The following is a 115343-nucleotide window of genomic DNA, read 5'->3' as shown; positions in this document are numbered from 1 at the left end:
TTAGAGGGCGTCACCGGCAGTGGCAAAACCGAGGTTTATCTACAAGCGATGGCACCCGTGCTAGAAGCGGGCAAGCAGGTGTTGATGCTGGTTCCCGAAATCGGCCTGACACCACAGACCCTCAACCGCTTTCAAAAACGTTTTAATTGCCCCATCGCCATGCTTCACTCTGGCCTCAACGACACCGAACGCCTGGATGCCTGGCTACAAGCCCGCGACAACCGGGCTGGGATCGTCATCGGTACCCGTTCAGCCATTTTCACCCCTTGCCATCAATTAGGGATGATCATCGTCGATGAAGAGCATGATATGAGCCTGAAGCAGCAGGAGGGCTATCGCTATCATGCACGGGATCTGGCGGTAGCCAGAGCGCAGAAAGAGCAACTTCCGCTGTTGCTAGGATCTGCAACACCATCACTGGAAACATTACAGAATGCACTGCATGGTCGTTACCAGCACCTGCAGTTACGCAGCCGCGCGGGCAACGCCCAAGCGGTGAAACATCAGTTACTCGACATCAAAGGCCGACCATTAGATCAAGGTTTTAGTCCAGAACTATTAGGGCTGATTAAACAACACCTGCACAACGACGGACAGGTGTTAGTGTTTCTCAACCGCCGAGGTTATGCACCGTCGCTGATATGTCACGAATGTGGTTATCTAGAAGAGTGTCGTCGTTGTGATGCTTACTACACCTTGCATCAACGTACGGGCCTGCTGCAGTGTCATCACTGTGGCAGCCAAAAGCCAGTACCCCACCAATGCCCGGAATGCGGCTCCACCCGCCTGCTTGGCCGGGGTGTCGGCACTGAGCAGTTAGAACAGGCGCTACAACGCCACTTCCCTGAGCATCCCTGTATCCGTATCGACCGCGACAGCACCCGACGGAAAGGCGCACTGGATGCGTTTCTTGGTCAGATAAAGCGCGGCGAAGCAAAACTATTACTCGGCACCCAGATGTTAGCCAAAGGGCATCACTTTCCGGAGGTGACACTGGTGGTCATTATGGATGTGGATGGGGCCTTATTTAGTGCAGATTTTCGTGCACCAGAGCGTCTGGGGCAGTTGATCACCCAGGTGGCAGGACGCGCAGGACGCGCTGGCAAGCAAGGTACTTTAGTAATGCAAACCCATCACCCCGAGCATATCCTGTTACAGGATCTGCTGCAGAATGGTTATGGTCACTTTGCTCGTACCGCACTGAGTGAACGAAAACAGGCGCAACTGCCACCATTTCGCCATTTGGCGCTGTTTCGGGCGGAAAGCCATCGCTCAGAAGATGCTGAAGCATTTTTAATGCAACTCTCAGCATTGTTGCAACAGAAGCTCATAGAATCGGCCATCGAACTCGGTGCTGTGCTCGGCCCGATGCCGGCACCGATGGAGCGAAAAGCAGGGCGGTTTCGTTGGCAACTGCTACTGGAGTCTGCCGAACGTAAGACTCTGCACCAGTGGCTGCACGGGATCCTAGTTCAGGCCGAAAAACTACCGATCAGTCGCAAGATCCGCTGGTCATTAGATATTGACCCACAAGATCTTAGCTAAGTACTACAGCACACTCTGGATAAGTAGGTGTGCCGTATCGGTGCTGGTATAATGGCGGATGGCCTGCTGATATTCAGCCGCACCCATCTCTTCCTGAGTCAATTTTGCACCGTGAGTGATGAGTGTTTTCGCAACCTCCTCTTTTACCCCAAGCTGTAGCGCCTGTGCCAACACACTGTCACCGGCTTGATTAACCAAGTTCAAGTCAGCGCCGTGGCGGATTAAGATCGCCAACGACGCGGCACTGGGATTATGTTCTAACAGATACATTACGGGAGTTGCACCATAAGCATCGCGGTGATTAATCGCACAGTGACTGGCCAATAGATTCAACAGTGGCCGAGATTGGCTACCGATAGCATGAAACAGGGCAGTTTGCCGCTGATTGTCAATCACATCAGGTGAAGCTCCGCTGCGCAGCAAAATACCAACTAAGCTAACATCGTCCGCCTCTGTGGCGTACATCAATACCGTATAGCCATAACGATCTTTACGATCTAAAGAGACGCCATGTAGGCGTAATCGCTGCAGATCCCACTCAAACAGGCGGCCCTCATGATAAGCATGAAAAATCGCATCATCACCATAATAGTGATCAACACGCTGACTGATTAGCGTCAATATACAGCTCCAGACCAGTAGCGATAACACAATGAAACTGCCGGTACGAAACGGTTGCCACCAGCGCCGTTGTATTTTCCATATGCGAGTGCCCATCGGTTGCGCAAGGTTTAGCCGCAGCGTTACCAGCGATAACATGACAGCCAAGGCCACTAGCATCAATGTCGGCCAAAACAGTGGCACAATCACCTGATAACCAGCCAAAACAGAAACAATGATTGCCAACACAGGATTTAACGCCGCATGCCACCATGCTCTGGGTTTGCTGGAGTTAACCAAAGTGCCGCCGAGGTATTGCTGCAGCAGCGCAAACAGCTGCTCGTGTTGTTCCTGGGTGAAGGTTTCCAAACGCGTTTGCTTGAGGTGATTGCGGCTGCCATGGGATATCTCGATGCCCAGATCTCCCTCGCGCTCTTTTAACTGCGCAATTTGCCGATAGCGCACCATACACGCGCTATCGCCCAACCAGCGGAAAGCATCGGAAGAGGAGTAGAGTCGGTCAGGTTTGGAGCTGTTCTCAGGTTGAGCGCCATACACCAGCTCATTGGCAAAAAACAGACAGATCAAGCGACCGCTTGATCCTGATATTTCTATTTGTTGGCACGTCATCCCTACGTTTCGCCCCTAGGGCATCCCTTTTACATCCTTCAGAGGCAGGTATATTAGCATGAAATATAGCCAGGGCGAAAAATGCCCTGGCTAGTTGGCCCTTGTCGTAGAGGGGCCTCAGAACAAACTACTGCATAAAACGTGCAAACGGGTTCAGGAGGCGACTTAAACCGGAAGTAAAATGCAATGGTGCTTCAACCACCGCAAAACAGAGACAATCTTCGCCCATAGCGGTGCGTGGCGTGTGCTTATGTTGACCATCACAACGAATAAAATCACCCGCTTGATAATGCCCCTCTTCATCGCTAAACGAACCATCCAACACCAATGTCCACTCCACACCTTTGTGGGTATGCTCAGGTATCTGACCATCGGCATCAATATGGATAAAGCTGGCACTGACATTCTCTTCCAGCGCCAATGACGAACGCGATAATTTACCCATCTGTCGCCAACGTCCGGCCTGTGCGCTAAACCGTTGTAACGCCCGTGGCAAGTAAAATTCTTTGTCACCTAACAGCAATGGTGTCGGCGCGCTTTCCCAATTGCTCTCGATAGCAGCGGGTTCAGCACGGGTTATCTGGTCAAACATGGCGGCAAATTCAGGCATGGTCGTCAAATCTTGCTCAGCGACGGTCTCGTCGCTGACCTCTTTGAATTGCCATTGCTGCGCCAGTTCAGCTTCTGCCACATCAAGGGCACGCTGACAGTGAGGGCACATATCCACATGAGCGGAGACAGCCAAGGAGAGTGCTGGCGACAGATCGCCATCAGCAAATTGCTGCAACAACTGACTTGTTGGATGGTGATTAATTGGTTTCATTTGTCATGCACTCCCGTAACTTCTGTACTGCTAACCGCAGTCTTGATTTCACTGTGCCGAGGGGTATTTCTAACTCTTCGGCCACTTGCTGCTGCGGCTTGTCTTCAAGATATACCTTGCGCACCACCTCCATTTGGGTCTCGCTAAGTACATCATAAAATTTGTCTATCTGTTTCTGCATCAGCAGGTGTTCAGGCAATAACCTATCGTCATCGGGCTCACGATCCGATAACACAGGCCAAAGATCTTCTGCACACACTTCATCGCCACGACTGCCTTTTTTACGCATCATGTCGTAACTCAAATTTCGCGCTATGGTAAATATCCAGGTGCTAGGTGCACCTTTTTCTGGATGATACAGGTGGGCTTTTTGCCATACATTGAGCAGGGTTTCCTGTACCAGCTCCATCGCTTGCGCTTCCTGGCCAAACTGCTTCATACCAAAGGCTTTCAAGCGTGGTGCGAAATAGGCGAATAAGCTGGCATAAGCACGCTTATCACGGTCGGTTGCCACACTAACTAACACCGGCCGCCAATCTGTTTTCTCTACCGCTTGTTTATTCAACGAGCCACTTCCAGCTTTAGCTACATAAGTGCTGTTAGTATAACGGCTGTTTTCACTGGGTCTAAGCGCGCTCATCTTAACTCCTATGTGTGACAGTTAAGCCAGTCATCAGAACCGGCTCAACTGCCACTGATAACGCTTTATCTATTCGGGAACAGCGATGCCATCGACATCAATCACGGTAAACCCGCTCATTCCGTCATCTATTGCTACTACCGTATATACGCCACCAAGGTCAGCTTGGATCATTATTGGGCCAATTGCTGGCGTTGATGTGTCTGCCACCGCGACAAACACATAACCACCAGTGTCCGCATTAACGCTCAGGCTGGCTGTTTCCATGTAATCAAGATCTTCCACTAACAACGCATCACCGGCATCTAACGTCGCATCCGCACTGAGATAGATATCTACCAGGGGTGCCGCGGTCGCCGCATGGGCAAAGCGGAGCATCGCTTCAGTCGCGATACTGCGTGGCATATCAACCAGCGGCCACAATGCCAACGGCTTCTCGTCAGAGCCATCACCGATTGCCAGTACCGAATAGCTATAACTGGCCATCAGGTCTACGTCAGCGGTTATCACTGGCATACTGTTGTCCGCGGCATCGCTCGCAGTCACATCGAGGGTATGCATGCCAGCAGCTAATGGTACGTAACCTGTGGTTGCCTGAAAGGCGAAATCATCCACCGCCAGCGCATCATCCACATACACATCCACCAACGGTGCTGCGGCAACGGTATGGATCACATTGACATCCGCACCTGTGTCTTTGTCATACACAATCGCCGCATCATTGCCCTCTTCATCTACGGAGCCATCCAACACTTCCAGTGCAACCAGTTTATCGCCAGCATCGGTGTTCTGAATTGCCGTGATAAACAGATCACTACCACCGGCCAAAGCCAAGGTTCCCGAGTCGTAGACCACCGTCAGATCATCTGCTGGGGTAATACGAATTTGGTAATCACCGGTTGGCACTGTCACTGGCGACATGGTGTACTCAGCAAAAGCCAAGGTAGTCAGTACCGTGTCAGCCGATAACGTGGCGTCAGGGGCGGTGACATGGATATCGACTTGCGGTGCATTGGGCGCGCCGTGCAGGATCTGCACCCGCACCTTATCGGCCGCTAACGCACGGGTAGGTGAAGCAACAATACTTGGCGCAAACGCCGTCGCTGTTTCCATACCCAGCTCAGCGGCATAACCGATAGCAGACACGTTGTAGGTGTAACCAGCCATCAGATCCAGCGAGGTTTCAGGCAATACCGTGGCGAGGAAATCACCATCGGCATCTAGCGCGTCAATTTGCACGGTATGGGCACCGGCAGGCAGTTCAATCAAACCAGAAGCGACTTTGTAATCAACCCCTTCCAGCGCGACGGCACCATCCACCAATACATTGACGGCTGGCGCATCCGGTGACGCGTGGGATACGCGAACTAACGGATCGCCGGGGGCGATCATCAGGTCATCAAGACCAATCAAACCCACATCGATCCCTTCGATAGCCACACCGGTTTCGTTCATCGGATCAGTCACGGCGGCGGCGGTGTAAACCTTGCCCGCCATCAGATCCAGCGCCAAAGGTCCTAATGCAATTGTGTCCATGTCACCGGTAGGGGTCACCATCAGGTAATACATGCCCGGTACCACTGAGATATTCCCAGAATCCCCCAAGTAAGGGATGTCTGCCAGTACCGTGTCATCAGCATCAATCATATCGTCGGCACTGAGATAGATATCGACATTACCGGCTTCTGGGCTGATATGCAGGACACGCAGTTTCGACTCAGTCGCTACGGCTCGATCATCAATCACGATGGGCCAAAGCGCCGGATTCACATCTCCAGGGCCTTGCGGTATAGCAAAGACGTTATAACGGGAGCCGCCTGCCAGCATCACATCTTCGGCAGAGATCGCCACATCCATGGTGCCGGTTAATGCAACATCAAAATCATAACTGGCGGCAGGCAGTTCAAGATAGCCTTCCATCGGTGTGGTGCTAGGGAACATCAGGTTATAAAGCGGGCTACCCATCTCAGGTGCGGTACCGTTAACCCAAACATCAACCCCACCGACATTATTGATCGCATGGGTAATCCGGACTTCTGCCGCCAAATTGGCATCGGCAACCACGCCAGCATCATTGCCGTTTTCATCCGCAGTGCCATCCATCACCAGTAAATTGACGGGAGCAGCACCGGCACCGGTGTTCGAAGTGGCAGTGATAAACAGGTCACCTCCAGCAGACAGATCTAACGGGCCGGAGTCGTAAGCGACGACACTGGCGTCATCAGGGTCGGTAAGACGCACGCGATAAACTGCAGGCGCCACCATCACCGGATCCATAGTGAAGTCACCGTAATCGAGCTCAGTCAGTTCGGTCGCATCGGACAATTCATCATCAGGTCCAGTCACATGCACACCAACCAAGCCAACATCCGGCGCACCATGCAGCACTTGCAAACGCAGCATGGTTTCATCGTAGATGCCGTCTCTGGGCACAATCACTGGTTGGAAGGTGGTGCTATCAAGCGCTGTCGGCTCTAGCAGACCCGCCGCGTAACCCACTGCGACTATGTTGTATTGCAGCAACGCGTCAACGCTGACATCACCTTGAAATACATCGACATTGCCGCCAGGGACAATTGCTTCAACACGAATATCGTAAGTGCCTTCTGGTAAAGCTAAGAATGCGGAAGCCTGCTGGTAGCTGACATCTGCCAACACCTGAGCATCATCCACATATACGTTTACGTTAGGGGCGTCTGGAGAGGCATGTACGACTCGAACAAATGCTTCTCCATCTGGAACAATTATTTCTTCGTCATCATCGTCATCACTACAGCCGGAAATCAATGCTGACGAAATAAGTAGGGCTAATACAGATTTAGTAAGTTTCATTATATTTTTCTCCATCCTCACGCCGAGGTGAGAATGGTTACGGCGGCAAATTAAAATAAGATCAAAAAATATGCAGTTTACGAAGCGTTTTAACTCGTTGATGTGAAGGGTGTAATAGCACCAAGCCAGACAGAATAAAGGGTTAAGCAGTTTTTAGTTGCACCGTATCGGTGAGAAACTTTAACGCTGACTGACAGTCACTCTGTTCCACCAATAACAATTTATCTTCTGCGGATAACGGCAATAGTTCCAGCCAGCGCTGGCAGATCCAACTGGCATCATTAGCCATTGGTTGAGGATAGAGTTCCGCCAAATGATCATAGCGTCGATAAAGCTCACATAGGCCATCAAAGAGATGTTGGGAGGCGTTCGGCAGTTCGCAAGGACGCCAATTAGGCAAGCAGGTGACTTCACCACGTTTTAAACCATCATCTTCCATAAACACCCGCTCCAAGCGAAAGCGTTCAACCCCCTCCACTGTGATCCCCAGCAGCCCATCAGCAGTTTGTTCAAAATCAACCACCTGCACCCGAGTACCGATCGGCAACATATTCACTAGGCTATTTGCGCTGCGTTTCTTCAACATGCAGACACCAAAACCAACATCACTCTGGCATGCCTCTTTTACCAGCCGAATGTAACGGGACTCAAATATCCGCAACTGCATCTTTCCGCCAGGCAACACATGCGCACTAAGGGGAAAGAGCGGGAGAGTGTCTTTAACGACAGTCATAACGCCTCATCTGGATGCCGTTGATTAGGCATCATCTACTACTATTACTTGTTGCTTATACGGTAGGAAACAGCGATCTGATCGGCATACGCAAAGAATGTTTTAATCTAACGAGTCTCGGTAAGCAGTCCTATCCGTCACGGGAGCGGACAAATTCATCTAGCGGTTGCACGGTAAGCCGCTTACCGCCGCCCAACAGATAACTGCTAAGTAACTTATATCGGTCCAGTTCAAATTCAGTACTGCCAGCATCCAAGCACGCCTGCAGATCAGTGGGTTGCAACGCTTCTGCCGAATCACAGCTTTGCAGTAACACCCAATGATCAATCAGATGAAAGCTACGCAGATCACTGAAGCTGTCTTCCTCAATCAGCACCATCGGCTGCTGCCACGGCCATTGAGTCAGTTTCATGCTGTTTAATGCCAAGCCCAGGCGCAGGTTCCACAACTCGGCGGACTCTTGGCCGCAACAGGGGCCTTGGCACTCGCCCAGTTGATAGCCAAAACAGGCACCGTCTCCAGCTTCTAGCTGCAGAAGCCGCAAACAGAGACGATGGGATGTGGCAAGTCCGGTCAGCGCTTTATTCGCCTGATTTTTACTGCGAAAAGTACCGAAGTAGTCAGCTAAGCAGAGTGGGTCTATCTGCTCGGTGAAGACGATCCTGTGGTAACCACGTTCATCACTCTGTAATTGCAGACTGACCACTTTTTTAACCGGCTTTAGCTGTCCATTAAAAAAGGGGCGATGTTGTTTTATTTCGTGCAGCTCCTGCAGTAGCGCCGTTAACTCGCCCGCCGTTTGTGTCCATTCGATATGCCGCACCCGATCTGTCATCTGGTGTCCTTTACTGGTGCTATGATGGCCGCTGAAATGGCTACTCACCCGCTGGTAGAGATTAACGCTCTTACCAACGTAGATAAGTGCCCCGTCATCATCAAAAAAGCGATAGACACCCGGGGCGGCAGGCAGTTGGTCAAACAGATCCGGCGCTAACCCCGGCGGTAAACTTGGTCTTTGGGTAAGAATAGCCACCTGCTGCGCCACTTTGTCGCAGCCAAGTTCGCTCTGCGCATGACGATAAAAAGCCAACATGGCATCAACATCGCCCATCGCCCGATGGCGAGTCACCTGCGGCAACTGATGGCGCTGGATAATAATATCCAGATTGTGCTTGTTGTGTTGTGGATAGAGGGCTCGGGACAATTTAACCGTACACAGTGCAGTAGCTTGCCAAGGCCGCTTTAAGCGGCGAAATTCATTTTTCAGAAAGCCATAATCAAATCTGGAATTGTGGGCAACAAACAGCGCGTCATCAGTCAGCTCCGCGACTTTATCTGCTACGGTGGCAAACAGCGGTGCATCCCGCAGCATTTGGTCACTAATGCCGGTATAGCGAACGATAAACGGGGACAATGGCTGCTCAGGATCGACCAGGCTAGACCAGCGCTCAACCTCCTGACCATCTTCCGTCACCACAATGGCCACTTCGATAATCCGATCACGGGTGGCAACACCGCCAGTAGTTTCCAAATCAACAAACGCCATGCGCATTGAATTTATTTCCCCGTAGTGCCGCAATATCATGGTTTTTTGCAAAGATAATCGACATTATACGTCGAGAAGATCAGATGCGGTTTGTCTGTCACCCATACAAACCATTACAATGCCCTCTTTGCTCGCTACCAGTCTCAGTCAACAGGTCCAGAATGAAAGCCCATATCGAACAGTTGCTATCGCAAACCGTTGAAATCCTTAAGTCTGAACAGGTCATCCCTGCAGAGGTCACTCCCAGGATCCAGGTTGACCGTGCCCGCGATAAAAGCCACGGCGATCTGGCAACCAACTTAGCAATGATGCTGGCAAAGCCTGCCAAGATGAATCCTCGGCAATTAGCAGAACAAATAATTGCCAAGCTGCCCGCCTCTGAGCGGGTTGCCAAAGTGGAGATCGCCGGCCCGGGCTTTATCAATTTCTTCCTCGATAGTGGTTTCCTTGGCAAGCAGATCACTGAAATTGTTGCTGACCCGCGGGCGAACGTCGCCACAGTCGACTCACCACAGACAATTGTGGTGGATTACTCTGCCCCCAATGTCGCGAAAGAGATGCATGTCGGCCATATCCGCTCGACCATTATTGGTGACGCGTTGGTGCGGACATTGGAGTTTCTCGGACACAAAGTGATCCGCGCCAACCATATTGGCGACTGGGGCACCCAGTTCGGCATGTTAATCACCCACCTGGAATCATTGCAGAGCGAGCAGCCCGACGCCGTCAACTCGGAACTCAGTGATCTGGAGAAGTTCTACCGTGAGTCCAAGCAGCGTTATGACGCTGATGAAGTGTTTGCCGAGAAAGCCCGTAATTACGTGGTAAAACTGCAAAGCGGTGACGCTTGGTGCCGTGAGATGTGGCAGAAACTGGTGGACATCACCCTCGAGCAAAACCAAAAAAATTACGACCGTTTGAATGTCTCACTCAACAGCAGCCACACCATGGGCGAAAGCCTGTACAACCCGATGCTGAAAGAGATCGTTGATGATCTAAAAGCCAAAGGGCTGGCGGTTGAGGATGACGGTGCCGTCGTGGTGTTCCTCGACGAGTATAAGAACAAAGATGGTGACCCGATGGGGGTGATCATTCAAAAGCGCGATGGCGGCTACCTTTATACCACCACAGATATCGCTTGCGCCAAGTATCGTCATGAACAGTTACATGCTGATCGCGTGCTCTACTTCATCGATTCGCGACAAGCAATGCATCTGCAGCAAGCTTGGACTATCGTCCGCAAAGCCGGCTATATCCCCGCCGAGATGAGCCTAGAGCACCACGCTTTCGGCATGATGCTGGGCAAAGATGGTAAGCCATTTAAAACCCGCTCAGGTGGCACGGTTAAGCTTTCTGATCTACTGGACGAAGCACAGCAACGCGCTATCGATCTGGTACGCAGTAAAAACCCGGACTTGGCCGCAGATGAACTGGCAAGTATTGCCGACGCAGTGGGTATTGGCGCGGTGAAATATGCTGATCTGTCAAAGAATCGTACCACTGATTACATCTTTGATTGGGACAACATGCTGGCGTTTGAAGGCAATACTGCGCCTTATCTGCAGTACGCATATACGCGTATTCAGTCAATTTTCCGGAAAGCTGGAGTCGACCCGACACAGCTCAGCGGTGAAGTCTCTCTAGTGCAAGCTGCGGAAGAGAACCTGGCGCAAAAGCTGGTGCAGTTTAATGACATCATTCAAAGCGTCGCGACAAAAGGCACACCACATCTGTTATGCGGCTACCTGTTCGAACTGGCAGGCAACTTCATGACGTTCTACGAAGCTTGTCCGGTAAACAAAGATGATGTCGCTGCCGACGTGAAACAAAGTCGCTTACAATTGTGCGCTGCCACAGCCAAAACACTTAAGTTAGGCTTAGACACGCTGGGAATTAAGACACTGGAGAAGATGTAAACCGTGCCAAGGGATTACGCCCACCGCAGTAAGCCAAAGCCCCGTCGCGCTGCAACCAAATCAACGGGGCGCAGCGCTAAAAAGGCTCCGGCGCCGGTAAAGAAACCACCCTATTTCGCCATGGTGATCGCCGTGGCGCTGGTAGGTGCGTTTGGCTACCTGCTGATGCAGCTCAATGGGACAGCGGAAACGCAACCCGCACCAGTGGCAGAAACCACCAAACCCAAGGTCACCACACGTCCGCAAAGCCAGCCGAAGGAAACGCCACTGCCACCGCCGCCAGCGGAGGATTGGCAGTACATCGAAGAGCTGGAAAACAAAGAAGTGGTGGTTGATGTACCACCGCCAGAGCCCAGCCAAGGGCCCTATCAGATGCAGTGCGCTTCGTTCCGCAGTTCAGCACAAGCGGAATCGATGAAGGCAAAAATTGCCTTTCAGGGCAAAGAAGCAATGGTACGACGGGCGGAAGGCAAAAGTGGCACCTGGTATAAGGTGGTACTCGGCCCCTACGAGCAGAAACGTAGCGCCGAAAAAGATCGCCATATCCTCGCCCGTAGCGGTATCAAGACCTGCAAGATCTGGAAATGGCAGGGTTGAGTTCCTGAGCTTGCGTCCCCACATCCTTTTCTATGTGTGAAAGGTGGCTGCTTCCAGCCACCTAAACCAAAGGAAAGATTTGTGACCACTATTGTTTCAGTTCGCCGTAATGGCAAAGTCGTCATCGCCGGTGACGGTCAGGTTTCCCTCGGTAATACCGTGATGAAAGGTAACGCCCGTAAAGTGCGTCGCCTGTATAACAATCGTGTGATCGGTGGCTTCGCTGGCGGTACCGCCGACGCATTTACTCTGTTCGAACGCTTTGAAGCCAAGCTAGAGATGCATCAAGGCCACCTGCAAAAAGCCGCCGTAGAGCTCGCCAAAGACTGGCGCTCCGATCGAGCGCTACGCCGCTTAGAAGCGCTGTTAGCCGTTGCGGATCATGAGAGCTCACTGATCATTACCGGTAATGGTGATGTCGTGCAGCCAGAACATGATCTGATCGCCATCGGCTCTGGTGGGCCATTCGCCCAAGCCGCCGCATTAGCTCTGTTGGAAAATACCGAGCTGGAAGCAAAAGAGATCGCAGAAAAAGCCCTGACGATTGCAGGCGACATCTGCGTCTTTACCAACAGCTTCCATACCATCGAAGAAATTGACAGTAACAACGCATAAGCAAGTACCCGCGTTGCAGACAGGATCAGAACATGTCCCAAATGACCCCGAGAGAAATTGTCCACGAATTAGACCGGCATATTATCGGTCAGGACGACGCTAAACGCGCCGTTGCCATTGCCCTGCGTAATCGCTGGCGCCGGATGCAGTTGGAGCCAGAGTTACGTCAGGAAGTCACGCCAAAAAATATCCTGATGATCGGCCCGACCGGTGTCGGCAAAACCGAGATCGCCCGTCGTTTAGCTAAATTGGCTAATGCCCCATTTATTAAGATCGAAGCTACCAAATTCACCGAGGTGGGTTATGTAGGTAAAGAGGTTGATAGCATTATCCGTGACCTCACCGACATGGCAATGAAGATGGTGCGCGAGCAGGAGACGGAACGCTTCAAGTACCGGGCAGAAGAGTTGGCCGAAGAGCGCATTTTGGATGCCTTGCTGCCACCACCACGCAACCAGTTTGGTGAGCCAGAAGCAACCTCAGATAGCAATACCCGTCAGGTGTTTCGGAAAAAGTTACGGGAAGGTCAACTCAACGATAAAGAGATCGAGATTGAGATCGCACAGCCACAAGTCGGCGTAGAGATCATGGCACCACCCGGCATGGAAGAGATGACCAACCAGCTACAAGGGATGTTTCAAAATATCGCTGGACGCGGCACCGAAGGTAAATCTCGTAAACTAAAAGTATCAGAAGCACTAAAATTGGCGACCGAAGAGGAAGCAGCCAAGCTGATTAACCCTGAAGAGCTTAAAGAAAAAGCGCTGGAATCAGTAGAACAGCATGGCATCGTGTTCATTGATGAGATCGACAAGGTCTGCAAACGTGCCGACACATCAGGCCCCGATGTCAGCCGAGAGGGCGTACAGCGTGATCTCCTGCCATTGGTGGAAGGCTGCACGGTCAATACCAAGCATGGCATGGTGAAGACTGACCATATCCTGTTTGTCGCCTCCGGCGCATTCCAGATGGCTAAGCCATCAGATCTGATCCCAGAACTGCAGGGGCGCCTACCGATCCGTGTTGAGTTAGGCGCACTTAGTAGCGACGACTTTGTACGCATCTTGACGGAGCCCAAAGCATCACTGACAGAGCAATATCGAGCACTGATGGCTACCGAAGGTGTATCAGTTGAGTTCACTGACGATGGCATCAAAAAGATCGCCGACGCCGCCTGGCAGGTCAACGAAACAACAGAAAACATCGGTGCCCGACGTCTGCATACCGTGATGGAACGCTTAATGGAGGAGGTCTCTTTTGACGCCTCCGATAAACAAGGCGAGTCACTACTGATCGATGGCCAATATGTCACCGACCATCTGGATGCACTGGTCGAAGATGAAGATTTAAGTCGCTTCATCCTCTAATGGCCGGACCGCAACTCACAGGCATTACGCTAAATCGCGCTGAACGGCTCCTGACAGTGCGTTTTGATGACGGGGAAGCCTATGCCATTCCCTGTGAGTTGCTGCGCGTCTCCAGCCCCTCTGCTGAAGTTCACGGTCATGGTAAACCGGTGTTAGTCAGCCATAAGCGCGAGGTCAATATCAAGGCAATTGAAAGGGTAGGCAACTACGCCGTCAAACTGATATTTGACGATGGCCATGATACCGGCATCTACCCCTGGCAACTGCTGTATATTCTCGGGCGGGATCAAAGCAAGATCTGGCAAGATTATCTGCAACGCTTAGCTGCTCAGAAAGGCAGTAGAGAGCCGCTAATACCGGTGCAGGTGAAGTTTTCAGACTAAATAACACCCATCAACCAGCCGGAACTCAGGCATTAAAAAAGGCAGCGAACGCTGCCTTTTTTATTTCCCGCAAGGGGAATTAGCCGTTTACGCTGTCTTTCAGTGCTTTACCAGCAGTGAATGCAGGAACGTTAGCCGCAGCGATCTGGATCTCTGCACCCGTCTGAGGGTTACGACCAGTGCGCGCAGCACGGTGAGAGATCTTAAATGTGCCGAAGCCTACCAGCTGTACTGGATCGCCTTCTTTCAGGCTTTGCGTCACTGATGCCAGCAGCACATCCAGTGCATCTTTTGCTTTAGCTTTGCTCAGATCTGCGCCTTCGGCAATCTTGTCGATCAGCTCGGTTTTGTTCATTGGAAAGTATCCTCGTTGTTATTAGTAATCTGACGTTTTCGCCAACTCTCTGGGAATTAATGAAGCAAAAGCGGCTTGGAAGCAAGCCGCATTGTATTTATTTACCTGATATTGGAAAAAAGATCACGAAAATTCCCCGCATCACGGGGCTTTCAGCGCATTTTTTAGACTTTGAACTCAGAAATAGCCGAGCTTAAATGAGCAGCCTGCTCTGCCACCTGTCCGGTTGCTTTTGCGTTGTGTTCACTGGCTTCCGCTGATTGAGCAGCAATATCACGAATGTTGGTCACATTGCGGTTCACTTCCGCCGCCACATGGCTCTGCTCTTCAATTGCTGTCGCAATCTGCGTACTCATATCCATAATATGAGTCACATCAGAAGTGATCTGACTCAACAGATCACCAGCGGCTGCCGCCTGCTCTGCACTGCCCATCCCCTCTTCTCGACACGTCGTCATCAATTGCACGATATCAACGGTACGAGCCTGAAGGTTATCAATGATATTTGCGATCTCTTGGGTCGACTCCTGGGTACGCATGGCCAAATTACGCACTTCATCTGCAACAACCGCAAAACCACGCCCCTGTTCACCGGCACGGGCGGCTTCAATCGCGGCATTCAACGCCAATAAATTGGTTTGTTCTGCGATACCACGGATCACATCAAGCACTGAACCGATAGTCACGCTGTCATTCTCTAACTGTGAAACCACTTCGGAGCTTTGCACCAAACGCTCTGACAAACTACGGATGCGATCCACAGTCATGTCCACTTCCGACTTACCAGCTTCAGCATTACGGTTAGTCTCTTCGGCATTATTGGCGGCCATTTCAGTGTTCTTGGCAATCTCCTCAATGGTGGCTCCCATCTCGGTCGCTGCGGTAGCCACCATGTCAGTTTCAGACAGCTGGCTTTGCATACCATCAAGCGTATGTTCTGAGTTGGACGACAGTTCTTCAGTGGCACTATTAAGCGAATTAACCGCATCCGTGACCTCGACGATCAAAGCGCGGAAGTTATCCATCATGTGATTAAAATTCTCGCTAACCTGCCCCAGTTCATTGTCTTCATTCACTTCCACTCGCAACGTTAAGTCGTTTGTTTCAGCGACCCGTCGCGTCATTACGCGTAACGCCTGAACGGGACGATTAATGGCACGAGAGATCTGAATGTTCAGTACCAACAGTAAGATGATCACCACCACCGCGAAAATAGTTAATATGGTATTGATACTGGCTTCTTTGGTGGTAATTTCTTCGTCAATATGCAGTTCGACTGCGGCAAGCAGCTCTTCACTTTGATGGATCACTGCACGCAACTCACCTCTTATGCCACTATTTTGATCCAGCCCTATTTTTTGCGCACCGGCAGCAAACAACTCAAATTGACTTTGATAATTACCTAACAGCGCCGTTAATTGGGATTTCGTGCCAGAGGCCAATTTACTGCCTTTGACATCGTTCAACAGTGACTGCATATTTTTACTAAATTTATCCAGATATTTAGCATCACTGCGCAACATAAAATCTTTTTCATTGCGGCGTAGCTGCAACATACCAGCCGCCAACTGATAATTCTTTTGAGCGTACAACAGCTCCTCAACATCATGCACCGCGCTTCGCAGAGCACCATTTAGCCCAGACTTATGATCCAAACCAATAACCCGCTGTTCGGCGATCAGCTGCTTGAATAGTTGATGATATTGGTCGATCACCGCTTTCAAGCGGTTTTCCTCTTCGACTATGGTTTCATTGTCCAAACGGGTCTGCAACAAAGCCAACGTCTGCTGAAAAGTAGCGACCTCTTCAGTAAATTTGCCTTCATATTTGTCCAGCTTACGTGCCAGAAAGTCTTTTTCATGGCGCCGTAACATCAACATAGAGCTGTTAAGCTTTTCCGTTTCCAGTGATGCCCGATGTAAGTCTCCAACACTGCTCATCCCCAACGCGCTAGCGACAGCCAACACAACAAGTGCGACAAGGCTTATCACCGTATTCAATTTTAGCTTTTGGCTTATCAACATCGCTCAACAAACTCCATCTATATCAGGGGCTGATCAATTCTATCGGCACCATTGGTTAATGGTTTAGCCGACAAAGAAAGATAAGCCAAAGTCTAGGCAGAAAATCTTGGTCATGCCTCATCTCTCTTTAAAGATCAGCAGCTTTAGTCACAGGATCGATGAGTTATGTCTATAAATAAGAGATAGCTCTCGTTACAAGGCTCTCACTATGGCTGCACCTTCATTGGCAGAAAATTTTGATCGTTACTTTGGCATCCGTTATGCGAAGAACCCGGCGCTGAAAAATTTTGCCTATCGCATCCGCCATCAGGTCTATGCGCAGGAACTGGGCTGGGAAGCCCCCAATCAAGATGAAATAGAGACAGATAGCTGTGATCCCTATGCTCACGTTTGCCTACTGGAGCATAAAACCAGCGGCCAGTATGCAGGAACTATCCGCCTAGTTATTCCCCCGGCCCATGCTGCCAATCAACCGCTACCCTTTGAGCAGCATTGCCTGCAAAGTTGTTGGCGCAGTGTGATCGATCCGGAAAGTCTGGAACGGGGCACATTCGGCGAAATATCCCGACTGGCAGTGCCTGACACCTTCCGCCGTAGGCAAGATGAAAAGGGTAAGCCGTTTGTCCTCGGTGAGAGCTCCACGGCACGGGCATTTACCGAAGAGGAGCGGCGAAATTTCCCCAACATCGCCATCGGCCTCTACTTGGCCGCCATCGCCATGGTGGATATCTGCCATCATCAGCATGTATTTGTGATGATGGAGCCACGTCTGCAGAGGCACCTAATGCGCTTTGGCCTGCCTTTCGAACAATCTGGTGAGGCGATGGAATACCACGGTACCCGGGCGCTATACATGCTGCCGAAAGCCAAACTCACCCGCTATCTATCAGACGATATCCAAGAGCTCTACGATCTGATCAAAGCGCAATTAGACCAGCAGCTCACGCTGATCCCATTTTGTCCGACAATGCAATGAGCGAATTTAACTACGCTGAAGCGTTTTCCCGCAATATTGGCTGGCTAACGGAAGATGAACAACAACAGCTTAGACGCAGTCGCATCGCCATTGCCGGAATGGGCGGTGTCGGCGGGGCACATCTACTTACCTTGGTGCGTCTGGGCTGTCAGCATTTTCATATCGCCGACCTCGACCAGTTTGAACAAGCCAATTTCAATCGTCAGGCAGGAGCCAGGTTAGATACCTTGCAGCAACAGAAAGCGGCAACCCTCGCCGACATGGCGAGGCAGATAAACCCTGAGGTGGAGATCCGTCTGTTCGAACAGGGGGTGAACAAAGATAACCTGGAGCCCTTTCTTGCCGACATCGATCTCTATATGGATGGCCTGGACTTCTTCGTGTTACCCGTGCGCCGACTGGTTTTTGCCAGATGCCGAGAGCTGGGCATTCCGGCTGTCACGGCCGCGCCACTAGGCATGGGCGCGGCATTATTAAGCTTTCTGCCAGACAGTATGCCTTTTGATGATTACTTCGGCCTTAATGATCAATCGATGCTCGAGCAATATCTGCGCTTCTATGTTGGTTTAGCACCAAAAGCTGCGCATCGGAATTACTTGGTGCTACCAGAGAAGATTGATTTAGCGAATAAAAAGGGGCCGTCGACCATCATGGGCTGCGAAATGTGTGCAGGCGTAGCTGCGACTCAAGCGCTGAAATTGCTACTGAAACGCGGCGCAGTCAAGCCTGCGCCTTGGAGCTTTCAGTACGATGCCTACTGCAACCGTCTGGCTAGCAGCTGGCGGCCGGGTGGCTATAAGCACCCTTTACAACGGCTATTGCTATGGCTGGCACGCCGCCATTTAAGAAAACAGGGTGCCGATATTTAACTCATAGTTCGCATTGATACAGCTGCAAAACGCCTTCAAGGCGCTCATTTTCAACCACCAACAACACGGTAATATTTAACTCATGCATAGTATCGGCGGCCTCCTGCAGCCTAGCCGATGGCGATATTACCCTTGGCCCCACGGTCATCACATCGGCTGCTGTTTGACGCAAAAAACTGTCTTCATATTTTTCTATCGCCCGACGAATATCACCATCAGTGATGATCCCTCGTAACTCGTCGCCATCCATCACGATCGCGACACCCAAACGCCCCTCTGTCGCCACCTGGATAACCTCTTTGGTGGAGGCAGTAGGCGCCAATATTGGCAGTTGCTCGCCACGCATCACATCCCGCACTCGAGTCAATAAGCGACGCCCCAAACTGCCCCCGGGATGAAAACGCGCGAAGTCAGATGGTTGAAAATCTCTGGCGACCATTAAGGCCATGGCTACCGCATCTCCCATAGCCGCCGTTGCTGTCGTTGAAGAGGTTGGCGCCAAACGCAGCGGACACGCTTCCTCTGCTACTGCAATCGACAGATGAAAATCCGCGTTGCGCGCCAAGGTGGAATCAAGGTTACCCGTCATCGCAATCAGGGTGTTCTTATTCGCTTGCATAAAGGGGATCAAGCCGATCAGCTCTTCACTCTCTCCAGAGTTGGAGATCGCCAATAAAATATCGTCTTTACCGACCATCCCTAGGTCGCCATGCCAAGCCTCCGCTGGATGCAAAAAGAAACTGGGAGTCCCTGTACTGGCCAGTGTGGCGGCGATCTTCTTCCCTATCAGGCCCGATTTTCCCATGCCGGTGACGACCAACTTGCCTTGACTGGCAAGGATAGTGTCTATCGCTAGGTCAAAACTCGCATCCAGTTGTTGCTTTAGATCGGAAATGGCATTGGCTTCCAGTTCAAATACTCGCAATGCCTGTTGGGTATGATTCATATGCTTGTCTTAAAGAGTAAAATGAATAGCTTGGCACAAGCTACGCTGATGCTCCAGCGGTGACAAGCAACCGGATCAAAGCCATTGAGTTTTTTTGTCGCCTGAAATTATATGCTCACTTTCGCCCACAACCGTTCAGCGACCTTCTCTAAGGGCTCTGAACGCTGCTGAGCCAACCAACCCGCCAACGCTGCCGCGACACAAGGGTATGACAAAGGCATCTTCGCTGGGGTAGCCAAGAATTCGTTCAACGATGACGCTGACAAGGTATCCATCACCTGAGCCAATTGCAGTTTCGCTAATGTCGCGGCGTTTGATTCCTGCTCAAACTGCCCCACTAACGGCTTTACCAGCAATTTTTTACCCAGAAAAAGCGCTTCAGATGGCAGTTCGAAACCACTGTTACATATCACCCCTTCCGCATCGGCAAGATCGTTGGCAAAGCTGTGCTTGCTCAAGGGTAACCACTGAATATGTTGCTGTAACTTCGCGCTTGAGATCGCCGGATGATAACAATAAAAATTCGTATTGGGCTGAGACAACAGCATGGTTTCAATCTTGATTAACGCTTCAAACGGCAGATAAACAACCACCTTATTTTTCAACGCCGGTAAGCTGCGATGCTCAATATCGATGATTGGGGGCAAAATGGTCTGGTCAAAATGGTGCCAGTGCAACCCTATATGCTCAGAGGCGGGGGCAAAACCGCTCATTAATATACGTGCAGCCAAGTTATAACCACGCTTAGGCACATCATAACGAAACGATGCTTGGTGACTTAAGGCAAGGCTGGGTACCCCTTGTAGTTTTGCTGCCCACGCAGTGACAGGCTCAAAATCGGTAATAACAAGGTCATAGGCACTCAAATCAAGCGAACGAATATCTCGCCATAATTGCCGCAAGCTGGCCTGTTTAAGCGTTTGCCATAGATTAATCGAGCCCGCAGAAACGGCAAAAGTCAGTCCTTGGCGCCAAAAAAAGTCACCAAACGGCTGCATATCAAATAGCTGATCTAACGGCCGGCCACTGACCAAGTAATCGGTTGCAATTCCCGCTTCAGCTAACGCCTTTGCCATAACCCGCGCACGAGTCATGTGACCATTTCCCGTGCCCTGTACCCCATACAGTATCTTCATCTACGACTTCTCAACGTCAGGCTCCCTACGGGAAATCAAAATCTCTCTATCCAACCAACGGCACCCGGCACTTACAGGCTGTGCTACACCAGTGAAATAACCGCTGTTGCGACCGTTATACCCAGCAGTGCGCCACAGACGACATCCGCCGGGAAGTGCACTCTTAGCATCACGCGGGAGTAACCCACCAAGCACGCCCAGCCATAGGCCAGCCACTGAATCTCTGCGAAAAATGTACTCAACATGGTCGCCATCACAAACGCCGCGGCCGTATGACCAGAGGGCAAACTAAACTTATCGGAAGGGGTTACCACGGCAGCGATACCGAGATTGGCTTGGGCAGGACGATTACGTTTAAAGCCATTTTTCAACAGCCAATAGATCGGTCGCTCAATAAGAAAAGCGGTCAAGGTGGCGATCAGAAAGGCGGTACCGCGCTCGGGGAATAAGCACCAAGCCATCAGCCCGACAAGCGGATACCAATAACCATCACCGGTTCTCGATAAGTAACGACAGGCAGTGACCAGACCAGGCCAACGATTAGCGCCAGAAAGGCGAAGAAATAACTGCTCATCAAGTTGCTTCAGACTCAATATGTTCATGAGGCACCTCCAACTAAGTTAGTTGCCAAGCTAAGGTGCATCAATGACAACAACATGACAGAAACAAGAAGGCTATATTTCAACCAGTTGACGAGGGCTGGCACCAATCGATGGCTCCGGCATCGAGTCGTTTTTCTGAAACTTATTTTGTGCGTTGATTCATACTCAGGCGGTAACTTCGTTGCCGCCGACAACGGTAAAGCGCATGCTCAACTTAATTCACGACAGGATCGCTGCAGCATGAAAAACATCACTTCACTCTCCTCATTTGGATGCTCAGCGCTATTGGCGCTCAGCCTAACCGCTTGCCAGCAGGCACCGGCAAATCCAGACACCCCTGGCTTAAGTGATGCCCTTGATCTGAGCCCGGTAGCCGTTGAGTTAAACGATAGCGGACTGCCTGCCGATTGGCAGAAACACGCGGTGTTTATGGAGATCTACATTCGGGGCTATCAGGACAGTGATGGTGATGGTATTGGCGACTTTAATGGCCTGACCTCACACCTCGATTACCTGCAAGATCTCGGAATAAAAGGGATCTGGTTGATGCCAATGATGCAAAGTCAGGATCGCGATCATGGCTATGCAGTAACCGACTATCGCAAAGTTGAACCCGATTACGGCAGTTTGGACGACTTCAAACACTTCCTAAACGAGGCCCACCGCCGTGGCATCGGGGTGATCATTGACTACCTAATTAATCATAGCGCTGCACAGAACCCACTGTTCCTCGATTCAGATAAACATCTAGCGGGTAAACGTGACTGGTATATTTGGCGTGACGATTTTCAACACTGGCCGAACTGGGGGGGCAACGAAACCTGGCATGCCGGAACTGACGGTTTCTATTACGGTATTTTTTGGGATCAAATGCCCGATTTTAATCTGCGTCATCCCGAGGTAGTCAGCTTCCACCAAAACAACTTACGTTACTGGCTTAATTTAGGGGTCGATGGGTTCCGCTTCGACGCCGTCGGCACACTGTTCGAAAACGGCAGCAGCGCCATGCTCAATCAGCCAGACAATCACCGCTTCCTCGCCGATAGCATCCGTCCGATCGTGATGGAATATCCCAATCGCTATATGGTCTGCGAAAATCCGGATGGCCCCATGCCCACCGCAGAATCTTGTGGTAGTGCGTTCTATTTCGGTCTACAAGGCGCCATTCTTGCCAGTGCTAAGTTTGGCAAAACCAAGCAGCGCATGAAGGATCGACTAGAGAATGCACCGATGGCGCAACTGGCCACGCTGTTAGCCAACCACGATTCATTTGCTGGCGGCCGAATCATGGAGCAACTAAAGGGCGACGAGGGTAGCTATCGCATGGCTGCGGCAACACTGCTGACCCTGCCTGGTACACCTTTTATCTACTACGGTGAAGAGATAGGGATAGGTCATAGCCTCGACATCACCGATCCGGATCCCGACCACAGATTACGAACCCCGATGAGCTGGACTGACGACGCCAACAGTGCAGGCTTCACCACCGGCACACCATTTCGAGCCGTCGCTAATAATGTCGCGACGCATAACGTTGCTGCCGCGCTTGAACAACCGAGCTCATTACTCAACCACTACCGCCACTGGATCCAGTTACGTAATCAGCAGCCAGCCTTGCAGAGCGGCAACTACCAAGCGGTTGAAGTCACCGATAAACGGATCTTTGCGTTTACCCGAACACTTGATGATGACGTACGTCTGGTACTACTGAACTACAGCTCGCAGCCCGTTGAACTGACACTGACCGATAACTGTTGGCAGATTATCGACAGCTATCCCAACAGCCCCCTTGCCGGGACTTTACCGACGACGGTGAGTTTACCGCCACAAACAGCGACATTAGCGCAGCCCTGCGAGTGAAACAGCAGCTGCGTTAAATCAAATAGTTAGCGAGCATTGCAACACGGAGATCGCTTTGCACTAGAAAGGCGCTTATACTCTTTGTCGTTAAGCGAGCCTCGAGCTAAAAAGCCGTTATCAATCAAGGAGACAGTTATGGAATACAACACCTCGGAACTGTGCGATATCTATCTCGATTCCGTCGATGTGGTAGAACCCATGTTTGCATCCTACGGAGGACGCAGCTCCTTCGGTGGTCAGGTCACCACCATTAAATGTTTTGAAGACAACGGCTTAATCCGCGACGCGGTGCAGGAAGATGGTAGCGGACGCGTGCTGTTAATCGATGGCGGCGGCTCATTACGCCGAGCGCTAGTGGATGCAGAGATTGCCGAAACGGCGACCGATAATGGCTGGGAAGGCTTGGTAGTTTATGGCTGTATTCGCGATGTCGATGCCGTCGGTGAATTTGAGCTAGGCGTACAGGCGCTGGCGTCTATTCCTGTTGGCGCAGACGGCGAGAGCATTGGTGAAGTTGACGTAGCAGTCAATTTTGGCGGTGTGACTTTTCTACCGGAAGATCACCTTTACGCCGACACCACAGGCGTGCTGTTATCTGCCGAGCCTCTCGACATAGAATAACCCTCGTTGAACAACACTCCAGAACTCCGCCCCGGACGGTATCGCCACTTTAAAGGTGGCGAGTATCAGGTAATCGATCTCGCCCGTCACAGTGAAACCGAAGAGTGGATGGTACTCTACCGACCGCTTTACGGAGAACAGCAGTTATGGGTGAGACCGCTTGCCATGTTCACAGAAAAAGTCAGCCATCAAAATAAAACAGTGGCGCGCTTCACACCCGTCGAATGAGCAACTTGGCGTTGACGCTAATTTCCTTAAAGTGGTCGGTCATCTAACACGGATGCACGTTTAAAGAATGATTTAAGGAGATGCTGTTATGGGTGCAGTATTGGAAGCAACCATCATTGGATGCCTCTATTTTATCCCTATATTTCTCACTGCAAATCTACTCCAAGCTGGCCGCCGCACGGTTTTTCCTTGTATCGTCGCCGCAGGTGTGTGTTGCAGTATGACAGAGTTAGTTAGCCTGATCGCACTGCCAGAGTGGTCCTCTGCTGGGGCGATTTTGGGGGCGTCAGCGTTGCTGTTTACCTTGGTGCTTGATGCTAAATGGTATTTGGCTGCAGGTATCGTCGCGATCAGCTATCTTGTGCAAATGGGAATGACTGAAACCGGCACCATGCTACTGAACGCTGTATAGATTTTTTTGTGAGCTAAATCAGCACACCGGTAACAAGCTGGCACTCAAACTGCAATCAATCACTATAATCATTCGATAGTTGGATAATCGCACCAATATCGAACGTGATGAATCATGAGCCGATCTCGACGCACCTTAGTGGTGCAATGTAAGGAAGATGATGCCAGCATCACCATTGTGGCCAGACACTCCTCTGACTGAGGAACGCAAACAAGCGTTGCTTGATAAGCTCACACAGCCATTTAACGAGTTGTGTGAGCAACTTCAGTTGCCTGATAGCTACAGAGAGCTACTCACGCAAATCTATCTGCCGTTAGGTGAGTGGATCTCTCGTCAACGCCTACTCCAAGGCAAGCTTTGCTATGTTTTCGGTGTCAACGGTGGTCAGGGTAGCGGTAAGTCAACCTTGTGCCATTTCCTCAAGCTGGTGATGGAGCAGGGTTTTGATCTGCGTACCGTTGGTTTCTCCGTTGATGACCTCTACCTCAGTAAACGTAGCCGTCATGTATTAGCTCGCAATCAGCACCCATTATTGGCAACCCGCGGCGTGCCTGGCACCCATGATGTGGCATCAGGTCTCGAACTGCTCAACCGTTTACGTACGTTACGGGCGAACGAAGCGACCTATCTACCCAGCTTTAACAAAGCGGTTGATGATTGCGATCCCATGGAAGCTTGGCAGACCTGTGAAGGCCCGGTGGACTTGGTTATTTTTGAAGGTTGGTGTGTCGGCACCCCCGCCCAAAGCGAAGCTTCTCTGGCGATCCCAATGAACGCCCTCGAACGTGAAGAGGATGCTGATGGCCAGTGGCGGCGCTATGTTAATCAGCAATTAGCTGGACCATACCAAACGCTATTCGCCCGTATTGACGCCCTATTAATGCTGAAAGTGCCAGACCTAAACGCTGTTAAACAATGGCGTGGTCAGCAAGAACAACAGCTTCAGGCGAAAGCCGGAAAACAGGCTGGCGTGATGGACGAAGAGAGCTTAGCTCGTTTTCTGATGCATTATCAGCGACTGACTAATCACGCACTGAAAACCTTACCCGATTTGGCTGACATCTGTTTTCACCTCAACGAAAGCCACGGTATCGATAAGGTGCAAATAAACAAAATGCTTTGCTAATGAGGAGGTGATTTATCGTTAGTCCCCAAGCCCAACTGATCGTCTATAGCGATCTAGACGGCACACTGCTAGATCATCACAATTACAGTTTTGCAGCTGCGCAACGCTCTCTGGCACTACTGGCAAGCGCTAATTTCCCCCTGCTCCTTAATACCAGTAAAACATTTTCGGAAGTGATAAGTCTGCGCCACCAGCTCGATAATCATCATCCATTTATCATCGAAAATGGCAGCGCCATCTGTATACCAGCAAATTATTTTGTCTGGCTTGACGGTATGTTGTCGACCCAGCTTTACGCTGGTGAGCAGCGCTATTTCATCCAAAATCTAGGCCCCAACTACAGCAACATCATTAAGGTGCTGCACCAACTTCGCAAGCAGCACGGCTATCAATTTACCGGCTTTGCCGATATGTCTGATGCCGACGTGGCAGATTGTACTTCACTGCCTCTGGCGGATGCCCAGATGGCGAAACGCCGACAGGCCAGTGAGCCGATGTTATGGCAAGACAGTGACGCCGCATTGACGCAGTTAAAGCTGCAACTCAAGCCCCTTGGCTTAAAAGTACTCAAAGGTGGGCGCTTCTTGCATGTGATGGGGCACGTAGACAAAAGCACTGCACTGGATTGGTTGCAACCCCATTTCGCCCGAAAATATGCACAGTTCAAACAGATCACAGTCGCCTTGGGTGACAGCCAAAATGACCTATGCATGCTTGAACGTGCTGACATTGGCGTGGTTATCCCCGATGCCAAAAATCAACGGTTAAGCCCTGTGGGCAAGCAGATAAAGTTTGCATCCCAGCAAGGCCCTGAAGGCTGGGACGCAGTAATGTATCCACTGATATTAGACATTATAAATTCATTACCTGAGAAGGAATTCATGCATGGCTGATTTTTACCAGAACGGTCTGGTGACCACACTTCATAATCTCACACAGCGGCCACTGGATGAGTTAGAACAGGAGCTGGCCAGCTTCTCTCGTCAACGCCCTATGTCACTGGTATTGCCGTCTCTTTATTCGGAGCTTCAAGCGCCGGCATTGGACAATATTGTCGAGGAGCTCAAAGGAGCCACCTACCTCAATGAAGTGGTTATTGGTCTCGACCGCGCCTCAAAAGAGGAGTTTGAACATGCCAAGGAGTACTTTTCCCGTCTACCACAACACCATAGGATCCTATGGAACGATGGACCAAGGCTGCGCGCGTTAGATCAGCTACTGGTCGACAAAGGCTTAGCCCCGGAGCAGCCAGGTAAAGGACGTAACGTCTGGTATTGCTTTGGCTATGTACTCGCTTCCGGTCGCGGTAAGGCTGTAGCACTGCACGATTGCGATATCGTCACCTATCAGCGGGAGATGCTCGCACGTTTGATCTATCCAGTGGCCAACCCGTCATTTAACTATGAATTTTGTAAGGGCTACTACTCACGTTGGTCCGATGGCAAGCTCAATGGTCGTGTCTGCCGCCTGTTGGTCACCCCACTGATCAAAGCGTTGAAAAAAATCTGTGGTTACGACGACTATCTGGAGTACCTGGATAGCTTCCGTTACGCCCTTGCTGGGGAGTTCTCAATGCAGGCGGATGTGCTACGCGAGCTCCGCATCCCAAGCGATTGGGGACTGGAAATCGGTGTACTCTCAGAAGTCTATCGTAACTACAATACGAACCGATTGTGCCAAGTCGATATCGCCGATGTGTATGATCACAAGCATCAAGATCTCTCCATCGACAACCATGATGCCGGACTGGCAAAAATGGCAACAGATATTGCAAAAGCGATGATGCGCAAGCTGGCCACGCAAGGGCATGTGTTTAATTCTGGCGCGTTTCGTAGCCTAAAGGCCACCTACTTTAGGTCGGCACTCGACTTTATCGAAAACTATTACAACGATGCCAAGATCAATGGCTTGACCTTGGATCGCCATGCAGAGGAGGAAGCGGTAGAGCTGTTTGCCAAGTGCATAACTGAAGCTGGCGAAGCATTCCTCGCCAATCCATCAGCAACACCGTTTATCCCCAGCTGGAACCGGATCACCAGTGCTGTTCCTGATTTTCTTGACCGCCTCTACGATGCCGTAGAAGCAGACAACAGCTAAGCGATAAACACTCACAAGGTGCTAAATAGAACGCCCGCATATTGCGGGCGTTTTTTTATGAAGCAATCGTAATCGTTCAGCTATTCCATACTAGGCACCAACCAAGCACATTGGTACGGTGCCAATTCGAATTCATGCAGCGCCACTGTTTTTCCAGTTAACAATTCATCACAGCCCGCGGCTGTGAATTGCTGCGGTATTTTTTCAATGCCATGCACCTCATGGGGGTAGGCTGTTAGGTTATGTATACAAAGGATCTGCTCCCCGGAGTGCGGATCACAGCGGATAATGGCAAACAAGGTGTCTGATAACACCAATGCCTCCTGAGAAGCGTCGGGGCTAAACGCATGATGACTGCGCCGGATCTTAATGATCTCAGTGAGTGCTGAAAAAATCCGCGACTGGTCACTGGCGGGATCGCACAATAGCCCGTTTAACTCATCACTTTGCCATTTATGACGGTTAATTGAACGTGTCCTTCCCGTTAGCTCGACCTGCTCCAAATCGTTAGGTGTTGCAGTCAAACTATGGATATATAGGGCAGGGATCCCTTGCAGCGATAGCATAATGGTTTGCGCACACAAGAATCGCGAGATCTGAAAAGTGTCTGGCCCATTCCGCGTTCCCTGAAGCGCTTCAAATAACGATATGTTCAGTTCATACGGACTCTTTGTACCATCACCGTTAGCTTTCATACTGACAAAGCCACCGAACTGATGCACAGATTCAATCAAATCGGTTATTTCATGCTTAGGAATGATCCCTTCGACCGCCCGGACACCAATACCATCATGGGAAGCGGTGAAATTTAGAAAGCAGCAACCGGCAGGAAAAGCAGGTAGTGATCGCGCCCAACGCGTGAGATAGCTGGCATTACCACGGTTCAAGCCGTGTAGGATCAGCGGTGGCAAAGCAAAGTTGTACACCATCTGTGCCTCATCGCCACTGCCAAAATAGCTAATATTCTCTTCGTGAGGCACGTTAGTTTCCGTGATAAGAACCAGCCCTGGATCCAACCAACGGAAGATATCCCGCATCAGCTTCACCACTTCATGGGTTTCGGGTAGGTGAACACATTTACTGCCTAGGGTTTTCCATAAAAAGGCCACGGCATCGAGGCGAATGTAACGAGACCCCTTGACGATATACTCAAGCAAGATATCGATCATCTCGATCAGTACATCTGGATTAGCAAAATTCAGATCGATCTGATCATCACTGAAAGTGGCCCAGACATGCTTCACCCCTTGACGGGTATAAACATCCACTATCAGCGGACTGGTTCTGGGCCGAACCACCGAGCTGTAATCAGCATCAGGATCCGACTCGACAAAAAATTCCTTGCCTTCCCCCTCACCATTAATGAAATCAATGAACCAAAGGCTCTGACGGGAGGTATGGTTACACACCAGATCCGCCATCAAGTCGAAAGACTGCGCAATCTGCGCAACATCGTCCCAAGTACCGAGCTTATAGTTCACAGCCCGATAGTCGATCACTGAAAAACCATCATCTGAGCTGTAGGGAAAAAACGGTAAAATATGCACGGCAGAGAAAGTGTCCGCTAAATGCTGACGCAGAAATTGATTCAATACCTGCAGCGGCCGCTTACCCTCTTGCAATAAGCTATCGCCATAGGTGATAAGAATAATATCTGACTCGTCCCATCGCCCTTTTCTCGTCCTTTGATACGCTGCCGTTCGCGCCTCAATCTTAAGCATCAGCTTTGCTAAGCAATCGTCACTGCCATAGATCCGCTGTAAACGTTGGGACAAGATCTCTGACAACGTCGCCAATGTTCGCTGATCTGCCATCGGTTCACCTCCTGAGATTGCTCTATTATGGTGCAAACTTACCCCTTTAGTATCAAATTCTGGTGCAAGTTGGCTTCTATTCTTCACCCTTTAGCGGTCAGAGGTAGATATCCTCAATCCCTGTGAAAACACCGTATAGACATAGCATTCGCTGTGCCAATCATAAAAATATTTTAACTTGGCATCCTGTTTGCTGTGTCTTTATCACAAAGTTTAGTTTCAGGAGTGTCACATATGATACGCAAATGTTTATTTCCGGTGGCGGGCTACGGCACACGCTTTTTACCGGTAACCAAATCAATGCCAAAAGAGATGCTCCCCGTCGTGAACAAGCCGTTGGTGCAATACGGTGTTGAGGAAGCCGTTGACGCTGGTCTGGATCAAATAGGCTTCGTCACCGGACGAGGTAAGCGCGCTATCGCTGATCATTTCGATATTAGTTATGAGCTCGAAAATGAGATCGCCGGTACATCGAAGGAAGCATTTCTTACTGATATACGCACGCTGATCGAAACCACCGATTTTTCCTACACCCGCCAGAACCACATGAAAGGGCTTGGCCATGCCATTCTTTCCGGAGAAACCTTGGTAGGTAATGAACCGTTTGCGGTGGTATTGGCCGATGATCTCTGTCTTGGCGAGGACGACGGCGTTTTGAGCCAGATGGTGAAACTGTATCGCCAGTTCCGTTGCTCTATTGTCGCCATCGAAGAAGTGCCGATGGATGAAACCTACAAGTACGGTGTCATCAAAGGTACCGAGATGAAAGATGGCTTGTTCCGTGTTGAAGATATGGTAGAGAAGCCAGCACCCGAAGATGCACCGTCCAACTTAGCCATTATTGGTCGCTACATACTAACACCCGATATTTTTGACCTGATTAAAGAGACCCCCCCCGGTAAAAATGGCGAGGTACAATTGACCGACGCCATTCTTAAACAGGCAAAAGATGGTTGTGTACTGGCGTACAAATTCCGCGGCACCCGATTTGACTGCGGCAGTGTAGATGGCTTTATTGAAGCCACAAATCACGTTTACCAACATGTCTACAAAGCGGAAGAGGCGGCAAAGAAAGTCACTCCTCTCACCGCCAGCAAACCAGATAAAGAGGCCGAAAGCGCCTAAAGATTTCTTCGTTAAAGAAACCAGCTCCAGGTTGCCACTTATCTCCGACAGGGCCTAACTAAAGGGGAGATAAGTGGCTTTTTTTATGGCCACAGGCTACCCCCCTCGATGAACAACAGTTTCCAACCTTCCCCCAGCCAACCATAAAGTTTGATCCCTACGTTTGTTTAGCGCAACGGAGAGGATGAAAACGAAGAAACACGCTATGGTTAAAGACCAAACGGAAAACGGAGAAACACGCCATTGAGGCGTTAGACTGCGATTTAAAGCACAGTTGCGAACCTTGTGTCGCTGAACATTGTTATTTGTGCCTAGGTTTTATCTTATGACTATTGTTAAATGGTACAAGATGTTGATACTTAACTTATCAGCGTAAAAAGATCGTCTTCTGAAGTACAAAGGGTGTCATCAGGCTATATGACCGCAGATAATCAGGAAATGGATAATGATGAGCTACTGTTCTTCGCAGATGATGAAGAGTTAGTTGGTTCAGACAGCCCTGAACTGGAAAAATGGCGTATTCTAATCGTCGATGACGATCATGAGATACATGCCGTCACTCAGCTCGCCCTCAATGGTCTCACCATTTTTGACCGAGACATTGCGTTTCTGCACGCCTATTCCGCCGATGAAGCCAAAGAACTGCTCCAGCATGAACAAGATATCGCTATCGTGCTGCTTGACGTAGTAATGGAAAATGACGATGCCGGCCTGCAGCTTGCTCGCTATATACGCGATGATTTAAAACAAGATGAGGTACGTATCATTCTGCGTACCGGACAACCGGGTTACGCACCGGAAGAGCAAGTGATCAAAGATTACGATATCAATGATTACAAGACCAAAACCGAGCTCACCCGCAATCGCTTAGTCACCTCCATTATCACTGCTGTGCGTTCCTATCATCAGATAAGAATGCTCAACCAAAGTCGTCGCGGCCTGGAGATGATTATCAAATCCAGTGCCAATTTGATGGAACACCATGCAATGAAGGGCTTCGCGGAAGGCGTACTGACCCAACTTGCCTCGGTGCTAGGTGTTGAGCCAGAAGGTGTGCTGTGCGCGCGGCGCGGTCAATTCAGCAGTGAAGAAGAGACACCAGATAATAGTATTTATGTCTTAGGCGCTGCTGGCGATTTTGCTCCCTTCGTTAATCAGCCACTACAAGATCTCCCAAGCCAGCATATCGCCAATTTGGTAGAAAGCTGTTTAAACGAAAAAGCCCATCAATACGAACAAGACGATACCGCATTATTTATCGCCAGTAGCGACTACGAAGCCGCTATTTATATCGATTCCGCACGTCCGCTGGCACAAATCGACCGCAACCTTTTAGAAGTGTTTCTCGGCAACATTGGGGTCGGATATGAAAACGTCAGCCTGTTCCAGCGCCTGCAACATGCAGCCTATACTGACGAACTGACCCAACTGCCGAATCGTGCCGGCTTTATTCAATGCTTGGACGGCTTTATAACCACCGCGGGTAAAGACCAAGTGGTTGCGCTGGTCGATCTCAACCAATTTTCCGATATTAACGACGGCTTAGGACAAGAAGCGGGCAACCAACTGCTCAAAGCTGTGGCAGAAAGACTATCGCAAACCTTGGGCGAGAGCTGCACTGTCGCCCGCGTCAGCTCAGATGTGTTTGGCATTATCGGTAGTGAACAGATAGTGACACCCGATCGCTTATTGTCAGTGTTCAATCATCCATTCCATGCTGGCGAACATATGCTGCCAATTAAAGCCGCCATGGGCTTTTGCTGCCAGCCACAAGCATCTGGCCGAGGACTTGACCTACTCAAGCAGGTCTATATTGCACTCAACTTAGCGAAGAAGAATCTGAGTGAGAAATATGCCTACTATGAGCAGTCTCTGGAAACATCGACCTCTGATCGCCTGAATATGATCCGCTCACTGCGGCATGATTTTTCTGAACGCCGATTGCAGGTCTGGTATCAGCCACAACTTTCCTTAGCTAATCTCAAAGTCTCAGGCATGGAAGCGCTGCTGCGCTGGCCTGATGGCGAAGGCGGCTATATTTCACCCGCTGTGTTTATCCCGTTAGCAGAGTATTCAGGCCTGATTGTTGATATCGGTGCTTGGGTATTGGAGGAGTCGCTGCGGCAACTAAAAGAGCTGCAGGAACAGGGATTCGAGGAACTCACGGTTGGCGTTAACGTCTCCATGCAGCAATTCCGTAGCGTTGGTTTTCTCGATTCGGTAATTAATACCTTAGCGCAACTAGAGATGGCGCCGGCATGTCTAGAATTAGAGATCACCGAAAGTGTGGTGATGGATGACCCTGCTGTGGTCATCGACACCCTTGGAAAACTCAGAGCCGCAGGCGTCAAAGTCTCTATTGACGATTTTGGTACAGGCTTTTCTTCGCTCAGTTATCTGCAACAATTGCCATTAGACCGGATTAAAATCGACCGCGCTTTCGTCACTGCTGTCGATGATGATCAAGGAGCTATCATTGCCGAAACCATCGTTGCACTAGGTAAGAAGTTGAAGCTAACGACGGTGTGTGAAGGCGTAGAAACCGAAGCACAAGCGACACATATGCGCCAGATTGGTTGCGATGAAGCACAAGGCTTCCTCTACGCCAGACCAATGCCCTTTGCGGACTTGGTCAACTTCCTTAGCAAACCTTAGCAAGTAGCCGTTAGATTACTTATGTACGCAAACGGCTGGCAATTTTGGATCGATCGCGGCGGCACATTTACGGATATTGTCGCCCTTGATCCCCATGGCAATAATCACCAACACAAATTGCTGTCAGAAAACCCCACCCAATATGAAGATGCTGCGCTGCAGGGGATCCTTGATCTACTGGATTTAACAGAGCTGCACCAACTGCAAGGTGTCGCTATTGATGCCGTCAAAATGGGCACCACCGTTGCCACCAATGCGCTGTTAGAACGTAAAGGCGAAGCGACCGCACTACTCATTACTCAAGGGTTCGCTGATGCGCTTAAGATCGGTTACCAACACCGCGCAGACCTGTTTTCATTACAAATAAAGCGTCCAGCCGCCCTCTATCAGCAGGTGGTCGAAGTTGAAGAACGTGTCGCTGCCAATGGCGAACTAATTTGTCCACTCAATACAAAAAGAGTGTTTGCGCAATTAACAGCGCTTTACCAACAAGGTATACGAGCAGTCGCCATCGCATTGATGCACGCCTATCGCTACCCAGATCACGAACAACAGATTGCCGCGATAGCTCAACAGGTAGGCTTCACGCAGATCTCGGTCTCACATCAGGTCAGTCCACTGATAAAATTGATTGGTCGTGGCGACACAACGGTTGTTGATGCATACCTCTCTCCCATTCTTCGCCGCTATGTTGATCGTATCGAAAAAGCGTTGGGTCACTGCCCATTGCAGTTCATGCAAAGTAGCGGCGGATTGACCGACGCCCACAGTTTTCAAGGTAAAGACGCGATACTTTCAGGGCCTGCAGGCGGCGTCGTAGGGATGGTAGAGACCGCAAGAAAGGCCGGTTTTAATCAGATCATCGGCTTTGACATGGGTGGCACCAGTACCGATGTCTCACTGTTTAATGGTGAGTATCAGCGTAGTTTCGAAACTGAAGTAGCCGGGGTGCGAATGCGTGCTCCTATGATGAAGATCCATACGGTGGCGGCTGGTGGCGGCTCTATACTCGCTTTCGATGGGGCACGACTCACCGTTGGTCCGGCATCTGCGGGCGCCTATCCCGGCCCAGCCTGTTATCGTAATGGTGGCCCCCTCACGGTTACAGACATCAATGTCTTGTTGGGAAAAATCCAACCCGACTTCTTTCCTGCTTTATTCGGCAAAGATGGCCAGCAAGCACTAGATATCAACCAGGTAAAAAACGATTTTCAACGCTTGGCAAATCAAGTCTCAGCAGCCAAGGGCTCAGCTTCCCGTCCAGAACAGATAGCGTCAGGCATGTTACGGCTCGCCGTAAACCACATGGCTAACGCCATTAAGAAGATATCCACGCAGCAGGGGCATGACGTAGGGCAGTTTACGCTCGCCTGCTTTGGTGGCGCCGGCGCTCAGCATGCTTGCTTGGTCGCAGATCAACTAGGTATTCGCTCCGTCTTTGTGCATCGCCTATCTGGGGTGTTGTCCGCCTACGGGATGGGTTTGGCAAGCGTCAGCCACATACAACAGCAAACTATCGAACGCCCCTTGGACGACTTCAATCAAGAAGCGCTGCAAGCGTTATTTCATCACCAAGTCGAAGAAGCTATTACCGCGCTCACGCGCCAGCACATTGCCGCTGCAGATATCTCATGTCGCAACAGCGTCAATCTACGCTACCAAGGGTCAGACACCCAGATCGAAATTGAGTTGGCGGATGCAGACAGCATGACTGCCGCCTTTCGCCACAAACACCAGCAGCAATTTGGCTTCACTCAGGACTCGCCGTTAATCATTAGCGGGGTGCAAGTGGAAGCCTCAGCCGCAAACCGGCAACACGCCTCACAGCCTAGTGCTGACGATTCCCCATGCTCATTGACCCGTACCCAGCCTTGCGCTATCACCACGCGTTCAGTGTTTATGGATGGCATATGGCAGCAAGTCCCCTTCTACGAGCGAACAGGACTCAGTTCAGGCGCCACACTTGCCGGTCCTGCGATTATTTTGGAGCCGGCCACTACAGTGGTGATTGAGCCCGGATGGCAAGCCCGCGTCAGCAATGATGACGGTCTGATCCTTGAGCGGGTAGTGCAATTGGCTAAAAATGAGGATATCGATACCAGCGCCAGCCCTGATCCCATCATGCTAGAACTGTTCAACAGCCTGTTCATGCACATCGCGGAACAGATGGGGACAACGCTACAACAAACCGCCAGCTCGGTGAACATTAAGGAACGTCTCGATTTTTCCTGTGCCGTGTTTGATAGTCATGGTGATCTGGTGGCTAATGCTCCGCACATGCCAGTACACCTAGGCTCGATGAGTGAAAGCGTTCGCAGTGTCATTGCGCAGAATCATGGGCGACTTAAGCCAGGTGATAGCATCATGCTTAACAGCCCCTACCACGGTGGCACCCATCTCCCCGATATCACAGTGGTCACGCCGCTGTTTAATCAGCGGGGCGACAAGATCCAATTCTTCGTCGCCAGTCGTGGCCACCATGCTGACATCGGCGGAACCACTCCAGGATCAATGCCAGCCGAAAGCTCTCATATTGAGCAAGAGGGGATCCTATTTGAAAACTTCAAGTTGGTCAGTCAAGGTGTGCTGGCAAGTGATGCCCTCTTAACAGCTCTATCGCAAGGAAAATACCCTGCACGAACGCCGCTGCAAAACCTCGCAGATCTCAAGGCACAACTGGCCGCAAATCAGCGCGGAATCAAGGAGCTGACCCGAACACTAAACCACTTTGGTGAACCTGCGGTGGCAGCCTATATGAGGCATGTGCAGAACTATGCCGAGCAGTGTGTAAGAAAGGCTATAGGCAAACTGCGCAATGGCGCTTACCAAGTGGAAATGGACAATGGCGCAGTTATCTCAGTGGCGATCACGGTTGATCAAAAACTGGGGCAAGCCGTTTTAGATTTCAGCGGTAGCAGCGAACAGCAGCCAGGTAATTTCAACGCACCAACCGCCATCACAAAAGCGGTGGTGCTCTACGTTTTTCGCTCATTAGTCGACGCACCTATTCCGCTCAATGTCGGCTGCCTTAAGCCGCTTAAAATTATCCTTCCTGAACGCTCAGTGTTGTCACCACGCTGGCCCGCCGCAGTAGTGGCCGGTAACGTCGAAACATCTCAATGTATCACTGATGCTATTTTGGGGGCACTCGGCGTACAGGCGGAAAGCCAGGGCACGATGAATAACCTCACCTTTGGCAATAGTGAGTTTCAATACTATGAGACTTTATGTGGTGGTTCCGGAGCCGGGCTGTCATTCTCCGGCACAGATGCCATACACAGCCATATGACAAACTCGCGATTGACGGATCCTGAAATACTCGAGTCCCGTTACCCTGTCCGTCTTGAAGCGTTTTCAATTAGACAAAACTCTGGCGGCAACGGTATCTATCGCGGCGGGAATGGTGCCACCCGTAAGCTCTGCTTTCTGCAGACAATGACTCTCTCACTGCTTGGCAACCACAGGCGAGTGGCGCCCAAAGGGCTAAATGGCGGTAAAGAGGGGGCTATTGGACGTAACGAACTCATCACTAACAGTGGCAAGCATCGCAGCCTGCCAGGATGCTGCCAGCTACAAGTGAATCAAGGGGACACTTTGATTATCCACACACCTGGTGGTGGCGGCTCCGGCAAAGCGTCCTCTGCTAGCCAGACAAAAAGCCGAAAATAACTGAGTTAATCGGTACTCACTTCAGGCATTTCACCGGCGGGTTTAAGCACTGTCACGTTTTCCTCTTCTGGTGGTGAAGAGGGTACCTCTACACTGGCATTCAGCAGCTCCAATTGCTCTCGCTTAGCAGCAATTTGCTCATCTAATTGCCGCAGCAATGCCACTTTCTCCACCAATTGCTGGTCAAGATAATGTGCCACCGTGGCAATATTCGCCACCTTATCTACATCCCGCGCCGTCACATAAGACGAAGCCGTAATTCCAGCGACCGGGTTATTAGCAGAGGAAGCGGCAGCCATAGGCTGATCGGCTACGGGTTCGCTTAACTCTTTCTTCGCGGCAGGCTCTTGATAAAGATCCTTTGCCACGGCTTGCACTGTTTCCAAATCAAAATCGGCCAGCTCTTCAAGATAGCCAAATAACAGCAGCCGGTCACAGAACAAGTTCACACGACGCGGAATGCCCGCCGTCGCCTCATGGATTGCCAACATGGCCTGTTCGGAAATTTTGGGACACCCCTGCCAACCGACTCGGCTAAGGCGATGTTCTATGTAGTCAACCAGCTCCGATTCCGATAGAGCCTCCAAGTGACAACTAGCTATCACTCGCTGCCTAAATTGTTCCATTCCCGGCGATTCTATCGTTTGCTTAAGCTCCTCTTGCCCTAACAAGAACGATTGAAATAGCGGCTTATTGTTGCGTTGGAAATTGGACAACATACGCAGCTCTTCAACCGTCTCAGCAGGCAGATTCTGAGCCTCATCCACCACCAGCAAGGCACGCTGTCCCCGCCGATATATTCCGGAAAGGAACTGCTCAATCGCTTTCAGCAATCCCGCTTTAGTCGGAAAATCTCCCTGAATACCAAAGGCATCTGCAACGAGCTGTAAGAGATCTCCCGGCGCTAGATTAGTAGAAACCAGCTGCGCTGCAACAACTCGGTTATCACTTAGCTCAGACAAAAGATTACGGACAAGCGTCGATTTCCCAGTACCGATTGGCCCAGTAACAACAATGAAACCTTCGCCCTGCGACAAGCCGTAGCGAAGATATGACATCGCACGTTGATGACTGTCACTGGCAAAGAAAAACCTTGGATCCGGGGTTAGCTGAAACGGTTTCTCGCTGAAGCCATAAAAATGTTCGTACATCTAATCACCTAAAATTGGCTTCGAATGCCCGCCAGTAAGCGAACTTCGTCATAATCAGTACCACCATTATAGCTATCGCGCGTGTTGTATTCCGCGGCGACATTAGCCGACGTACTCGGCCAAAGTTGACGAATGTAAGCGCTGCGTATAGACCATTCGGTGTCATCACCAGACTCTGTATCCCGCTCAAAGCGACGGTAAACAATTCGGTTGTCCAAGCTCGAGCGTTCATTCAGCCGGGTATCAAGGGTTAAACTTGCACCGCCAGTTTTCTCATCTGAACGCGCAGGCTCTTGACCTCCGTATTCTCGCTTAGAGTAGTAAGCATTAAACAACAGCGTATTTTTTTGCAGACGTAATGCTGTTGTCCACACCCACATTTTATTTAGATAGGGCTGATTGTTTACCGAGCTATAGGGTAAAGACTCGCTGACAACTTCCTGTCCGGGGGGGGGCGGTTGATTAGGCTGTGCAAAGGAACAATCATTTAAACTGCCTCCTCCACCAAGCGGGCACCATAAATCGGCATCGATACTGCCGTTACCAGACTGGCTGAACGTCGTTACCGACTCATTGTATTGGATAGAGTTTTGCAGCTTTCTCGTGCCATGGGATAAGCTTAATGCATAACTTTCGCCATAAAATCTACGATCATAATCGGCATAAAGTGAGGTAAGTTGCGTTGGGTTCCAGTTGACGCTGGCATTCCAATAATCCGATTCATCGCCATCAATCACACTGTTATAACCAAGGTCAACAACAAGTTTCGGACCGGTGGAAAAGCGGATCCCCCCGCCATAGCTTTTTAACGTCTGGTCATTATCGGCAACACTGGAATATTGATTGTCATCATAACTATAGCGGGCATATACGCCGAGGTGCTGCCAAACAAAATATCCCAGCTGCGCTTTTCCATACCGAGTATGCAGCGATGGTTCAGTGTCGGAAGATTCACGCATATCATCGTACTGTCCTACCCAAAAAATCCGATCCCAGCGATCGCCCTGGGTAGTACTAAATTGGATAGTGTGGCTCTCAGTATTATCAAAACTATCTGGTCCAGTATCATCGGCTTTAACCCAGCGATAGCTAACATCACTATCAACAACCATCCAGCCAGCGTGCTGATTCGAGTAACGAGTTCCTACCACCAGCTGCTGTCGATCAGAGACATTGCCCTGTCTAGAAACAATATCGTTAGACAAACCACGATCCAAGTTAGTTATCGCTTGATCATAGCTAGCCGAAGAATAGAGGGTCACTGGACGCCAAGGGGAATATGCCAAATTACCATCAGCTTTATGGTAAGAGGTTTTAGCATCACTATCGTCGGTGTAATAGATCCCCGTAAGCGCGTAATTTAACGCTGCGGTGAAATTGGCGCCCAAACCCTGCAGTGCAAACCCTGGGCTGACTTCAGTGACAAAACTCTCTGTTTCATCTGACCGTTGTCGCTCAATGTTACTGCTGTACATCTCTTCAACATAGATCTTTGGCACGGTCTGCCATTCCGCAGCATTGAGTGACAAAGAGCTGGTCGTCAACAGTAAGAATAGCGGCCACTTAACCGTTGTAATATCCATAGGCATAATACTTTTTATCCTTGGGTTTGGCTCTATTCATCAATAAGCCAACAGCACTATCTGGATTCAGCAGAGGGATACATGCCTGCACATCCTTCTTCAAAGTGCGGCCTTGTGAAATGACCAAGACTGTTTGTCCGGCTAGCTGCGCCATCGCATGAGCCTCGGTAACCCCCAGCAAAGGAGGTGAATCAAACAAGACCAAACGATCAGGATAACGAGCACCCAACTCAGATACTAAGGCTCTCATTTTGTCACTCGCGAGCAGCTCACTGGTCAGGTGGTGGCTTTGTCCTGCTTGAATAATTTTCAAGCGCGGGATATTGGTATTACAGATAACATCACCAATATCTTCCACCTTACCTAACAGATAATCGACTAATCCAGGACGAGGCTCGATACCTAACTCTTTGGTTAATGAAGGCTTAACCACATCAGCATCCACCAACAACACGGTGCGGTCTTGCTCATGGGCAATACTCATCGCCAAATTGATCGCATTAAAGCTTTTGCCTTCAGATGGATTTGCGCTGGTGACCATCACCAAATTAGCATTATCAGCCAAGGGACCTGCGACATTGAACGCCGTATTTAACAAGCGACGCTTAATAACCCGATACTCCTCTTTGATCCTGTTTCGCTCGAGATCAGGCACTAGCATGCCTTTATCACGCAAACGATCCATATCAATCTGTACAGCTTGCTGTTCAAACTCTCTGTCCGTTTCTGCAATTGGCTGCTGATCTTCTGAGGAGATAGTCGGCAACGCTTCACCTGCTGGGCTTTGCTGTTTTTGCAACAATGGATCGGTGACGATGCCTTCGTTGACAGGTTGCTCACCAGAGACAGATTTGTTCTGCTGCGCTTTCTTTTCAAGCGCTCGCTCGATGATCCCCATTACAGCACCCCCTCTGCCATCTGTTTTAATCTCGATGCCACCGGAGATTGTGAAGCTATTTGGGTAAACATAATTGCGCCATAAATAAATAACAGTATCACTGCACTCAAGCCCACACCGGCCGCTTGCAGTCGGCCAGAAAGAGACTGGGTCGAAGGATCAAGATCGGACACCTGACCTAACAAAGGGATACCGGTCAGCTCTACTATACTGCTCGCGCTGTAGACTCTTGGGTTAAGCTCACCCAACACAATAGGCACGCCAATCGCAATTAAGAAGCCGGCGGCGAGTACCATGGTATATAGCACGGGTCGCTTCGGGCCTACCGGTTTCGGTGATACTTTAGCTTGGTCGATCACCCTAAATTTAAGCGCATCCGCTTGTTCGCCGGCTCGCTGTCCCAATGCAGCGGTCTCTTTACGGCTTAATAGTTCTTCATATTTTTGGCGAGTAATCTCGTAGCCACGTCGCAACGCCAGTAAATTGGCTTCAACTTCTGGAACTTTGTAAACCAGTTGCTCTAGATCTTTCACTCGCGCGTCGTATGTACTGACCTGGATCCGCATCGATACAGCTTCAGACTCCAGAGTGGTCACCAGTAGCTGTAGCTGCTGGTAATACCCCATATCACCACTGCTTTGTGCCGACGGAACCATCGCTGAATTCTGCAACTCTTCAGTTCGCTGTCTTTCAAGTTGTTCAAGCAAGCGGGTAGTTTCAATAATATCAGGGTGTTGTTCGGTATAACGCAGTGAAAGGTCGTCTAGCCGTTGCTGTAAAGACTCAATACGTTGATCATACTTGGAGGTAAACGCTTGACCAGCGCCAGAACCCGCACGCATTTGCGTTTCGTAATCACGCAAAGTCTGTTTTGCATTGGCCAACTGACTCTCTTTCTGACGTAAAGCTAACGTCGCATCTTGCAGCTCGCGTTTTTCAGCTTCTAAACGGTTGTAGTATCCACCCGACTCACCGGGTAACAGTCCTGAATTTTGACGTTTAAAATCAGCGAGTTTTCTATCTTCCTCGACCAAGCGACGCTCATACTCTGCCAGCTGTTTATCGAGAAACTGCTGCGCCTGTTGTGACTCAATCCGAGTTTCGCCAAGAATATCTTCCATAAAAACATTAATCGTCGATTCAACCACCGCCTTGGCCATTCGCGGATCCTGATTTTGATAAATCAAGGTGTAAAGATTCTGCTTTTTATCCAACTTGATGGTTTTAATATCTCGCTGAAGCTGAGCGATTAGCGCATCGAATTGATCTTCATCGTTCGCCAATAGATCCATGTCTGACAGTCGCGCCACTTTTTCCAAATTGGAACGACTGAGAATATTCTTGAACATCAAACGTACCTGCGTATCAACGTCTGCTTCTACCGTTAACCCTTCTAATAAAGGCTTCAAAACAGTCTCCGTATCAACGTAGATACGCGCACGTGCGTCATAAACATCCGGCATGTTGCTAACATATATCCAGCCACCAATACAGATAGGCCAAACCAGCAGCAAAGCAAACAGCTTTCTTTGCCACACAGCAAACAACTTCTCTTGAATCAGTTCTAATGCATCCTGCATTACTGCATTCCTACCTAATTATGTGGACTAAAACCAAGCTTCGGGGATGATGATTACATCACCAGGCAATACATCAGCATTAGCCGAAATATCGCCATCACGCACCAAGTCATCTAAATGAACAGAGAAGGTCTGCTGAGTCCCGCCCTGCACGCGTACCAAGGTGGCACGGTTACCTGCGGCGTAAGTTGTTAGACCACCCACTTCAATCATCACATCAAGCAGAGTCATATGCTTGCGATAGTTAATTGCGCGTGGATTTGCAGCTTCGCCAATCACTCGGATCTGCTCGCTAAATGGGCCAACAAAGCCACCGACCGAAACTGTGACACGCGGTTCACGAATAAAAGTTTTCAACGACTTTTCAATTTCTCGCGCTAATGCGAAGGGGGTTTTTCCTGCAGCATCTAAATCTTCAGCCAGAGAGGTGGTGATTTTACCATCAGGACGCACGGTGACAGGCCCCGATATATCTGGGTTGCCCCAAACAAAGATCGACAGTGAATCACCTGCGCCTATCAGGTACTGATAGTCACTCGGATCTGTTGTCATCGAGGGTTGGACTGTTGCGTGAGACAGCACCTGGTTATCGCTGGAACTACTGCAGCCGAACTGAGTTAAGCCCAAAACGATCAGTAACCACAAACTTCTTTTTAGCATCTCAAAGTCTCCTTACTCTGTTTCATAGACGTCCATCAGCAAGCCCCTGTGGCAATGCTGATTTAACATCGTAAATAACGCATTGAGATTTCCCCAGTGCTTCTATCTGCTCGGCCGACATAGCGATAAACTCTCTATGCCCCACGGCTAAAATAACTGCATCGTAACAATTCGAGTCTGGTGTGGTTATCGCTGAGATACCATACTCTTTGGCGATCTCATCAGCATCTGCCCATGGATCATATACGTCAACTTCCATGTTGAAGTTAAGCAGCTTGTTAACGACATCGATTACCCGCGTGTTCCTAATGTCAGGACAATTCTCTTTAAAAGTAAAGCCCATCACTAACACCTTGGCGGACACTATTTCAATGCCTTTGCCAGCCATCAGCGACATCACTTCTTTCGCGACATAGGCACCCATACCATCATTGATACGTCGTCCCGCCAAAATAACTTCTGGGTGATAACCTAGCTCCTGAGCTTTATGCGTCAGGTAATAAGGGTCTACGCCAATACAGTGCCCGCCCACTAATCCAGGCTTAAACGGCAGAAAATTCCATTTTGTCGCGGCGGCCGCCAATACGTCCTGAGTATCGATACCAACGCGTTTAAAAATCTGAGCCAACTCATTCATCAAGGCAATATTGATATCACGTTGAGTGTTCTCAATAACTTTGGCAGCCTCCGCCACTTTGATCGAAGGCGCTAAATGTGTCCCAGCTGTAATTACTTGACTATAGACCGAGTCAATAAATTCTGCCGCTTCAGGCGTTGAACCTGAGGTAACCTTCAAAATATCAGTGACACCATGTTCTTTATCGCCAGGATTAATCCGCTCTGGCGAATATCCAACATAGAAATCAGTATTGAACGTAAGGCCTGAAGTTTGTTCAAGGATCGGCACACAGATCTCTTCCGTTGCCCCGGGGTAGACTGTTGACTCGTAGATAACCACATCATCACTAGATAAGACACCGCCCACCATATTGGACGCAGCAACCAACAGACTCATATCAGGGTGTTTATGTTGGTTAACAGGGGTTGGTACGCAGACGATATAGAAATTAGCATCCGCTAGTGCAGTGGGATCCGCACTAAAGTTGAGATTAACGCTATCAAGCAATTCTGACGACTCAACTTCTTGAGTGACATCAACGCCGCTCTTAAGCTGCTCAATCCGGGTCGCACTGACATCAAATCCCAAGGTAGGAAAGTAACGACTAAAAGCGACTGCCAAGGGTAAACCAACATAGCCAAGACCGACGATAGCTATTTTGACATCCTGTTTTACTGCCCCCATACCTTTAACATCCTTATAACAATTTGATTTGCATACCAATACTATGATCAGGCACCACACCAGTGCAGACGATTACAAGCATCTTAACTTGTTATACAACATTTTGACACATTGCAGCTATCATTATAGAACGCTAAAATAAAACATCATAAGAACTTTTCCCCATGTTTATCAAACTGATAACTACTTATATAGCTGCGCGCTATGACAATATACTGACGCGGGTTGGAGTATGACCATCAAACGCTATAGAATTGCATTTCGCGTGGAGAAAATTATCTACATTGGATGTAATAAATGACACCCGACTTAAAGAGTGGTGGCCATGGCGTTTTCGTTCTGGTCGTAGTAGAGAGCTTCCTGTTATTGGTCGCTTTGCACCTGTGTGTGCTTTCAGAGCCTTGGCTGGCGACACTTCAATCTGAAAACAGTGTCAATTTAGGTGCAGCCTCGTCTGCAGAGTTCATAACATTTGCAGCCATTGGTATGTTATCGACCTTTGCAATGGGTTTATACAACCCACGTCTTCGCGAACATACCCGTGGCGTATTGAGAAGAATTGGCTTGGCGATGATATTGGCTTTTGCCCTGCTCGCCGCCATTAATGCTGTGTTACCAGAACTGGTACCTAGTCCTTCGAGAATACTGCTAGCGTCATTGCTTTCTATCGGCTTAATCGGTTTATTTCGCTTACTCGTACCAAAAATTCCAGGACTCGGTGTGTTCCGTCGTCGCATTCTTGTACTAGGTGCTGGCGAACGAGCTTCCATTATCGAAAAGCGGATGCGGCGCAAAGTCGATCGCAGAAACTTCTTCGTTTGTGGCTACATGCCAATGCCAGGAGACAAAGCGGAGCAGATATCCAGTACATTGTACATTGATGCCAATACCCCGTTGGTTGACTATATCCGTGAACAATCTGTCGACGAGATCATTGTTGCTTGTGATGAAAGGCGACAACAGCTACCAGTCAGAGAGCTGTTTGAGTGTAAGCTTCGAGGCGTAGAGATCACCGACATACTCTCCTTCATCGAACGAGAAACCGGGCAGATTGCTGTCAATCTTATCTATCCATCCTGGATGATATATTCCAACGGTTTTAAGCCCGCAGATAATCTGCGTTCGCAATTAGACTGGATACTTAATACCGGCTTAGCCATCATCTTAATGTTCTTTTGCTGGCCTCTGATGTTAGGCACCGCATTGGCGATTTGGTTAGAGGATGGACGCCGTGGTGGCAGCATACTTTACCGCCAAGAGCGGATCGGCTTAGGGGGCAATCCGTTTAATATTATTAAGTTCCGCAGTATGCGTTCTGACGCCGAATCAAACGGTGCACAGTGGGCGAAGAAAAACGATGATCGCGTGACGCGTGTTGGTGAAGTGATCCGTAAATATCGACTGGATGAGTTACCCCAGCTTTTCAATGTATTAAAAGGTGAAATGGGGTTTGTAGGCCCGCGACCTGAACGCCCAGAGTTTGTCGATCAGCTGGCTGAAAAACTTCCATACTACTCTGAACGTCATACGGTCAAACCTGGACTCACTGGATGGGCGCAACTCTGCTATCCATATGGAGCCAGCGAAGAAGATGCGTTAGAGAAGCTGAAATACGATCTTTACTACGTCAAGCACCGAAGCTTCCTGTTGGATATCTTTATCCAAACAGTGGAAGTCGTTCTATTTAAGAAGGGTGCCCGCTAACCACGCCACAGTCGCCCATCAAGCGACCGCATCAAATAAAAAAGCCCATTATCTATCAACAAGATAATGGGCTTTTTGTTGCAACAGCCAGCGTTAGTCAGCCGACAATTTGTGCAGATTAAGAAATTTTCGCCAAACGTTGGGGTTTTTACTATCTATACCAAACTTGGATCCACTATGCATGTCCCGTGCTTTTGAGGTATCGATACCCTTTTGGTCAGGGTAGATAGGATTGGCCAGATACCCTTCAGCCATTGATGGGGACGGCTCCTGTCCGAGAAACTCAGCAACCCGATCCATCTGTTTTCCAGGCGAAAACAATAATTCGTTATAATCGATGATCAAATTATGTTCAGCTTTATCGTTGAGAGCAGACATGATCTCAATCGCCCTGCTCCAACGGTGACGGGCCTTCTCTTCCGTAATACCACCGCGCTTTAACATCGACGACATCACATCATCAGCGTGACGAATAATTCCCACTACATGTAAGTTTGGCAAGGTCAGATACTTTTCCAGCGAATAAGCTGAACCTGCAAAAAAATCCTCCGGAGGGATGTCACTGAAGGTTACGGTTTGCCAAATGCTCCGCAATGTTCGCCGCCAGCGGTAGCGCCGGTTAAAACCAAGTTGTTCAGCGAAGTCTAGTTGGTTTGGTATACACAGCTTATTGCCAACAACCGCTTTACCCACAATGCGACTAAACGCCATATCACTAGTTTCAATGGCAACTGCAATATTAGGGTGAGCACCGATCATCGATGCCAACATGGTCGTCCCTGAGCGAGGCGCCCCAACAATCAAGAGGTGCTTCTTTTCCATCAAATAACTCCTGAGCCCAATACGAGGACATGTGAATAGGATAAATAGAGATAATTTAGACTGGAACGAGAGTGGCGAAAGATGCTGCAGAATACAAGCAAAGAAGCCACTAACAATGACTTCTTTGCTTGGTCAAAGCTACTCTACAATATAGATCTTTAATTCTGATGGTTCACTAGGCACATCATCGGTATCAAAGACAATAATTGACACATAATAGGTCGCGGCCTGAAGATCGGAGATCGTGTAACTAACAGCATATTTATCTTCAACCTTCACCGTGGAAACCAACTCTGTGGGTGAAACACCGTAGCTAATAATGAAATAGCTAATTTCATCTGGGCTTAAAGGAGAACCATCTGAACGAGTATCCGGAGGAATCCAAGTTACAACCATTTCGCTATTGCCACCTTCAGCTGGTGGATCTGTTGGATCTGTTGGGTCTGTTGGATCTGTTGGATCTGTTGGGTCTGGCGGATCTGTTGGTTCTGGCGACTGCTCCCACCCACCTTCTAACGGATCAGTGCCATCTGCGACATGCTGACCATCAGATTTACCATCGCCATTACTATCGGCATTAAGAGGGCTTGTTCCGTATATATACTCCTCATAGCCTGACAAGCCATCACCATCATCATCGTAACCCATGTCAAAATAATCGTTCGGGTCATAACCGAACATTAATTCCCACTTATCAGGTACGCCATCAAAATCAGAATCGGCTGGCGGATAACTGTCGTCATAATCTAAGCCTGTCTTCGAATCACCAAACCCCTCACCATAGCCGGCACGAAAACCTAACATAAACTCATCAGAAGGCCCGCTATCAAGTTCTGGGATAAAAGGAGATATAAGCTTGATGGCTGTCCACGTTCCCGGTTCACTGGGTAGCTGCCAGCGAGCATTAATATTATCGGAGTCACTATTGCCTTTATTCAGCATTTCAACGTAATAGCGCTTGCCTTCTTCTAAATAGACAGTGCGTTTGGCTTCGACGTTGTTCCCTGAAACATTCGGGTCGGGCACCTGCACAAGCTTATGTTTACCTGTACTACTTTCATCTGTAGACAACCAGAACTCACCCGCATCAGGGGCATTAATCTTGAAAAGATATTCTCCTGTCTCTGGAGGGTAAAGATAAGCTCTGACTCGTACACCATAATTGATGTAACCATTTTTTACTTTTAATTCAGGAATATTTATCACTCTGGTTGGAGAATCAGGGAAATTAGGTGAACTATATAAGTCCCCTAGCGAACTACCCTCTAGATTTTCCCACACTTCCGCTTCTGCACTACCGGTCGGGCCGTCACCGCTTGCTGTCGGTTCCAGTGTCTCTGTCGTTGCGCAACCAGCCATCAACAGAACCGCTAACAAAGCTCCCACTTGCTGAAACAATTTCATGTGCCCTCCCATCAAATTTTGGGCATTCATCTATTCTGTAACATTTGAAGTTTAGACAGGGAATCGCTTTATTTCCTCTAACGTCAAAAGACTTTACAGTTACATTAGGCTTTTGCTAATGGCAGCTCTGTTCAAACAACTTTTTGCTGCAGTCTTATGCGTACAGAAGGGGCTTCAATTAACCGAAAAGAGAGCATCGAGATCGCGACAGTTAATGCCAATACATCGCTTTACTAATACTCTGGAAATCCAGCCGACTAGCTAATCGCCAGCATTACTGGTGTGACTGAATATGATGAGCAGCACTGCGATGCCACGCAGTCCGTCAAGGGCATCGACTTGAAAAGGTTGACCCGATATCTCTCTACCTTTCATCCACCCCTTCTGATGCTACTCTTTTAGCAAGGGAGCGCGGTAACCGAACTGCGCCACGTCTCTTGAATACAGCTGGCCAATCTTGTCAATTACCTCCTGGCTCACCAAGTAAGCGGATTTATCTTTACGCGCCGAACGATTGACCTGCGGTAGACTAACGCCTAGTTTGAGCTGTTGACTGACCTTAGAAAAATCATCAGCAATAGATTCAAAGCGGCCAACATAATCGACCATTAACTGATCCTTATGATCAACCACAAACAAAAATTGTGGGCGCAACAGGATATGTTGATGAATACGGTCTTTATCGAGATAGCTCAGCACAAATTCAGCAAATGTCGGGTAGCGATCTGCGATTAGCTGCTGAAAATAGCGGTCTGAGCCACCATTGCCCCCACCTTTGAGGTAGGTATAAACCGAGACCAATCGATCCCAGGGGTCCCTGACAAAAGTGAACTTGAAATAGCGGTCAAACTTACCAGGATTCGCTTCAAGATAGGTTTTATAGCCCGTATGATCCCTATCAGGGTTTTCGTTGCCACCCATCATTGCAGATAACACACTGGTTCCCGCAGCCTTGGGGATATGAATAAAAATACACTGGTGCTGATCCATATAGCTGCGATAAGGATAGGGGTTGCGGGCAATTTGCACCGCACGTAACCAAGTCGCTGGCAGAGTGCGTTTAATCAGAGCTTTAATGTTCGACATCGTGTTCAAAATCCATCTATTTACTGCGCTTCAACCATTGCCGCCACTTACTTGGCAACTTTTCAATTAAAGGATACAAACGCCACGCTTTAGAAGCACGGATAATCTGCAAGGTAACGAACGGCGTACGCGCTTTGCCTAAATGCTGTTTATAAAAAGAGTGTTTACCACCACCAGCAAGCAAGTCATAACCCTGACAGTCCGGTGTTTGCCATGCCTGCTCAAGGCCGTAGCCTAAATGCAACGTCCCTAAAGAGACTTTCGGGTGATGATCCTGTAAGTAGCCCGCCTGTAAATTGTACCTGACCCCACCGAGTTCCAAATCATACAAAGCCGAGATGACCTCACCTCGCTGTCTTAACAACAAACAATGAGCAGATTCAGAAGGTAGGTAGGAAAGCATCTGCAAATGAAAGCGCTCACTGGCCCCCACGTAACAGCCCTTACCCCATCGGGTGGCGTGCAACTGATTAAGCTGCTGAAAGAAAGTCGCATACTTATCTTTACTGACCCGTTCATGTTCAATTGGCCCCAACTCTGCCAATCGGCTCCGCCTGTTGACCAACTTTAAACGGGTATTACGCCCTAACGACTTCAAGTAGCTTGAAAAATCACCAGACACTGGCACTCGGATGCCGAAGTCGATTGAAGCGGGATGCAGGTGACAGCTGTGCATACGTGCCAAGGCGCTCATAATACGAAAGCTGCGGCTACTTTTGTCCATGTCACAGAGTATCAGTTCATCCCAGTCTTGTTGGGATTGCAAAAACTGCCAAATCGCCTGGTATACCACTAATTCATGCTCGCACTCAGCAATAAAACCGATGTACTCACTGCGCACCGTCGGCGCCAGCTTCCAAGCATTACCGATACACTGCAAACGCGTGACAATGGTCAAGCCGGCATAGTTAACCTGATGTCGATACAAGGGCGCCAAGCCTAACAACTTTCCTTGTTGATCCCTCACGCAGACCAAATATAGCTCCAGATTAAGCAGCTTTGACCAAGTACTCCACCAGCTCCATACCCACGCCCAACTGAGAAACAAAGCATTGCCGTGGCTGTTTGCCAGCAACTCACTCCATTCAGCCTGCAAGCTTTGAAATTGAGACGGCGTCAGTTTTTCCACGACCAGCGGCTCCGCAGACAAAGCCTCTGGCGTCACGATCGCATTACCCACTTTAAAACAACACGCCAGGTTCCACGGTGATACCATTGGCAGCCCAATGCACGCTGGAGCATTTTAGCTGCACCCTGGTAATTACCTTTAGCCATTCTCAGGCGTGCCCAACGGCTGTAAAAATGAGCAAAACAAGCTCTCTCTTCTGTGGCTGAAAGCAAATTAGGGTTACAGCTAAAAAACTTCTGCAAAGCTAATTCATTGGAACCAAAACGGCGCTCTTTATCTGACGAAATCTGATCCGCCATTACGCGGTATTGAGCAAAGAAAGTAGGAATATAAGCAAACTGATAGTGAGCCGAGAGTCTTAACCATAGCTCATAGTCATCTGCGACTTTAAAGCTCGGATCGAAGAATCCCTGCTTCTCAAAACAGGTAGCTCGCGCCATCACCGTATTCATTGATACGCAGTTATCACGCAGCATCTGTGGATAGATACGCCCACTATATCGGCGCATATTATGCTCACTAGTGATATCGCCAGCTTCGTTAATGATCTGATTATCACCATAGACAATATCGACCGCCGGATGCTGCAATAGATACTCAACCTGCGCTTTTAATTTGCCAGGCAACCAACGATTATCCGAGTCTAAAAAACACCAAAACTTTCCCGTTGCCAATGACATCGCATGATTACGTGCAACACACTGGCGCTGGTTCTCCTGGTAACGGTAAATGATCTGCTGATTATCGATATAAGGCTGCAGCAATGCCGCGGATTCATCTGTTGAACCATCATCAACAACAATGATCTCAATTGGCGAATAGTCTTGCGCCAACACGCTATCAACCGCCTGCAGAATAAACTCAGCACGGTTGTAGGTCGGAATAATCACCGACACGAGTGGATACTGCTCTGTCACGATCTATGCGCTCCCCTTGCTGCCTGCAATAACTCACCATCGGAATCACCGGCCATTAAAAACCACCCTTCAGATTCACCATCGGTTTCACTATATACATAAAAACGCTGCCGCCCTTGCGGTAAATAACCTGCCCGCCAAAGCGCCTTTAGCCAGTTTTTATCACTGGTTGTACAGGTGAATAGACGGGATCCCTGATATCTTTTCAAGATAGCTTGCAACAGTATCTCATGGACGCCAGCCGCCGGACCGAGATAGTCGACGATACGCAGATGTCCCAGCGACTCTCTTACCACCACCAGGGCCTGTAAGCCATTCTCACTCTGTAATGATAAATATTGGTATCGTGCTAACGGGTGCCCTTCGTAGCGCCAACTTAAATAAGCGTAATCCCTCACCACGGTTCGAGAATACTCGGGGGTCACACGAACAGATAGATCATCAACATCCGCCTGCATTGGTAGCTGCTGAGACCATACTAAGGCATCTCCATCACCGACTTGCCGTGAGCAGCCAAATAACCGCGTCAATATCGCCTGAGCTAACAACAACGGGGCATCACGCCAACGACGTTGACTTCCCAATCGGCGCATAGTGATCACACGAGCCCCAGGCTTCCAGCCCATACGAGAAAGCACACGTACCGCCGAGTCGCTTATCCCTAGTGACATCAAGCGTGGAAAATCTGCCTGCAGTGCTAGTTTGACCTGCTTGCCAACCCCTTGGCCTCGGCAGTCCCCAGCAACCACAAAGTCACAACTCCACACCGCGGGAAAGTGTTGACCATCAATACTAACGGTCACCGGCATCACCCCATTAAATCCTTTCACCTGCCGATCTTTATCCAGCAGCACAACCGGTTGCACGGTTTCAATGTGTTGAAACTGCCATGGCCACAGCACACGCTTAAAGTCATGATCTCCCAGTAGTGAAATCACACGCTGTTCATAACCAGGAGAGTAATCCCCCTGTCTAACCTCAGGCGGCGGGTACAGCAAACTCTCCCCCACAGGCAACTTTTTGGTACCAGTCCCGGAACATCAATATGGTCCACAGTGAACGACTACGATCCTGACCAGACTGATGTGAGCGCCATAACTGCTCGACCATTGCCTGCTTGAGGTATGGATCTGGGGTATTAATCAAGGTTTGTGCCCACGGTAATAAAGGCCCGCGAAGCCACTGCGCAATAGGCACGGCAAACCCTCGCTTAGGTCTATCCACCATCTCTTGCGGCACATATCGATATAATAGCTGCCGCAAAACCTGCTTGCCGACACCACCTTCAACGTTGAATTGATTCGGTATCGATAACGCGTATTCAGCCAAACGATGGTCAAGCAGTGGAATACGCGTCTCCAGGCTATGCGCCATAGAAGCGCGATCAACTTTGACCAAGATATCGTCAACCATGTAGCTAGTAATGTCGTATAACTGCATAGCGGTCATATCATCAGCAAGATCTATTAACGGTGCTTGCGATGTCTCAGGGTGTTGCAACAAATCCAGCATCTGCCGCGGGTAAATACTGTCTTCGTAGAGAGAAAGCAGCGAGGGCGAATTCAACCAAGCTTGGCGTACCCGAAATCTGCCAGAGCCAGTGACTTTGGCGGCTCCACCCATTAAGCCAGCGGTGATTTTTCTCACAGCAGCAGGCATACGTTGAATAGCCTGCCACCGTTGGCCTATCCCTTGATAGCGAGAATATCCAGCAAACAACTCATCTCCGCCATCGCCCGACAACGCCACGGTAACGTGTTGCCTCGCCATCTGGCAGACAAGATAAGTAGGCAGTTGCGATGAATCTGCGAACGGCTCGTCATAAACCGAAGCCATCTCAGGCACCAAGGCTAAAGCGTCGTTGGCGTCGACATATAACTCTGTATGCTCACAGCCTAAATGTTCGGCAACACGGGCTGCATGTTCCGCTTCATTAAATTCAGGCTCACTGAAACCAATAGAAAACGTCTTTACCGGCTTAGAGGCTTGGTACTGCATAGCAGCCACCACCAAAGAGGAATCGATACCGCCGGAAAGGAACGCGCCAAGAGGCACATCAGCAATCATCTGCTGACGTACCGCTTGCTGCAGCAAATGATCTACACCTGCGATAGCTTCCTGGCGTGACGCAACAGGTTGCCGCTGCGCTTGCTGATATGCCTGTGCCACAGACCAATAACTGCGTTGCTCAGGCAATGCCGCGGGGGCTCGCGTATTGACGACGATAAAATGCCCAGGACAGAGCTTAAAAATATTCTGGTAGATAGAGCGGGGCGCATTGACTCGGTTATACACCAGATAATCAGCGATAGCTTGGCGGCACAGGTCACCGCTAAAGAAGGGCGTGACGCGCAGCGCTGACAACTCCGATGCGAATAGGAACGCGCCTTGCTGGACACCATAATAGAGTGGCTTTTCACCAAATCTATCCCGGGCCAGGGAAAGCTCACCACTCTGCTGATCATAGAATGCCAAGGCAAACATACCAACGGCTTTCTCTAAGGTGGCAGCAAATCCCCAGCGCATAAAACCATGCAGCAAAACCTCAGTATCACTGTGCCCGAGAAAACTGACTCCCATCAGTTCCAGCTCTGCACGCAGCTCCTTGAAATTGTATATCTCACCATTAAAAACAAGAGAAAACCGGCCACACGGCGAAAGCATAGGCTGCGCGCCCAATGGCGACAATTCAACAATAGCTAAACGGCGGTGCCCCAGCACCAGGCCCGTCTCTGCGCATATCCAATGGCCACCACTGTCTGGTCCACGATGGTGTAAACGGCCATTCATTGCGCCAATAATTTCAGCCGATTTATCCTGACTAATGGCTTTTGATGGAATAAACCCTGCGATACCACACATTAGCGTCCCTCCTGGTCTAGTCCCTGCAGCTTACGGCGTCTAAGCATCTGTCTGTCGGTTGCCGGAATGCAACAAAACAACACCAGCAGGTAAACTACGCTGCTGACGCCACCTACCAACAGAATAACTAGATAGCTGTCGAAAACCCATAGTAATTGGGCCGTATACAATGCAGCGATTGTCGCCACCACCGGCAACACGTTTGGCCCAACTACTTTTGCTAGATAGTCCATACGACTCATAGCCAGTTGCTCACAGGTCTTGCCCAGCACACGCCACTGAATAAACACCGTAGGTACCACACTCGCTAGTGCGATCCCTTCTAAGCCAAACCAATGCACTAAACTCAGGCTCAAGCCCAAACTCACCAATGCAGACCACACTGCCAGACGAGCAAGAATGCCATGCTCTCCCAACGCCGTCAGGTACCGACTCGACAGAGGGTTAAACAAAGGCACCATGACAGTGACCAAAAGGAGGTAGAGTACGAACCGCGCAGGCTCTCGATAACTGACATCGATCCAAACAGCAATAAAATCAGGCCCTAAAGCTGCTGTACAAAGCGTCAACATGAGTGCGATTGCAACCACGTAACGCGAAGCTGTCACGTAATAGCGCTGACTAGACGCGCTATCTTCACGCGCTTGCAGATCACTAAAAAATGGCAAAAACGCATGAGTAATACTCATGATTAACATGCGAATGTGGCGAATGAGATTGGCAGGTAAAGCATAGAAAATAATCGTCGCAGGACCGAGGAAAAAAGCGATGACAAAGTTATCTGCGTTATTACTGATCCTAGTCGCGGCCCCTTGCACAAATGACTTGAGCCCAAAGCTCATTAGCTCTGTCAGCGTCTGCCAGTGGCAATTAGCGCGAGAGAAACGCATCTGTCCATAATTTGGCCGAGACAACAGCCAGAAGTAGAGCAAAAATTTAGTTACCGTGCCAATGGCGTTAATCAATGCCAGCACAATGATGCCGTTTTCGGGCGTAATCAACCAATAAATGCAGGCGGCACCGATCAGCGAATTGATGAGAAGAATGTTGTTCTTAACCTGATAATGCTGCAGCCCTTCCAAAAAACTCACCGCGACATAGCCAGGGAAGATCACCATTAGCTGGGCCCCAAGAATCATCAACAATAAGGCGTAGCGGCTGATATCACTTTCTGGCGCAGCAATTGACTCAGGGAAGAACAATGCCCAGATCAAGAAAACTAGAGACAGGAATAGGCCAATCGACAACATAAACACCAAAGAGGTGGAGTAAACACGCCCCATTCCATCACGATCAGCCTGTGCATTATAACGGGCAGCAAAACGACTAATTGTCGGTTTTAAACCAAGATCCAGCATCCCCATATAGCCCAACACTGAACCAATAATTTCCCAGATACCATAATCATAATTACCCAAGTTATAGACAATCACAGGTGTCATTACGAAGGTAATGGCCAACTTAATGAATAATACGCCTACATTGGAAAAAGTATTTTGTAGTAAGCGTTTCACGAACGCCCACCTTCAAGTTGGCGATACGTATCCGCCAACGCTTTAGCAGCATGACGAACATCATACCGATCGCATGCGGTGTCGGCATAGTCAGTAAATGTCTGACGTAATTCTGGCTGCAACATCAATTCTTTGAGCGCACCAGCAATAGCGTTAGCATCCCGCGGTGCTACCTGCCAAGCAGGTGTGTCTTTAAGCACTTCTCTTAGGCCAATGCAGTTGGTCGCCACCAACGGTACCCCTGCACACAAGGCTTCCATGGCTAACAACCCACAAGCTTCCCAAAGCGAGGGCATAGCCATTACATCCAACCCTTTCATCGAACCGCCAACATTATCGGTGTAAGGGTGGAAGAAGAAGTAATCCTGTAAATCTTTGGATTCGATAAATGCACGATCTTCTCTTACAAAGCCGCCCACACCACCGAACGCAACGACCAAGGGTTTAACTGGCAGTGATTCATCTTCTGCCAATATTGCGATGGCTTCAATTAGATAGCGAAATCCTTTCTGGGACATAAAACGCCCCATAAAACCAATCAAGAAACGATCCTGACAGTTTGGGAATTCAGCTGCCAAATCAACCTCTTCCGCCTGCTGAAAATGCGTAGAGTTAACACCATTTAAAATAGCGCGAACATTAGCCCCTCGCATACCAGGCAGGAATTCGTATAGATTTTGTTCGCAATCATCACTAACGGTGAGCAATTTGTCTGTTTGTCGAAATAGCCGTGTCAAAGCCCACTTTTTCAACGGCGCGTACCAATGACAAAACTGTCCCGGCTGGAATACATCATGCACTGTTAGTAGGTGCTTTTTACCTGCCAGCTTTGCTGGTAACACAGCAGCAACTACCGATGTAAAACCATGTGAATGCACGAGGTCAAAATCGGATTCGGCTAGCGCCGAGCGGGTCTCCTTCAGCAAGCCAAATGTACTATTTTCGGCAACTCTGAAGGTGAATTGATGCTGTGGAAGGTAGTCACCAAAATAGCGAGAAAAATCAAGATCGGGGGCAACGATGGTAAAGTGGTAGTCGGCAAAATCATCGGTTTGATAGACATATCTCAGGTAATTTCGAATACCGCTGATAGGCCAACGAACAATAAGCAATACTGATTTTTTCATGAAAGTCCCTTCATTGGCACATCGTCTTTCGCCTGTTGTTCGATGCGCATCACTTTGCGTTCAGTCAACATCACTACTGCCGCGCACAACCCACCGAATAAGTACCAGTAATAAACGGACAGCCCCCAGTAATTGATACTATAAACTACGTACATCCAAAAACAGGCGCGCATCGCCAGTGCTAGATCTTGTTCGAAGCTCAGCTCTTTAGCCAACGCTTCATCCTTCTCGATCTTCTGGGTTTGCGCTTGTAGTACCTTAAAATTCTTATAAATAGCCCGCAAAAAGCCCATAAATAGTACAAAGCCAAATATACCAATTTCAATAACCAATTCCGCGTAAAGACTGTGAGAAGCCTGAGCCCGACCAAATTTATTGAATTTTGCTTCCCCCGTGGTACCTAAGCCGTGTCCAAATAGCGGGTAGTCCATAGCCAACCCTAATTCATGACCAATGCCAGACAGCCGCCCCGACGCGGAGCCAGAGCCCTGGACGTCAGCACCCGTCAGAGATAGATAACGATCTCTCTGAACATCACTCATTTGACTCCATCCGACAACTGCAACCACAAAAGCGATCGCTAGCAATAATGGTTTTCGCTCTGATTGCTTAAAAATGAACCACAACACCACCAGCAGTGCGATTAATGCGCCACGGCTCATGGTTAACACCAAAGCCCACAACAACACACCTAATAATGCGAAGTAGACCAGTTTGAGCAGCCAACCTTTCTTGATCAATAAGTAGTGAAGGAAAGGGACGAGTGTAGCGATGACAAATCCCAACTCATTCCCATTAATGACATCATGAGGTGCGCCTGCCAATCGATTTTGGATCGCACCGCCCATGTAGGTACCACTTCCCCAATATCCCTCTGTAACATTCAAATACAGCGGCTCAATCACCCTAAAAAGCTGACTGCCGAGGAAGATGAAAAGAAACCACTTCAAGCGCTTATCAGTGTCGATGATTAGCAAAGTAAAATAGAAAAATACGAATGCTTTAATAAATTCCTGAGTATTGTCTCTTAGAGCACTTCCTGGCCACTTCACTAAAGGCATAGTCACCAAGATATACAACAGTAAGATGCCTAACGCCTTCGCAGTGGGGCTTTGCAATTTTTCTTTCAATCTACCGGCATTAAATAGCAAAAACAGGGCTAACAAACCAACCAATATAAGAGTTGGCCGGAACTGGTTAACACCGGGGATTCGCGATGAGATATGAACAAAAAAATCTAGAGTGAAAAGCAAATAGATTAAAAAACAAATACGAGGAACCGGTTCGCTATATGACTGCTGCCCTAAGCGCACACCAAATTTCAGCGGGCGAGAACTAGTCAACGACCCATCTCCCTTTCAATGCGCTTTAACTGGCGAGACTGAGTCAATCGTTTAGATAACCACTGCACACCATAGATGATTTTTTTAAACTGAAATGGATTCGGAGTTACGGCAAAACGTGGCAAAGAAAATCTATCATGCAATGTCACATAATAGCAGTGAGCGGCCACAGCACAATCAAACCCTGCATCAGCCACAGCTCTCGCTAAGGCTGGAGAAAAATCTTCCGGCTGACCATTCGGGTAACAAAAGTTTTTCACTTTTATTCCTAGCTGAGTCTCCAGACGTGTTCGGCTCTCTGTTACCTCAGAGATAGCCTCAGCCATGGGAAGGCCACTGAGTGTTGGATGCATCACGGTATGAGCACCAATATCAACAATGCCAGACGCTGCCATCTCCTTTAGTTGTTCCCAGGTAACGGGTTTATAAGCTGAAGGAGCATGGCGAGTGATCTTATACTGATTCAATTCTGCAGCTTGCTGCAGCCAAACAAACTTGTCTTGTAACGCCATCGGCATCAAGAATCTATTCAGAGGGTGCCAAACCGCCCGCTTATCGTTACAGTGCTTTAGTCCAGCAACTAACTCTGAAGGTGTATTTTTTGGCCACACTGCGTGAATAGGGTCAATATTGTCAATTAGAGCAGTAAGCATGTCAGGCCAAAGCCAAGTTTTACCATCAACAAAGCCGCTGGTCACAAAAAAGCTAACAGGCACTCCAGCAGCTCTAAATTCGGGAAATGCATACTGATAAAAGTCAGCGTAGCCATCATCTACCGTCAATACAATGGTATTTTTTGGCAAAGGGAGCTGATGCTCCAAAGCGTCTGCAACCTCTGACAAGCTAAGTACAGTGAACTCAGTTTTTAACAGCTGTAACTGTTGACGCAATTGCAGTACATCCATATAACCACGCTTCTTCTCAGCACTGAACCTGTGATACATCAAAATCCTAGGCTGGTGACGAGTTAACCACTTCGCTATACGATAGCCGCCTAGATCAGCCGAAACTCTCACTAGGCGCGATTTCATCTGCTTCAAACTTGCTAACATCAACGAGCCTCCTTCAGCAATTGATGATAAAGGCGCTCGTGACACTCAAACATATGCTCCATTGAAAAGCGGGTAGCAACGCTGTGACAAGCTTGATGTCCCATCGACGCTAATATTTCTCGCTCCGACAATAGCTCATCAATATGCCCAGCCAGCACGGCCACATCACCCACCGGATATAGAAAACCATTCTCACCATGAGTAACGATCTCAGGGTTCCCCCCGGTTCTGGTGCAGACAACTGGCTTGCCCCATTGCAGGTATTCAATAATGGCATTTGAGAAGCCTTCAGACTCACTGCATAACAAGGCAATATCAAATCGCTGAATATAGTTCTGCGGCGCTTTTTGCCCCCCGACACAGTGCAACCGCTCGGCGACACCCAGTTGTTCGGCCTGCTGTATGAGAGGTTTTGGGTCCCCTCCACCGACAATCACCAATTGCAAATCTGGATGCTTATCACTGAGCATTCCAAGCGCGGCAACTGCATCCTGCATCCGCTTAATAGGACGAATATTTGCCACTAATCCAATCACTGGGCCGGCAGGTATTGACACCTTAGCTTCTACTTCATTAGGTGGTAAGTAACCGTTGTAAATCACATGCACACGACTGTTCGGTATCCATTCACATTCCGTAGTTTTCTCACCCACCGCGTTACTATTAACAATGGCGCCGTCCACCCAGCGTCGATTAAAGCGTAACAACCTTATAAGACCAGAGGTATACCAGAACCCCATATCTCGGCGAGATATAACAGCAACACATTTCGCAAACTTGATGAACATAGGCGCAATAACGGAAGCGTCATTAAAAAAGGTTTGCACTAAAGCGACACCTTCTCGACGCAGTTGCAATGCCCATAAAAATAGACGCCAGAAGGTGAGGGGGGATGCCATTCGGTGAATATTGAGCACTTCCACGTCAACGCCTAGGACATTGCTTGCAAGATACGGGCTGCCACGTAATGCATAGATTTTTACACTGTGACCACGAGCGACCATGCCTTGTACAAGCTTAATGAACTGCCCTTCCGTGCCTGCATTCGGATTAACCAAAGTATCAATCAGATAGGCGATATTGCACTTTTCCATAAGTAACAGCTTCCAGCCTGTTAGTGAACGGCTTCCAAGCCTCTCAAAATTCGAGAGGCACGTGCGGGATTCAACAGGCCAGCCATCAACAGGTGGCTGAGGGCGGATATCCACTGATGATTCTGCTTGCGGCATTGGTAAAGGCGAAAATGAAGTACAGCTTTCCGCTGACGTATAACGGCATTAGAGTATCCATAACGCTTAACGGCTTTGTCGAGTATATAGAAGCCATTTTGCCAACGAATATGCTTACGCTGGCTACTTATAGAATCAGGGTGGCGGCGGTAAAAGAATAGGGGAAGATCCAAGTAAGCCATCTTAGTCACTTCAGCGACTCGTATAGCCATATCATGATCTTGTGCTGCTCGCAGGGACTCATCAAATTCACCCACTTTTGTCATGATTTCACGACGTAATACAGCATTGTTAGGTAATAAAAAATAACAGTCGATCACAACGCGAGATGGATCGTTTTGTTCTTCATGACCATCACTATAAATCGGGTAAAGCGGCTTACCATCAGGATCTACTGCAAAACCATTGCTGTACACCAATCCATACTCAGGATTATCCTGCAAATAGGTAACCAATGTCTCCAGTTTTTCCGGTGCCCAATAGTCGTCACTATCTAGAATTGCTAAGTACTCGCCCGACGCTTGTTTTAGGCCGACATTGATAGCTGCCGCCTGCCCTTTGTTGATACCGCCGGGGTGCTCTAGGATGGTTAACCGACTATCCGTGTAAGAATCCAAAACCTCGCGAGTACGATCAGTGCTGCCATCATCAACAACGATCAGCTCAAGGTCGGTAAGGCTTTGGTTCAAAACAGATTCAACCGTATGCGCGATATAGGCATCACGATTGTAAGCGGGAATAATTACTGATACTAAAACTGACACACACAACTCCTTTTAATGCCGCTCCAGTATGCATCAGGGACGATATAAATTGGCCTGATCATTTGTTAGCGCAATGATAACAGCTAAAATGGGCTAATAGAACTTCCCCAACACACCGAGCAAATCGTCTTATAGGCCCTTACACATACTTATTGTTCATGTTTAATCTATCTAGAGTAGCAATCACGACAACTAACTACTCTTTTTCGGCAAAAAATCTCTTTAGATTTCGTTTGAACATTTCGTAATTGGTCTGGTGCCATCGTTGGCCCTTCATTGCCATGACGCGCTGCTCATCGAAGCTCATTTCTATCGTCTCTTGAATTACCGACTCAAGAGACGCTTTATCTATTTCGAACAGCGCTGACAACCCCTTGCATCCTTTGGCTTGAGCGTTGACAAGAAATGAAAACTCTCTATCAGCAAGTTCATTCATTGGTGGTGCATTGGTAACGATAGGAATACATCCCATCGCAATGCCTTCGGACATAGTTAAACCATAACCTTCGGTCATTGTGGGATGGATATGGAATGGATTTTCACGCATGACTCTTTCGAACTCTTCGTCCGATAAAAAATCAGTGATGACCTGCACGTTAGTCGGAATGACCGTATCCGGAAGCCGATGTTTTCCTATCAAGATTGTCAAGGTTGGCCACTCAGGGTGCTTCGACCACAAATTAATGAGTGTTTTTGTTCCTCTATGCGCACTGTTCCCTGCGCGGTGTAAATAACTCTTCTTGAGATGTGCTTCTGAAGGCGGGTAATCTAATTTAGTATCACTTGAGGTAAAGCCAAGAAAGCGTGTGTCAGAATTAATTTTTTTAAAAATAGTTTCAGCATAAAATGTCTTAACCAGTACGGTGTCGACCAAATTAACTAGAGGAATTGCGCTTTCAAGAAACCATTCCTGGTTAGGGATAAGAATGTTCTTTCTAGACCGGGCCGAAAGCCCTGGATCGATACGCTGAATGTGAACCATGACATCGTATTTTTTGAAGAAAAAGACCGTACTCAATTTGAAGAATATATAAACTAAGAAGAAGTAGGCTTTCCGTAGACGCCACGGCAACTTATTCTGAAAATTAGAAACTTTCGTATATATAATTTCAGAAGCTATGCCAACCTCTCTTAGCGTGCTCATTATAATAGTCGCGTCCTTCTGAATCCCATGACCACTGTTTCCTACACATATTCTAATTTTTTCTTGCTTAGACATTCCATGTTCCTACTACAAATCTTCGTCTTTAACATAAAAAATTTAATTTATAAAAACAAATCCTTTATTCAATTTTAGACTTATAAAAATCTACAAAATTAAAAACTAAGGCCCGTATAACGGGCCCTTATTCTCCGATTAAAAATGCCGTGAAACTGCTACTGTGCAGGGCTTGGTGGTGCTTTACAATCTACACATAATCTCTTACCAATCGCATTGTTGACATTGTTGTCATCAAAAACATATAGATACAATCCACCGGTAATCTGTTCGAAGCTCCCCAAGTCAAGGTCAAATTGAACAGAATTTTGAGACCAAGCAAGCGGAAATTGAATTTCTGCATGGGTTACATCTTCCCAAAGAGGAGCATTGCCAAGCATAATTCTCTGTGGTGAGTAATCAAAATACAACTCACTAACTTCTGTTTCCTGGTATGTTTGAACTTTTCCATCAAGCCCTACCAGTCCAATATTCGCACTATATTCAGGATCGTTTTTCATCTCAACCATTGGAACTTCATGATTAAGCTGTTGATCAACCCAAGCTAACGTAACATATTTGGTAAGGTCGCCGTATACTTCCATGTGAACCCATTTCCGAGCCTGACCAATCCAGTCTGTGGCCGACTCTCCAGACATTCCTTTCATGCCATCATTCGTCCAGGAATAACGTAACGCGTCGCCTTTTGGATTGTCCCATATCCGGGTGAACTTATTACTACCAGGATCCTTATAACGGTCAAACAAGATCGCTTTAGCACCGCTTTTAATTCCGGTAATAGTAGCTCCTTCATCACTTCTCTTCGCGCCATCGATGTCAATATGAATTATTTCACTACCATCATCTAGCACATCAATCTCTAATATCCTACCCGTTTTCCCATTAGATAAAATGACCTCTTCGCCAAGCTTCAAGCTCTTATCGATGATGAATTCACCCTGTCTTTCTGAAAGATAATATTGATAATAATTATGCGGGTGGGCTTTAACCTTGGTCCACCAAGAAAAGTAAAACTTTTCCTGTTTAAAGACACTGTTATCTTCACTAATCACACTTGGCCACCCTAAATAGCCTTTAGGGCCGTCCATGTAGTAGTGGGAGTCGAGGTAAGCGGTTCGATGTGGTCGACTGCGAGTTAAGATAGGTGGCTTGCCATAAGTATAGTTGCTCGACTTGGTCCAAATTGTTTCGGGGTCTTCATCTGGTCTCAAGATCTCCGCACCATCAGCGAACTCCTTTTGATGAAAATTTGGAACGCCATTCTCATAAGCAACATCACCCCGATCATACAGTTTCGGCGCAGCTTGTTCCTTTACACCAAAACCGCTGCCACTCAGGGTCAGCCTCGTGCCTTGCTTCAACTCTTCACCACCTGTAGACAAGCCATCAACCTGTGGTATAGCAGCCACCGCGCCACAAAAAACACATCCAAGAGCAACCACACTCAGGCTCAGCATAGTGCTGAGACGCCCTTGATTCTTCCTCAGCCACGCTTTATTTTTCATCATCTTATGTTCCACCTATACGCACTATATTACTGAGTTTAGCAAATCTACATCTACCCGCCACACCACACCGAACAATAGCGCGCTTCACATGGCAAGTCCGCATCAAAAGCTCTAGAGAAAAAATAATCCTCACTTCCATTTTTCGCTATATTCTGTGCAATTACGTTCATTATGCCAATATATCAGTAACTTAACACTGGAATATACGGATACGGGACAAATTACAATTTTTAATTTTTCTATTAAACTTTTAAAATCAGCCTTGTTCTTTTAACAAAAAAATCTGTTGATTTTGAAACTGTTGGAGCAACAATACAGCTTGCCAAAATGACCATCAATATTTTTATAACAATCTCTATTAATTTAGGCCATGAATCATCAATTAAAATATATTTCTCGAATAGAAATATGAATAGTGAATGTGATATAAATATGCTGTAGGCATGCTTACTAAAAAAGAGAACGAAACGGTCTATAAAATTCACCCTATCAAAAACTTTAGTAATAACCCCTTTCATTGCCAATACGATAAAAACAGCAAAGAAGGAAAAAGAAACATAGTATCCGTCGGGAAAATAAACATGTTTTGTCATTTTAAATTCTAAATCTAATGACCAGAAAGAAAACAAAGCCAAACAAAGAAACAGGATAGAAATCAGACCACTATAATTAAATATTTTTGCCTTCGGATTCAAAACCCAGAAGGCACCAAAAAAGAAAAAAGAAGAATGTACTATTGGCTTGTATATATTGTGCCCATAAATACTAAATAAATCACCCAGAGGATAAAAAAGCTGCACATAAGAAAATATAAAGGTAATCACCACCGTTAATGGTAGTATTTTCACATAACATTTTGATATGTAAAATATAACTGTTGAAAATAGACTTATTAATATTAACGTATGGATGAACCAAACTTGCCCTAACGGGAACGGCATGTCACTACTTTTAGGTATGAGCTGTAACCAACGAGCGATAGATCCAATATCGAATGAGAGTCCACCTGATAGTATATAAATAAAAAGAAAGCTCAATAATACGATTATATATACCGGGAGCAGTTGTGATGTAAGGCGATGAAAAAAATATACGTATGTATTTCTTGAGCGAGAGTATATATAAATAGAGATTGCGCCACTAACAAAAAACAATATCGGGAGGAATACAGAAATAACTTGAGAATAAGGAGTATATAACCACGACAACCCAAGGTGAGAAAGCACAACCCTTAGAATAGACATGCCTCTCAAACGATTGAGAAACACCTGATTGTCCTTGTTAATTTTAATACTTTCCCAGGTTTCCAAACTAAGCTCCGTGTTCGTTATTTTCATTGCAAATAAAATCCATTTTAGATTTTTAAACTCCCATAGCCATCATGATAAAAATTCCGATTTACCTATAGAAATGAACATCTAAAAATCAAACCCTAATTAACTAATTCTTATCCCGCGCTACACTAATATGACACGAATGCAAAATCCTGCAGGTCATCTCCGACTGACGTAAAGCATCGGCAATCAACTGGTTTGCAGCCGCTTGATAATGTACTCGATCAGCCTGAAACAACGCTCGTTGGTGCAATCCACTGTCACGAAATAGTTGCCGGACATCAATGACTGAAAATTTGGCGTTCAGGCGTTCGACCCGTTCAGCATAACCGTCATGTAGACGCTGTTTCCAGCCACCTTTATATTGAGAAGCATCTGGCATCGCTAAAAATACCACTCGCGTCCCCTTTGAAGAAGCTTCCTTGACTAACATCTCCATAAGTTGCTCCAACAGTCGCTCCTCTTTGCTATCGTTCTCCTGCCACAACTTGGCAAGTCGAGCATACTGACGCTGTAGATAATCAACAGAACGTGATAGTGGTGTGAAATGATGACGTTGGAAACGCTGAAAGCCGCCGTAATAGTCATCATGCTGGTGCAACAAGGCTAACAACTGGTCATTAGGTAGAGGCGATAGCCACTGCGGATCAACCGATAATAGCTGCGGGCCATTAACCTTTGCTTTAAAGCGTGGCTTTAAATAAGGCATATAGATTTCTTTTGGTCGTCGCAGAGGAATATAGAGATTTTTCAATCCTGAAATCGGGTCTGGATTGATGCCTACGACGAGCAGATCTGGTTGGAATTGTTGCAGCTGGTCACGGTAGTACAAAAGTACCTGATCCATTTCATAAAGCATGGTGCCAAAGTTAAACACTTCTAATTGAGGCGTTGTCAAAAAACCGGAAATGGTCTCCTCATTGGTGGCTAAGTGCCCACCATTGACCATAGAACTACCTGCAAATAACACCCTTGGTAGCCCATTTCGATCAACTTCATAAGCTGCGGTGGTGCGGGCGCCAAACTGGTCGGTACGCCAGTTATTTTCCGAAAGCTGTTGCTGGTTAATCCAGCCAACAACAGCATCAGGCTTCAGGAAGCCTTCACCCTGGAGAAATTTTTCGGTATTGACCACGGCTTCGTCGCTCAAATAGAGCTCAAAATACCAGCGGCTAGGTAAGAGCATGGGCAAAATGAAAGCCACGCAAAACTCAACAACTAACCAAACCAGTAATACCCGACTAAGCAACGGCGCATCCAGTTTCATTTTGGTTATCAAATTCACCATGCCGTCACCCTAAAACTGAAAATAGATAAATGGCGTTTGCCCACTGGGCATGCCATGGGTGAGGGCGATCATCATCGCCACATAGACACTGGCTCTCAGCCAACTAACAGCGCGCACCTGTAATGCTCCAGTTTGCCCCGGGTGCTCCTTCTGCCAGCCCATGCCATGCTCAATGACAAACGCAGCAAAAGCGAGCCAGACAATCATCGGAAGAACAAGTGTGGTCCCCGCTTGCACACTGAACAAGCCAAGATAGAAGTCCCCAGCAGAGGTCAGCGAATCACTACGGAAAACCACCCAGAGTAGCATCACAGCTAACTGTGTCAGCGCCCAGCGCAACCACCAAGCCCGCTGTAATAGTTGCGCCAGCAACCCCTGCCCAAGTAAGTGTTGGCCAAGGTGAGTGAGAGACACCAACAATCCATGCAGTCCTCCCCAAATAACGAAGGTCCAGTTTGCCCCATGCCATAAGCCACTGATCAATGTGGTAACAGTGACATTAAAGAAATTTCGCCAAGGTCCACACTGGTTGCCACCTAGCGATATATAGACATAGTCACGGAAAAAGCGTGACATGGTGAGGTGCCAACGCCGCCAAAAATCGACAATGCTGGTCGCCAAATAGGGGAAGTTAAAGTTCTCCGGCAGAGAGAAACCAAGCATTTTGGCACTACCAATCGCCATATTGGAATAACCGGAAAAATCGGCGTAGATCTGTACGCCGTAACCCAGCATCGCCAGCCATAACATGCCTGAAGAATACCCTGCCGTATCAGCAAAAACAGGATCAACCAGGTAGACACCTAAATTATCGGCGATAAACACCTTACAAAATAAACCTTTGAGGAAACGTAATGCTCCATCCTCAAAGATATGCCACTGAAAACGGCGTGGCGCATCCAATTGGTAGAGAAACTCTTTTGCGCGCACAATCGGCCCAGCCACTAACTGAGGAAAAAATGCTACAAAAGTCGCAAAGGTGAGTAGCGATTGATGTGGCTTCAGTTTGCCGCGATAAATATCCAGCGAGTAGCTCAAGCTCTGAAAAGTATAAAAAGAGATACCCACAGGCAAAATGATATTCAGCGTCTGCAGGCCCGTCTCTATCCCCATACTGGTCAGCGTTGCCTGCAGACTGTCGATAAAGAAATTGCAGTACTTGAAATAAAACAGAATGGAGAGATTAATCACTAGACTGGTGGTTAACCAAAGCTTACGTGCCTTGCTCTTCTTGGCATCACAAATTCGGTGCCCAACATAATGATCAACTAAGGTGCTGATAATAATAAGGCTAAGAAAACGCCAATCCCACGCCGCATAAAAGCCATAACTGGCCACTAAAAGCAGGTGGTTCTGATGTCGCCGAGACAATAGCCAATAGGCAGCAAATACCGCTAAGAAAAAGAACAGATACTCTTTTGACGCAAAGGTCATCTGTCGGCTCCTAACATCGACTTCTGCGAGCGGAACCAACGTCGCCGGTAATTCTCAATCAGTCCGAGCATACGACCGACAAAATAGAACTGATAGATGGCATATAACTGCGCCAGCTTCAGTAGTTCAAATTGATTACCTTCGTATTTTATAAGTCTATGTACGGCTGCCAAACCGGGGATCCCTAACAAGGCCAGCACAGATGTCAGTGCAGCTGACAGCATCAACAGCCAAGCCTGTGGTAGCAGCGTCATTGCCAGAAGCGAGATCGGCAACAACAACGCCGCTAGCGTGTATAGGTGAGTTAACCACAACAATTTATCACTCAGCGAGCGGGCTGATTCAATCTGATAGCTGCCATGCCAGCGCTGCCTGCGCATTGTACCGATCAAAGTCTTCGGGTAGCCCAAATGCACCACAGCGCAATCTCTCAGCTGAATCACTTTGTAACCTGCCAACTGCACCCGGTGGGACAGGTTATCGTCTTCACCGGCCGATAAGCTGACGTCAAAGCCACCCAGTGCGTGAAATAGCTGTTTTGTCATGATAAAACTGCCACCCGCAAGTGAATCGGTTTCGCGGCGCACGGAAGTTTGTTCGGTGATCCAGGCTTGCTCCACCCAGCAAGCCGCTTTTTCCACCAGATAAACACCACCGACAGCACCGGTCGTCTTATTACTTAACTCTTCTACGGCTGCACTTAACCAGCGCGGAGCAACTTCGCAGTCGCTGTCGACAAAGGCCACAATATCGCCTTTTGCCAACGCCACACCATGATTACGAACGGCGCCCACTTTGCAGTTACTTAACACCTCAACCTGGACATTAAAACTGCGCGCTATCGCTACAGTATTGTCTGTAGAGCCATTGTCGATAATAGTGATGTCAAAACGATCCGTTGGATAGTCCAACTTCTTTAGTGACTGCAGACAACGAGCGATATAACGCTCCTCGTTAAATGCGGGAATAACGATGGAAACAAAAGGTAACACGGATCAAATACTCCCTGACGTGGTCAACTGACTCGGTAACATGGCAGTGTAATGTTGTACGTAAGCGCTTGCGGTATCTTCAATACTATAGCCTTGGGCAAATCGCTTAGCCTGCTCGGCCAATTGCCAGCGACGCTCGTTGTTATCCACAAGCTCTGCGACCCCAGCAGCAAGCCCATCCACAGTCAAAGACTCTAGGCAAACCGCCACAGTATGATTCAGCTTTAGTGGCGACACAGCGCCTGGCGCCGCGACCACAGGTAAGCCAAGGGTCATCGCCTCCAACGTCGCCAAACCAAACCCTTCATAGCGACTTGCAGCTAGGTAAATATCACTCTGCGCCAACAACGCGTATGGATTGCACTGATGTCCCAACAACTTGACCTTATCACTCAACCCAAGCTCGCTGATCTGTGCTGCCAGTGCCGCCCGCTGCTCGCCCTCGCCAATAATCCACAACACGAGTTGCGGAAAGCGCTTGGACAGCCCGGCCATCGCTGACACCGCAATATCAAAGCCCTTTTGCGAATGCAAACGACCACAGGAAACCGCCACTACTTGCCCTGCAGTCTTCTCAATAACCAAAGCCTCACCAGCATTATCGCCTGTCGCGGCCAACTTGATAGCCTCGCCATCAACACCATTGACCAGCGTAGTCACGGGCAAACCGTAGACCTCAGCAAACCAGGCGCTAGCCTCTGCTGACACTGCCACAGTGCGTGTATTGCTTCTCGCTAAGGCCCAGCGCTCTAACGCGCGCTTGATCCGGCTACCAATGCTCTGCTGTTTAAAATAGGGGTAACAGTTATGGATGGTTCGCAAATGAGGCAGATGCTGTTGCCTTAGCAGTGCCGTCCAAAATGAGGGCTGAAAGGAGTGGCTATGAACTAAATCTGGCTGCCACCGACGCAGATATGTCGGCAGCTGCCTGGCAATCGTCAAACCGTTACCAGTAGCAGAGAGGATCGCCCCTTCGGCAATTAAACCGTCGAATACTTTTAGGTGCTCGGCGTCCCCTTCGCACAACAGCAAGTAGTGGCGGTAGCGACGCATATCTGAGTTAGCCAACAGCGCACGTAGCAACGCAATAATGCCGCTCACTGGCCAGTGCACAAAATGCAGGATCACGGGCGCTTTGCTCATTGCTTCACCGCCTCCTCAGTGGGGATATCAGACACCACCGACTTAAACTTACCATTGGCATTCTTTGGGATCGCTTCAAGATAACTAAATACGATCTGCATCTGCTCACCAGTGCGTTTAAGGATCTCGTACCTGAGGGCATCTTCCGCCGCTTGGTCATACTGACTATCCGTCACCAGATTAAACTGCAGGCGGTCTTTCGCGGTTTGTATGATCTGGGTTTCATAGATCCCAGCTAAGCCTTTAAATATCGGATCCATCCGCCCTAAAGGGCGCCCATCGGGAGTGACTAATATATCATCCACCCGGCCCGCTAACTGGGCTAGTTCAGGAAATGCACGGCCACATCCGCAGGACGCTGAACTCGGAGTCAAACAATCACCCAAGCGGTATCGAATCAGTGGCATCGCCTGGTTCACTAAGCCTGTGCATACCGCTTCACCGGTTTCACCTGCCGCCACCGGCTGGTCATCAGCATCCACGACCTCAAGAATGCCGTGTTCAGGATGCAGGTGCATGCTGCCATGTTCGCATTGGGAAACAAATAGCGCCATCTCGGTGCAGCCATACTGATCGATCACCGGCGCGTCAAAACTCGCCTCAATCAAGCTGCGCTGATGGCTTAATAAAGTTTCAGCCGTCGTAAATACCACTTTCGCCTTTATCCGCGGTAACTGATGCTGAGCAATATACTTGGCAATGGGATAGATGCTGGATGGGTAGCCGACTATCTCTTCTGGCTGATAACGCTGGAGCTGCGCATAGTAAGCAGGAAGATTCGCTTCAGCCAAATGGTAAGAAGACATCAACAGGTTGCGTTGGAAACGGTCATAACGCCAGAACGGTGGTGAGCTAGCCTCCGGCGACATAATGATCCGACCAAACAGGGTCGCCCGACGTCCCAACGGTGCAACACCAAACCAATGGCGTAGGCGGCTCCAAAATGCATAATGGGCTGTACGGCTGGCAACATCAGCATAAATAGTGATTGGCGACCCGCTGCTACCACTGGTGTTAAGGGTGAAATAGTTGCCACTGGCGAGGATCCGCTCATCAACTAAAGATTGTGGGTCTTCCCGCAATACCGATTTCTCTAAGATCGGAAACCAGCTTAACGCGTTCAAATCTTTGATATCTTCGACATTTAAATCGACACCTTGCGCCCACTGCCGATAATGGGGAACATGCAAAATCGCCGTACGCGCTAAATCGACAAAACGCGCCGATTGCAGCTCGGACATAGCAACCGCATCCAAGCGCTCGCTATGTAACAGATCCGCTAAGTGACTGTCTGCTGCAGGGCTAAAACGCTCTTTGCGGAGCTTAAGTCCATAAGCGGTTACCAACAAATTCTGGCACCAGACCGGCGCCTGGTAGTAAAGCTTTTCCATCCACGGAGACATTTAACTCAGTCCTCCCGCTTCAACATGTTTTGATAGAGCGTTAGATAGGAATCGGCCATCGCGACAACACTAAACAGGCTTAGCTGGCGCTGTTTCGCCCGCGCCGTTAACTCATTACAGCGTGCAGGGTCACCCATCAGCTTTTCCATCCTAGCCTGCAGTGCACAAACATCTGTCGCAGGGACAAGCTCACCACACTCACCATCATTAAGCACCTGCGGAATACCACCCACCGCGGAGGCGATGACAGGGATCTCTGCGGCCATTGCCTCGAGCAACGCCATTGGTAGCCCCTCGGTCAATGAGGGCATCACGAACAGCTGCGCTTGCGTTAAGATGCTAGCCACCTGCTCACTGAATCCCGGCATTAGCACCGCGTCAGCAAGTTGCAGCGCTGCCACTTGCGACTCTAGCACCGCCCGTTGGCCACCATCACCAACAATAAGCAGCCTCGCATGGGGATGATTGCTATGCAGCTGGGCGAAGGCGGCTAACAAGGTATCAAATCCTTTTTCCCGCGACAGCCGTCCCACCGCCAAGATCAGGAACTCACTATCAGCGACAAACTTTGCAATTTCGGGATTTGCCAGTGGTGTCATGTCTGCGGGCCTTTGCGTCGGCTGCGCCAGGCCATTGGCAATAACATTGGCATTCGCCAACTTAAGACCACGCACTCTTGGATGTTGTAGCGTTTGTTCACTCACAAACACCACCTGCTCCAAACGTGGCAACATTTTCCTGTCGAGCCATTCATAACACCACATGCGGCTACCTAGCGGCGAATGTACATAGCCATGAACCGTCGTCAGACAGGGTAGACGCCAGCGACGCGGTAACAATCCCAGCAAAATATTAAATTTATAGCCATGGCTATGTAGTAAATCTGCACCGTGTGACTTGGCCAACTGAACAATTTTCTTGGCGCCGGAAAAATTTAGTCCATTCTTCATTCGTAAACATATCAGCGGTAAGCCAGCAGCTTTTGCGGCCGTTTCCAACGGTTTCTCGGCCACGCCAACATCACCGACACTGACAATGGTCGCTTTGATGCCTAGCTGGTTACAACGCCGAACTAAACCGAGCAACATCTGCTCAGCCCCATAAAGTCCGCCGCTATCGATCAAGTGCATAATGTGCATTGACTTAGCCTACCCGAGGTTTCCACAGCACGACTTTTTCACCTTTCGCAAAGCGCAGAAAAGCATGGGCGGATGCCAGATTAATCAGGGTAAAATAGTAAGGGATACTGATCAGCGCGCTACTTCCCGGGCGGTAGTGCCCAACCATCGCCAAGCCATAAAAAGCCAACTGCAGCAACAGAACAAGCGTGAAGAAGCTACTCTGCAATGCCAACGGAAAGTTCACCAACAGAAGTAGCAACTGCGGAATAAATGCCAAATAGCGCAATAGCTTATGACTGAACAGCTGCCAACTAAACAGGGCATCGCGACGCGTATCAAATAGCTGACGCATATCCCATAAGCCCCACAAGGCACGTAAACCAACACGCACCCGCATCCGATATTCTCGGCCACTGTCATCAAGCGCATCTTCACCAAGCAGAGCGGCCGCCTCGTAGACGACGCGATAGCCTTGCTCCACCACCTTAAGCGGCTGCACAAAGTCAGGCAGCTGGTCGGCGTTCATCGGCTGGTATAACGCTCGACGCATGCAATCGATACCACCATCCACTCCCACCACTGAACCTATCTCGGTTTCCCACTGGCGCAGTGCGTTTTCATACTTCATGTAGGCACTGCAACCTTCGCCGGTCATACTGCTTTCTGGATTACCGTAGATCATTTGACCGGTAACGTAACCGACTTCCGGATCAGCAAAGTTTTTCACTAATTGGGCAATGGCATCGCTCTTATAAACCGAGTTCGCATCAGAAAACAGCAGTAGCTCGCCTTCAGCCTCAGGCACAGCCATATTCAACGCCGATGTTTTACCCGCCCGCGGCATCTGAACCAATAACCGTACTCGGGGATCCTCCTCAGCGATTTCCATTACCAGCTCATCAGTACCGTCATCAGAGCCATCCGAAATCACGATAACCTGTAATTTATCGTGGGGATAATCCTGAGCTAACTTGTTGCGAACCGTTGTTTCGATATGCTCGACCTCATTGAATGCTGCGATCAGCACTGTCACATGGGGTTGCACACTCTCTTTTGTCACTGGCCGAGGCTTTAACTGTGCCAACCAAGCCGCGAGGGTTGGATAGCCGAAATAGATATAAAGCAACAGCGCAAACAGTAACCAAAATATCAGAGTCATGGTTTATTCAATCTCTTCTCGGTTAATAGTCATCTGCTGGGATCCAGCGCTCACTATTTTGCTGCTGTAGCTTGACGCCATCGGAATCCAATAGCCGATCCAGCGCAGCAACCGCCTCGGCACAATCGATCTCACAGGGCAGTTGAATGGCTACCAAAGCCGCATCGTGACGGCCGCTGAATAACGCCGGTAGCTCAGCAAGCTTGGCCAGATAAGCGTTGGTCAATGTCCGCTCTCCGACACTCATCCAGTAGGCTGACAGCCAAAGTTTACGTACGCCAATACGCGGCTCCATCTCCCGGATCAACACACCCGTACCATCGCTGAGCGTACGATGATGTTGCGACAACGTCAGCCAATGCTGGCGCGCAAAAAGCCAGCGATAGGGCATAAAATCTTGCTTTGCCTGCTGCTGCCGATAGAAAAAGCGCTCAATCAACACCGGTTGCTCACCGATAGCAAACCACTGCAGCTCATGCTGCGCCCGCTCAATCGGTCGAAAATAGGCTGGCGTCATCGCTGGCATAGTATCAGCAGACAAAGTGGGGTAACTGCTAATGGCTGGTGGTGCGACAAATTGTGCTTTAGCTGGCGCTTTCAGCAGCAAGGAAATTGATAGTGGAGCCGCAATCAAAATCACGCTAGCAACGAAGATACCTGGCCAGGAAAAACCTGCCGCAGAAGGCAAACCATCGACCGCGGTTGGGGCGCTGTTATCACCTTTCCAACGGACAAGGAAAAACATCAGGCTAAAAATCACGCCAAATAGAACGAAACCGTACAGTTCATGATCAGCTAACAAACTGCTTTGCATTTCGGTGGCATAACCGATCAACACCAGCGAATATACACGGAGCCAGTTGGTCACCAGTCCCAACAACAGACCTAACGCCAGCAGACCTATCCGCCATCGCCAATCACGGAAGAACAACTGACCGCTAAGCAATGAAAATGCGATACCAATAATGAGGTAACGTAAGCCTGAACAACCATCAGCAACGGTAATAATCCCGCTGGGGATATGGATCTCATTAGATTGAATAAGGATAGGCATGGCGAGCATTGACAGCAGATTTGTCGTCACCACCACGGTCAAATCGATCAAGTAATCGTTCAGATGATCCCAGATAGGTACAGCAAAACAGAACAGCAACGCGGCAAAAAAACTATGCTTTGCTAATGCCTTCCCCCCTAGCAGGGCTAAAGCAAGCCACCATATCCACGGCAGCAACACTTGCTGTACCACCAAGATATCGGTGGCAGCAGCCACCCACCAGACAGCGACGACCAAAAGCAAAGGCAACCAAGCAGGAAGCCAAGGCCCTACGGGCAGCGAGCGAAATACAACACGTTGATCATGAAACCACCAGAGGATAACAGCCATCAATAGCAATCCGTGGCCGTAACTCTCATCAAACCGCAACCAGCGATGCAGTAGCGTCCCAAATGTCGACCAATACAGGGCGGCTACCAACAATGCTAAGGCGCCCGGTACGAGCAAACCTAAAGGTAATTTTTTTGCCGTCTCCATGACCGCACAACTCCATTTGTCACTTTAATTAAGGCCAATGCCACGCATTGACCTACGAAGCCTGTTTGACGCTGCGCCAATCTACCACCGGATAGGTTTTATCTGGCGTTAGATATAAGTCAGCCATGCTCTGCCACTGCAAACTATTGAGCAGTTTGGATAAGCGGGGCTCCATCCGGTCTAGGTTTAGGTAGTGCCTGAATTTAGATTTTCTAGAGGCGTCAACCATGCGAGGCTGTTCTGTATCCAGCTCCCACGGATGAAAATAAAACACCACTTGCCCATGGCGCTTAGCATGTTGCTTCAGTGCCCATTGCGAAATCATTAACGGCAATAAGCGAAAATAACCGCCACCTGAAATGGGCAGGTTTTTTCCGCCCAAGGGCAAGGTGCTCGCAGGTATCTCAAGCAGCCCATTAGGCAACCGAAATGGTTCAGTCGGCGCGTTTGGCACACCATAGAGATCATGCTTAATCGGGTAGATGCTTGAACTGTATTGATGACCCGTCTCCATGATGATCTCATGGGCCCAATGATTGTCCTGGTCAATAGAGAAGCAGGGCGCGCGGTAGCCTTGTACCGCGCAGCCGCCAATATCCTCTAGGATCCCCTTGGCGCGAACAATATCTTCACGAAATTGCTCGGGCGTTAACCCGCAAACATGTTGATGGGCATAGCCGTGACTAGCCACTTCATGTCCCGCAGCAAGGATCTCTCTTACCAGCTCAGGTTCACGTTCAGCCACCCATCCTAAAATGAAGAATGTTGCTTTCGCATCATGCTGCTGAAATAGGCTGAGCGCCTTGCGCGTGCTACCCGCCACCCTGCGCTCATAGCTATCCCACTTGTTACGATCAACGAGCTTAGCAAAGGCTTCAACCTGAAAGTAGTCCTCGACATCGATGGTCATCGCACCCTGTAACTTAGACATCAAGCTATCCTTTGCCACGCACTTTTTCGAGCAGAGCCAACGCATCTTCTCGCTGGGCAAATTGGGCTGCCGCAGGCTTAGCAAGCAGATTATCCAACACTTTTTCCGCATCCGGATTTTGCTTATTCGCTGCTAACGCTTTCGCATAATTAAACTGTATGCCTAAATCGTTCGACGCCGTTGTCGCAGCCTTCGCTAACAACTCGACCGCTTCAGCATTTTTGCCTTGCGCCAATAAAACAGATCCCAAGGTATCCTGTACCATAGGGTTATTCTCGGCCTGGGCTAACGCTTGACGGGCAAACGATTCTGCCTCTTCTAATTGCCCTTGTTCAGAAAGCAGCCAAGCCAAGTTATTCAATGCGATCACATTTGCCGGGTTCTGTTCAACCAAAATTCGATACTGCGCAATCGCTTTGTTTTGATCTTTTGCCAGGTAAATTTGCGCCAACAAACTACGAGGCCCCTGATCTTTTTCGTGCTCTTTCAACCAGGCTTCCAGGTGACTCTGACCCTGCTCACTGTTGCCAGAGCGAACATAAGCGTGACCAAGATAAAGTGCTCTCTGCGTTGACGGGTGCTCCCTTTGCACATTACCTAATAATCTAATGGCAGTGACCCACTGCCCCTGATGCATCGCCAGCCGTCCTTCCAGCTCAGTTAGATAGGGTGTATCAAGACCATCCGCTTTTAATGACGCAATCTCCTGCTCAGCAACCGCGATCTTGCCTGCTTTCAACTGCAAGTTCGCCATCATCATGCCGAGTAACGGTTCATTAGGTGCCTTAGTCATGGCACCACGAGTGACGTTAATCGCTTTATCAAACTGCTGCTGATACTCATAAGTTTCAGCCACAAACAGTGCGGCACGGAAGTCGTCTGGTTTCTCTTCCAGCCACTGCTGATAGAGTGCAAGCGTCTCATCAAGCTTACTGGCTCTGGTTAGCATGCGCCCTTTGGTCATGACCGCATCAGCGTAGTAGGGGCTGTCTGGAGCGTAACCATCAAGTAAAGCTAATGCTTGATCAGTTTTACCTTGTGACAACAAGAACTGTGCTTTAACCAAAGGACCTTGAGTAAGTTCAGGATTAGCGGCGATAGACTCGTCTAGATATTTACCAACCAAAGTTGGGTCGCCACCTTCCCGCTCCACAAGAAACCACTCACGTAATAAGCGCAAGTTCAGTGGCGCATCAACCAACAGCCGCTGATACATATCGCGCGCCTTCAACACATCCTTTTGTTCCGCAGCAATCAACGCCGCTTGGTAATAAGTATTGCGTTTATCCCCTTCCAGCAACAACGCACGATCTAATTCAGCAGTGGCCTTATCAAACTCTGACATACTGCGATACACCGTAGCCAACAGGTTGGCGGCGTCTATCGATTCAGGCTCTTCTTGCACCCACTTTTGGGCGACTTCTAACGCTTCTGCCTTGCGCTCGCGTTTGATCAGATTTAATGCCAGCAGCAGCTTGGCGCTCTTCATATCTGGATTCTCATTGAGCACGGCTTCAAGGTCAGCCAAGCCCCCGGTATCATCCATTGAGAGTTTTGCCATGCCTAACCGCAACATATTGGCCGGATCGCTGCTGTTTCCTAATGCCCGCTCAAACAACTCCTTTGCCTGCGCGTGCTCACCACTTTTCATAAACTCGTCTCCGAGTTGGGAAAGCAAAGCAGCGCCTTTCTCATCGTCAATTTCTAGACCACGCAGGGTGTCAGCGGCTTGCTCGTGGTAACCCAGGCGGAACTGAGTGATAGCCAAAGTTTTGCGCGCTAAATGATTCGCTGGTGTTAACGGCGCGATAGCGCTTAACAGTTGATAAGCTTGCTCATTGTTGCCATCGAGGAAATGACAATAGCCTGCAATCATTCGACTATTAAAATGTTCAGGAAGCGCTTGTAACACCTCGGATGTGCGTTCCAGCGCTGTTTTGCAATCTTTGCCCTCAAACGCGATCACGGCCTGGTAATAGACAGGTACCGGATGATTTGGCAAAACTTTGCGTATCTTAGTCAGTACCTCTGTCGCCTGATCGAACTGCTTAGCCGCAATCAAAGCTTCGCTTTGCAGCAAGCGATAGCCCATAATATTGGGCTCAACCTGCACTAACTGGGTAAAGATATCTGCCGCCGCTTGTGACTGACCATCGGCCAACAACAGGCGGCCTTTTAGCAGCAACGCCTCAACAAAGTCAGGTTGCTCCTTTAGCAGAGCATCCAGGCTGCCAAGCGCCGCAGACATCTGATTGTCCAGGGTCTTCAGGTAGGCATCACCCAGCTGCCCAAACGGGGCACGCGGATCCATCTCATTCGCCAACTCGAACTCAAGACGAGCATCTTCCGGCTTATTTTGATTAATCAGCGCCTGGCCGCGAAATATATGCAGGAAGAGACGTTTATCTGCGGGAACCTCCGACAGATCTCGGGTTAACTCCAGTAGCTCATCAATTTTTGCGGTTTGGTTAAGCACCTTGGCCAGCGGAATTAACACATCATTGCGATCCGCACCCAACTCCAACGCACGCTTTAGCTCTTTCTCTGCACCTTGAGCGTTTCCTTCAGACAGATAAGCGAGTCCTAACGCTAAACGAATATTGGCATTTTTAGGGTTCAGCTTCAGCGCGTTTTTATACTCAATAATGGCCGCTGCAGCTTGGCCTTCATTTAAGTACGTCTCCGCCGATGTCAGATACTCAGCCTCTGTTCTGTTGTCACCACAACCGGCCAACAGCACCGCTGTGGTCAACACACCCACGCGCCATAAATTACTCTTACCCATACCTAACCAAGCCGCCATTATCTTCCCTCGTTATTATTCGTTATCTGCTCTGCCTACTGAGCTCTTTTATTCCGTTCATCAGTGATGTTGTATTTGTCCATCAAGGAGTAAAGCGTTGGACGGGTGACTCCCAGCAATTCAGCCGATCGTGAAATGTTGTAATCGGTGTAACTAAACGCTTTAAAGATAAGTTTCTTTTCTGCCTCTTCACGAACCGCTCGCAGATTAAATGCCATATCTTTCTCAGCTAACAGATCCAAGCCAAGATCTTCGGCGCTAATCAGCTTGCTATCAGCCATAATGGCCGCAGACTTCACCTTATTCTGTAATTCACGGATATTACCCGGCCAGCTGTAACTACAAATCGCTTTAAGCGCAGTTTCATTGAACCCCAGCAAATTGCGTCCCAGCTCGCTGTTGTAATTGTGGAGGAATGAACGGGCAAGGAGGACAACATCGCCTTCACGCTCACGTAGGGCTGGCAATTGGAAAGTTATTTCAGAAATCCGATAGAACAGGTCTTCTCTAAACTCGCCGCTCTCGACCATCTCTTTTAGATCACGGTTGGTGGCACAAACGACCCGAACATCGACGGGGAGTTCTGTTCTGCCGCCGACAGGCTCAATCACCCGCTCCTGCAAGAATCGCAGTAGCTTGGCCTGCAAGGCTCCAGGCATATCACCTATTTCGTCGAGAAACAGTGTACCACCCTGAGCACACTCAATTTTTCCCTGCGTCTTCTTGTGAGCGCCAGTGAACGCGCCTTTTTCAAAGCCAAAAAGCTCACTTTCTAATAGGTTTTCAGGGATGGATGCACAGTTAATTGCGATAAAAGGCGCATTACGACGAGGGCTCAGCTGATGGATCGCTCGGGCAAAAACTTCTTTGCCGGTACCGCTTTCACCAAGCAGCAATGCCGTCGCTTCGGTCGGAGCGACACGCTCGATGAGGCGCAACACCCGCGTCATTTCAGGACTATTACCAATAATCCCTGCTGTTGCAGGAGATTTCGACTCAACCAAACGACGGTTTTCATCTTCCAGACGATGAAGTTGGAATGCACGATCGATGATGATCTGCAAAACATCCGGGTCAATTGGTTTGTGATAGTAATCGTAAGCGCCATCAGCCACGGCTCTAAGCGCATTGTCTTTATCATCATTACCGGTAACGACAATCACCTTAGTCGACGGTGACAACGCTAGAATCTCTGACAAGGCCATGAGGCCTTCAGAGGCGTTTGCGGGATCAGGCGGTAAGCCCAAATCCAAGGTCACAACCGCAGGTTCAAAGCGGCGTAACTGCTTAATAGCAGACGCTCTGTCTTCCGCAAAGACTAAGTTATATTTATCCAGACTCCATTTAAGCTGCTTCTGGATGCCGGGATCGTCGTCAACGATCAACAGATATTCTTTTTTAACCACCAAAGCCTGTACTCTCCATGTCTACTGGGCAAAGTTAGTATGACAGATCCACACTAGCTGTGAAGGGGCAAGCGCAGGGTAAAACAGCTACCTTCCCCAAGCTCACTTTGCACCGTTAAATTACCACCACAGTTCTGCACAAACTGGCGAGCATCGTATACCCCGATACCCATACCAGCGTTACCCTTAGTCGTGTCAAAGGGTTTAAACAATCGTTCGTTTATAAATTGAGCAGACATGCCGGAGCCAGTATCACTGACGCAGATATCCACCCAATCGTTATTAGTTGTAAGGCTCACCGTCACGCTACCGCTTTTGTCGGTAGCGTCTTGCGCATTTTGGATCAAATTACCAATAATGGCGGATAAACGCTCGCTATCTACTCGAATTGTGGCATCGGTTACACATGATAATTCAGGTTGCGGTTGTTGTGACTGATGCCGTGCGACTTGTTCTTCTAACAAAGCGCACAAAGCGACCTGCCGCCGAGACTCAGGAGAGGGCGTACTCTGCTTCAACTGGTTCATAATGCGCTGCATCTTTGACACCGCATTGGTCAATGTATCCAGGCTATCATCGATAAACTCGGGGTTATGTTTATGCCTCACAGCGTTAACCACAATGAGATTTAGCTGCGCCACAATGTTTTTCAAATCATGCACTAAAAAAGCAGACATGCGGTTAAACGCATCAAACTGTTTGGATTCTGCTAAGGCTTCCGACGCTTCATGCAGACTAAGAAAAGTCGCAAGCTGATGGGTCACCGTGTTGAAGAGATCCCTGTCTTCCCAATTGATTTCAGGTTCCCCCTCTAACCGACCTAAGGCAAAAAATCCGGTCAGCTCTTCCCCCTCGATCATCGGCACTAAAGTTTTGATTCCGTACTTGTGCAGCAACGGTACATCGAGCGTCAGTTCTGGGTAACGTTCAGGGTGCTCGGAAAATTCATGCAGGTCGATAATCCAGCGACTTTGCAAACAAAACGCTTCCGCACGGATCACCTCGCTAGCAATAAGTTGCGCTTGTTCCGCAGTAATTGTTCCCAAATGGGCCTGAATAGACAGCATACGGTCTGAACGACGTAAAAGGATGCCGGCAGGTGCCTTGGCAACCGTGGCCATTGCATCAAGGGCAGTCTGGTAAATACAAGCGTCATCCGCTCGCTCTGCCAATTTCTGGTTGGTTTTCAACCATTCAATTCGATAATCATAACGGTTGGCATAAAAATGTTTGGTTATAAACACTTGCACTTGGCGGCGCAGTGATTCTGACAAGAACAGAGAAGCCAGCAGAAGCAACGCTAAAGCAAAAAACAGCACTTGCCCGAGTGTTCCCCACTCACCACCAAAAAAGCGAATGTAATAGCCAACAGCAGCCATCAACAGCAGATACAAGCCAGCGCCAAACAGCAAGGTGCTGTGATAAACCACCTGACGAGATACGAAGATCCGCAACGATAGCTGCTTGATGCGTCGAGCTGAGATAAGTAGAAACGGCACGGTAAGAGCAAAAACGACACCTCGCCCGACCCACATCATGAGATCGAGATGATTAAACAGCGTCGCTTCCGCAAACATGGCAAAATCAAACGCGAACTGCGCCCCATAGGCCAAACACAGTGGCTTTAATGCCCACTTCTGCTGCCGATCACCAAAGCGAAAGACTTGCTCAACAATCATTAGACCAACCACCGCAAGTGACAGATGTGCACTAAACAGCACGGTCACTGGCGGAAAACCTAGCTCAGGCATAAAGAGATCCATCACCACCAGCAACAAAGCTAATGGCACAAATATCCGCAATAGCCGACTTTGGGCAATCAGTTGATTCAAATTATCAGACGTTTGTAACAGGCTGCCCAAAAACAAAATGCAGGCAATATAGCGAACGGCGTCCAGCGCTAACATCAAGTGATAGGGAGGGCTTGCAGTCAAACTGGCCACCGCCAGCACTAACGACCAGATCCCACTAACCAGCGTTGCAACCACCAACAATCGTGCTGGCAACCCCTCTCTACGCGCGGTCAGCTGAAGCCCAAAAAAGAGCAGAAATGCCAAGGCGGCAAAGAGATAGCTGGCTAAATTAAGATGAGCCATATCCATGCTGTCATCAACCTCCGATGTATCACAGCAAAACAGCAACGTTAAACGACGTCGATACTAACAGTAATTACTTACCAGCAATATCAGAGCATCTTAGAAACGAGAAGCAATCGTAAATAAACCACAAAAAACGTGATTCGAGCGCCGAACCAAGAGGTTAGCGAATATCCCATAGCGCCGAAGTCTGCACTACACTGGATATATCGACAAAAAACTGCAGGCATTCTGTGTCGCTCCCACTGTCAAATATCGCAAAAATTGCCATTTTTCTATGCGGTTTACTGTTAATCGCATCTTTGCGTTCAGATGACTTCCTACAAATTTTTTCACCTGCACTGTTTACCAAAGTCAGTGAAGATTATGGTGACGAAGCCGCAGCACGGGTGCGAAAGTTAAAGCGTTTGTTAGAAAGAGGGCAAAATTTATCTGAAAGGGATAAATTGAAGCTGATTAACAAGCATTTTAACAAAATTGAATTTCGCAGCGATCAAAGCCATTGGGGGAAAGTCGACTACTGGGCCACCCCTATTGAGCTGATTGCGACGGGGGCAGGGGATTGTGAAGACTATTCCATCGCCAAATATTTTTCTCTCCGTGCACTTGGTGTCGCCCCGGAAAAACTGCGGCTAATGTATGTGAAAGCCGTGCGTATTAATCAAGCACATATGGTGCTCACCTATTATCCTGAACCCGACTCAATGCCACTGGTTCTGGACAATTTGACCGATAGTATTTTACCCGCCTCAAAGCGTAAAGATCTTATCCCTGTGTACAGCTTTAATGCGGAAGGGTTATGGCAAAGTAAAGCTTTAAACCAAGGTAAACGTGTTATTGAGAACAGCCAGGCTCCCTGGCACGAATTATTAAACCGAATAGAATCAGGTTATTAAGAGGAATACGCCATGTCAGCCACTCCATTAATCAAACGGTTGTTCCTCGGCCCGACTTTTCGCGGTCAGGTGATACGCCTGCTTATCGCCACCAGCTTGCTTGGTTCCGTTGCTTACTTTGCTGTACAACTAAACCAAACCCAACAGTACCTAAAAGCACAGCTCAGCACCCATGCTCAGGACACCGCATACTACTTCGGTATGTGGTGCCGGGACTATGTGGCTGCGGGGGATCTGGCGATGGTAGAAACGCAAGTCAGTAGCTTGGTTGATTCGAACTATATCGTTGAGTTCACCCTAACCGACAAAGCAGGCAAAGAGGTATTAAAAAGGGTCGGAAGTAATCAAATAGAGGGCGTCCCCAGTTGGTTTGTGAATTGGTATGTACTTGAACCCGGCGTAGGTACGTCAGAGCTTTACGCCTGGGAAAAGCTGGGAGCGATTGAAATAAAAAGTAATACTGGTTTGGCTTACGAATACCTATGGGAATCAGCAAAAAAGAGTTTGTTAGTCGCCCTACTTATCGCCGCTGTTGCATCGCTGATTGGCTACGCTTTGTTGTTTTTCATTGTTCGTCCACTGCGTGCAATCGAAGCTCAAGCCAATGCCATTGCGGCACGCGATTTTTCGAAAATTAGTCAGCTCCCTGGCACAGAAGAGCTTAGAAGTGTGGTCTTAGCGATGAACCGTATGGCGAAAGCGATAGAGAAGAACTTCAAAGCAGTCAGCGAACGTGCCGATAAGCTGCAAGCCGAAGCCTATATTGATGGCTTAACCCAATTAGGTAATCGTCGCGCCTTTCTCGCTCACCTCAAACAACTACTGAATGATCCAGAGCAACCCAGTGGCGCTTTATGGTTCGTTCACTTAACTGGACTTGAAAGCTTGCAGCAAAGAGCTGGCGCCCCAATTGCCAAAGATCAGGTAAAACGAGTCTGCGAACTATGTCGCGAGCTCGCTGAGCATTTCGAAGGCATGGCATTTCGCACATCAGAAAGCGAGATAGCAATGGTTGTACCCAGACTCCATCAGCTAGACCAAGACGCCAATAGCCTGAGCACTTCATTGGATGCGCTAGCCCACCCAGAACAGACACAGGGCGTCGCCATCCTTGGTATCTGTGAATATCGTCCCGGTATGGAGTTGAAACAACTACTTGCCAACGCCGACCACGCATTAACACTGGCGGGACAACCAGGTGAACAGCGATTCCATATATTGGCGCCGGAAGAGAATTTGGCGACTGACCAACTGGATATTAGTCAACGGCGAGCCAAAATGAGCAGGCTCATCACACCGCCGCAGCTCAAGCTAAGCTGTCAGCCAATTCTTGCTAAAGATGGTCAGCAAGTGCAGATGTTCGAATTGCTATCACGATTCTTTGACGACCAAGGGGCGGCGATGAACACGCCAGATCTATTCGCCGAGCTGAGTCGATTGGGGTTGATTGAACAACTTGATCGCGCAGTGATCAAGGAAGCACTGGAAGTGGCGCGTGTGCATCAAGGCGCTCGGCTAGCCATTAACCTGTCAATGCAAACGATGCTCAGTACAGAATTTCTAGCTTGGTTGGCCAACCAGCTTCCCAAAGCCAGAGGTCTTCGTAAACGCATCACCTTTGAACTCAGTGAACATAGTATTCAATTACATATGAAAGCTGCACAGAGCTTTATACAAACCGTCAGAGCACTTGGTCTCAAAGTCACCATAGAGAAATTTGGTGTCAGCACCTTACCCTTTTCCTACCTAAAACAGATCCGCCCCGACCATATTAAAGTGGCAGGTAACTACGTCCATGACATCAACAAAGATATTGAAAACAAAGATTTTATAACAACCCTAATACAGCTGGGACACGGTCTTGATATTGCGGTATTTGCCGAGCAAGTTGAGGATGAGGAAGCGGCGAACACCCTCAAAGAGTTAGGTATCGATGGTCTGCAAGGCTACCTGTTTGGGCAACCTTACTCGGTCGATGATATCGGCAAATAGCCTTATCATCAGCCTCAAGTGGATGCTCACGAAGCCTCCGCTAGTTTATTGCTGATGTCCCAGCACCGTTGCCCGAAGGCAACAAATCATCAGGAACCCGTTTAAAAACAACCTTAGATCGGTCGCTGGCTAAGCTATCACTATCAACGACGGTGACCGCAAAAAAATAGTAACCATCGTCCAACATATCAACCACTAGCTCTGGTCTTTCATCGCCGCCAGGCACTTCATCGAGTAGCTCAAGTTGAAGGCGATCTTGACCATACCAAACTTGATACTTGTCGATTTCCCAGCTTTGTAACGGAGTATGATCTGTACGTGTAGTAGGCGCATTCCAACTTAGCACAGGCAGATCACTGGGTTGAGGGTTTTCTGGCGGCGCAGGGTCAACAGGAATCACCACGCCGGGTGAGGTCTCTTCCGGAGAATCAGATCCCCCACCACCACAGCCAGCTAAATTCAGACACGAAAAAATTAGTACCGCGGGTAACAGCGGTTTCATTACATTCACAACCGACTTTCCCTGTTAAAAGCCAACAATGGCTAATCTAAGAAATAATAACTATTGCGGTTGTCGACAGCAGGACAAAACACGCTCTACTTCATACAACAGCGCGACCTACCTTCACATGATGCGGCGTTAAATGCAACGCGCCTGAAGATCCGTATCACTCAAATTGCCACGCATACTCTGGCAAACTTGGAACCACTGTTGATGATCTAGACCCCAATACTGCAGCACCGCTCGGCTCATATCATCACTGCTATGTTGCACCAACATGTAACCCCTTTCTCCATCGTCGCCGTCAAGCAACTGTTTTTGATAAGGGGTTGGTGAAATAGAGCAGCTTATTGACGTCAACTCACAGTCTTCACAGCGGGTGACCTCAGCAATAAAATCTTTCAGCGTATTACGGCACCCATCGAGAGGGTTAAGCTGGAACAGCAACAGACCTTCCCCTTCAATCCCCTTCACTGAGTAGCGAACCCTGGCTTGTGCATAAAATGGCGTTTGATTTGCCCAAGCAAGCACCCGATCCATAATCAATGCTTCCCCTTCGCTGGAATGCTGCAACGCAAACAACGCGGCTACACCTAGCACACCGTAGACTAACTTCTTGATTTTCATGCTGACATCCTTGCCTAGCCTGTTTTATGAAAGAGATTAAATTGGCAGACGCTTAATTATTCGCCAATTCTATGACCATTGTCCAGCGTTATCACTTATAGGACGGGAAACAGTTGATACAGTCAACATAGGCTTCAAGTTGAAAATATCTTTCCCGCTGCGCCACAAGCTCCAACTCCGGTAACTGCACCTGACAAGCAGCGCTGCCGTTACAGCTATTTTGCCACTGCGTGGCGACCAACTTTCGATACGCCAAAAAGTTCGTCTGTGCTTGCTTGATCAGTTTTGCTTCCTGAAAACGCTTCTGTGCAACCTTACGCTCCAATACGAAATCGTAAACTCGCTCGACCTCATCACGCCACTCATCGACAACATCAATATAACATTCTGCTAATTGAACTGGCTGCGGGTTATTCAAAGGGCACGCAGCTTGATATGCATCTAAAGGGTGTGATGGCGGTTGTTCACTATGAAGTAACCCTGAATAAAACAGCATATAGATGCCAAATAACCGAATTAGAAAGTTCATTGCTTATTCCGTAAACAAAACTAGCCACATATTAGCAAGTTGCGAACACGTGTCACTGATCGCAAATCACGAATTCATATAAAATGTCTGGCACACAAAATGCTTTACTTACCTGACCAGAGGCGGCGATTGACGGTTTTCCGACACCAGTCAATCACCGAAAAAGATGTTAATTTTAGGCCTAAAGTTTGTTTTTTTGCGATGAACTTCAAAATTAACGCGGTTCGATCCTCTGTTAGGCGATAGAAAATGTCGGGTTATTGTACAGTTTACGGTAATATTCGTAACAACCTGGCAACACGCGTAATAACTAGAACCATATTCGAGGAGTCTTCCCGTGGTTAAACCGATCTATTTGCTGACATTGCTCTCATGTCTGTTCAGTTTTGCTGCACAGTCGGCGTCGGTATACCGCACCGTAAGTGGCAAAAACGTTCTTTCTATCGAACTACTCGAAGATGATTTGATTCATCTAGAGTGGGCGATGAACGGAAATGCATCTTCCGGTCGTATCTATACGTCACCCATGGTGCTGCGCAACGACCATAAAGCTAAACCGATCCCTGCTGGTGGTAACACCTTAAAAACAAAAACACTCTCTATTCGTGTTGATACCTCTTCACTGTGCGTAAAAGTGACGGACATTCGTAAACAGCCAGAATATGAGCTGAGTAATTTTTGTCCGACATCAACCAAGCCTGACAAACTGAGTCTGCAGTTCAGTCGTGAAAATTTCTATCATATCTATGGCCTTGGTGAGCAACATAAGAAACTTGGTGAGATCAACGGTGATCTCAGTGGTCAACGCCGCACACCAGGCAGTGAGTTTGGTAACAAGATGGTCAATCAAGGTGGTGGGGCTGTTGGCAACATGCAAGTTCCCGTCGCCTATTTCCTTGGCCAGGGTATGCAGAACTACGCCCTGTTTCTGGATAACACCTACGCCCAAACTTGGGATTTTTCTGCCGACCCATACAAAGTAGAAACCGGTGGCGATGCGATCCGTGCTTACGTTATCGGTGGCCGTAACTTACAAGACCTGCGTTCTGGTTACCTTGACCTGACAGGGCGCCCACCGGTGCCACCACGGAAGATGTTTGGTTTGTGGATGTCAGAATACGGTTTCGACAACTGGAAAGAGATTGACGTCGCAATGCGCGACCTGCGTGCAGCCAAATTCCCAGTTGATGGTGCATTCCTCGACCTACAATGGTTTGGTGGTATTCGCGAAGGCTCTGAAAACACGAAAATGGGCTCCATGCGTTGGGACAAAACTAACTTCCCTAGCCCCAAACTGCGGATCAAAGAGTACAAAGAGAAATATGGTCTGGGTGTCGTCACCATTGAAGAGCCCTACGTTGGCAAACGTCTACCTGAATACCTGACTATGGCCACCAAAGGTTATTTGGTTCGCCAATGCCCATACCCTTGTGATCCCGTCTATCTGAATTCACAGCCATGGTGGGGTAAAGGCGGCATGCTTGATTACACTCATCTGGAAGGTGCTAACTTCTTCCATGATTGGCGCCGTGAACAGCTAATCAAAGATGGTGTCATGGGCCACTGGACAGATTTGGGTGAACCAGAGCAATTTGACGTCAACGCTTGGTATGCTGGTGTTGGTATCGGTACTGAAACTCAACACGGTCATCGAGATGTTCATAACCTGTACAACTTGTTCTGGAGCCAGAGCATCGCTGAAGGTTACGCCCGCAATAAGCACACTCAACGCCCATTCATTTTGAGTCGTTCAGGTACTGCTGGTAGCCAACGTTTTGGCACAGCTATCTGGTCCGGTGATATTGGCTCCAACCTGAAAAATCTGGCCGCACACATCAATACCCAGATGCATATGTCGATGTCTGGTTTCGACTATTATGGTTCCGATATTGGCGGCTTCCATCGCAAAGCGCTTGCTGGCGCCAACGCCGATGAGATGTACACCCAGTGGTTAGCGGTCAGTGCTGCAATTGATATCCCAATGCGCCCACATACCGAAAACCTTTGTAACTGCAAAGAGACCAGTCCGGCGAAAATTGGCGATGTAAATAGTAACCGCGAGATCATTCGTCAACGTTACGCACTGTCTCCTTATTACTACTCGCTAGCACACGAAGCCTATCAACGTGGTGCGGCGATCTTCCCTCCGATGGTTTATCACTATCAGGATGATCCCGGCGTTCGCACACTGGCTAACCAGAAGATGATCGGTGATCGGATGATCGTTGCGACCGTTGCTGAAGCCGGTGCAACAGAAGCCTTGGTGTATCTGCCTAAAGGTGAATGGATTGACTTCCACGATCACGAACGCTATCAAAGTGCTGGCGAATGGTTTGGTCCATTCCCACTCTATCGTGAAGGCATCTATCGCCTACCGACCTTCGTTAAAACCGGCACCGTTATTCCACAGATCGTGGTTGATGACACTCTGCTGAATATCGATGGTCTGCGTGGCACTGGCCAGAAGCAAAATACTTTGCTGGTAGTCGCTTATTTAGGTGATGGCAAGCTGAAGAGTAAATTCACACTTTACGAAGACGATGGCGAGTCCGTTAGCTATAAGAATACAGGCAAAGGAACCGTTAACACTGACCTTATCCTCAAGCAACGGAATAACTCGGCAGAGCTAACCATTGCTGAAGGTCGTGGTCGTTACGATGGTATGAAGCCGGGACGCGAAGTAAACGCTATGTTTATTACGCACGGTCAGGAGATCGCCTCCGTTGCCTATCGTAAAGAGCGTTTAAAGCGCTTTGACAGCATGCAAGAGTATAAGCGTGCGGCTCGCGGCTGGTTCCAAGACGGCAACCGTGTCTACGCCAAAGTCGGTGTAATGAAGCTCGCGTTTGTTAATCACATTGAAGTTCGTTGGAAGTAATCCTTTTTTAGGAGCTTAAAATGGCCTTTAAACTAACTCCGCCGGCGCAAGCCGGCGAGTTTGAAGAAGCGAAACGTTACTTCTCCGAGCTCGGAATATGGCATGAAGTAAAGCAACAAAGCGTGGACGGCATTGTCTATTGCTATCGTTGGCGTACTAAACCGGTCTCTTTGTCCGAGTCATTGGCTGACGTAACCCATGATCCTGGTGATCTGTATCCCCCTATCGCCCAAGGCGAAATGGAGGAGGCTAAGCACTATTTTCAGGAACTAGGCTTATGGGAAGAGGTCAAACATCAAGATAACAGTAGCTTGGTCTACTGCTATCGGTGGCGAAACGCCCAAAACAAATAGCAATTTTAATAAGGGTGCCATCGGCACCCTTATTTCTAGAGCATAGGGAGAGCAAGATGAGCGAAGGGGTGTGGGGTAATTTCAATATTATGTTGGTGGATGATGAGCCGATCACTCGCCACCTATTGAATAGCCTGCTACAGCAATTGGGCTTTCGCTCTATTACTGTCGCCAGCGATGGCGATGAGGCTATTATCTGCCTAAAAGAGAGCGAATATGACCTCATTCTCACCGATATAGAGATGCCAGGTGTAAACGGTCTAACGCTACTACAAAAGATCCGCTGCGGCGCAACGGAACAACCCAGAAACACCCGTGTCATGGTCATCACCAGCCATGATGAGATGGCAGTGCTTGGCACAGCCATCGCATTGGATGCCGATGCGATCATCAATAAAAGCATTGGTGCTGACCAGTTAAAAACCCGCATCGATCATCTACTACTCGGCCCACAGCCTGAGCTGCGTCCAGCGATCGCTTATGAGATATTAGATACAGAGAAGCCATTACAAATTGATGCCAGCGTAGACGGTATCAACGATGTAGACGGACCAGGCAAGAAAGTTGGATTCGACGCATTAGTGGAAGGGATGCTATTGGCGCAACCGATCCTAAGCGATTCAGGCTATGTTCTCGTGCCCTCCGGCGAGCCGCTCACTTTAGGAAAAATCGGCTTACTGCAGGATCTTCGAGACTACCTGCCAGCATCACACGCTTACATTGTCGATTAACACGCACGCCAGCCAATCATCTAATCGTCCCAGCCTAATCCTTTGGGAATAGGCTGGTGCTTCTTACCTTGAATCGGTTTGAAAAAAGCCTCAATCGCAGCCGCATCGGTGCTGCGATCCCCCGTAAGGTACATAGGCTCAGACAAGCATAAGCGTCGATTACCAAAGTCTAACCCCAATAGAACTAAAGGTACTTTTGCGCCGAGCGCTATGTGATAAAAGCCAGATCGCCAATGGCCAACATGCTTTCTAGTACCCTCTGGTGCCAAACCCAAGACAAATTTCTCATGACGGTCGAAAAGGTCAACCGCGTCCTGCACCACATTACCCCGCTGATGGCGAACCACAGGATAGCCACCCAGCGCACGAAATATCCATCCGAATGGTGGTTTAAACAGCTGATGTTTACCCAGGAATTTAATCTCTAAGCCCAAAGCAAAACGCGCAATGATACAAACAACAAAGTCCCAATTGCTGGTGTGAGGGGCACCTATTAGTAAAAACTTAGGGATGTTTGGCAGATCACCATCAATTCGCCAACCAGCCCGTTTCAATAACCAGCCGCAAAAATTTTGCCACATCAAACCACCCTCACTTCAAAGTCAGCAACAAAATGCTGCTACAACAATAACTTTAGACTTTCTCCAGCCATGTGCGCTGCTTTAACATACACGGTACTTACAGTATGGAGCCGGAAAAATGCGTGACACCCTAACCCATTGGCTAATAAACGCCAACTTCCCAGTGAATCCGTTACTCATTGATGCTCTGCTGATCACTCTGTTATTACTGATAGCAGTCGTGGCGGATCTTATGACCCGCCGCATACTCCTCAAAGCTGTCAGGCAAGTGATCAAACGTAGCCCGATGAAATGGGACGACTTACTGGTCGACTTCAAAGTAATGGAGCATCTGGCGCACCTCGCACCCGCCGTGCTAATGATCTCACTGATACCCAATGCCTTTGCGGATCGGCCCAATAGTGAGCGAATACTCACACTCGTCGTGTCGCTCTATCTATTGTTTGTCATCTGCCGTGGCCTCATGGCTCTACTCAGTGCGCTAGAAGCATTGGCCAGCCGTCATAGCAATAGCAACAAATTGCCATTACGCAGTATTGCTCAGTTAGCGAAGCTGTTCGTATTGCTACTATCACTCATCCTGGGCGCGTCAATGCTAATCGATCGCTCCCCCATGGTACTGCTTAGCGGTTTGGGCGCATTTACTGCGGTGCTGCTGTTGGTATTCAAAGATACTATCCTGGGTTTTGTTGCCGGTTTGCAACTAGCCGCTAATGATATGGTGCGCTGTGGTGACTGGATCGAGGTGAAGAAATTTGGCGCTGACGGCGCAGTACAAGATGTCGGCCTAACCACAGTGAAGGTACAAAACTGGGATAAAACCATCACCACAGTCCCCACTTATGCGCTTTTCTCAGATGCGTTTAAAAACTGGCGCGGCATGGAAGAGTCAAGTGGCCGTAGGATCAAACGCTCACTGCACCTTGATGTACAAAGCATCAAGTTTCTTGATGAAGAGACATTCAATGCCCTCAGTGAGATCTCGGTGCTCAGCCCCTACTTGGAGCAGAAGCGGACAGAGATAGGCCAATGGCACGACAAACATCCGTGTAACCATCGGCAATTGACCAATATCGGCACCTTCCGCGCCTACCTTGAACAATACTTAAAGCAACACCCCTTGGTAAACGGTGAACTCACCCTACTTGTCCGACAACTGGCTCCTACCAGTGAAGGCTTACCGATAGAGCTCTACCTGTTCAGCAACGATAAGCGCTGGGCACACTATGAAGCGCTACAGGCTGATCTTTTCGACCATATCTTTGCCATCTTACCAGTGTTCGGACTGAGAGCGTTTCAAGCACCCAGCGGACAAGATTTTCAACGGCTCACTAACTAGGCTTAGCCAGAGCATGGCTCAGTGCTTATGGTCACCATTATGATGGTGGTGGCCATGGTTGGCATCATGATGGTGATGATGTTGATGAAGTAACTCACTCGGCAACAGCTCAGCAATAAATGCCCGTGGGCCGTTCCGCAGCAATGAGATCGCATATAGCGCCACCAAAACGCCGAGTGCCAGCCATTGCCACACCGTGGTTTCAGTGTCAGGCAGCCATGGGGGAAGTACTAACCATGGTTGTGCAAACCAACTAATCATTGCCGACAAGCACACCATGGCGACGACCATCGCAAGCGCAATACCCCGACCATGGCTGTGAATAAGAAAGCGCACCAGCGTTAGATTTACCATGGGCCCCAATAGCAAGAACAATAGACCCGCAGCAGGAGAAAGGCCTACAGCCAAGAGCACGGTTACCACAGGCGTTAGTCCGGTAGCACAAAGATGTAACGGTAATGCAAGCAACATCACTAACAGAAACTGTGCCCACAACTGCTCAGCCAGTAGATCCCATCCAGGCGTTGGCGCTAACGTGGCAGCAACCACCAAACCAACAATCACCCAAGGCGCCGTATGATCAATCAGGTGGGCATAGCCATCAGTAAATGCCTGAAATAGCCGTTTGGCACTATGCTGACGCGGCTCTTCGACCGAAAGCTCCGCTTCAGGCATAGCAACGTTGCGAACAAAACGCCCAACGATCGTCCCTACGAGCAGTGTCAGCGCCAACGCGGCCAATAAACGTATGCCGGTGAACTCCAACCCAAGCAGTGGCAACGACACCAGTAAAGCATCAAAGCCAAATACAGGTGATGCGACCAAGAAAGCCAGCGCAAAGCTCGGTGTCGCCCCCTGCTTCAATAACATCGGATAGATACGTGTGGCATCGGGAATACAAACCGGCAACGGCAAGCCCAACAAGGCACCACGCAGCGCCTCAGGCAAACGTCCCGGCCGCGGTGAAAGCCAAAATGCACGCGGAAACAGGTAGTTAATCATCGCCGCAATGGCATAAGCGAGCAATAGCCAAGGCGCGACACTCAAAGCAAGGTAGAGAAAGCGCCATTGTGCTTCCGGCGCCGCGTCCTGTAACAGATGATGTATCTCTTCATGATGCTCATGCAGATGGTATCCCAGCCAGCCTGGAAGCAGGATCAATAGTAGGGCAACCACCCCCAGTAGACCACCTACACCTGTCATGGTTGGCGTCGGCTCGGCACTTTCAACGTGGTAGGGTCGATGAAATACCACATGCAAAATAGCGCCAACCACAAATGCCTGGAACCAAGCAAATTGATGACTATCAAGTGCGGTAACCAACTGCTCACCAGCAGCAAACCCAGTGTAAGTGGTCACTGACATAAGGATAATCACCAACCATGCCAGCACTCTCCCGTACTGTGGCCGTAACAGCCACCACACGGTCAAACCCACGGGGATACGATGCAAAACGACACTCAGCGCTAATAACCCATGGGTTTCCGCTTCACCATGATCCACCAGTGCAGCCCCATCACCGAGTGCATGCAACGCTAGGCCAAGCACCCCGACCAACAGGGTGGCATTATGCATCTGCAGTGCCGCGCGGCGAAATAAGTTCTCAAATAGAGTAGGACCGAACAGCCCAAGAGCAACCAACAGCAGTACTTGCCAGCCGCCAGCATGGATAACCTCTGGCAGTATATGGAACAACACCAGACCGCCGACGACAACAAACACGAAGCTGTCCGTCAATGCCAGCCAACCGGGATGACGTCGTACCCACGCATACAAAGGTGGGCCGGCCAATAGCGCCAATATACTGATAACCAACATCATGATTCGTCTTTGAGACCTTGAGCGCTTGCGCTATGAGATGTTTACAGGGGCTTGGAAAGGCAGTTCCAGGGTGAATGATGAACCGAAGCCCTGACGCGTTTCCAAACTTAACTTACCACCCAACGGACCGGCTGCCAGATTATAGCTGATACTGAGGCCGAGCCCCGTACCACCAGCAGCGCGGGCAGTGGTAAAGAAAGGATCAAAGACTTGGGCCGCCACCTCGGCTGACATACCGCAGCCATCATCCTGCACTTTGAGGCGCGCGCGCTGGCTGTGGTCATCAAAACTCAGCACCAAACGGATAGTGCCTTGTTGGCCAGCTTCATAGCCATGCTTCTGGGCATTCAATACCAGATTAATAACCGCTTGAGCTACCGCGCTGGGATAACTATCAATCTCCACATCGCGGTCATAATGAAACTGCAGTTCAACCTGCGAATCGCGGAAACGGGGCTGAATGCTATCGAGAACTTTCTGAATATACTCCGCAAGCAGAAAGCGTCGACGCTCCCCTTGTGTCTGATCGGCAGCAACCTGACGGAAGCTCTGCAGCAGGTGCACAGCGCGGTCGGTATTAAATTGGATCAGATCCAGCCCTTTCAGGCCGTCTTCTAATGCTTGCTCCAGCTGCCCGGGAGACAAGCGTTGCTCCTTAAACTGATATTGCATTCGCGTCATCTGCTCCCGCAAATGGGACACAGCCGTCACCACCACGCCCATCGGCGTGTTCACCTCATGGGACACACCAGCCACCATACTGCCAAGGGCCGACATTTTCTCCGACTGCACCAGCTCACTTTTTGCCAGTTCAAGATCATCTAATGCTCGGGATAACTCGTCGCGCTGCACGACCAGATCCATCTCTACCTGTTCCATAGGACGGGTAAATCGTGCGCGAATAAATCGATCAGTTACGGCACCAATAATGGCGACTAACAGCACCACACTGATGTTAACAACCAATTGCCAACGCAATTCATCCAGCATCGCTAGCGGACTGGAGCTATAAACAAAATACCAAGGCGCATGTTCAAACTGACGCAGCATCACCAAATCACCGTCCATCCGCTCTAACTTGCGGGTACGGCTGGCGGCCATCTCATGTAACTGCAGTAACTGACCATCATCAAATAGCGGCGCATCAGGATCATCGTCCAGTTGGCGTCCACTGGCCAGCAGTTGCACGGGCGGCTGCAGGTTAATCACGCTCAAAGTGGATGCTGGCCCTTCCAATGGCGAAACAAAGCGCTCCAAGAAGTCCAACGTTACATCAGCTCCCACCAAAGCAGGATAGCGGCCACCAGAATTCACTGGCTGCAAATAACTAACCCTCAGATCCTGCGCACGAGAATCAAGATAGGGACGTGTCCAATACGCTTCAGCACCTTGTTGTAACCAGACTTGGGGGGGGCGGAGCACACTGTTGATCAAACGATAACGAACCTCACCATCACGGGGGCCCGGTTGAAAATCATGCCAGTCCAATGGCGGATAGATAAATGAAAATCCGGCATCAGGGTTATGGTAGAAGGCTTGCACAGCTGCCGGCTCTACTAGAGGGGCAGACACCAAAAGATCGGCCATCTTTAATGCCGCATTGGCTTCTTGTAGGTATTCCGCGTTATCCGCTTCAAACTCGCCCGCACCAAAAAAGCTCCAAGGACGGTTGTAATACTCTTTGTTGCTAAGCTGAAAATGCGTAGAAGATTGAACCAGATGAGACTCAAGCTGATGCAAAGGTAAGCCTACCGGGGTTTCTTTCCCTAACAGGTATTGCTGACCTAACGCACGCACGTAGTACGTGGTGTTTTCCAATCGATTATTGAGAGATAAAAAACGTTCTTGAAAGGATGATTCGACCGAGTGGCGCAGGTCCTTAATATCATTGCGAAAATCAAACCAAGAGATAGCCACAGTAATCAATACCAGCACGGTATAAGCCATGCGGTACATTCTTAACTGTCGACGACAAAGGCGCGCTAACGGCGCCGGATCCTTGATCATAATTAGAGCCACATCACATTCTGGTCAAGGAGTATAACGCTATCAGCAGAAGCCTCAACTTTTTGCGCAGGCAAAGAGCGTAACTTTGTTTGATAAAAGAGGTTCAACAGCACTAAGCACCCAAACAAGAGATTATTAACATTTTAGCAACCCCATACTACGGCCAACAACTTGATTTGGCGATACCTAATGTGGTGCAACGAAATTTGAGATACAGCAAAAGCTGTGTAATTCAACTCCGAGCCAATCAGATAATGCGGGAAAATTGCCGCTGTCTGAGCTGTTGCTGCATGTAAGCATCAAAACACATGCATATACTTCGGATAAGCAGTCTTCCCGGCGGCTTAACAACCATTTTCTGCTCAGAAATAGCAAGCAAACCATCATCGGCTAGCGGCATCAATGCAGTCAGTGCAGCGCTGAAATACTCAGTGAAAGCAATATCCCAACGCGCTTCAATATCGACGAAGTTCAATTCAAAGTTACAGATCAGCGCTTTGATAACATCACGCCGGATCAAGTCGTCTCGGTGCAAAGACACGCCTTTATGTAGCGCGTCCCCACGCTCATCAAGTTGCTGATAATAATGCTTTAGTTCGCGCTGATTCTGGACGTAGCAATCGCCGATCTGACTGATTGACGAAACCCCCAAGCCCAAAAGATCACACTCACCATGGGTGGTATAACCTTGAAAATTTCTATGCAATGCACCGCTACGTTGTAATTTCGCCAGCTCATCATCAGGTTTCGCAAAGTGATCCATGCCAATGAACTGATAGCCTTGCGCCGTTAGATACTCGATGCTTTGCCGAAACATCGCCATCTTTTCTGCTGGCCCAGGCATGGCGGTCTCGTCGATCTTACGCTGTGCCGCAAAGCGCTCTGGAAGGTGCGCATAGTTAAAGACAGACAAACGATCTGGATCCATCGCAAGCGTCTGCTCTAATGTCTTGGCAAAACTCGACGCCGTCTGATGCGGAAGGCCATAAATAAGATCCAAGTTTACCGACGACATCCCCTGAGTTCGTGCTTCAGCCACTAACGCATGAATAAACTCATTGTCTTGCTCTCGATTAACCGCTTGTTGCACCACAGGATTAAAATCCTGGACGCCAATACTGATGCGGTTAAATCCTTCTGCTGCCAAATGAGACATCATAGAAAGTGGGATCTCTCTGGGATCGACCTCTATTCCCTGTTCTATCGATGGCGAAAAAACAAAATGTCGCCTCAACATCGCCATCAAGCGACTCATCTGCTCAGCAGATAAGAAGGTCGGCGTCCCCCCGCCAAGGTGTAATTGTTTCACCTCATAGTGCTGAAACTGAGGGCCGCGAGTTGCCATTTCTCGCTCGAGGAAGTCGAGATAAGTGTCAGCCTTATGTGGGTGGCGAGTGATCACCTTATTACAGCCACAGTAGTAGCAAAGCTTATGACAAAATGGGATATGCACATAAAGTGACAAGCTGCTGCGTTCGCTGCGCGCGATCGCTTTCACCAAGTCATCCGCGGCAAACCCCTCTTTAAACTCCAATGCGGTTGGGTAAGAGGTGTATCTAGGACCGGTCAGATTATACTTGGCAATCAGGGCTTGATCCCAAATCGGGGTTGGCGTGGTCACGGATCTTCTCCAGCTCTCAGTAATAACGATATCAACGATTAATCTTCTGCCAGCCACAAGGCTCTAGGCGTGCAGCAACTCCGCAGGTAAGCCTCGCAGCATCGAAAGTTCAGGCATTATCGCGTCAGCCAACGATTCCTCGTCCCGCATCCGCTGCAGATCCATACGCATAATCTCGTTACGCTTGTACTTCTTCCGCGCCTCATGGGTAGGCAAGTGTTTCACTCGATCATACAAGGCATGCAAATTTGGATAGCGCTCAACAAAATTGATCGTAACGCCAACGGGGCGCAAATGGCCCAACAGCACACAAAGGCGAATGGCTGCCTCCGACAACTCACACTGCTGCTGTTCTGCGGCCATCGCAATCGTATAAATACTCTCAAGCAAACGTGCATTTTTTCGCTCAACAGTCTGGCGTTGTTCATCCTGTTGCTGCTTCAGCAAATAGAGCAGGCGCCCCGCATAAACCGCCAATCCCAAAATAATCAACAGGCCAACAGCACCTGAAAACCACAACATCAGGGACATTAATCCTCATCCTTCTGAAACTGTTTTAACAATGACTCACCCTGATTAAAGTTATTCCACAGCTCGTCTTCCGAAGAGGCCGGTGCTGCGCCGGTATCTTCCGGTTCCTCTTCGTCGGTGATCCCAAGCGCAGCACTGAGGCGCTCATGTTCGGCGACATAATGATCGAAATTCGTTTGTTGCTCGGCAGATAGGGCTTTACCTTCATCAACCAGATCGAGCAGCTGGTTAAACACCGGATCTTGTTCCAACAGATCCAACGCAGTCTCAAGCTCATCCAGAGATAAGCTCTCAATATCAACAACCTCACGGGTCTGCGTATCAATTACCGGCACAGCGGGCTTACTCGGTTTCTTCACCGCTTGCGGCTGCTGTACTGGCTTAGTTTCCGCAGGAGCTAGAGCAACCGGCTTCTTACTTCCCAGTTTTTCAGCCACGGCATCATCTAACTTGGCCTGTCCACTACCCGCGCCTTTGCTGGCCTTATTTGACTCTAAGACCTGCCGATGGCCCGCTTTTAAGCCTTTGCGGTTTTTCGCGCGTTTTTGTAGCTTACTTCGCTCCTCTTTGGCGATCGCTTTCGGTTTCAGCGATGGCGCTAGGGAACCAACTTTTCTCGTTTTACGCTTACGGCTCATGGTGCTCTCAACACAGGGAAAGAAATACCAGCGTATTGTAACCGATCAGCCGCAATTGCGGTTACTTTGAAATGGGAACGATAAAGGAGAAACATTTGTTGCGGCTAAAACAGGAAAAATTCGAGGGTAACGACTTGAAAAACAGGCAATAAAAAAGGCGGAACGCCCGCCTTATTAATCGGCCACGTCAGTATGGCCAAACAATCTTTATCAACAATCCTTGCTGTATATGGGAGACATCCTGGTCACATCCCTATTTTTTTTGTCGGCTTCCATGCTTTGGTTCTTTTTCTTCTTTTTAAATGCTTCCTTTCACGTCTGAGCAAACACAGTGTGCCGCTCGAAAACCGTGTGGGTTTAAATAAACCCGTGTGCAGCGCTTCCCCGCTTGCTGGTCATGCATTCTTCATTGATGCTTTGACCTAAATATCTTTCAAAGATCATCCTGATCTGATTTTGTTTCCCTGAGTCGGGTAATACTGTAGTCCAGTTGAGTAATAACTCAAGAATGAAACGCAACATTTCCATAACATTGATTACATTTTGCCACCTAGCGCACACTTTCTGAACAACACAGGTGCAAACGGCTATTTAGCCTCAACTGTTGGTACGGGAAGCGCCAACAAATAACTGACCGTTGCGTCGTAGCTATCAACAGACTTATGCATGCCGGCATGCAGCAAATATTTCCCACGGATCAACAGCGCCGGTACGCCAGGAATAGGCAGCGCTTCAAGCACGCTCCGGTCGGCTTCCAGCTGCTGATTGGTATGGGTTGCCAGGTAGCTGCGCCTTACATCATTTTCATTAAAGCCACGCTCTGCAAACCAGGTTATCACCCCCGCTTCATCGGCGAGTAGTTCGGGGAAATCTCTTGCTTGTTCAAATAGCTCAAGGTGCAAGCGTTCGAATTGTTCACTCTCGGCGGCAATGTAAAACGCTTTCGCTGCTGGTCGCCATTCAGGGCGCATCACTACCGGCATATATTGCCACTTAAGCCCAGGCGAACCCGCCAGATGCGCCTTACGATAAGGAATATATTGCTGCGACGATGGCGCACCGTACCAAAAAAACTCCACCACATCGGCATCCAGAGTGACGCTGTCCGGCAAATTGACCGTCAGATAGTCCTGGCCATTTTTTGGCATTGCCGTCACCCCGAAAGAGAGCAACCCAAGCCACACAGATAAAGCGTATACAGTGATCAAACGTCGCACATGCTGCTCCTTATTTAAGCCTGTCATACGTCATAGCAATGGTGTCAGACGATGTAGCCAGAATCAAAAAAGGCGACTCAATGCCGCCTTTCAATCAATCGCTGCAACTATTTAGCTTAATGCAAGCCAGCCAGATATTTGGATAAGATCTCGATCTCTTCATCTGTCAGCTTCATTGCTACATCGCGCATCATGGCATTCATATCGTTAGCACGATCCCCTGAGCGGAATTTTTCTAACTGCGCTTTCGTATAATCGGGGTGCTGTCCAGAAATCGCAGGGAACTTAGCTAGACTAGAACCAACACCACGGGGGCCATGGCACGCTAGGCACGCAGGCAACCCACGCTCAGGATCGCCACCACGAAAGAGCTGGTGACCCACTTCAACCACATCTTCAGGGGTCGCACCAGGTGTTGCTGTCAGACTAGCAAAATAAGCAGAAAGGTTGGCAATGGCGGCATCATCCAATGGCATCGCCATACCACTCATCACTGGGTCATAGCGCCCCTCTTTACCCGCGCTCTGCATGCCTAACTTAAATTCATGCAACTGCTTCTCCAGGTAGCTGGCATGCTGGCCCGCTAGTTTCGGGTAGATAGCAACAGTGGAGTTACCATCAACGCCATGACAAGCCGCGCAAGTTGCAGCTGCCGCCTTGCCCGCTTCAATATCACCCTCTGCATAAGCTGCAGAGATGGAACCTACCAGAGCTGTAAAAACTATCAGGAATCTTTTCATTAGTGACCTAATCCATCTTTCTCGTCCGCTAAAGCTGCGGGACGTGGTACACTTTGCGTGCTTATTATCGTAATCCGGTCATTTTACACCAAATTCACAAAAAGTAACCCGTTGCCCGGAGGCCATTTGTGCAGCCCTTCAAGCTAAATTTTCGTAATGCCAGTTTTATCACTAGTGCCGCCAAGATCAGTCAGTTGACTTCAGATGGCGGTGCCGAGGTAGCATTTGCTGGCCGTTCCAATGCTGGCAAGTCTAGCTCAATGAATACCCTCTGCGTGCAAACAAATCTGGCACGCACCAGTAAAACACCTGGCCGAACCCAGCTGATTAACCTATTCGACATCGGCCAAGACTGCCGTTTAGTTGATCTGCCAGGTTACGGCTTTGCCAAAGTGCCACTGGAACTTAAAGAGAAGTGGCAGCTCGCGCTAACCGAATATCTGGAGAAACGCGAATCGCTCTGCGCTGTGGTTGTCCTGATGGATGTTCGCCATCCGCTGAAAGAGGTCGATCAGATGCTGCTACAGTGGGCGGTCGCCAGTGATCTCCCGGTACTGGCCTTGCTAACTAAGTGCGACAAACTCAAGTCAGGCGCTCGCAAGGCGCAGCTGTTGAAGGTTCGCGAGGCGATCACTGTGTTTGGTGGCGATATTCAGGTTGAACTGTTTTCATCACTGAAAAAACTGGGGGTAGAGCACCTATCACAGTTTATTGAAACCCAATGCTACAGGCACTTACATGGTGATGATGAAGCTACAGGGGAAGAGAGCGTATCTGCCCAGAGCAATGAAACCTAATCAGCCCAGACAGCCGCGACTCACGCGCGACGCATAAAAAAAGCCCATCCGAGAGGATGGGCAGCTAATAAAAAGCTAGGGAGTCTTGAAAGGAAGCACTTTCCAATGCACTAGTTGAGACTCACTCCTATGAAAAAAGTTCTGCTTTTCACCTAAAATAATGATGTTTTTTTAACCGCATTCACGCCGCCTTGCTCCACACATCTTTAATCACCCATAAAATCAATGAGCTACGCAAGATCGTCATATTAAGGACATAAAAATGTAATTTAATTACATAAAAGATGCCCAATAGACACTATTTAGGCAAAAAAAAGCCGGTTGCACTGAGTGCATCCGGCGAATAAAGCTTTGGGGAGAAGCTAATGTTCCCAGACCCCTTAGGGTCAAAGCCAACAACAAGGTTATTAGCTTGAGAGCACTATAAAGGCGCTTTTTTTCAATTTAAAGTTAAAACTCTAACAGTTGAACGCTTGTTTGATATAGCGCAATTTATGGCTATAGAATGGCTTATAGCGGGGGATTTCAGGCAAAAAAAACTCCGACACTGACGTATCGGAGTAAGAATTCAACAGTTTCAACAAGCTGAAACCAAAAGGTCTGTAAGAATGAACATCTTACCTCTGTACCCTACGCCTACTAATGTACCAAACGCGCAGTTAACATGAAAGTAATTTATGTAATAAAATTCCTAATGTTGCTTTATTAATAGCCAAGCAATAACTAATGCGCTTGATCCCAATTATCACCAATCCCAGCTTCAACCAATAGCGGCACATCCAGCTCAACAGCATCACTCATTAGCTGACTCAATGTTTTTGCCAACGCATCCGCTTGCGCTTGCTCCACCTCAAACACCAGTTCATCGTGAACCTGCATCACCATCACTAAACGTTGTTTACCTTCAGTTTGGATCCAATGGTCCACCTTCAGCATCGCCAGCTTGATGATGTCAGCTGCCGTTCCCTGCATTGGCGCGTTGATCGCCGCACGCTCAGCCGCCTTCTTTCTCGCCATGTTGCGCGCCTTAATATCAGGCAGATGTAAACGACGACCAAACAGGGTTTCTACATAGCCCTGCTGCTCCGCCTCTTTTCGGGTGCGCTCCATATACTCAAGTACGCCAGGATAGCGTTCAAAGTAGGTATCCATATAGGATTGTGCTTCATGTCGCGGGATCCCAAGCTGTTTACTCAAACCAAAAGCGGACATACCGTATATCAAACCAAAGTTGATCGCTTTCGCCCGCCGACGCTGTTCAGTGGTCACCTCGTCAAGCGTGACACCAAACACCTCAGCGGCAGTCGCCTTGTGCACATCCAGCCCCTCTTTGAAAGCTTTGAGCAAGCCAGCGTCTTTCGACAGGTGCGCCATGATCCGCAGTTCAATTTGCGAATAATCAGCCGCGACGATCACACGACCGGCCGGGGCGATAAACGCCTGACGCACCCGGCGACCTTCAGCGGTACGAATAGGGATATTCTGCAGATTAGGATCGGAGGAGGAGAGGCGCCCCGTGGCTGTTACCGCTTGATGGTAAGAGGTATGGACCCGGCCGGAGCCAGCATTCACCATCCGCGGCAATTTATCGGTATAGGTAGACTTCAACTTAGCAAGACCACGATACTCGAGGATCAGCTTTGGTAAGGGGTAATCCAACGCCAACTCTTGTAGTGTCTCTTCTGCAGTAGAAGGCGCCCCCTTCGGGGTCTTTTTCAGTACTGGCAAGCTCAGCTTATCAAACAAGATCGCCTGCAGCTGTTTCGGCGAAGACAAGTTAAACTCTTCGCCAGCAACGGCAAACGCTTCTTTTTCTAGTTCCGCCAAGCGAATACCTAGTTCATCGCTTTGCCCTGCCAACATGGCACTGTCAATCAGCACGCCATGGCGTTCCATCCGCGACAATACCGGTACCAATGGCAACTCAATATCATTGAACACCTTGGTCAACGATGCGTCTGCTTCAACCTTTGGCCAAATAGCCTGATGCAAGCGCAACGTGATATCAGCGTCTTCCGCCGCATAAGGAGCGGCCTGATCCATCTCAATCTGATTAAAGGTAAGCTGCTTCGCCCCTTTACCAGCCACCTCTTCAAAACTGATAGCTTTATGACTGAGATACTTCAGTGCCAGGCTGTCCATATCGTGCCTGCCGGCAACACTGTTGAAGACGTAGGATTCAAGCATGGTATCGAAGGCGATCCCCGCCAACTCGATGCCATGATTAGACAACACCGCCAAATCATACTTCAGGTTTTGCCCCACTTTCAGGATCTTGGGATCCTCCAGAACCGGTTTCAACAGCGGCAGGATGTCAGCCAACGAGAGTTGCACTGGCGCCCCCAAGTAATCATGTCCCAGCGGCAGGTAAGCCGCTTCGCCAGGCGCAACGGCAAAGGAGATACCCACCAATTTCGCTTCTTGTACATCAAGACTGGTTGTTTCAGTGTCAATGGCAAACAAAGGCGCTGCGGCAAGTTTCTCCAACCATGGCATTAGATCAGCTTTCGTGAACAGAGTCTGATAACCACTGCGATCAATCGCTGCCGCACTGGATGCCGGACTATCAGTCACTGGATTGGCTTGCTCACCCTCACCATCGAGGATCTCAGCCAACCAGCGACGAAACTCCATCTGGCCAAACAATTTCACCAGAGCATCTTTGTCTGGCGCTGTCCGCGTCAGTTGTTCAGGCAGTTTTTCTAACGGCACATCAAGCTTAATGGTTGCCAACTTATACGACATATCTGCCGCCGCCTGGTTATCACGCAGCTTAGTCGGCATGGTTTTGGCACCACGGAAACCAAGTGTGGCCACCGCATCGGGATCGGCATACAACGCATCAAGTCCGCCAATACCTTGCAACATGGCCAGTGCCGTCTTTTCACCCACTCCTGGCACACCCGGTATGTTATCGACCTTGTCACCCATTAAGGCCAGAAAATCGATGATCAGCGTCGGCGGAATACCATATTTCTGCTCCACTTCAACAGGGCCCATCACGGTGTCAGTCATGGTGTTGATCAGTGTGACGTGCTCATCCACCAACTGCGCCATATCCTTATCGCCAGTGCTGATCAAGGTATGTCGCCCTTCGGCTGCAGCTTGTCGGGCAAGCGTGCCAATAACGTCATCGGCTTCGACCCCATCCACCATCAACAGCGGTAGCCCCATGTTTCGAATAATTTCGTGCAACGGAGCGATCTGGCAGCGCAAATCATCTGGCATCGACGGTCGCTGGGCCTTGTATTCCGGAAACATATCATCACGGAAAGTTTTACCCTTGGCATCAAACACCACAGCAATATGCGAAGGATCGAACTGTTTCAGTAACGAGCGCAACATATTAACCACACCATAAACCGCTCCCGTTGGCTCACCAGCTGAATTGGTCAAATGTGGCGGCGAATGATAGGCGCGATAAAGGTAAGAAGAGCCGTCAACAAGAACAAACGGATTGGCCGGGATCGTGGTCATGGGTCACTCTATAGTTTGATGGAGAGCAGCAAGGATGCCATAGCTTGAATAGTCGTTGTAGTTTAACAAGGCTTTGGCATGAAATGACGATTGAAATCGCTCGCTGCGCAGGAAATTTGTGGATAACTCTGTGTGGGAAATAGTAAACCCTCCGTCGGCATGGCCTACAGAGTAGCTATAAAAATAAAAAATATACGACTAAAAACAGCAGCTTAGGTAAGATGATCGAGCAATTCCTAGCTCTCGATGTGATTCCGTTTTTGCTGTGAATAACATTTTATTAGTACTGCGGAGAAGGCGGTCAATAATTAACCAGCATCACAGTAGCGAAAGAGATTACCACATCAGATTTTCATTGCCAGATCCTAATGGAGGTTTTTTAATAGAAATTTGAGACGTGTCATATCGAAAAATTACATACTAAAAACTTGCGTTATCGGAACAAGGAATTAGCAATGAAAAAAGTAGCAGTTATTCTCAGTGGATCTGGTGTTTTTGACGGTGCCGAGATCCACGAAACGGTGATCAGTCTTTTAGCGCTCAGCCGAGCAGGAGCTGAATACCAATGCTTTGCACCTAATATCGCCCAGCATCATGTCGTTAATCACCTGACCGGCGAAGTGACAGAAACAGAGCAGCGAAATGTGCTGGTTGAAGCCGCTCGAATAGCCCGTGGCGAGATCCAAGATGTTGCGCAACTAAACGCTGCCGATTTTGACGCATTACTGTTACCCGGCGGCTTTGGTGCCGCGAAAAACCTATCGGACTTCGCCTTCAAAGGCGCTGAGTGTCAGATAGATGCAAACGTACTAAAAGCGTGTCAGGCGTTTGCCACTGCCGGCAAAGCAGCGGCCTACCTGTGTATCTCGCCGATCCTGATCCCACAAGTCTATGGCCATGGCGCTAAAGGCACCATTGGCACAGACAGTGAAACAGCCAAAGCCTTTAACCAGCTTGGTGGTGAGCATCAAGCGTGTGCGGTAACCGAGATCTGCGTTGATCAAGAACGAAAAGTGATCAGTACACCCGCTTATATGCTGGCAGAAAACATCGCTGAAGCAGCGGTGGGAATAGAGAAAGCTGTAGACCAGTTACTGGCTATGGCCTAATCCTAGAGCCGCTTAGCCCACCAGTGTGGCGTAGTTTGCTAATAGCTAGTAAACCACGCCATATCTTTTGCTATATAAATTTATAACCTAATGTAATTGTTAGCTTTATATCTTTGGCACGACTTCTGCTTTTTATTGCTCAGCAACCGCTAAGCCAACATCAATGCAAATAAGAACAGGAGTCAACATGGGCATGTTTCTACCAACCGTTATTCTCGCCAGTCTACTGGTCTCGACCCAAACATGGGCTGAACAGCCCACTCGTACCTTTGAGCAAACGCTATCATTGCAAGGTGTCCAGACCCTGGCGATCAGCGTGCATGTTGGCTCGATCAAAATCTTACCCACCGCAAGCGATGAGCTGCAGTTTACGCTGCAAGTTGACGAGCGCGATGGCTGGTTTACTGAGGCGGTAAATAACGCCAACCTGCTTATCGAAAAGAGTAATGGCGTGCTCTCAATCTCCCTGGCTGAAGATAGCTATCAGGAAAAGTGGGTGCTGTACCTGCCTAAGCAGATAACACTAGATCTTGATGTCGGTGTAGGTGCCGCTGACATCGCCGATTTAGCGCAAAGTGCCGAAATTAACGTTGGGGTAGGAGATGTCGCGGTGTCTCTGCCCATCGCTACCTTTCAGCAGGTCAAAGGCGTCAGTGGGGTAGGTGATATTGATATTGAAACCCCGGATAACTCCGCCAGTGAAGAGCGCCATTTAGTGGGTAATGAAAGTCATTGGCAGGGAACAAATACCGATGGTTACTCGCTGTCAGTGGAGGTCGGTGTGGGTAGTGCTGAAATAGAGTTACGCTCAGGACAGAGCTAATATCAGACCTAACAGGGAGAAAAATAAAGGCTCAATCAATGAGCCTTTATTTTTTATCACTCAACTGACGTATCAATCAAAAACCACAGTGCGATTGTTATGGGCGATCACTTTCTGATTGATGTGACGCCAGATAGCGCGGGAAAGCACCACCTTCTCCACATCGCGCCCCTTACGTACCAGGTCATCTACCGTATCGGTATGACGCACATGAGCCACATCCTGCTCGATAATTGGGCCAGCATCGAGCTCCGCGGTCACATAGTGACTGGTGGCACCGATGATCTTCACCCCGCGCGCATAGGCAGAATGATAAGGCTTTGCGCCAGGGAAAGCCGGCAAGAAGCTGTGATGAATGTTAATCACGCGATTAGGGAACTGCTGGATAAAATCGTCAGACAAGATCTGCATATAGCGAGCCAGCACAATAAAGTCGACATCATGGGCCTGCAGTAAAGCTTTCTGCTCCGCCTCAACGTCTGCTTTTGTCTCTTTGGTGACAGGCAGGTGATAAAACGGGATCCCAGCAGCCTCTGCCGCGGCCTGCATCTTGGTGTGATTACTGATAATCAACGGGATCTCGAGATCCCATTCACCGCTCTGATAACGCGCCAGCATGTCATACAAACAGTGCTCATGCTGCGACACAAACACCGCCATACGAGGCTTACGATCAGAGAAGCTGAGTTGCCATTGCATCTCATAAGGATTCGCTAACGCTTTCTCAAAAGCGCCGGACAACGCATCCACAGGAATAGCGAAATCACTCAAATCCCACTCTATCCGCATAAAAAAGCGGTTATCTTCCCGATCCACATGCTGCTCAAGATCAATAACGTTGCCGCCATTGCTATAGATGAACTGTGTAACTATATGTACCAAGCCTTTACGGTCTGGGCAGTTAATTAGCAAAGTGGCAGACGCTGCCGCAGTATTACTCATTGATCCCTTCAACCCTATCTTTATAAGCCGTTCAACTTCAGAGCGTAAGCATACCTGATCCAAATAGATCTGGGCACCGCTCTCATCTCCGACCAGATTGTCATACTAAAGCTGCACAAAACCAGCGACTTGCCTTAGACTGACAACCTAGCATTCCATCAAGTGCCATTAAGGACAGCCATTATGCGCATACTGTTAGCCTTAACTTTGTTTTCCATCATATTGCCGGCACACGCAGCCAGAGAATGGGTGTGGGAAGCCGCACTTATGGCTGGTACCAGCGGCAGTGATAGCTTCACCGAAAGTGACGACAGCGATTACACCCTAGACACGGATAGTGGCGACACCATTGCCTTCACACTTAACCTGTTAGATGGTCACAAAAAAGGCAATAAACTGCAGTATGAGCTTTATCTCGCACAAACAAATACCGATCTTGAACTATTTGATAACAACGGCACTCGTACCACCAGCGACATGGATATTAATTATTACCATTTCGGTGGTACTTATGAGTTTGTCGTTCGTGATACCGGGTTACGTCCCTATATCGGCGCAACCCTAGGGGCCACCTATTTTGATCCCGAAGAGTACAGCTCTGAAACCAACTTTTCCATGGGCTTTGCCGGTGGCTTAAAGTGGTTTGCAAATGATTATGTCGGCTTGCGCCTAGATGGCCGCGCCATTGCTACCGCCATGGACAGTGACAAACAGGTCTTTTGTAATGGCGGCTGCCTGGTAAAAGTGGATAGTGAAATTTGGTGGCAATATCAGGTCACCGCTGGATTACTGGTTAAATTTTAAGGAGCCACCATGGCTAAAGGGTTACAACAATCTTTCTTAGTAGTGCTGCTAATGGCAATGGTTGCAGCCTGTGGCGATACCGGAACTGCCGCCAAAGATGACGCCAATGCAGTCCCCGATGAACTACGAAAATCAGTGGCGGTTTCTATTCAAAGCCCGGAATTGTCAGTTCCCGCAAGAGCCATGGTCACCTGGTCAGATCGTACTGGTGGTGTTTTAGGGGAAGTCGGAAAGAACCCTGAAATTGAAGGCTTATTACGAGAGTCCATCGTCAAAAGCATGGATCAACAGGCTTATCACTTCACCGAGCACCATGAGCAAGCGTTCTTTAAAATCAGCTATGTGCTGGCATTAGAAAAAGATCTTAACGATGCCGATCTAGAAAAATATTTTGGTTTATCTCTCGGCTTAGCCGGTGACAAAGGTTTTGATAAAGGCACCTTGGTCATCGACATTCAAAATAAAGAGGGACAATCAGTATGGCGTGGTGCCCTGCAAGCCAATGTCGGCAAAGGGCAACAATCAGAAGAGTTACGTAATGCCCGTCTAAACGGTGCCGTGCAAACCCTGCTCGATAGCTTCTTTCGCCATAAAGCAGGCTAACAACATCATTCTGTGAAGCTGGCCTGCAATGCAGGCCAGTCAGCCTCTCTCAACGGCTCCAGCCAGATCGTTTCAGCTAATCCCTCAAATTGCAGCAGCAGATCAAACCCATTACCTCGGCACTGCCAGATATGCCGATCAGCACCGCTATCTTTCACTATCACCTGGATCCCCATCTCCGCACAGAGCGCCTCGCCCCACGCCGGAAACAGTTCCCAAGCCAGCACATCACCTAGATATAACCAGTGCTGTTCCGCTTCTCGCCACAACGGGGGTATCGGTCTATTCATCTCAATCAAACTCAGCCTCTAAAAACAGTACCTCAATGACACAACGCCGCCAAACTGGCCACAAGGAAGCAAAATAGCACCTGAACCTAAAGCCTATCGCGGCCGTAAAAGCTATCACCTACTGCGCTGGAAACAGGCGCACTTCACGCCATGGGATGATACAGTCTCCCATAGGCAATCTAAATGATTCGTTTTCGCCACGGGGCTATGTGTGAAAATTTCTAATACGTATTTACAACTGGGTACCGCTTTCTCTGAATCGATTAATCCGCTTCCCGTTGCCGATCCCCATCTATTACTCTGGAATCAATCTCTGGCAGATAAGCTAGCCCTATCGCAGGGGCTACCCGACAATGAAAACGCCCTTGCTCAATTATTTTCTGGCAACGACCTACTGCCAGAGGCATCACCCATCGCCTGCGTTTATGCAGGTCATCAATTTGGTCAGTTCAATCCCCAACTGGGGGACGGCCGCGCCCATCTGCTGTGCGAATTTGTCGATGACCATCAACAACGCTGGGATCTGCAACTCAAAGGCTCTGGCCCTACCCGTTATTCCCGCCGTGGCGATGGCCGCTGCGCCCTTGGCCCCGCCATACGGGAATACCTGATGAGTGAAGCGCTGCATGCTCTGGGCGTACCCACTACGCGCTGTTTAGCCGTGGTCACCACTGGCGAAACCGTCTACCGCGACTTACCCAAGCCCGGTGCCGTGGTCACCCGTATCGCCAGCAGCCATATCCGCGTAGGCAGCTTTCAATACTTTGCCGCCAAGGGGGATGTCGTTTCCCTAAAAACATTGACCGACTATACGATTGACCGCCATTTCCCCACATTAAAGGCAGCCGCCAACCCAGTGCTGGAATTACTTGGAGCGGTGATGGATAAACAGATCACCCTGATCGTCGAATGGATGCGTATCGGCTTTATTCATGGCGTAATGAATACCGATAACACCGCGATCTCTGGCGAAACCATCGATTTTGGCCCCTGTGCCATGCTGGGCATCTACCACCCGGGGACGGTCTACAGCTCTATCGATAGTGGTGGTCGCTATGCCTTTGGTGCCCAACCGTCGATCTGCCGCTGGAACATGGCCCGCTTAGCTGAAGCTTTATTGCCGCTCATCGACGAAGATCCGGATAAGGCACTGGCTCAGGCAGAGGCGCTGATCGCCGATTTTTCTCCTCGCTTTGAACAGGCATACCAAACCATGTTGGGCGCCAAGTTAGGACTCGACGAGATCCAGCAAACAGATGTTGCCCTGATCACCGAACTCCTCGAGCAGATGCAGGAGCAACAGCTCGATTACACCCAAACCTTTCATCAGCTGACTCGCTCACTCACCGAGCAACAGATAGCAACCAAGTTACAAGACACATTAGGTGATTGGTATGGTCAATGGCGGCAACACATCGGTAACGACAGTAAGCAACAACAAGCAGCACAGGCTTTAATGCAGCAATCCAATCCTGTCGTGATCCCGCGCAATCACCACGTAGAAGCGGTGCTACAGACGTGTGAGTTAACCAACTGCAGTGCGCCAGCAGACGCCTTGCTCAAAGTGTTACGCTCGCCCTATCAAATGCTTGCCGAAACCGCTGACTATCAGGATCTGCCCACAGACAACGATCGTCACTACCAGACATTTTGTGGTACTTGAGAGGCTGGGTAAGGAGAAAAGAGATTTGGTTGTTTTCTCGAACCACACGCTTTCGCATTGTCTGACAAATAGGAAAGAGAAGTTATTGCTCAAAATAAGGGAAGACGCTCTAGAACCCACACTTTCCGGTGACTGTAGTCGGTATTAGTCGACCTGTCCTCCCGCACAAAAAAGGGCTACGGCCACAGCGGCAAACACAATGGTAGTAAGACGTATCAACGGGCGAAACCAGCTGCGAGTCAATATCTTTCATCTTTTCAGCCTGCACCGTCAGCCTTATATTTTTAACAATACCACTGCACATCAGCAGTAATTATCTGCTAAATAGTCAATTTCAAGTACTGTAAATTATTAAACAACAATTCTATTTGTTAACTTGTATTTAGAAAGCAACTTAGCGGCCAATATGGATAGGTAAATAACGACAATTAGATATCCCACCTCCCAAAAAACACTATCAAGAACTTTATCTAATGGAGTTAAAAGATCGATAAAAATGAAATGAACAGCATAAATACCAAGAGTCATCTTTCCAATGTCACTAAATGTCTTACTCTTCAATCCAGGGTGATTAGATAATGCAGACACTGCAACTCCTAGCCCCATAAAAAAAGTTCCAAACATATAATCTTGTGTTGGCGGTGTATTATATGATTTCCATAAAAAATACGCTTCAAAGAAATGCAGCATACTTCCTAATATGAACAAAAAAAGTCCATAAAAAGCCCATCTATGACGAGCGTTAATTCCTGATAGGAAGTAACCTGTCACAAAAGGCAGTGTACTAAAAAAAGGGCCATTCCTAGTGTTGAAATCGATATCAATACCAATTGGCGTATTGGAATACGACCTAGCTAATACACCGAAAAAATACATTGAAAGTGCCAGTACAAAAAGAATTTTCGTATTTTTATTTATTATTAAAAACGCACTTAATGCTAAAGCGCATAGCATTCCAAATAGAAACCATAGATGTATTTTTGTTCCTTGCACCAACAAAGTCATAGGATCTTGAGTTAAATCTCTAATCTTCCAATAAGAGAGTTTTAAGGGGCCTAATATCCCATGTTCATAGATCGAAGAAATATTCACAGGCAATATATATATAAAACACCATGCCAAATAAATTAAAAGGATTCGCTTTGCCATGTTGCGAGTAGTTAAAACAGGATCAGAACCATTTCTTATCTTAGCCCCCCAAAAATAGCCCGATATAATAAAGAAAAATGGGACAGCAAATCGAGATATTTGATTTAAAATGAAGTCTATATAATTATAGGCTTCATTTCCTACGGTAGCATCACTCCTAAAAGGTGATGTATGAATAGTGATAACTGCAACTATCGCAACAAATCTAAATATATCAACGCTTTCTATACGATTCATAGAACATCCTTGTTATTGGGGTTGGATTCATTACTAATCGCAACAAGTCGTCATTTTAGAACGCCACAGCCAAGCTAAAAGCCTGCTGCTCGCAGCATTGTCACCTTTATCCCCACGGAATGCAACGACGAGTTATGAGCTATATTGATAAGCATTTCAATCCAAAAGAAGATATGGACATCCATCTCTCAATTATCCAAATAATCTCCCGTGGGCAAAGTACATACAACACTCTTTCCGTTGAAAAACATAACTGGCTAATTATTTTAAGCAGTTTTTGTTGGTGATCACTCGCTCTTGCAATGTTTCACCAGAAACGAAGCATCGCTAACTCTTCCCTGTGGTAATAAGGCGTATAAGCGGGCGAAACAAGTTCTGAGCGGGGGCGAATCATATCAGCTTCCTTGCTTATTTATCACTCAAAAAGAGTAGAAGCTGACTCAAAATACTTCAACGAAAAGTGGATATCCCGTTATGTTGTTCTCTTATGTTACTTCCCCTTATCATCATAAACGCCAGACACCACCATTAGATTACTAATAATGTCTATGTAATTTTCATATTCCCCTTTCAGCTTGCCTACATAGTTTTGCTCCTCCTCAACACCATCAAATCTAAAGTAAAACTTACGGCATGGTAAACGCGTATATGCCTCGAAGGGATAGGTTTCACCAACCTTACCTACAACGAGACGTTTTGAAATAGAAAACATCCTCCGCGCTTTTTTTGTATCAATATAGATAACTTTATCTTGGCTTCTAGAGCTGTAGTAGAAGAGGTATCCATTACTATCATCAGATATTATTTCTATCGCTTCATACCCTACCTGATCAACAGCTGCAAATATCAATAACACATAGTCCCGTGCTTCTTTATAGCCAGTACTACGCTCTTTAATCGCTTTCTCTACGCTCGAAACTATTCCACTATTAATATCACAGTACGAACCACTGCTTGGATCATAGACAGCTTCATTACATCCATATAAATGGACAAGGGAAAGTATTACTAAAATAACGCGGAGGTATTGCAATGAGACCATCCTTCTTTGTAAGGTAACTGACTATCCGAGCCAGCTTGTTCTCTAATAAGCATGCGTGCTCACTTAAAGCTGCCGTTCTTAATGCGTTTAGATACCAACGCCACAATTTCCTCCCATGGGTCATTAGCGAATTTTTCAAGAACAGCCAGCGTAGCTTTTTTGTGGCGAGCGACAGCCATCCGAACAGAGTCATCTTCATCAGTGGCGAGTTTGAGTAGCAGAGGCTCGAGTAGCATATTTTTACTAGCCACCATTGAGCGAACCCGACTTTCGCCGTTCTCAGAAAGTAATTCTAACAATTCGTAAGGCACGGTTTTGTTGTGAGCCACCCAAAAAGCCATTTCAGGATAGGTCGCTATGACTTCCTTCCAAACATCTACTGTGGCTTGTCCATGGGACGCGCGAGAATACTCTTCTGGAATATCGCTGTTTCTGAGCCGGACGAACTCTTCTGCGGTTTTAATCATCGTAGCTTTCTAACGCCGCAAGCACGGGCAAAGGCCAGCGGCTCGCCGCGTCGTGGCCTTTGTCCCCGAGGAGCACAGCGACGAGTTAGTGACTTGCATTGTTATATTGCCGTTTACGTACGACCTTACCGCTGCTGTCACGCCAACCTTCAATCTCAGGCGTGGACAACAGATAAGCATGGAAAGTGATTACTCCATGAGTGCGTCTGACTCTTTCTGCCCACCAAATGCCCAATCCAAGCCCGACACATGAACACAGACCAAGCACTACCATTGCGACTTGCGGCTCAAAGAGGCCAAATGCGAAAAGGCCAGCAAAGGACATGAGTAAGAGCGGACTAATGACGATTTGGAGATACAGTATTGAAACCACCAGAATTGCCAGTACATAAACGTGCCACTCAAGTGGCTTCAAGAGATAGCTAAAAGTCTTTTTGAACATCCGTTACTACTTATTTAGGTTATTTAGGCAATATAACGCCTTTGATAACAGGACCTATAACGCGCCCAAATAAAACCACCGCTCTCTGGGTGGTTCCTCGTTTATCAAACTTGTTGTACACCCGCACCGCCGTAGCTATGGACGAACAACGTTATCTATGACACTCACTATGCCGTGCTTTGCTAACTTAACGCAACACTCTGTTAATACTGAGCAACTCATAACTTGCGCTCGGTCAGATTGTCCCCACACAGCAT

Annotated in this window: 95 protein-coding genes (1 of these 95 running past the window's edge); 31 read left to right on the top strand and 64 right to left on the bottom strand. The window is 48.7% G+C overall.

Annotated elements, in window-relative coordinates; all coding sequences use genetic code 11:
• Positions 1–1545, top strand: partial view of a primosomal protein N' gene (priA, locus tag EXY25_RS06185; protein ID WP_130566131.1) — the 3' portion only. It extends 693 nt beyond the left edge of the window; the window shows 1545 of its 2238 coding nt (coding positions 694–2238); its start codon lies beyond the left edge, outside the window; the stop codon is at positions 1543–1545.
• A 3-nt stretch (positions 1546–1548) separates the two neighbouring features.
• On the opposite strand, the gene EXY25_RS06180 is transcribed toward priA, so the two are convergent.
• The 6 genes from EXY25_RS06180 to EXY25_RS06155 form a co-directional block, all read right to left on the bottom strand.
• The gene (locus tag EXY25_RS06180; protein WP_130566130.1) at positions 1549–2775 is read right to left on the bottom strand and encodes an ankyrin repeat domain-containing protein; all 1227 of its coding nucleotides are present in this window, start codon (positions 2773–2775) and stop codon (positions 1549–1551) included.
• Between the two features lie 127 nt (positions 2776–2902).
• Positions 2903–3598 carry a ChrR family anti-sigma-E factor gene (locus EXY25_RS06175; RefSeq protein ID WP_130566129.1) on the bottom strand — a complete coding sequence of 232 codons (696 nt, stop codon included), beginning with the start codon at positions 3596–3598 and terminating at the stop codon, positions 2903–2905.
• Positions 3585–4238: a sigma-70 family RNA polymerase sigma factor gene (locus EXY25_RS06170; protein ID WP_114339635.1), complete on the bottom strand. Its 654-nt coding sequence runs from the start codon at positions 4236–4238 to the stop codon at positions 3585–3587. Before EXY25_RS06170 ends, EXY25_RS06175 begins: the two co-directional genes overlap by 14 nt.
• A gap of 69 nt (positions 4239–4307) precedes the next feature.
• Positions 4308–7070, bottom strand: coding sequence for a DUF4397 domain-containing protein (locus EXY25_RS06165; protein WP_165419287.1), 2763 nt, complete (start codon positions 7068–7070; stop codon positions 4308–4310).
• 142 nt (positions 7071–7212) lie between these two features.
• Positions 7213–7803: an LON peptidase substrate-binding domain-containing protein gene (locus EXY25_RS06160; protein ID WP_114339637.1), complete on the bottom strand. Its 591-nt coding sequence runs from the start codon at positions 7801–7803 to the stop codon at positions 7213–7215.
• A 130-nt stretch (positions 7804–7933) separates the two neighbouring features.
• Positions 7934–9355 (bottom strand): exonuclease domain-containing protein, encoded by a 1422-nt coding sequence (locus EXY25_RS06155; protein WP_165419286.1) that lies wholly within the window; start codon positions 9353–9355, stop codon positions 7934–7936.
• 155 nt (positions 9356–9510) lie between these two features.
• Between EXY25_RS06155 and argS the strand changes: the two genes are divergently transcribed.
• From argS to EXY25_RS06130, 5 genes are all read left to right on the top strand, one after another.
• Entirely contained in the window at positions 9511–11265 is a 1755-nt protein-coding gene (argS, locus tag EXY25_RS06150; RefSeq protein WP_130566126.1) for an arginine--tRNA ligase, read from the top strand.
• A 3-nt stretch (positions 11266–11268) separates the two neighbouring features.
• Positions 11269–11862 (top strand): SPOR domain-containing protein, encoded by a 594-nt coding sequence (locus EXY25_RS06145; protein WP_130566125.1) that lies wholly within the window; start codon positions 11269–11271, stop codon positions 11860–11862.
• A gap of 81 nt (positions 11863–11943) precedes the next feature.
• Entirely contained in the window at positions 11944–12477 is a 534-nt protein-coding gene (gene hslV, locus EXY25_RS06140) for an ATP-dependent protease subunit HslV (RefSeq protein ID WP_114339641.1), read from the top strand.
• Positions 12478–12509: 32 nt separating this feature from the next.
• Complete coding sequence (hslU, locus tag EXY25_RS06135; protein ID WP_114339642.1) at positions 12510–13844, top strand: ATP-dependent protease ATPase subunit HslU; 1335 nt, start codon at positions 12510–12512, stop codon at positions 13842–13844.
• The gene (locus tag EXY25_RS06130) at positions 13844–14227 is read left to right on the top strand and encodes a gamma-butyrobetaine hydroxylase family protein (RefSeq protein WP_114339643.1); all 384 of its coding nucleotides are present in this window, start codon (positions 13844–13846) and stop codon (positions 14225–14227) included. The genes hslU and EXY25_RS06130 overlap by 1 nt, the downstream gene beginning before the upstream one ends.
• Before the next feature lie 79 nt (positions 14228–14306).
• On the opposite strand, the gene EXY25_RS06125 is transcribed toward EXY25_RS06130, so the two are convergent.
• Complete coding sequence (locus EXY25_RS06125; RefSeq protein ID WP_114339644.1) at positions 14307–14582, bottom strand: HU family DNA-binding protein; 276 nt, start codon at positions 14580–14582, stop codon at positions 14307–14309.
• 164 nt (positions 14583–14746) lie between these two features.
• Positions 14747–16606 carry a methyl-accepting chemotaxis protein gene (locus EXY25_RS06120; RefSeq protein WP_130566124.1) on the bottom strand — a complete coding sequence of 620 codons (1860 nt, stop codon included), beginning with the start codon at positions 16604–16606 and terminating at the stop codon, positions 14747–14749.
• Positions 16607–16814: 208 nt separating this feature from the next.
• Here EXY25_RS06120 and EXY25_RS06115 point away from each other — a divergent pair, with 208 nt between their 5' ends.
• Both EXY25_RS06115 and EXY25_RS06110 read left to right on the top strand, forming a co-directional pair.
• Positions 16815–17582, top strand: a complete 768-nt coding sequence (locus EXY25_RS06115) for a PEP-CTERM/exosortase system-associated acyltransferase (protein ID WP_114339646.1) — start codon at positions 16815–16817, stop codon at positions 17580–17582.
• Positions 17579–18451, top strand: a complete 873-nt coding sequence (locus tag EXY25_RS06110; protein WP_130566123.1) for a ThiF family adenylyltransferase — start codon at positions 17579–17581, stop codon at positions 18449–18451. Before EXY25_RS06115 ends, EXY25_RS06110 begins: the two co-directional genes overlap by 4 nt.
• A gap of 1 nt (position 18452) precedes the next feature.
• Here EXY25_RS06110 and EXY25_RS06105 read toward each other — a convergent pair whose 3' ends face one another.
• The 3 genes from EXY25_RS06105 to EXY25_RS06095 all read right to left on the bottom strand — a co-directional run bounded on the left by EXY25_RS06105 (position 18453) and on the right by EXY25_RS06095 (position 21135).
• The gene (locus EXY25_RS06105; protein WP_114339648.1) at positions 18453–19397 is read right to left on the bottom strand and encodes a KpsF/GutQ family sugar-phosphate isomerase; all 945 of its coding nucleotides are present in this window, start codon (positions 19395–19397) and stop codon (positions 18453–18455) included.
• A 107-nt stretch (positions 19398–19504) separates the two neighbouring features.
• Positions 19505–20533 (bottom strand): MJ1255/VC2487 family glycosyltransferase, encoded by a 1029-nt coding sequence (locus EXY25_RS06100; protein ID WP_130566122.1) that lies wholly within the window; start codon positions 20531–20533, stop codon positions 19505–19507.
• Between the two features lie 83 nt (positions 20534–20616).
• Positions 20617–21135 (bottom strand): phosphatase PAP2 family protein, encoded by a 519-nt coding sequence (locus EXY25_RS06095; RefSeq protein ID WP_114339650.1) that lies wholly within the window; start codon positions 21133–21135, stop codon positions 20617–20619.
• 240 nt (positions 21136–21375) lie between these two features.
• Between EXY25_RS06095 and EXY25_RS06090 the strand changes: the two genes are divergently transcribed.
• The 7 genes from EXY25_RS06090 (at position 21376) to EXY25_RS06060 (ending at position 27479) form a co-directional block, all read left to right on the top strand.
• Positions 21376–22995: an alpha-amylase family glycosyl hydrolase gene (locus EXY25_RS06090; protein WP_165419285.1), complete on the top strand. Its 1620-nt coding sequence runs from the start codon at positions 21376–21378 to the stop codon at positions 22993–22995.
• A gap of 135 nt (positions 22996–23130) precedes the next feature.
• The gene (gene rraA / locus EXY25_RS06085) at positions 23131–23616 is read left to right on the top strand and encodes a ribonuclease E activity regulator RraA (RefSeq protein ID WP_114339652.1); all 486 of its coding nucleotides are present in this window, start codon (positions 23131–23133) and stop codon (positions 23614–23616) included.
• Between the two features lie 6 nt (positions 23617–23622).
• Positions 23623–23844 carry a DUF1653 domain-containing protein gene (locus EXY25_RS06080; RefSeq protein WP_114339653.1) on the top strand — a complete coding sequence of 74 codons (222 nt, stop codon included), beginning with the start codon at positions 23623–23625 and terminating at the stop codon, positions 23842–23844.
• An 88-nt stretch (positions 23845–23932) separates the two neighbouring features.
• Complete coding sequence (locus tag EXY25_RS06075) at positions 23933–24256, top strand: hypothetical protein (RefSeq protein WP_114339654.1); 324 nt, start codon at positions 23933–23935, stop codon at positions 24254–24256.
• A gap of 160 nt (positions 24257–24416) precedes the next feature.
• Positions 24417–25382, top strand: coding sequence for a kinase (locus tag EXY25_RS06070; RefSeq protein WP_205695288.1), 966 nt, complete (start codon positions 24417–24419; stop codon positions 25380–25382).
• 14 nt (positions 25383–25396) lie between these two features.
• Positions 25397–26275 carry an HAD-IIB family hydrolase gene (locus EXY25_RS06065; protein ID WP_114339655.1) on the top strand — a complete coding sequence of 293 codons (879 nt, stop codon included), beginning with the start codon at positions 25397–25399 and terminating at the stop codon, positions 26273–26275.
• Positions 26268–27479 carry a glycosyltransferase family protein gene (locus EXY25_RS06060; RefSeq protein WP_114339656.1) on the top strand — a complete coding sequence of 404 codons (1212 nt, stop codon included), beginning with the start codon at positions 26268–26270 and terminating at the stop codon, positions 27477–27479. The genes EXY25_RS06065 and EXY25_RS06060 overlap by 8 nt, the downstream gene beginning before the upstream one ends.
• An 80-nt stretch (positions 27480–27559) precedes the next feature.
• Here the strand turns inward: EXY25_RS06060 and EXY25_RS06055 are convergent, their stop codons facing one another.
• Positions 27560–29293 carry a sugar phosphorylase gene (locus EXY25_RS06055; protein ID WP_130566120.1) on the bottom strand — a complete coding sequence of 578 codons (1734 nt, stop codon included), beginning with the start codon at positions 29291–29293 and terminating at the stop codon, positions 27560–27562.
• 234 nt (positions 29294–29527) lie between these two features.
• Between EXY25_RS06055 and galU the strand changes: the two genes are divergently transcribed.
• The 3 genes from galU to EXY25_RS06040 all read left to right on the top strand — a co-directional run bounded on the left by galU (position 29528) and on the right by EXY25_RS06040 (position 36742).
• Complete coding sequence (galU, locus tag EXY25_RS06050; RefSeq protein ID WP_114339658.1) at positions 29528–30418, top strand: UTP--glucose-1-phosphate uridylyltransferase GalU; 891 nt, start codon at positions 29528–29530, stop codon at positions 30416–30418.
• 417 nt (positions 30419–30835) lie between these two features.
• Positions 30836–33073: a bifunctional diguanylate cyclase/phosphodiesterase gene (locus tag EXY25_RS06045; protein WP_130566119.1), complete on the top strand. Its 2238-nt coding sequence runs from the start codon at positions 30836–30838 to the stop codon at positions 33071–33073.
• Between the two features lie 21 nt (positions 33074–33094).
• Positions 33095–36742 (top strand): hydantoinase B/oxoprolinase family protein, encoded by a 3648-nt coding sequence (locus EXY25_RS06040; RefSeq protein WP_130566118.1) that lies wholly within the window; start codon positions 33095–33097, stop codon positions 36740–36742.
• A gap of 5 nt (positions 36743–36747) precedes the next feature.
• Here EXY25_RS06040 and EXY25_RS06035 read toward each other — a convergent pair whose 3' ends face one another.
• Genes EXY25_RS06035 through tviB form a run of 6 tightly spaced genes read right to left on the bottom strand, consistent with a single transcriptional unit; the run spans position 36748 to position 43917 of the window.
• Complete coding sequence (locus EXY25_RS06035; RefSeq protein ID WP_130566117.1) at positions 36748–37893, bottom strand: XrtA/PEP-CTERM system-associated ATPase; 1146 nt, start codon at positions 37891–37893, stop codon at positions 36748–36750.
• 8 nt (positions 37894–37901) lie between these two features.
• Positions 37902–39482, bottom strand: coding sequence for a TIGR03016 family PEP-CTERM system-associated outer membrane protein (locus tag EXY25_RS06030; RefSeq protein WP_130566116.1), 1581 nt, complete (start codon positions 39480–39482; stop codon positions 37902–37904).
• Positions 39457–40374, bottom strand: a complete 918-nt coding sequence (locus EXY25_RS06025) for an XrtA-associated tyrosine autokinase (protein WP_130566115.1) — start codon at positions 40372–40374, stop codon at positions 39457–39459. Before EXY25_RS06025 ends, EXY25_RS06030 begins: the two co-directional genes overlap by 26 nt.
• Positions 40374–41954 carry an XrtA system polysaccharide chain length determinant gene (locus EXY25_RS06020; protein ID WP_130566114.1) on the bottom strand — a complete coding sequence of 527 codons (1581 nt, stop codon included), beginning with the start codon at positions 41952–41954 and terminating at the stop codon, positions 40374–40376. Before EXY25_RS06020 ends, EXY25_RS06025 begins: the two co-directional genes overlap by 1 nt.
• Before the next feature lie 27 nt (positions 41955–41981).
• Complete coding sequence (locus EXY25_RS06015) at positions 41982–42614, bottom strand: XrtA/PEP-CTERM system exopolysaccharide export protein (protein WP_130566113.1); 633 nt, start codon at positions 42612–42614, stop codon at positions 41982–41984.
• A 22-nt stretch (positions 42615–42636) separates the two neighbouring features.
• Positions 42637–43917 carry a Vi polysaccharide biosynthesis UDP-N-acetylglucosamine C-6 dehydrogenase TviB gene (gene tviB / locus EXY25_RS06010; RefSeq protein WP_130566112.1) on the bottom strand — a complete coding sequence of 427 codons (1281 nt, stop codon included), beginning with the start codon at positions 43915–43917 and terminating at the stop codon, positions 42637–42639.
• A 297-nt stretch (positions 43918–44214) separates the two neighbouring features.
• On the opposite strand from tviB, the gene EXY25_RS06005 reads away from it, so the two are divergent.
• Positions 44215–45621 carry a TIGR03013 family XrtA/PEP-CTERM system glycosyltransferase gene (locus tag EXY25_RS06005; protein WP_130566111.1) on the top strand — a complete coding sequence of 469 codons (1407 nt, stop codon included), beginning with the start codon at positions 44215–44217 and terminating at the stop codon, positions 45619–45621.
• A 93-nt stretch (positions 45622–45714) separates the two neighbouring features.
• Here EXY25_RS06005 and EXY25_RS06000 read toward each other — a convergent pair whose 3' ends face one another.
• The 29 genes from EXY25_RS06000 to prsK all read right to left on the bottom strand — a co-directional run bounded on the left by EXY25_RS06000 (position 45715) and on the right by prsK (position 82244).
• Positions 45715–46443 carry a sulfotransferase family protein gene (locus EXY25_RS06000; RefSeq protein ID WP_130566110.1) on the bottom strand — a complete coding sequence of 243 codons (729 nt, stop codon included), beginning with the start codon at positions 46441–46443 and terminating at the stop codon, positions 45715–45717.
• A gap of 138 nt (positions 46444–46581) precedes the next feature.
• The gene (locus EXY25_RS05995; protein ID WP_165419284.1) at positions 46582–47847 is read right to left on the bottom strand and encodes a PA14 domain-containing protein; all 1266 of its coding nucleotides are present in this window, start codon (positions 47845–47847) and stop codon (positions 46582–46584) included.
• Positions 47848–48108: 261 nt separating this feature from the next.
• On the bottom strand, positions 48109–48222 hold the full coding sequence (locus EXY25_RS18875) for an acyltransferase (RefSeq protein ID WP_165419283.1): 114 nt from the start codon (positions 48220–48222) through the stop codon (positions 48109–48111).
• A gap of 15 nt (positions 48223–48237) precedes the next feature.
• Complete coding sequence (locus EXY25_RS05990) at positions 48238–48933, bottom strand: sulfotransferase family protein (protein WP_130566108.1); 696 nt, start codon at positions 48931–48933, stop codon at positions 48238–48240.
• Between the two features lie 16 nt (positions 48934–48949).
• Positions 48950–50113 (bottom strand): GNAT family N-acetyltransferase, encoded by a 1164-nt coding sequence (locus tag EXY25_RS05985; protein WP_165419282.1) that lies wholly within the window; start codon positions 50111–50113, stop codon positions 48950–48952.
• Entirely contained in the window at positions 50095–50979 is an 885-nt protein-coding gene (locus tag EXY25_RS05980) for a glycosyltransferase (protein WP_165419281.1), read from the bottom strand. The genes EXY25_RS05985 and EXY25_RS05980 overlap by 19 nt, the downstream gene beginning before the upstream one ends.
• Positions 50976–51977: a hypothetical protein gene (locus tag EXY25_RS05975; RefSeq protein WP_130566105.1), complete on the bottom strand. Its 1002-nt coding sequence runs from the start codon at positions 51975–51977 to the stop codon at positions 50976–50978. Before EXY25_RS05975 ends, EXY25_RS05980 begins: the two co-directional genes overlap by 4 nt.
• Positions 51958–53841, bottom strand: a complete 1884-nt coding sequence (gene asnB / locus EXY25_RS05970; RefSeq protein ID WP_130566104.1) for an asparagine synthase (glutamine-hydrolyzing) — start codon at positions 53839–53841, stop codon at positions 51958–51960. The genes EXY25_RS05975 and asnB overlap by 20 nt, the downstream gene beginning before the upstream one ends.
• On the bottom strand, positions 53841–55355 hold the full coding sequence (locus tag EXY25_RS05965; protein WP_130566103.1) for a lipopolysaccharide biosynthesis protein: 1515 nt from the start codon (positions 55353–55355) through the stop codon (positions 53841–53843). Before EXY25_RS05965 ends, asnB begins: the two co-directional genes overlap by 1 nt.
• Positions 55352–56482: a glycosyltransferase family 4 protein gene (locus EXY25_RS05960; protein WP_130566102.1), complete on the bottom strand. Its 1131-nt coding sequence runs from the start codon at positions 56480–56482 to the stop codon at positions 55352–55354. The genes EXY25_RS05965 and EXY25_RS05960 overlap by 4 nt, the downstream gene beginning before the upstream one ends.
• Positions 56479–57825 carry an O-antigen ligase family protein gene (locus tag EXY25_RS05955; protein ID WP_130566101.1) on the bottom strand — a complete coding sequence of 449 codons (1347 nt, stop codon included), beginning with the start codon at positions 57823–57825 and terminating at the stop codon, positions 56479–56481. The genes EXY25_RS05960 and EXY25_RS05955 overlap by 4 nt, the downstream gene beginning before the upstream one ends.
• Entirely contained in the window at positions 57822–58877 is a 1056-nt protein-coding gene (locus EXY25_RS05950; protein ID WP_130566100.1) for a polysaccharide deacetylase family protein, read from the bottom strand. The genes EXY25_RS05955 and EXY25_RS05950 overlap by 4 nt, the downstream gene beginning before the upstream one ends.
• Positions 58877–59971 carry a glycosyltransferase gene (locus EXY25_RS05945; protein WP_165419280.1) on the bottom strand — a complete coding sequence of 365 codons (1095 nt, stop codon included), beginning with the start codon at positions 59969–59971 and terminating at the stop codon, positions 58877–58879. The genes EXY25_RS05950 and EXY25_RS05945 overlap by 1 nt, the downstream gene beginning before the upstream one ends.
• A 20-nt stretch (positions 59972–59991) precedes the next feature.
• Complete coding sequence (locus EXY25_RS05940) at positions 59992–60870, bottom strand: glycosyltransferase family 2 protein (RefSeq protein ID WP_165419279.1); 879 nt, start codon at positions 60868–60870, stop codon at positions 59992–59994.
• A 196-nt stretch (positions 60871–61066) separates the two neighbouring features.
• Complete coding sequence (locus tag EXY25_RS05935; protein ID WP_130566097.1) at positions 61067–62089, bottom strand: glycosyltransferase; 1023 nt, start codon at positions 62087–62089, stop codon at positions 61067–61069.
• Positions 62090–62247: 158 nt separating this feature from the next.
• On the bottom strand, positions 62248–63597 hold the full coding sequence (locus tag EXY25_RS05930) for a hypothetical protein (protein WP_130566096.1): 1350 nt from the start codon (positions 63595–63597) through the stop codon (positions 62248–62250).
• 242 nt (positions 63598–63839) lie between these two features.
• Positions 63840–64907, bottom strand: coding sequence for an acyltransferase family protein (locus EXY25_RS05925; RefSeq protein WP_165419278.1), 1068 nt, complete (start codon positions 64905–64907; stop codon positions 63840–63842).
• 130 nt (positions 64908–65037) lie between these two features.
• Positions 65038–66219 carry an SGNH/GDSL hydrolase family protein gene (locus tag EXY25_RS05920; RefSeq protein WP_130566094.1) on the bottom strand — a complete coding sequence of 394 codons (1182 nt, stop codon included), beginning with the start codon at positions 66217–66219 and terminating at the stop codon, positions 65038–65040.
• A 9-nt stretch (positions 66220–66228) separates the two neighbouring features.
• The gene (locus tag EXY25_RS05915) at positions 66229–67653 is read right to left on the bottom strand and encodes an MBOAT family O-acyltransferase (RefSeq protein ID WP_130566093.1); all 1425 of its coding nucleotides are present in this window, start codon (positions 67651–67653) and stop codon (positions 66229–66231) included.
• Positions 67650–68645: a glycosyltransferase family 2 protein gene (locus EXY25_RS05910; RefSeq protein WP_130566092.1), complete on the bottom strand. Its 996-nt coding sequence runs from the start codon at positions 68643–68645 to the stop codon at positions 67650–67652. Before EXY25_RS05910 ends, EXY25_RS05915 begins: the two co-directional genes overlap by 4 nt.
• A 3-nt stretch (positions 68646–68648) precedes the next feature.
• A complete protein-coding gene (locus EXY25_RS05905) occupies positions 68649–69788 on the bottom strand; it encodes a glycosyltransferase (RefSeq protein ID WP_130566091.1) in 1140 nt (379 codons plus the stop codon).
• Complete coding sequence (locus tag EXY25_RS05900; protein ID WP_130566090.1) at positions 69785–71191, bottom strand: phenylacetate--CoA ligase family protein; 1407 nt, start codon at positions 71189–71191, stop codon at positions 69785–69787. The genes EXY25_RS05905 and EXY25_RS05900 overlap by 4 nt, the downstream gene beginning before the upstream one ends.
• 5 nt (positions 71192–71196) lie before the next feature.
• Positions 71197–72330 (bottom strand): glycosyltransferase, encoded by a 1134-nt coding sequence (locus EXY25_RS05895; RefSeq protein WP_130566089.1) that lies wholly within the window; start codon positions 72328–72330, stop codon positions 71197–71199.
• Between the two features lie 4 nt (positions 72331–72334).
• On the bottom strand, positions 72335–73471 hold the full coding sequence (locus tag EXY25_RS05890) for a glycosyltransferase family 2 protein (protein ID WP_130566088.1): 1137 nt from the start codon (positions 73469–73471) through the stop codon (positions 72335–72337).
• Positions 73472–73493: 22 nt separating this feature from the next.
• The gene (gene xrt / locus EXY25_RS05885; RefSeq protein ID WP_130566087.1) at positions 73494–75002 is read right to left on the bottom strand and encodes an exosortase; all 1509 of its coding nucleotides are present in this window, start codon (positions 75000–75002) and stop codon (positions 73494–73496) included.
• A gap of 52 nt (positions 75003–75054) precedes the next feature.
• Entirely contained in the window at positions 75055–75933 is an 879-nt protein-coding gene (locus tag EXY25_RS05880; RefSeq protein ID WP_207232119.1) for an XrtA system polysaccharide deacetylase, read from the bottom strand.
• A 4-nt stretch (positions 75934–75937) separates the two neighbouring features.
• Entirely contained in the window at positions 75938–78736 is a 2799-nt protein-coding gene (gene prsT / locus EXY25_RS05875) for an XrtA/PEP-CTERM system TPR-repeat protein PrsT (RefSeq protein WP_114339688.1), read from the bottom strand.
• A 35-nt stretch (positions 78737–78771) separates the two neighbouring features.
• On the bottom strand, positions 78772–80142 hold the full coding sequence (gene prsR / locus EXY25_RS05870; RefSeq protein WP_170308587.1) for a PEP-CTERM-box response regulator transcription factor: 1371 nt from the start codon (positions 80140–80142) through the stop codon (positions 78772–78774).
• A 53-nt stretch (positions 80143–80195) separates the two neighbouring features.
• Positions 80196–82244, bottom strand: coding sequence for an XrtA/PEP-CTERM system histidine kinase PrsK (gene prsK, locus EXY25_RS05865; RefSeq protein WP_130566086.1), 2049 nt, complete (start codon positions 82242–82244; stop codon positions 80196–80198).
• 227 nt (positions 82245–82471) lie between these two features.
• Between prsK and EXY25_RS05860 the strand changes: the two genes are divergently transcribed.
• A complete protein-coding gene (locus tag EXY25_RS05860; RefSeq protein ID WP_246019513.1) occupies positions 82472–83134 on the top strand; it encodes a transglutaminase-like cysteine peptidase in 663 nt (220 codons plus the stop codon).
• Between the two features lie 12 nt (positions 83135–83146).
• Positions 83147–85126 (top strand): bifunctional diguanylate cyclase/phosphodiesterase, encoded by a 1980-nt coding sequence (locus EXY25_RS05855; protein ID WP_130566085.1) that lies wholly within the window; start codon positions 83147–83149, stop codon positions 85124–85126.
• A 40-nt stretch (positions 85127–85166) separates the two neighbouring features.
• On the opposite strand, the gene EXY25_RS05850 is transcribed toward EXY25_RS05855, so the two are convergent.
• The 3 genes from EXY25_RS05850 to EXY25_RS05840 form a co-directional block, all read right to left on the bottom strand.
• The gene (locus tag EXY25_RS05850; RefSeq protein ID WP_130566084.1) at positions 85167–85637 is read right to left on the bottom strand and encodes a hypothetical protein; all 471 of its coding nucleotides are present in this window, start codon (positions 85635–85637) and stop codon (positions 85167–85169) included.
• A 129-nt stretch (positions 85638–85766) separates the two neighbouring features.
• Positions 85767–86255: a hypothetical protein gene (locus EXY25_RS05845; RefSeq protein WP_130566083.1), complete on the bottom strand. Its 489-nt coding sequence runs from the start codon at positions 86253–86255 to the stop codon at positions 85767–85769.
• 91 nt (positions 86256–86346) lie between these two features.
• Positions 86347–86784: a hypothetical protein gene (locus EXY25_RS05840; protein ID WP_130566082.1), complete on the bottom strand. Its 438-nt coding sequence runs from the start codon at positions 86782–86784 to the stop codon at positions 86347–86349.
• Between the two features lie 337 nt (positions 86785–87121).
• On the opposite strand from EXY25_RS05840, the gene EXY25_RS05835 reads away from it, so the two are divergent.
• Genes EXY25_RS05835 through EXY25_RS05825 form a run of 3 tightly spaced genes read left to right on the top strand, consistent with a single transcriptional unit; the run spans position 87122 to position 90746 of the window.
• The gene (locus EXY25_RS05835) at positions 87122–89662 is read left to right on the top strand and encodes a TIM-barrel domain-containing protein (RefSeq protein WP_114339695.1); all 2541 of its coding nucleotides are present in this window, start codon (positions 87122–87124) and stop codon (positions 89660–89662) included.
• 20 nt (positions 89663–89682) lie between these two features.
• Positions 89683–90015 (top strand): hypothetical protein, encoded by a 333-nt coding sequence (locus tag EXY25_RS05830; RefSeq protein ID WP_130566081.1) that lies wholly within the window; start codon positions 89683–89685, stop codon positions 90013–90015.
• Positions 90016–90071: 56 nt separating this feature from the next.
• A complete protein-coding gene (locus tag EXY25_RS05825; protein WP_130566080.1) occupies positions 90072–90746 on the top strand; it encodes a response regulator in 675 nt (224 codons plus the stop codon).
• Between the two features lie 20 nt (positions 90747–90766).
• Here EXY25_RS05825 and EXY25_RS05820 read toward each other — a convergent pair whose 3' ends face one another.
• A complete protein-coding gene (locus tag EXY25_RS05820; RefSeq protein WP_130566079.1) occupies positions 90767–91327 on the bottom strand; it encodes a lysophospholipid acyltransferase family protein in 561 nt (186 codons plus the stop codon).
• 118 nt (positions 91328–91445) lie between these two features.
• Here EXY25_RS05820 and EXY25_RS05815 point away from each other — a divergent pair, with 118 nt between their 5' ends.
• On the top strand, positions 91446–92666 hold the full coding sequence (locus EXY25_RS05815) for a mechanosensitive ion channel family protein (protein WP_114339699.1): 1221 nt from the start codon (positions 91446–91448) through the stop codon (positions 92664–92666).
• Between the two features lie 18 nt (positions 92667–92684).
• Here the strand turns inward: EXY25_RS05815 and EXY25_RS05810 are convergent, their stop codons facing one another.
• From EXY25_RS05810 to EXY25_RS05780, 7 genes are all read right to left on the bottom strand, one after another.
• A complete protein-coding gene (locus EXY25_RS05810; protein WP_130566078.1) occupies positions 92685–94487 on the bottom strand; it encodes a permease in 1803 nt (600 codons plus the stop codon).
• A gap of 30 nt (positions 94488–94517) precedes the next feature.
• Positions 94518–96494, bottom strand: coding sequence for a sensor histidine kinase (locus EXY25_RS05805; protein ID WP_114339701.1), 1977 nt, complete (start codon positions 96492–96494; stop codon positions 94518–94520).
• 247 nt (positions 96495–96741) lie between these two features.
• A complete protein-coding gene (hemN, locus tag EXY25_RS05800; protein WP_207232139.1) occupies positions 96742–98082 on the bottom strand; it encodes an oxygen-independent coproporphyrinogen III oxidase in 1341 nt (446 codons plus the stop codon).
• Positions 98083–98178: 96 nt separating this feature from the next.
• A complete protein-coding gene (locus tag EXY25_RS05795) occupies positions 98179–98646 on the bottom strand; it encodes a DUF2489 domain-containing protein (protein WP_246019512.1) in 468 nt (155 codons plus the stop codon).
• Positions 98646–99284, bottom strand: a complete 639-nt coding sequence (locus EXY25_RS05790; protein ID WP_130566076.1) for a GTPase-activating protein — start codon at positions 99282–99284, stop codon at positions 98646–98648. The genes EXY25_RS05795 and EXY25_RS05790 overlap by 1 nt, the downstream gene beginning before the upstream one ends.
• 587 nt (positions 99285–99871) lie before the next feature.
• The gene (locus EXY25_RS05785; protein ID WP_130566075.1) at positions 99872–100501 is read right to left on the bottom strand and encodes a thioredoxin domain-containing protein; all 630 of its coding nucleotides are present in this window, start codon (positions 100499–100501) and stop codon (positions 99872–99874) included.
• 116 nt (positions 100502–100617) lie between these two features.
• Entirely contained in the window at positions 100618–101241 is a 624-nt protein-coding gene (locus EXY25_RS05780) for a c-type cytochrome (protein ID WP_114339705.1), read from the bottom strand.
• Between the two features lie 128 nt (positions 101242–101369).
• Between EXY25_RS05780 and yihA the strand changes: the two genes are divergently transcribed.
• Positions 101370–102038 (top strand): ribosome biogenesis GTP-binding protein YihA/YsxC, encoded by a 669-nt coding sequence (gene yihA, locus EXY25_RS05775; protein ID WP_114339706.1) that lies wholly within the window; start codon positions 101370–101372, stop codon positions 102036–102038.
• Positions 102039–102761: 723 nt separating this feature from the next.
• On the opposite strand, the gene polA is transcribed toward yihA, so the two are convergent.
• Positions 102762–105515 carry a DNA polymerase I gene (gene polA, locus EXY25_RS05770; protein ID WP_130566074.1) on the bottom strand — a complete coding sequence of 918 codons (2754 nt, stop codon included), beginning with the start codon at positions 105513–105515 and terminating at the stop codon, positions 102762–102764.
• A 455-nt stretch (positions 105516–105970) separates the two neighbouring features.
• On the opposite strand from polA, the gene elbB reads away from it, so the two are divergent.
• Entirely contained in the window at positions 105971–106624 is a 654-nt protein-coding gene (elbB, locus tag EXY25_RS05765) for an isoprenoid biosynthesis glyoxalase ElbB (protein ID WP_130566073.1), read from the top strand.
• A gap of 187 nt (positions 106625–106811) precedes the next feature.
• Positions 106812–107447, top strand: coding sequence for a hypothetical protein (locus EXY25_RS05760; RefSeq protein ID WP_130566072.1), 636 nt, complete (start codon positions 106812–106814; stop codon positions 107445–107447).
• A 72-nt stretch (positions 107448–107519) separates the two neighbouring features.
• Here the strand turns inward: EXY25_RS05760 and purU are convergent, their stop codons facing one another.
• Entirely contained in the window at positions 107520–108389 is an 870-nt protein-coding gene (gene purU, locus EXY25_RS05755; protein WP_114339710.1) for a formyltetrahydrofolate deformylase, read from the bottom strand.
• Between the two features lie 183 nt (positions 108390–108572).
• On the opposite strand from purU, the gene EXY25_RS05750 reads away from it, so the two are divergent.
• Together EXY25_RS05750 and EXY25_RS05745 are read left to right on the top strand one after the other, a co-directional pair.
• Positions 108573–109193 carry an outer membrane beta-barrel protein gene (locus EXY25_RS05750; RefSeq protein ID WP_114339711.1) on the top strand — a complete coding sequence of 207 codons (621 nt, stop codon included), beginning with the start codon at positions 108573–108575 and terminating at the stop codon, positions 109191–109193.
• Between the two features lie 9 nt (positions 109194–109202).
• A complete protein-coding gene (locus EXY25_RS05745) occupies positions 109203–109796 on the top strand; it encodes a DUF4136 domain-containing protein (RefSeq protein ID WP_130566071.1) in 594 nt (197 codons plus the stop codon).
• Positions 109797–109801: 5 nt separating this feature from the next.
• Here EXY25_RS05745 and EXY25_RS05740 read toward each other — a convergent pair whose 3' ends face one another.
• On the bottom strand, positions 109802–110086 hold the full coding sequence (locus EXY25_RS05740; protein WP_130566070.1) for a DUF3630 family protein: 285 nt from the start codon (positions 110084–110086) through the stop codon (positions 109802–109804).
• A gap of 211 nt (positions 110087–110297) precedes the next feature.
• Between EXY25_RS05740 and EXY25_RS05735 the strand changes: the two genes are divergently transcribed.
• A complete protein-coding gene (locus EXY25_RS05735; RefSeq protein ID WP_130566069.1) occupies positions 110298–111749 on the top strand; it encodes a protein adenylyltransferase SelO in 1452 nt (483 codons plus the stop codon).
• 351 nt (positions 111750–112100) lie between these two features.
• On the opposite strand, the gene EXY25_RS05730 is transcribed toward EXY25_RS05735, so the two are convergent.
• The 3 genes from EXY25_RS05730 to EXY25_RS05720 all read right to left on the bottom strand — a co-directional run bounded on the left by EXY25_RS05730 (position 112101) and on the right by EXY25_RS05720 (position 114644).
• Positions 112101–113135 carry an acyltransferase gene (locus tag EXY25_RS05730; RefSeq protein ID WP_130566068.1) on the bottom strand — a complete coding sequence of 345 codons (1035 nt, stop codon included), beginning with the start codon at positions 113133–113135 and terminating at the stop codon, positions 112101–112103.
• A 490-nt stretch (positions 113136–113625) separates the two neighbouring features.
• Positions 113626–114168 carry a hypothetical protein gene (locus EXY25_RS05725; protein WP_130566067.1) on the bottom strand — a complete coding sequence of 181 codons (543 nt, stop codon included), beginning with the start codon at positions 114166–114168 and terminating at the stop codon, positions 113626–113628.
• Between the two features lie 68 nt (positions 114169–114236).
• Entirely contained in the window at positions 114237–114644 is a 408-nt protein-coding gene (locus tag EXY25_RS05720; protein WP_130566066.1) for a HEAT repeat domain-containing protein, read from the bottom strand.
• Positions 114645–115343: the final 699 nt, after the last annotated feature.

It is taken from the genome of Corallincola spongiicola (genome assembly GCF_004284785.1).
Classification (GTDB): Bacteria; Pseudomonadota; Gammaproteobacteria; order Enterobacterales; family Neiellaceae; genus Corallincola; species Corallincola holothuriorum.
This window is presented reverse-complemented; position numbering and strand designations above follow the sequence as displayed.

Bases quoted from the DNA above. Each gene is read 5' to 3' on its own strand.
- EXY25_RS06180 (WP_130566130.1), bottom strand. From the start codon at position 2,775: ATGACGTGCCAACAAATAGAAATATCAGGATCAAGCGGTCGCTTGATC.
- EXY25_RS06175 (WP_130566129.1), bottom strand. From the start codon at position 3,598: ATGAAACCAATTAATCACCATCCAACAAGTCAGTTGTTGCAGCAATTT.
- EXY25_RS06170 (WP_114339635.1), bottom strand. From the start codon at position 4,238: ATGAGCGCGCTTAGACCCAGTGAAAACAGCCGTTATACTAACAGCACT.
- EXY25_RS06165 (WP_165419287.1), bottom strand. From the start codon at position 7,070: ATGAAACTTACTAAATCTGTATTAGCCCTACTTATTTCGTCAGCATTG.
- EXY25_RS06160 (WP_114339637.1), bottom strand. From the start codon at position 7,803: ATGACTGTCGTTAAAGACACTCTCCCGCTCTTTCCCCTTAGTGCGCAT.
- EXY25_RS06155 (WP_165419286.1), bottom strand. From the start codon at position 9,355: ATGCGCATGGCGTTTGTTGATTTGGAAACTACTGGCGGTGTTGCCACC.
- argS (WP_130566126.1), top strand. From the start codon at position 9,511: ATGAAAGCCCATATCGAACAGTTGCTATCGCAAACCGTTGAAATCCTT.
- hslU (WP_114339642.1), top strand. From the start codon at position 12,510: ATGTCCCAAATGACCCCGAGAGAAATTGTCCACGAATTAGACCGGCAT.
- EXY25_RS06130 (WP_114339643.1), top strand. From the start codon at position 13,844: ATGGCCGGACCGCAACTCACAGGCATTACGCTAAATCGCGCTGAACGG.
- EXY25_RS06125 (WP_114339644.1), bottom strand. From the start codon at position 14,582: ATGAACAAAACCGAGCTGATCGACAAGATTGCCGAAGGCGCAGATCTG.
- EXY25_RS06120 (WP_130566124.1), bottom strand. From the start codon at position 16,606: ATGTTGATAAGCCAAAAGCTAAAATTGAATACGGTGATAAGCCTTGTC.
- EXY25_RS06115 (WP_114339646.1), top strand. From the start codon at position 16,815: ATGGCTGCACCTTCATTGGCAGAAAATTTTGATCGTTACTTTGGCATC.
- EXY25_RS06110 (WP_130566123.1), top strand. From the start codon at position 17,579: ATGAGCGAATTTAACTACGCTGAAGCGTTTTCCCGCAATATTGGCTGG.
- EXY25_RS06105 (WP_114339648.1), bottom strand. From the start codon at position 19,397: ATGAATCATACCCAACAGGCATTGCGAGTATTTGAACTGGAAGCCAAT.
- EXY25_RS06100 (WP_130566122.1), bottom strand. From the start codon at position 20,533: ATGAAGATACTGTATGGGGTACAGGGCACGGGAAATGGTCACATGACT.
- EXY25_RS06095 (WP_114339650.1), bottom strand. From the start codon at position 21,135: ATGAACATATTGAGTCTGAAGCAACTTGATGAGCAGTTATTTCTTCGC.
- EXY25_RS06090 (WP_165419285.1), top strand. From the start codon at position 21,376: ATGAAAAACATCACTTCACTCTCCTCATTTGGATGCTCAGCGCTATTG.
- rraA (WP_114339652.1), top strand. From the start codon at position 23,131: ATGGAATACAACACCTCGGAACTGTGCGATATCTATCTCGATTCCGTC.
- EXY25_RS06075 (WP_114339654.1), top strand. From the start codon at position 23,933: ATGGGTGCAGTATTGGAAGCAACCATCATTGGATGCCTCTATTTTATC.
- EXY25_RS06070 (WP_205695288.1), top strand. From the start codon at position 24,417: ATGCCAGCATCACCATTGTGGCCAGACACTCCTCTGACTGAGGAACGC.
- EXY25_RS06060 (WP_114339656.1), top strand. From the start codon at position 26,268: ATGGCTGATTTTTACCAGAACGGTCTGGTGACCACACTTCATAATCTC.
- EXY25_RS06055 (WP_130566120.1), bottom strand. From the start codon at position 29,293: ATGGCAGATCAGCGAACATTGGCGACGTTGTCAGAGATCTTGTCCCAA.
- galU (WP_114339658.1), top strand. From the start codon at position 29,528: ATGATACGCAAATGTTTATTTCCGGTGGCGGGCTACGGCACACGCTTT.
- EXY25_RS06045 (WP_130566119.1), top strand. From the start codon at position 30,836: ATGACCGCAGATAATCAGGAAATGGATAATGATGAGCTACTGTTCTTC.
- EXY25_RS06040 (WP_130566118.1), top strand. From the start codon at position 33,095: ATGTACGCAAACGGCTGGCAATTTTGGATCGATCGCGGCGGCACATTT.
- EXY25_RS06035 (WP_130566117.1), bottom strand. From the start codon at position 37,893: ATGTACGAACATTTTTATGGCTTCAGCGAGAAACCGTTTCAGCTAACC.
- EXY25_RS06030 (WP_130566116.1), bottom strand. From the start codon at position 39,482: ATGCCTATGGATATTACAACGGTTAAGTGGCCGCTATTCTTACTGTTG.
- EXY25_RS06025 (WP_130566115.1), bottom strand. From the start codon at position 40,374: ATGGGGATCATCGAGCGAGCGCTTGAAAAGAAAGCGCAGCAGAACAAA.
- EXY25_RS06020 (WP_130566114.1), bottom strand. From the start codon at position 41,954: ATGCAGGATGCATTAGAACTGATTCAAGAGAAGTTGTTTGCTGTGTGG.
- EXY25_RS06015 (WP_130566113.1), bottom strand. From the start codon at position 42,614: ATGCTAAAAAGAAGTTTGTGGTTACTGATCGTTTTGGGCTTAACTCAG.
- tviB (WP_130566112.1), bottom strand. From the start codon at position 43,917: ATGGGGGCAGTAAAACAGGATGTCAAAATAGCTATCGTCGGTCTTGGC.
- EXY25_RS06005 (WP_130566111.1), top strand. From the start codon at position 44,215: ATGACACCCGACTTAAAGAGTGGTGGCCATGGCGTTTTCGTTCTGGTC.
- EXY25_RS06000 (WP_130566110.1), bottom strand. From the start codon at position 46,443: ATGGAAAAGAAGCACCTCTTGATTGTTGGGGCGCCTCGCTCAGGGACG.
- EXY25_RS05995 (WP_165419284.1), bottom strand. From the start codon at position 47,847: ATGAAATTGTTTCAGCAAGTGGGAGCTTTGTTAGCGGTTCTGTTGATG.
- EXY25_RS18875 (WP_165419283.1), bottom strand. From the start codon at position 48,222: ATGAAAGGTAGAGAGATATCGGGTCAACCTTTTCAAGTCGATGCCCTT.
- EXY25_RS05990 (WP_130566108.1), bottom strand. From the start codon at position 48,933: ATGTCGAACATTAAAGCTCTGATTAAACGCACTCTGCCAGCGACTTGG.
- asnB (WP_130566104.1), bottom strand. From the start codon at position 53,841: ATGTGTGGTATCGCAGGGTTTATTCCATCAAAAGCCATTAGTCAGGAT.
- EXY25_RS05960 (WP_130566102.1), bottom strand. From the start codon at position 56,482: ATGAAAAAATCAGTATTGCTTATTGTTCGTTGGCCTATCAGCGGTATT.
- EXY25_RS05950 (WP_130566100.1), bottom strand. From the start codon at position 58,877: ATGTTAGCAAGTTTGAAGCAGATGAAATCGCGCCTAGTGAGAGTTTCG.
- EXY25_RS05945 (WP_165419280.1), bottom strand. From the start codon at position 59,971: ATGGAAAAGTGCAATATCGCCTATCTGATTGATACTTTGGTTAATCCG.
- EXY25_RS05935 (WP_130566097.1), bottom strand. From the start codon at position 62,089: ATGTCTAAGCAAGAAAAAATTAGAATATGTGTAGGAAACAGTGGTCAT.
- EXY25_RS05930 (WP_130566096.1), bottom strand. From the start codon at position 63,597: ATGATGAAAAATAAAGCGTGGCTGAGGAAGAATCAAGGGCGTCTCAGC.
- EXY25_RS05920 (WP_130566094.1), bottom strand. From the start codon at position 66,219: ATGGTGAATTTGATAACCAAAATGAAACTGGATGCGCCGTTGCTTAGT.
- EXY25_RS05915 (WP_130566093.1), bottom strand. From the start codon at position 67,653: ATGACCTTTGCGTCAAAAGAGTATCTGTTCTTTTTCTTAGCGGTATTT.
- EXY25_RS05905 (WP_130566091.1), bottom strand. From the start codon at position 69,788: ATGAGCAAAGCGCCCGTGATCCTGCATTTTGTGCACTGGCCAGTGAGC.
- EXY25_RS05900 (WP_130566090.1), bottom strand. From the start codon at position 71,191: ATGTCTCCGTGGATGGAAAAGCTTTACTACCAGGCGCCGGTCTGGTGC.
- EXY25_RS05895 (WP_130566089.1), bottom strand. From the start codon at position 72,330: ATGCACATTATGCACTTGATCGATAGCGGCGGACTTTATGGGGCTGAG.
- EXY25_RS05890 (WP_130566088.1), bottom strand. From the start codon at position 73,471: ATGACTCTGATATTTTGGTTACTGTTTGCGCTGTTGCTTTATATCTAT.
- xrt (WP_130566087.1), bottom strand. From the start codon at position 75,002: ATGGAGACGGCAAAAAAATTACCTTTAGGTTTGCTCGTACCGGGCGCC.
- EXY25_RS05880 (WP_207232119.1), bottom strand. From the start codon at position 75,933: ATGTCTAAGTTACAGGGTGCGATGACCATCGATGTCGAGGACTACTTT.
- prsT (WP_114339688.1), bottom strand. From the start codon at position 78,736: ATGGCGGCTTGGTTAGGTATGGGTAAGAGTAATTTATGGCGCGTGGGT.
- prsK (WP_130566086.1), bottom strand. From the start codon at position 82,244: ATGGATATGGCTCATCTTAATTTAGCCAGCTATCTCTTTGCCGCCTTG.
- EXY25_RS05855 (WP_130566085.1), top strand. From the start codon at position 83,147: ATGTCAGCCACTCCATTAATCAAACGGTTGTTCCTCGGCCCGACTTTT.
- EXY25_RS05845 (WP_130566083.1), bottom strand. From the start codon at position 86,255: ATGAAAATCAAGAAGTTAGTCTACGGTGTGCTAGGTGTAGCCGCGTTG.
- EXY25_RS05840 (WP_130566082.1), bottom strand. From the start codon at position 86,784: ATGAACTTTCTAATTCGGTTATTTGGCATCTATATGCTGTTTTATTCA.
- EXY25_RS05830 (WP_130566081.1), top strand. From the start codon at position 89,683: ATGGCCTTTAAACTAACTCCGCCGGCGCAAGCCGGCGAGTTTGAAGAA.
- EXY25_RS05825 (WP_130566080.1), top strand. From the start codon at position 90,072: ATGAGCGAAGGGGTGTGGGGTAATTTCAATATTATGTTGGTGGATGAT.
- EXY25_RS05820 (WP_130566079.1), bottom strand. From the start codon at position 91,327: ATGTGGCAAAATTTTTGCGGCTGGTTATTGAAACGGGCTGGTTGGCGA.
- EXY25_RS05815 (WP_114339699.1), top strand. From the start codon at position 91,446: ATGCGTGACACCCTAACCCATTGGCTAATAAACGCCAACTTCCCAGTG.
- EXY25_RS05810 (WP_130566078.1), bottom strand. From the start codon at position 94,487: ATGATGTTGGTTATCAGTATATTGGCGCTATTGGCCGGCCCACCTTTG.
- EXY25_RS05805 (WP_114339701.1), bottom strand. From the start codon at position 96,494: ATGATCAAGGATCCGGCGCCGTTAGCGCGCCTTTGTCGTCGACAGTTA.
- EXY25_RS05795 (WP_246019512.1), bottom strand. From the start codon at position 98,646: ATGTCCCTGATGTTGTGGTTTTCAGGTGCTGTTGGCCTGTTGATTATT.
- EXY25_RS05790 (WP_130566076.1), bottom strand. From the start codon at position 99,284: ATGAGCCGTAAGCGTAAAACGAGAAAAGTTGGTTCCCTAGCGCCATCG.
- EXY25_RS05780 (WP_114339705.1), bottom strand. From the start codon at position 101,241: ATGAAAAGATTCCTGATAGTTTTTACAGCTCTGGTAGGTTCCATCTCT.
- polA (WP_130566074.1), bottom strand. From the start codon at position 105,515: ATGACCACGATCCCGGCCAATCCGTTTGTTCTTGTTGACGGCTCTTCT.
- elbB (WP_130566073.1), top strand. From the start codon at position 105,971: ATGAAAAAAGTAGCAGTTATTCTCAGTGGATCTGGTGTTTTTGACGGT.
- EXY25_RS05760 (WP_130566072.1), top strand. From the start codon at position 106,812: ATGGGCATGTTTCTACCAACCGTTATTCTCGCCAGTCTACTGGTCTCG.
- purU (WP_114339710.1), bottom strand. From the start codon at position 108,389: ATGAGTAATACTGCGGCAGCGTCTGCCACTTTGCTAATTAACTGCCCA.
- EXY25_RS05750 (WP_114339711.1), top strand. From the start codon at position 108,573: ATGCGCATACTGTTAGCCTTAACTTTGTTTTCCATCATATTGCCGGCA.
- EXY25_RS05745 (WP_130566071.1), top strand. From the start codon at position 109,203: ATGGCTAAAGGGTTACAACAATCTTTCTTAGTAGTGCTGCTAATGGCA.
- EXY25_RS05740 (WP_130566070.1), bottom strand. From the start codon at position 110,086: ATGAATAGACCGATACCCCCGTTGTGGCGAGAAGCGGAACAGCACTGG.
- EXY25_RS05730 (WP_130566068.1), bottom strand. From the start codon at position 113,135: ATGAATCGTATAGAAAGCGTTGATATATTTAGATTTGTTGCGATAGTT.
- EXY25_RS05720 (WP_130566066.1), bottom strand. From the start codon at position 114,644: ATGATTAAAACCGCAGAAGAGTTCGTCCGGCTCAGAAACAGCGATATT.